The organism is Rhodanobacter sp. A1T4 (assembly GCF_014207185.1).
In the GTDB taxonomy this organism is placed as follows: domain Bacteria; phylum Pseudomonadota; class Gammaproteobacteria; order Xanthomonadales; family Rhodanobacteraceae; genus Rhodanobacter.
Map to the genome: position 1 here is coordinate 1 of NZ_JACHCP010000004.1, position 115,343 is coordinate 115,343.

The 115,343-nt window shown below is 60.1% G+C and carries 101 protein-coding genes and 2 pseudogenes (1 of these 103 running past the window's edge); 52 read left to right on the top strand and 51 right to left on the bottom strand.

The features are described 5' to 3' along the window. The 3 genes from HDE80_RS08675 to HDE80_RS08685 form a co-directional block, all read left to right on the top strand. The coding region (locus HDE80_RS08675; protein ID WP_255483655.1) for a non-ribosomal peptide synthetase at positions 1-1,085 on the top strand (1,085 nt) is incomplete at its 5' end. Between the two features lie 54 nt (positions 1,086-1,139). Beyond that, the gene (locus tag HDE80_RS08680) at positions 1,140-2,591 is read left to right on the top strand and encodes a cytochrome P450 (protein ID WP_184669982.1); all 1,452 of its coding nucleotides are present in this window, start codon (positions 1,140-1,142) and stop codon (positions 2,589-2,591) included. Positions 2,592-2,835: 244 nt separating this feature from the next. Then, positions 2,836-4,242, top strand: a complete 1,407-nt coding sequence (locus tag HDE80_RS08685; protein WP_221437497.1) for an MATE family efflux transporter — start codon at positions 2,836-2,838, stop codon at positions 4,240-4,242. A gap of 100 nt (positions 4,243-4,342) precedes the next feature. Here HDE80_RS08685 and HDE80_RS08690 read toward each other — a convergent pair whose 3' ends face one another. After that, positions 4,343-4,531, bottom strand: a complete 189-nt coding sequence (locus HDE80_RS08690; RefSeq protein WP_184669984.1) for a hypothetical protein — start codon at positions 4,529-4,531, stop codon at positions 4,343-4,345. A 202-nt stretch (positions 4,532-4,733) separates the two neighbouring features. Here HDE80_RS08690 and HDE80_RS08695 point away from each other — a divergent pair, with 202 nt between their 5' ends. The 4 genes from HDE80_RS08695 (at position 4,734) to ligB (ending at position 8,610) form a co-directional block, all read left to right on the top strand. Next, positions 4,734-5,972, top strand: a complete 1,239-nt coding sequence (locus HDE80_RS08695) for a spore maturation protein (RefSeq protein WP_184669986.1) — start codon at positions 4,734-4,736, stop codon at positions 5,970-5,972. A 34-nt stretch (positions 5,973-6,006) separates the two neighbouring features. Further along, a complete protein-coding gene (locus tag HDE80_RS08700; protein WP_184669988.1) occupies positions 6,007-6,807 on the top strand; it encodes an NRDE family protein in 801 nt (266 codons plus the stop codon). Positions 6,808-6,920: 113 nt separating this feature from the next. Further along, positions 6,921-7,364 carry a hypothetical protein gene (locus HDE80_RS22155; RefSeq protein WP_255483656.1) on the top strand — a complete coding sequence of 148 codons (444 nt, stop codon included), beginning with the start codon at positions 6,921-6,923 and terminating at the stop codon, positions 7,362-7,364. Continuing rightward, entirely contained in the window at positions 7,303-8,610 is a 1,308-nt protein-coding gene (ligB, locus tag HDE80_RS08705) for an NAD-dependent DNA ligase LigB (RefSeq protein WP_345776429.1), read from the top strand. The genes HDE80_RS22155 and ligB overlap by 62 nt, the downstream gene beginning before the upstream one ends. Positions 8,611-8,643: 33 nt before the next feature. Here ligB and HDE80_RS08710 read toward each other — a convergent pair whose 3' ends face one another. The 5 genes from HDE80_RS08710 to dinG all read right to left on the bottom strand — a co-directional run bounded on the left by HDE80_RS08710 (position 8,644) and on the right by dinG (position 12,737). Continuing rightward, positions 8,644-9,045 carry a YchJ family metal-binding protein gene (locus HDE80_RS08710; protein ID WP_184669991.1) on the bottom strand — a complete coding sequence of 134 codons (402 nt, stop codon included), beginning with the start codon at positions 9,043-9,045 and terminating at the stop codon, positions 8,644-8,646. A gap of 44 nt (positions 9,046-9,089) precedes the next feature. Then, entirely contained in the window at positions 9,090-9,686 is a 597-nt protein-coding gene (locus HDE80_RS08715; protein ID WP_184669993.1) for a DUF938 domain-containing protein, read from the bottom strand. Between the two features lie 66 nt (positions 9,687-9,752). Next, on the bottom strand, positions 9,753-9,950 hold the full coding sequence (locus tag HDE80_RS08720) for a hypothetical protein (protein WP_184600398.1): 198 nt from the start codon (positions 9,948-9,950) through the stop codon (positions 9,753-9,755). Between the two features lie 107 nt (positions 9,951-10,057). Further along, complete coding sequence (locus HDE80_RS08725) at positions 10,058-10,621, bottom strand: HutD family protein (RefSeq protein ID WP_184669995.1); 564 nt, start codon at positions 10,619-10,621, stop codon at positions 10,058-10,060. A gap of 10 nt (positions 10,622-10,631) precedes the next feature. Next, positions 10,632-12,737, bottom strand: a complete 2,106-nt coding sequence (dinG, locus tag HDE80_RS08730; protein WP_184669997.1) for an ATP-dependent DNA helicase DinG — start codon at positions 12,735-12,737, stop codon at positions 10,632-10,634. Between the two features lie 293 nt (positions 12,738-13,030). Between dinG and HDE80_RS08735 the strand changes: the two genes are divergently transcribed. After that, a complete protein-coding gene (locus HDE80_RS08735) occupies positions 13,031-15,976 on the top strand; it encodes an EAL domain-containing protein (protein ID WP_184669999.1) in 2,946 nt (981 codons plus the stop codon). A gap of 34 nt (positions 15,977-16,010) precedes the next feature. Here the strand turns inward: HDE80_RS08735 and HDE80_RS08740 are convergent, their stop codons facing one another. The 7 genes from HDE80_RS08740 to hemH form a co-directional block, all read right to left on the bottom strand. Then, positions 16,011-16,661 (bottom strand): DsbA family oxidoreductase, encoded by a 651-nt coding sequence (locus tag HDE80_RS08740; protein WP_345776430.1) that lies wholly within the window; start codon positions 16,659-16,661, stop codon positions 16,011-16,013. A gap of 307 nt (positions 16,662-16,968) precedes the next feature. Further along, positions 16,969-19,863 (bottom strand): TonB-dependent receptor, encoded by a 2,895-nt coding sequence (locus HDE80_RS08745; protein ID WP_184670003.1) that lies wholly within the window; start codon positions 19,861-19,863, stop codon positions 16,969-16,971. Between the two features lie 485 nt (positions 19,864-20,348). After that, entirely contained in the window at positions 20,349-22,013 is a 1,665-nt protein-coding gene (locus HDE80_RS08750; RefSeq protein WP_184670005.1) for an NAD(P)/FAD-dependent oxidoreductase, read from the bottom strand. A gap of 239 nt (positions 22,014-22,252) precedes the next feature. Further along, positions 22,253-22,759 carry a DUF1993 domain-containing protein gene (locus HDE80_RS08755; RefSeq protein ID WP_184670007.1) on the bottom strand — a complete coding sequence of 169 codons (507 nt, stop codon included), beginning with the start codon at positions 22,757-22,759 and terminating at the stop codon, positions 22,253-22,255. Then, positions 22,756-24,090: a TCR/Tet family MFS transporter gene (locus HDE80_RS08760; RefSeq protein WP_184670009.1), complete on the bottom strand. Its 1,335-nt coding sequence runs from the start codon at positions 24,088-24,090 to the stop codon at positions 22,756-22,758. Before HDE80_RS08760 ends, HDE80_RS08755 begins: the two co-directional genes overlap by 4 nt. A gap of 110 nt (positions 24,091-24,200) precedes the next feature. Then, entirely contained in the window at positions 24,201-25,046 is an 846-nt protein-coding gene (locus HDE80_RS08765; RefSeq protein ID WP_184670011.1) for an alpha/beta hydrolase, read from the bottom strand. Next, positions 25,030-26,163: a ferrochelatase gene (gene hemH / locus HDE80_RS08770; RefSeq protein WP_184670013.1), complete on the bottom strand. Its 1,134-nt coding sequence runs from the start codon at positions 26,161-26,163 to the stop codon at positions 25,030-25,032. Before hemH ends, HDE80_RS08765 begins: the two co-directional genes overlap by 17 nt. 105 nt (positions 26,164-26,268) lie before the next feature. On the opposite strand from hemH, the gene HDE80_RS08775 reads away from it, so the two are divergent. The 4 genes from HDE80_RS08775 (at position 26,269) to tatC (ending at position 28,574) form a co-directional block, all read left to right on the top strand. Beyond that, positions 26,269-26,958, top strand: a complete 690-nt coding sequence (locus HDE80_RS08775; protein WP_184600407.1) for a lipid-binding SYLF domain-containing protein — start codon at positions 26,269-26,271, stop codon at positions 26,956-26,958. A 64-nt stretch (positions 26,959-27,022) separates the two neighbouring features. Further along, on the top strand, positions 27,023-27,289 hold the full coding sequence (gene tatA / locus HDE80_RS08780; RefSeq protein ID WP_184670015.1) for a twin-arginine translocase TatA/TatE family subunit: 267 nt from the start codon (positions 27,023-27,025) through the stop codon (positions 27,287-27,289). Between the two features lie 24 nt (positions 27,290-27,313). Beyond that, positions 27,314-27,814 (top strand): Sec-independent protein translocase protein TatB, encoded by a 501-nt coding sequence (gene tatB, locus HDE80_RS08785; protein ID WP_184670017.1) that lies wholly within the window; start codon positions 27,314-27,316, stop codon positions 27,812-27,814. After that, positions 27,801-28,574, top strand: coding sequence for a twin-arginine translocase subunit TatC (tatC, locus tag HDE80_RS08790; RefSeq protein ID WP_184670019.1), 774 nt, complete (start codon positions 27,801-27,803; stop codon positions 28,572-28,574). Before tatB ends, tatC begins: the two co-directional genes overlap by 14 nt. Before the next feature lie 49 nt (positions 28,575-28,623). On the opposite strand, the gene HDE80_RS08795 is transcribed toward tatC, so the two are convergent. Further along, the gene (locus HDE80_RS08795; RefSeq protein ID WP_184670021.1) at positions 28,624-30,798 is read right to left on the bottom strand and encodes a primosomal protein N'; all 2,175 of its coding nucleotides are present in this window, start codon (positions 30,796-30,798) and stop codon (positions 28,624-28,626) included. Between the two features lie 448 nt (positions 30,799-31,246). Then, positions 31,247-32,443, bottom strand: a complete 1,197-nt coding sequence (locus tag HDE80_RS08800; RefSeq protein WP_184670023.1) for a DUF3667 domain-containing protein — start codon at positions 32,441-32,443, stop codon at positions 31,247-31,249. A 111-nt stretch (positions 32,444-32,554) separates the two neighbouring features. Here HDE80_RS08800 and HDE80_RS08805 point away from each other — a divergent pair, with 111 nt between their 5' ends. Both HDE80_RS08805 and sppA read left to right on the top strand, forming a co-directional pair. After that, positions 32,555-33,958, top strand: coding sequence for an MATE family efflux transporter (locus HDE80_RS08805; RefSeq protein WP_184670025.1), 1,404 nt, complete (start codon positions 32,555-32,557; stop codon positions 33,956-33,958). A gap of 43 nt (positions 33,959-34,001) precedes the next feature. Beyond that, positions 34,002-35,888, top strand: coding sequence for a signal peptide peptidase SppA (sppA, locus tag HDE80_RS08810; protein ID WP_184670027.1), 1,887 nt, complete (start codon positions 34,002-34,004; stop codon positions 35,886-35,888). 51 nt (positions 35,889-35,939) lie between these two features. Here sppA and HDE80_RS08815 read toward each other — a convergent pair whose 3' ends face one another. Then, a complete protein-coding gene (locus HDE80_RS08815; protein ID WP_184670029.1) occupies positions 35,940-36,143 on the bottom strand; it encodes a hypothetical protein in 204 nt (67 codons plus the stop codon). 121 nt (positions 36,144-36,264) lie between these two features. Here HDE80_RS08815 and HDE80_RS08820 point away from each other — a divergent pair, with 121 nt between their 5' ends. Further along, positions 36,265-37,047, top strand: coding sequence for an SDR family oxidoreductase (locus HDE80_RS08820; RefSeq protein WP_184670031.1), 783 nt, complete (start codon positions 36,265-36,267; stop codon positions 37,045-37,047). A gap of 57 nt (positions 37,048-37,104) precedes the next feature. Here HDE80_RS08820 and HDE80_RS08825 read toward each other — a convergent pair whose 3' ends face one another. Further along, entirely contained in the window at positions 37,105-38,049 is a 945-nt protein-coding gene (locus HDE80_RS08825; RefSeq protein ID WP_184670740.1) for a DegV family protein, read from the bottom strand. A gap of 653 nt (positions 38,050-38,702) precedes the next feature. On the opposite strand from HDE80_RS08825, the gene HDE80_RS08830 reads away from it, so the two are divergent. From HDE80_RS08830 to HDE80_RS08840, 3 genes are all read left to right on the top strand, one after another. After that, on the top strand, positions 38,703-41,615 hold the full coding sequence (locus tag HDE80_RS08830) for a TonB-dependent receptor (RefSeq protein WP_184670033.1): 2,913 nt from the start codon (positions 38,703-38,705) through the stop codon (positions 41,613-41,615). A 79-nt stretch (positions 41,616-41,694) separates the two neighbouring features. Further along, positions 41,695-43,524, top strand: a complete 1,830-nt coding sequence (locus HDE80_RS08835; protein WP_184670035.1) for a sulfotransferase — start codon at positions 41,695-41,697, stop codon at positions 43,522-43,524. Beyond that, positions 43,514-44,125 carry a 2OG-Fe(II) oxygenase gene (locus HDE80_RS08840; protein WP_184670037.1) on the top strand — a complete coding sequence of 204 codons (612 nt, stop codon included), beginning with the start codon at positions 43,514-43,516 and terminating at the stop codon, positions 44,123-44,125. Before HDE80_RS08835 ends, HDE80_RS08840 begins: the two co-directional genes overlap by 11 nt. Before the next feature lie 80 nt (positions 44,126-44,205). Here the strand turns inward: HDE80_RS08840 and HDE80_RS08845 are convergent, their stop codons facing one another. From HDE80_RS08845 to HDE80_RS08875, 7 genes are all read right to left on the bottom strand, one after another. Next, positions 44,206-45,819 (bottom strand): sulfotransferase, encoded by a 1,614-nt coding sequence (locus tag HDE80_RS08845; RefSeq protein ID WP_184670039.1) that lies wholly within the window; start codon positions 45,817-45,819, stop codon positions 44,206-44,208. A 48-nt stretch (positions 45,820-45,867) separates the two neighbouring features. Further along, a complete protein-coding gene (locus HDE80_RS08850; protein ID WP_255483658.1) occupies positions 45,868-47,388 on the bottom strand; it encodes a sulfotransferase in 1,521 nt (506 codons plus the stop codon). Positions 47,389-47,564: 176 nt separating this feature from the next. Continuing rightward, the gene (locus HDE80_RS08855) at positions 47,565-48,872 is read right to left on the bottom strand and encodes an aspartyl/asparaginyl beta-hydroxylase domain-containing protein (RefSeq protein ID WP_184670043.1); all 1,308 of its coding nucleotides are present in this window, start codon (positions 48,870-48,872) and stop codon (positions 47,565-47,567) included. Between the two features lie 398 nt (positions 48,873-49,270). Continuing rightward, positions 49,271-50,194 carry a Grx4 family monothiol glutaredoxin gene (grxD, locus tag HDE80_RS08860; RefSeq protein WP_184670045.1) on the bottom strand — a complete coding sequence of 308 codons (924 nt, stop codon included), beginning with the start codon at positions 50,192-50,194 and terminating at the stop codon, positions 49,271-49,273. 107 nt (positions 50,195-50,301) lie between these two features. Next, complete coding sequence (locus HDE80_RS08865) at positions 50,302-51,159, bottom strand: UDP-2,3-diacylglucosamine diphosphatase (protein ID WP_184670050.1); 858 nt, start codon at positions 51,157-51,159, stop codon at positions 50,302-50,304. A 118-nt stretch (positions 51,160-51,277) separates the two neighbouring features. Next, complete coding sequence (locus HDE80_RS08870) at positions 51,278-51,886, bottom strand: GDSL-type esterase/lipase family protein (protein ID WP_255483678.1); 609 nt, start codon at positions 51,884-51,886, stop codon at positions 51,278-51,280. A gap of 82 nt (positions 51,887-51,968) precedes the next feature. Beyond that, the gene (locus tag HDE80_RS08875) at positions 51,969-53,237 is read right to left on the bottom strand and encodes an aminotransferase class I/II-fold pyridoxal phosphate-dependent enzyme (protein ID WP_184670744.1); all 1,269 of its coding nucleotides are present in this window, start codon (positions 53,235-53,237) and stop codon (positions 51,969-51,971) included. Between the two features lie 184 nt (positions 53,238-53,421). Between HDE80_RS08875 and rsgA the strand changes: the two genes are divergently transcribed. Beyond that, positions 53,422-54,477 carry a ribosome small subunit-dependent GTPase A gene (gene rsgA / locus HDE80_RS08880; RefSeq protein ID WP_184670053.1) on the top strand — a complete coding sequence of 352 codons (1,056 nt, stop codon included), beginning with the start codon at positions 53,422-53,424 and terminating at the stop codon, positions 54,475-54,477. 81 nt (positions 54,478-54,558) lie between these two features. Here the strand turns inward: rsgA and HDE80_RS08885 are convergent, their stop codons facing one another. From HDE80_RS08885 to HDE80_RS08905, 5 genes are all read right to left on the bottom strand, one after another. Next, positions 54,559-56,028, bottom strand: coding sequence for a mannitol dehydrogenase family protein (locus HDE80_RS08885; protein ID WP_184670056.1), 1,470 nt, complete (start codon positions 56,026-56,028; stop codon positions 54,559-54,561). A 74-nt stretch (positions 56,029-56,102) separates the two neighbouring features. Next, a complete protein-coding gene (gene ugpC, locus HDE80_RS08890; RefSeq protein ID WP_184670060.1) occupies positions 56,103-57,230 on the bottom strand; it encodes a sn-glycerol-3-phosphate ABC transporter ATP-binding protein UgpC in 1,128 nt (375 codons plus the stop codon). 46 nt (positions 57,231-57,276) lie between these two features. Next, a complete protein-coding gene (locus HDE80_RS08895; RefSeq protein WP_184670062.1) occupies positions 57,277-58,101 on the bottom strand; it encodes a carbohydrate ABC transporter permease in 825 nt (274 codons plus the stop codon). Next, on the bottom strand, positions 58,098-59,030 hold the full coding sequence (locus HDE80_RS08900) for a sugar ABC transporter permease (RefSeq protein WP_184670065.1): 933 nt from the start codon (positions 59,028-59,030) through the stop codon (positions 58,098-58,100). The genes HDE80_RS08895 and HDE80_RS08900 overlap by 4 nt, the downstream gene beginning before the upstream one ends. Positions 59,031-59,094: 64 nt before the next feature. Further along, positions 59,095-60,399: a sugar ABC transporter substrate-binding protein gene (locus HDE80_RS08905; protein ID WP_255483659.1), complete on the bottom strand. Its 1,305-nt coding sequence runs from the start codon at positions 60,397-60,399 to the stop codon at positions 59,095-59,097. Between the two features lie 472 nt (positions 60,400-60,871). Here HDE80_RS08905 and HDE80_RS08910 point away from each other — a divergent pair, with 472 nt between their 5' ends. From HDE80_RS08910 to aceE, 4 genes are all read left to right on the top strand, one after another. Beyond that, positions 60,872-61,348, top strand: a complete 477-nt coding sequence (locus tag HDE80_RS08910) for a hypothetical protein (protein ID WP_184670071.1) — start codon at positions 60,872-60,874, stop codon at positions 61,346-61,348. A gap of 8 nt (positions 61,349-61,356) precedes the next feature. Next, positions 61,357-62,634, top strand: coding sequence for a flavohemoglobin expression-modulating QEGLA motif protein (locus HDE80_RS08915; RefSeq protein ID WP_255483660.1), 1,278 nt, complete (start codon positions 61,357-61,359; stop codon positions 62,632-62,634). 88 nt (positions 62,635-62,722) lie between these two features. Then, entirely contained in the window at positions 62,723-65,014 is a 2,292-nt protein-coding gene (locus tag HDE80_RS08920; RefSeq protein ID WP_184670076.1) for an NADP-dependent malic enzyme, read from the top strand. A 197-nt stretch (positions 65,015-65,211) separates the two neighbouring features. Further along, positions 65,212-67,905 carry a pyruvate dehydrogenase (acetyl-transferring), homodimeric type gene (aceE, locus tag HDE80_RS08925; RefSeq protein ID WP_184670078.1) on the top strand — a complete coding sequence of 898 codons (2,694 nt, stop codon included), beginning with the start codon at positions 65,212-65,214 and terminating at the stop codon, positions 67,903-67,905. 112 nt (positions 67,906-68,017) lie between these two features. On the opposite strand, the gene HDE80_RS08930 is transcribed toward aceE, so the two are convergent. The 4 genes from HDE80_RS08930 to HDE80_RS08945 all read right to left on the bottom strand — a co-directional run bounded on the left by HDE80_RS08930 (position 68,018) and on the right by HDE80_RS08945 (position 71,169). After that, positions 68,018-68,362: a hypothetical protein gene (locus HDE80_RS08930; RefSeq protein ID WP_184600437.1), complete on the bottom strand. Its 345-nt coding sequence runs from the start codon at positions 68,360-68,362 to the stop codon at positions 68,018-68,020. A 103-nt stretch (positions 68,363-68,465) separates the two neighbouring features. Then, complete coding sequence (locus HDE80_RS08935) at positions 68,466-69,137, bottom strand: glutathione S-transferase (RefSeq protein ID WP_184670080.1); 672 nt, start codon at positions 69,135-69,137, stop codon at positions 68,466-68,468. Positions 69,138-69,183: 46 nt separating this feature from the next. After that, complete coding sequence (locus HDE80_RS08940) at positions 69,184-69,828, bottom strand: hypothetical protein (RefSeq protein WP_184670082.1); 645 nt, start codon at positions 69,826-69,828, stop codon at positions 69,184-69,186. 81 nt (positions 69,829-69,909) lie between these two features. Further along, on the bottom strand, positions 69,910-71,169 hold the full coding sequence (locus tag HDE80_RS08945) for an MFS transporter (protein WP_184670085.1): 1,260 nt from the start codon (positions 71,167-71,169) through the stop codon (positions 69,910-69,912). Between the two features lie 209 nt (positions 71,170-71,378). Here HDE80_RS08945 and HDE80_RS08950 point away from each other — a divergent pair, with 209 nt between their 5' ends. The 3 genes from HDE80_RS08950 (at position 71,379) to HDE80_RS08960 (ending at position 73,643) form a co-directional block, all read left to right on the top strand. Beyond that, positions 71,379-72,260 (top strand): LytTR family DNA-binding domain-containing protein, encoded by an 882-nt coding sequence (locus HDE80_RS08950; RefSeq protein ID WP_184670087.1) that lies wholly within the window; start codon positions 71,379-71,381, stop codon positions 72,258-72,260. A gap of 68 nt (positions 72,261-72,328) precedes the next feature. Beyond that, positions 72,329-73,069 carry a hypothetical protein gene (locus tag HDE80_RS08955; protein ID WP_184670089.1) on the top strand — a complete coding sequence of 247 codons (741 nt, stop codon included), beginning with the start codon at positions 72,329-72,331 and terminating at the stop codon, positions 73,067-73,069. A 127-nt stretch (positions 73,070-73,196) separates the two neighbouring features. Next, complete coding sequence (locus tag HDE80_RS08960) at positions 73,197-73,643, top strand: DUF6491 family protein (protein ID WP_184670091.1); 447 nt, start codon at positions 73,197-73,199, stop codon at positions 73,641-73,643. A gap of 27 nt (positions 73,644-73,670) precedes the next feature. Here HDE80_RS08960 and HDE80_RS08965 read toward each other — a convergent pair whose 3' ends face one another. Next, a complete protein-coding gene (locus HDE80_RS08965; RefSeq protein ID WP_184670093.1) occupies positions 73,671-74,489 on the bottom strand; it encodes a ferritin-like domain-containing protein in 819 nt (272 codons plus the stop codon). Positions 74,490-74,670: 181 nt separating this feature from the next. Here HDE80_RS08965 and HDE80_RS08970 point away from each other — a divergent pair, with 181 nt between their 5' ends. Then, positions 74,671-75,735 (top strand): NAD(P)-dependent alcohol dehydrogenase, encoded by a 1,065-nt coding sequence (locus HDE80_RS08970; RefSeq protein WP_184670095.1) that lies wholly within the window; start codon positions 74,671-74,673, stop codon positions 75,733-75,735. An 85-nt stretch (positions 75,736-75,820) separates the two neighbouring features. Here HDE80_RS08970 and HDE80_RS08975 read toward each other — a convergent pair whose 3' ends face one another. After that, positions 75,821-76,237, bottom strand: a complete 417-nt coding sequence (locus HDE80_RS08975; RefSeq protein ID WP_184670097.1) for a universal stress protein — start codon at positions 76,235-76,237, stop codon at positions 75,821-75,823. 323 nt (positions 76,238-76,560) lie between these two features. Between HDE80_RS08975 and HDE80_RS08980 the strand changes: the two genes are divergently transcribed. The 10 genes from HDE80_RS08980 to HDE80_RS09025 all read left to right on the top strand — a co-directional run bounded on the left by HDE80_RS08980 (position 76,561) and on the right by HDE80_RS09025 (position 83,951). Continuing rightward, positions 76,561-77,019 carry a hypothetical protein gene (locus HDE80_RS08980; protein ID WP_184600447.1) on the top strand — a complete coding sequence of 153 codons (459 nt, stop codon included), beginning with the start codon at positions 76,561-76,563 and terminating at the stop codon, positions 77,017-77,019. Positions 77,020-77,132: 113 nt separating this feature from the next. Further along, complete coding sequence (locus HDE80_RS08985; RefSeq protein ID WP_184670099.1) at positions 77,133-77,669, top strand: peroxiredoxin; 537 nt, start codon at positions 77,133-77,135, stop codon at positions 77,667-77,669. After that, positions 77,669-78,229: a hypothetical protein gene (locus tag HDE80_RS08990; RefSeq protein ID WP_184670101.1), complete on the top strand. Its 561-nt coding sequence runs from the start codon at positions 77,669-77,671 to the stop codon at positions 78,227-78,229. Before HDE80_RS08985 ends, HDE80_RS08990 begins: the two co-directional genes overlap by 1 nt. Positions 78,230-78,292: 63 nt before the next feature. Beyond that, positions 78,293-79,159 (top strand): energy transducer TonB, encoded by an 867-nt coding sequence (locus HDE80_RS08995; protein WP_184670104.1) that lies wholly within the window; start codon positions 78,293-78,295, stop codon positions 79,157-79,159. Positions 79,160-79,288: 129 nt separating this feature from the next. Next, positions 79,289-80,041 (top strand): DUF2884 family protein, encoded by a 753-nt coding sequence (locus tag HDE80_RS09000; RefSeq protein ID WP_184670106.1) that lies wholly within the window; start codon positions 79,289-79,291, stop codon positions 80,039-80,041. Between the two features lie 133 nt (positions 80,042-80,174). Continuing rightward, a complete protein-coding gene (locus HDE80_RS09005) occupies positions 80,175-80,612 on the top strand; it encodes a DUF2383 domain-containing protein (RefSeq protein ID WP_184670108.1) in 438 nt (145 codons plus the stop codon). 468 nt (positions 80,613-81,080) lie between these two features. Further along, entirely contained in the window at positions 81,081-81,356 is a 276-nt protein-coding gene (locus HDE80_RS09010; protein ID WP_184670111.1) for a DUF2845 domain-containing protein, read from the top strand. A gap of 69 nt (positions 81,357-81,425) precedes the next feature. Continuing rightward, on the top strand, positions 81,426-81,767 hold the full coding sequence (locus HDE80_RS09015; protein ID WP_184600454.1) for a DUF2845 domain-containing protein: 342 nt from the start codon (positions 81,426-81,428) through the stop codon (positions 81,765-81,767). Between the two features lie 78 nt (positions 81,768-81,845). After that, entirely contained in the window at positions 81,846-83,087 is a 1,242-nt protein-coding gene (locus HDE80_RS09020; protein WP_345776431.1) for a low temperature requirement protein A, read from the top strand. A 69-nt stretch (positions 83,088-83,156) separates the two neighbouring features. Beyond that, complete coding sequence (locus tag HDE80_RS09025) at positions 83,157-83,951, top strand: mechanosensitive ion channel domain-containing protein (RefSeq protein WP_184670113.1); 795 nt, start codon at positions 83,157-83,159, stop codon at positions 83,949-83,951. A gap of 9 nt (positions 83,952-83,960) precedes the next feature. Here HDE80_RS09025 and HDE80_RS09030 read toward each other — a convergent pair whose 3' ends face one another. Together HDE80_RS09030 and HDE80_RS09035 are read right to left on the bottom strand one after the other, a co-directional pair. Continuing rightward, positions 83,961-87,560: a M1 family aminopeptidase gene (locus tag HDE80_RS09030; protein ID WP_184670115.1), complete on the bottom strand. Its 3,600-nt coding sequence runs from the start codon at positions 87,558-87,560 to the stop codon at positions 83,961-83,963. Between the two features lie 61 nt (positions 87,561-87,621). Further along, entirely contained in the window at positions 87,622-88,509 is an 888-nt protein-coding gene (locus HDE80_RS09035; protein ID WP_184670117.1) for an ABC transporter ATP-binding protein, read from the bottom strand. Between the two features lie 236 nt (positions 88,510-88,745). Between HDE80_RS09035 and aceF the strand changes: the two are divergent. Both aceF and lpdA read left to right on the top strand, forming a co-directional pair. Then, positions 88,746-90,131, top strand: a pseudogene (aceF, locus tag HDE80_RS09040) (dihydrolipoyllysine-residue acetyltransferase); the annotation flags it as partial. A 136-nt stretch (positions 90,132-90,267) separates the two neighbouring features. Continuing rightward, positions 90,268-92,091: a dihydrolipoyl dehydrogenase gene (lpdA, locus tag HDE80_RS09045; RefSeq protein WP_184670121.1), complete on the top strand. Its 1,824-nt coding sequence runs from the start codon at positions 90,268-90,270 to the stop codon at positions 92,089-92,091. Positions 92,092-92,180: 89 nt separating this feature from the next. On the opposite strand, the gene HDE80_RS09050 is transcribed toward lpdA, so the two are convergent. Further along, complete coding sequence (locus HDE80_RS09050; RefSeq protein WP_184670123.1) at positions 92,181-92,477, bottom strand: GIY-YIG nuclease family protein; 297 nt, start codon at positions 92,475-92,477, stop codon at positions 92,181-92,183. A 146-nt stretch (positions 92,478-92,623) separates the two neighbouring features. On the opposite strand from HDE80_RS09050, the gene HDE80_RS09055 reads away from it, so the two are divergent. Further along, a complete protein-coding gene (locus tag HDE80_RS09055) occupies positions 92,624-92,944 on the top strand; it encodes a glycine zipper 2TM domain-containing protein (RefSeq protein WP_184670125.1) in 321 nt (106 codons plus the stop codon). A gap of 80 nt (positions 92,945-93,024) precedes the next feature. On the opposite strand, the gene HDE80_RS09060 is transcribed toward HDE80_RS09055, so the two are convergent. From HDE80_RS09060 to HDE80_RS09070, 3 genes are all read right to left on the bottom strand, one after another. Then, positions 93,025-93,618: an NADPH-dependent FMN reductase gene (locus HDE80_RS09060; RefSeq protein ID WP_184670127.1), complete on the bottom strand. Its 594-nt coding sequence runs from the start codon at positions 93,616-93,618 to the stop codon at positions 93,025-93,027. 165 nt (positions 93,619-93,783) lie between these two features. After that, the gene (locus HDE80_RS09065; RefSeq protein ID WP_184670129.1) at positions 93,784-94,209 is read right to left on the bottom strand and encodes an organic hydroperoxide resistance protein; all 426 of its coding nucleotides are present in this window, start codon (positions 94,207-94,209) and stop codon (positions 93,784-93,786) included. 164 nt (positions 94,210-94,373) lie between these two features. Then, on the bottom strand, positions 94,374-94,835 hold the full coding sequence (locus HDE80_RS09070) for a MarR family transcriptional regulator (protein WP_184670131.1): 462 nt from the start codon (positions 94,833-94,835) through the stop codon (positions 94,374-94,376). Positions 94,836-95,073: 238 nt separating this feature from the next. Here HDE80_RS09070 and HDE80_RS09075 point away from each other — a divergent pair. Next, positions 95,074-95,454 (top strand): annotated as a pseudogene (locus HDE80_RS09075) (DUF3224 domain-containing protein); the annotation flags it as partial. A gap of 9 nt (positions 95,455-95,463) precedes the next feature. Here the strand turns inward: HDE80_RS09075 and dinB are convergent. Continuing rightward, a complete protein-coding gene (gene dinB / locus HDE80_RS09080) occupies positions 95,464-96,564 on the bottom strand; it encodes a DNA polymerase IV (RefSeq protein ID WP_184670135.1) in 1,101 nt (366 codons plus the stop codon). A gap of 98 nt (positions 96,565-96,662) precedes the next feature. Beyond that, positions 96,663-97,163, bottom strand: a complete 501-nt coding sequence (locus HDE80_RS09085; protein ID WP_184600467.1) for a hypothetical protein — start codon at positions 97,161-97,163, stop codon at positions 96,663-96,665. Between the two features lie 194 nt (positions 97,164-97,357). Between HDE80_RS09085 and HDE80_RS09090 the strand changes: the two genes are divergently transcribed. From HDE80_RS09090 to HDE80_RS09100, 3 genes are all read left to right on the top strand, one after another. Next, a complete protein-coding gene (locus tag HDE80_RS09090; protein ID WP_184670137.1) occupies positions 97,358-98,689 on the top strand; it encodes an amino acid permease in 1,332 nt (443 codons plus the stop codon). Positions 98,690-98,778: 89 nt separating this feature from the next. Beyond that, entirely contained in the window at positions 98,779-100,932 is a 2,154-nt protein-coding gene (locus tag HDE80_RS09095) for a beta-agarase (RefSeq protein WP_184670139.1), read from the top strand. A 78-nt stretch (positions 100,933-101,010) separates the two neighbouring features. Next, a complete protein-coding gene (locus HDE80_RS09100; RefSeq protein ID WP_184670142.1) occupies positions 101,011-102,636 on the top strand; it encodes a dihydroxyacetone kinase subunit DhaK in 1,626 nt (541 codons plus the stop codon). Between the two features lie 12 nt (positions 102,637-102,648). Here HDE80_RS09100 and HDE80_RS09105 read toward each other — a convergent pair whose 3' ends face one another. After that, the gene (locus HDE80_RS09105; RefSeq protein ID WP_184670144.1) at positions 102,649-102,900 is read right to left on the bottom strand and encodes a hypothetical protein; all 252 of its coding nucleotides are present in this window, start codon (positions 102,898-102,900) and stop codon (positions 102,649-102,651) included. Positions 102,901-102,991: 91 nt separating this feature from the next. On the opposite strand from HDE80_RS09105, the gene HDE80_RS09110 reads away from it, so the two are divergent. Further along, entirely contained in the window at positions 102,992-103,777 is a 786-nt protein-coding gene (locus tag HDE80_RS09110; RefSeq protein ID WP_184670146.1) for a helix-turn-helix transcriptional regulator, read from the top strand. Between the two features lie 277 nt (positions 103,778-104,054). On the opposite strand, the gene HDE80_RS09115 is transcribed toward HDE80_RS09110, so the two are convergent. The 5 genes from HDE80_RS09115 to HDE80_RS09135 form a co-directional block, all read right to left on the bottom strand. Next, positions 104,055-105,467, bottom strand: coding sequence for a DNA polymerase (locus HDE80_RS09115; protein WP_184670148.1), 1,413 nt, complete (start codon positions 105,465-105,467; stop codon positions 104,055-104,057). Positions 105,468-105,693: 226 nt separating this feature from the next. Next, entirely contained in the window at positions 105,694-106,101 is a 408-nt protein-coding gene (locus tag HDE80_RS09120; RefSeq protein WP_184670150.1) for a hypothetical protein, read from the bottom strand. Continuing rightward, positions 106,098-106,568, bottom strand: coding sequence for an Mpo1-like protein (locus tag HDE80_RS09125; RefSeq protein WP_184670152.1), 471 nt, complete (start codon positions 106,566-106,568; stop codon positions 106,098-106,100). The genes HDE80_RS09120 and HDE80_RS09125 overlap by 4 nt, the downstream gene beginning before the upstream one ends. A 28-nt stretch (positions 106,569-106,596) precedes the next feature. Next, positions 106,597-106,929 carry an SMR family transporter gene (locus tag HDE80_RS09130; protein ID WP_184670154.1) on the bottom strand — a complete coding sequence of 111 codons (333 nt, stop codon included), beginning with the start codon at positions 106,927-106,929 and terminating at the stop codon, positions 106,597-106,599. After that, a complete protein-coding gene (locus tag HDE80_RS09135) occupies positions 106,929-107,855 on the bottom strand; it encodes a phosphoribosylaminoimidazolesuccinocarboxamide synthase (protein ID WP_184670156.1) in 927 nt (308 codons plus the stop codon). The genes HDE80_RS09130 and HDE80_RS09135 overlap by 1 nt, the downstream gene beginning before the upstream one ends. A gap of 201 nt (positions 107,856-108,056) precedes the next feature. Here HDE80_RS09135 and HDE80_RS09140 point away from each other — a divergent pair, with 201 nt between their 5' ends. The 3 genes from HDE80_RS09140 (at position 108,057) to rpe (ending at position 109,940) form a co-directional block, all read left to right on the top strand. Then, on the top strand, positions 108,057-108,305 hold the full coding sequence (locus HDE80_RS09140) for a c-type cytochrome (RefSeq protein WP_255483661.1): 249 nt from the start codon (positions 108,057-108,059) through the stop codon (positions 108,303-108,305). A 13-nt stretch (positions 108,306-108,318) separates the two neighbouring features. Further along, positions 108,319-109,131, top strand: coding sequence for a co-chaperone DjlA (djlA, locus tag HDE80_RS09145; RefSeq protein WP_184600479.1), 813 nt, complete (start codon positions 108,319-108,321; stop codon positions 109,129-109,131). A 140-nt stretch (positions 109,132-109,271) separates the two neighbouring features. Further along, positions 109,272-109,940: a ribulose-phosphate 3-epimerase gene (rpe, locus tag HDE80_RS09150; RefSeq protein ID WP_184600480.1), complete on the top strand. Its 669-nt coding sequence runs from the start codon at positions 109,272-109,274 to the stop codon at positions 109,938-109,940. Here rpe and HDE80_RS09155 read toward each other — a convergent pair. Next, positions 109,937-110,110 (bottom strand): hypothetical protein, encoded by a 174-nt coding sequence (locus HDE80_RS09155; protein WP_184670160.1) that lies wholly within the window; start codon positions 110,108-110,110, stop codon positions 109,937-109,939. The genes rpe and HDE80_RS09155 overlap by 4 nt on opposite strands. 232 nt (positions 110,111-110,342) lie before the next feature. Next, complete coding sequence (locus HDE80_RS09160) at positions 110,343-110,492, bottom strand: hypothetical protein (RefSeq protein ID WP_184600481.1); 150 nt, start codon at positions 110,490-110,492, stop codon at positions 110,343-110,345. 306 nt (positions 110,493-110,798) lie between these two features. On the opposite strand from HDE80_RS09160, the gene pdsR reads away from it, so the two are divergent. The 4 genes in view from pdsR to HDE80_RS09180 are tightly spaced (at most 9 nt apart) and all read left to right on the top strand, a layout consistent with a single transcriptional unit that may run on beyond the window. Then, on the top strand, positions 110,799-111,488 hold the full coding sequence (gene pdsR, locus HDE80_RS09165) for a proteobacterial dedicated sortase system response regulator (RefSeq protein WP_184600482.1): 690 nt from the start codon (positions 110,799-110,801) through the stop codon (positions 111,486-111,488). Then, complete coding sequence (locus tag HDE80_RS09170) at positions 111,488-112,180, top strand: hypothetical protein (RefSeq protein ID WP_184670162.1); 693 nt, start codon at positions 111,488-111,490, stop codon at positions 112,178-112,180. The genes pdsR and HDE80_RS09170 overlap by 1 nt, the downstream gene beginning before the upstream one ends. A 9-nt stretch (positions 112,181-112,189) precedes the next feature. Further along, the gene (locus HDE80_RS09175; protein ID WP_184670164.1) at positions 112,190-114,094 is read left to right on the top strand and encodes a VanW family protein; all 1,905 of its coding nucleotides are present in this window, start codon (positions 112,190-112,192) and stop codon (positions 114,092-114,094) included. Beyond that, on the top strand, positions 114,091-115,343 hold the 5' portion of the coding sequence (locus HDE80_RS09180; RefSeq protein WP_184670166.1) for an ATP-binding protein. Its footprint extends 775 nt past the window's final position; only the first 1,253 of its 2,028 coding nucleotides appear in the window; it begins with the start codon at positions 114,091-114,093; its stop codon lies off the right edge, out of view. Before HDE80_RS09175 ends, HDE80_RS09180 begins: the two co-directional genes overlap by 4 nt.

The following is a 115,343-nucleotide window of genomic DNA, read 5'->3' on the forward strand; positions in this document are numbered from 1 at the left end:
CGACCGAAGAAATCATGGCTGGCCTTTGGGCGGAGCTGCTGAAGCTGGACAAGGTCGGTATCCACGATGACTTCTTCGCGTTGGGCGGCCATTCCATGTTGGCGGTGCAAATGGTTTCGCAATTGCGCAAGCGCGCTGCCATTGAAATTGAATTGCGCAATCTGTTTTCGTATCCAGCCTTGGGCGCATTGGCTGCCTTTGTCGATTCGAACAAAACTGCGTCTCGGCATCCGAATCTGGTTCCCATTCGGGGTCAAGGCCATTTGACACCGCTATTTCTGATTCACCCGGTTGGCGGAGAAGTTCAGTATGCGTTTGACTTGGCACAGCATCTGGATGCTGATCAGCCTGTTTACGCATTGGCGGCCAGCGGCTTGGTCATCGGTGAAACACCGCGTGCCAGCATTACCGAGATGGCGACCGTCTACCTGGAGGCCATACGGCACGTCCAGGTCGTTGGCCCGTATACGGTGGCAGGCTGGTCACTGGGCGGCATGATCGCTTATGAAATTGCCCATCAATTGCTCGCGGCCGGTGAGACAGTCAATTTCGTGGGAATGATCGATACGGGTAGCAGTGCATTCTTGCGGGCCCAGTGGCGCACGAAGAATGTCGCGGAATTCGATGAATGCAGAGCATTCTTGAGCTGGATTGCCGATCAGCATCTGGATGTGGCCGGTATGCGGCAGCATCCTGCTTATGACGAGTTGATGGTGCTGGCGGAAAGCAAGGATATCGACACCATGCTCGCCGTTTGCCAACGTGAAGCACTTCTGCCGGTACATCTTGATATAGCACTCGTGAAGCAGATCCTTGCTGTACACGTCGGTGGTGCCAAAGCGGCCATAGAGTACGAAACACCAGCCACGGAGGCGACGGTGATACTGCTTACCGCCGACGACCATGATGTTGAAGATCCGACGCTGGGCTGGGGTGATCTATTGGGGGAGCGCCTTCATGTGACGCGTATCGGCGGCAGTCATATGTCGATAGTGAAGCCGCCATATATTGAAAAATTGGCGCATGAAATTTCAAACAGGATAAAGCGTTATTCCGCAAGCGCTGAGCTGTCGTACATCGATTAGTTGCCGAAATCAGAAGCAGTCAGAAATTTCACACTTGCACTCAGGAAAACCATCATGGATTCAAACGTCGCTGTGGATGTGCAGAATATAGGCGAACTCGAGTATTCGCGCACGATTGCAGATTTGCCTTGCCCCAAGGGTCGCTGGTATTTCGGCAATTCGCTGGAACTTCGAGGACGTCAATCGCACTTGATAGTCGCGAAGTGGATTCGCGAATTCGGATCCATTTTTCGCTTCGACGCCATGGGTACCCAGATGGTCGTCGTTGCGGATCGGGATGCCACCGACAGCATCTTGCGAGATCGTCCCGCTGGGTTCAGGCGAAGCAAAGGCACCAAGGTGGTGATGAATGAACTGAGTATTGGCGGCGTTCTTACCGCTGAAGGCGAAGAATGGCGCAGGCAGCGCAAGTTGGTGATGGGAGGGCTTAGTGTCGATGTAGTGCGAAACTTCTTTCCTACGATGATATTCATGACAGAACGCTTGCTGCAGCGTTGGAAGGCCGCGCTGGCAGAGGGCAAAGCTATCGAATTGCACCGTGATATGAAGTCCTTGGCGCTTGATATCATCATGGGTATCGCGACAGGGCATGACCTGAATACGGTTGGCGACGACGAAAAAAAACTAGTAAGCAATATTGACAATATGATGAGGCGCTTGGAAAAACGTCTCGTTGCGTTATTCCCCCATTGGCGCCATTTCAAATTGCCAGTCGATCGTGAAGTGGATAAATCTATCGCGAACGTCAAGCAAACGTTGACGTGCATCATTCGGAATACGCGCGAGCGTATGAGTCAACAGCCGCATCTGCATCAAAAGCCTACCAATATGTTGGAGGCCATGATCGCATCGAGCGATAATCCCGAATCGGGCTTTACCGAACATGAGCTTCTCAGCAATGCCATTCTGAATGTGATTGGTGGCGAAGATACGACAGCCAACACCTTGGCATGGATGATCAATTTGCTGGCAGAGAATCCCGCCGCCGGGGCCTCACTCGCTGCCGAAATCGATACGGTGCTGGGCAGCACTACGGTCGCGCGCGACTGGGAGCAGATGAAGCAGCTGCCCTACCTTGAAGCCGTCCACACTGAAACCCAGCGATTGAGGGCCGTCGCTCCTTTAATTGGGGTCGTCAGCAATGCTGACTGCACGGTTGCCGGGGTTCTTATCCCGAAGGATACGCCAATCATCGTATCGACCACGGGTGAGGGGATGGACGAGGCGCACTTTCCACAACATGAGCTATTCAAGCCCGAACGCTGGATTTTTGACCAAAAGCCGCATAGGGAAGACGATCCTGCGCGCAAACTTTTTCCATTTGGTGGCGGTACACGCATGTGCCCTGGGCGTTTCCTGGCCTTGACTCAAATCAAGCTGGTGATATCGATGATCATGCGTAACTTTGAATTGGAACTGGATACCGATGCGCCGCCCGTTGAGCAGGTCATGAACTTCTTCATAGGCCCTAGCGCGGTTCCCGTACGCCTCAAACTTCGTTTTTAGCCTTCCATATCGCCGGGTGCTGGCTGCACAGCCTAACGGCTCGTGACGGCTTGGCGCAGCAGCGTCTGTTGTCGTCGGTTGAGACCGTAACCTGCCAAACAAAGGACATGGATCGCATGAATAGGTCACAAAGAAGCATGATTCGCATATTGAATAAGCCCGATCATGCGGGCGACTCCGCGCTGCCTATGGTGCGCCGATTGCGGACTAATGGCTGTGGAGATGTATCGTTGGGGACATCTAATTGAATTCTAATAATGTTGGTTTTGATTTTAAAATAGCCAAAAGAATCTTAGACGTCTCCATACCATTGATGGGATCGATGGTTGGAAATTTGATCATGATGCTCGTCGATCGCATTTGTCTCGCCAGATATTCGAGTGACGCTTTAGTAGCTTCTGGACCCGCCATATATACCGCGATGGCGATTATTGGCGTCTTCGTTTCGATTGTGGGATTTTCAAGATCGTTCGTAGCCCAGGCCTATGGGCGGTCCGGGCATGGTGAAGCCGCCCATCAGGCAGCTGTCGGGATCTTGATTGGTGTCGTGCTGGCCGCTTTCCTGTTGTTAATGGCCCCATTCCTCAAGTTGATCCCATTTTTAAGCAACAGGCCCTTCGCCGTTACTCAGTTGGAATCGCAATTCCTGTATTGGTCGGCCTATTTTGGCTGCGTCATGACATTGAATGTGGCGCTTTCGTCTTATTTCAACGGCATTGGTAAAACGCGTATCACCTTGGTTGTCGGATTAATCGGCCAGGCCGTAGTCATCTTCATGACCATAGGATTGGTGTTCGGTAAGTTCGGGCTGCCGGAGCTTGGCATGCAAGGCTCGGCAATAGGCACATTGATCGGCACGCTAGCAATGTTTGTTTGCTATTTCTGTTATATGCCGCGCGAGGTTTGGGTCAATGTGAAAGTGTTGATATTAAAGCGGAGTGGTTTTGCTTTGGCCGATATGCTTCCACGTATTAGAAAGAGTATCGCTCTAGGCGCCGCCACGGGTGTCGATAATTTCGGTAATGTCATATTTATTTGGCTTATTGGAGGATTGGGGGCGATCTCGCTTGCGGCAAACAACGTCAATATAACCGTGAGCAATATCGGCATTATTCCGCTTGTCGGCCTGAGTATTGGTTGCAGCGTATTGTGCGGAAACGCTATCGGTGAGGATGACTATCCGCAGATACCCAGGATTCTTTTCGTCACGATGGCAATCGAGCTGATCTATATCGTCGCCATTTCTTTTTTCCAAATAGTGACACCGAGTTTACTTTTGAATCCATTCGGACTGGCTGACAAGCCAGAAATTCATAGGGCGGCCATCGCGACCTCAAGAGTGTTGTGGTTCTACTCGCTCGCATTTGCGCTTTCTATAACCGGCGGTGCCGTTTTGGAGAGTTTTGGGCTCACAAAATTTATATTTACTGTCCGATTAATTTTCATGTGGGCACTAAGCATACCGATTGTGTACTCGATGACCTCTTCGCATACTGGCAATGCGGATTTTCTTCCGCGTTGCTGGGTTGTCGGTTCGATGTTTGAGGCTGCCATTGGCGCACTATATTTTTGGCGGATACTGCATGCGGTAAAGAACCGCCAGAATGGGATTCTGATGGCGAATATTCAGCGTTCAGGGGAGTTGGGATGAGGGCCGAGTGCAAAGTGTGTGCGTGTGGATTTGATGTGTGACGAAGCTTGTTTGGCCAATACCCCTTCACCGAACAAATCAGAACGAGCGTCCTTTGCCATTAATCCGAATGACGAACCGCTTTACGTGCCTCAAAAACCCGCTTTTGAGCTCGGATGTGGACAAAGCGCAACGCGTACGCGTGCCTGACTGGTGAAGACAATAAAGCTCGCGCCGTGCTGGGTTCGTGGTCACCGACCTTTTTCAACGTCGTGACGATCTGGCTCTCGGTGAATTTGCTATTGCGCATCGTGGGTCTCCTTGGCCCGGAGACATCGTGTTATGCGTGGAGTGAGTTTAGGTGGAGTCGACAAAGCCTCCATCGACGCGTCGATGGACCGCACTGCCGTTTTGCTTCATGCCAGCCGGAATGTCTCTATCCGGCTGGCCGTGATGGGCGTTGTCGTTGACAATGCAGACATGTTCATCCCAATAGTTCCGGTTGACCACATATGCTGAACCGGCTCTGGTTCGGTTTCTTTCTGGTGGCCGCCGTCGCCGCACTGTCGCGCTGGTTGATCGGTGGCGACGAGACAGTGTTTGCCGCGGTGGTCGGCTCGCTGTTCGACATGGCCGAGCTGTCGGTGAAGGTGATGCTGCTGCTGTTCGGCACACTGGCGCTGTGGCTGGGCTTTCTCAATATTGCCGAGGAAGCGGGACTGGTGGATCGCATGGCGCGAGTGTTGGGGCCGCTATTTTCGCGGCTAATGCCCGATGTTCCGCGCGGCCATCCAGCAATCGGCTTGATCACGCTGAACTTCGCCGCCAACGCGCTTGGGTTGGACAACGCGGCCACACCGATTGGACTGCGCGCGATGCGTGAGCTGCAGACGATCAATCCATCGGCCGATACCGCCAGCAACGCGCAGATTCTGTTTCTCGTGCTCAATGCTTCGTCGCTGACGCTGCTGCCGGTGACGGTGTTCGTCTATCGTGCGCAGGCCGGAGCACATGATCCGACCCTGGTTTTTCTGCCGATCCTGCTGGCGCACTTTGCCGCCAATCTCACTGGCCTGCTGTCGGTGGCTTACATGCAGCGACTGAAGTTGTGGGATCCGGTGGTGATCGCATGGCTGGGCGGCGGTGCGTTGCTGCTCGGTAGTTTCATCGCCCTACTAACGTCGTTCACCGCCGTTGCGCTGGCATCGTTCTCGTCACTGCTGGGCAACCTGATGCTGTTCGGCGTGATCATTGTGTTTTTGTGCGTGGGTGCGTGGCGACGCGTGCCGCTGTTCGAGAGTTTCATCCACGGTGCCAAGCAGGGTTTCGATGTAGCGAAGGACATTCTGCCTTACATGATCGCGATGCTGTCGGCGGTTGGCGTGCTGCGCGCTTCGGGTGCGCTGGACTTCGCGCTGAACGGCATCCGTTGGCTGGTGCTGCACGCGGGGCTGGACGATCGCTTTGTCGATGCGCTGCCGACCGCGCTGGTCAAGCCGTTTTCCGGCAGCGCGGCGCGTGCAATGCTGATCGAGACGATTCACCACTCCGGCGTGGACAGTTTTCCTGCGCTGCTCGCAGCAGTGATCCAGGGCAGCACCGAGACAACGTTTTATGTGGTCGCTGTGTATTTCGGCGCGGTCGGCATCAAGCGCGTGCGTCACACGATTGGCTGCGCGCTGCTGGCCGACCTTGCGGGTGTGTTGGCGTCGATCGGCGTGTGCTACTGGTTCTTCGGATCAGTACGATGATGCGAGCACACGGATTTCAGAGAGCGTCCCAGCCATGTGCGTAATCGCGCTCGCGTGGAACGCACATCCACGTTGGCAACTGGTGCTGGCTGGCAACCGTGATGAATTTCATGCGCGGCCCAGTACGGCGCTGGCGCACTGGCCTGACTCGACGATCACGGCCGGCCGTGATCTGGAAGCTGGCGGAACATGGTTGGGCGTTACTGCCAATGGTCGTTGCAGCGTGGTCACCAACGTGCGCAACCCGCGAGATCCGCAGCTCGGACTTTCGCGTGGACTACTGGTCACGGATTACCTCACGCGGTCCGATGATGCGGCGACACATGCGGCAGGATTGCAGTCGGTGGCGGCGAATTACAGGCCGTTCAATTTGCTCACCTTCGATTCGGCGCAGGCGTTTCATATCGGCAACCGCCCAAGCCCGCAATCGCAGGCGCTGACGTCTGGCGTGCACGGCTTGTCAAATGCCGAACTCGATACGCCGTGGCCGAAGACGCAACGTTTGTGTGAGCGGCTACAACAGTGGATCGATGCAAGTAGCTCCAATCACCAGACCAATGATTTTTCCGCGCTGTTCGCTGCACTTGCCGACGAGCAGGCTGCGCCCGATTCAGAGCTACCCGATACTGGCGTGGGACTGGAGCGCGAGCGCTGGCTGTCGTCAGCTTTCATTCGCGGCGATTCTTATGGCACCCGCGCCAGCACCGTGGTCGCGATCGCGCACGATGGCCTCGGTGTGATTGTCGAGCGGCGTTTCGGGCCGAACGGGCACTTTGAAGGTGAAACTGCGCTATCGATTGCCGGCCAGCAGCAAGGTGGCAACGCGCAGAAGTAGTACGTGCGTTCGAGCAACAGCTTTGCGCCTACGTGAGTTGTTGGCATGTTCGTCTTTCCGCGTCATGACTCGCTCGCTAGTCTGCTGGCATCAATCACGGACGGATGAAATCGATGTGCAAGGAATGGTTGCTGCCTGTCATTTTCATTGCCGGTCTGGCCAGTTACCCGGTGTGGTCGCAGGACTGTCCGGTGTGGTCACCCACGCAGGCACGGGCGGAGATGATCGCGTTGCATGATCGGCTGGACGGCTGGAATCAAGCCTATCGCACGGGTGGCCAGTCGCCGGTGGACGATGCGGTTTACGATCAGGCGTCGAAGCGCTTCCTGCGGTGGCGCAACTGCTTTCCAGAGCAGGCACCGCCGCTGCTCGCGCACCTTGCCGATGCCACCGGCAACGTGCGTTCACCGGTAGCGCAGACGGGACTGGCCAAGTTGCCTGATGGTACGGCGCTGGCCGCCTGGATGCAGGTGCGTGGAAACAAGGATCTATTGGGTGCAGCCCAAGGCCGATGGCGTTGCTGTCACGCTTCTGTATATAGACGGCCAATTGAGTGAAGCCACCAGCCGTGGCGATGGCCTGCATGGCTCGGACTGGACGGTCAAAGCGCAGGGTATCGATGCGATTCCCAAGCGTCTGCCGCATGCGCCAGCACGCGTGGTGCTGCAAGGTGAAATCTACTGGCGCGTGCCCGGCCACGTTCAGGCCAGCGATGGCGGCATCAACGCGCGTTCGGCTGTGGCTGGTGCACTGGCACGCGATACGCTCGATGCCGCCACGGCGGCGCACATCGGCTTGTTTGTGTGGGACTGGCCGAGCGGCCCTGCCGATATGCCGGCACGACTGGCTGGCCTGCAGGCGATGGGCCTGGCCGATAGCGTGACGTATATCCACACGGTCGGTTCAATCGACGATGTGCAGCGTTGGCGTGAACAGTGGTATCGCCACGCGATGCCCTTCGCCGCCGATGGCACCGTGGTTCGCCAGGGTCACCGGCCACCCGCATCGACGTGGCAGCCGGCACCGCCGGCTTGGGCGGTCGCCTGGAAATATCCGGCTGCGCAGGCGCTGGCCGAAGTGCGTGCGGTGACCTTTACCTTGGGCCGCAGCGGTCGTATCACGCCGGTATTGGAGCTGGAACCGGTGGAGCTGGACGATCACCGTGTGCAGCGGGTCAGCGTCGGCTCGGTGGCACGCTGGAAAGAACTCGATATCCGCCCCGGCGATCAGGTCGAGATCGCGCTGGCCGGCCTGACCATTCCGCGGTTGCAGTCGGTGGTATGGCGGACTCAGTTGCGTGCCGAGGTCACCGTGCCCGATCAGCAGACGCACGATCCGCTGAGCTGCTGGCACGTCGCGGTCGGCTGCGAAGATCAGTTTCGCGCGCGGCTGGTATGGCTTGGTGGCAAGCAGGGACTCAAGCTGAATGGTGTGGGTGTAGATACGTGGCAAGCATTGATCGACGCAGGACTGATCCATGATCTGCTCGACTGGATGAACCTGACATTGGCGCAACTCGCCAGGGTGCCGAACCTGGGTCAGGCACGTGCCGCCGCTCTGGCACAAACCTTTGCGGATGCGCGCAACCGTCCCTTCACAGATTGGTTGCGCGCGCTTGGCATGCCACCGACAGGCGATATGCCGCTACCGGACTGGACAACACTGAGTACGCGTAGCGGGAGCGACTGGCAGGCGGCTGGCGCAGGTCAAGCGAAGTCAGAGCGTCTGACAGCTTTTTTCGCGCACCCTGATTTGCGCGCGCAGGCAGAACGATTGCATGCGATCAATGTGCAGGGCTTCTGACTCAGCGAAAATCCGCAGAGGCTGCGCGTGGGTTTAGCTTTTGAGTTCACCATCGAGGTAATACCAGCGGCCATCTTCACGTACGAAACGACTCGTCTCATGCTGCCGTTGCGCGCGTCCACCACCGAGGCGATAACGGGCGACGAATTCCACGCTAGCGTGGTTTTCGTCTTCGTTGTGCTGCTGGCGAATTTCCAATTCCAGCCAGGTCGGCGACGGTTGTTGTGCAGCCAAGTTCAATGAAGCTGGACGCGAGTCGGCGTGCCAGCTGGCCAACAGAAAATCCTCGCGCTTGAGCACGTACGCGCTGTAACGCGCGCGCATCAGCTGCTCGGCGCTTGCGGCAGCGGCGCCTTCGTGTACCTGGCTACAGCACGGCTTGTATCCTTGCTGGTTGCCGCAGGGACAAATGGTTGTCGTGGTGGTCGATTTCATCGGGTCTTTGTACGCGTTTTGACAAGATTTCAGTAGATGTAGCTTCAGATGCTGACACGCCGCCACACGCGGCAGCGGTTATTGGCTGGCATGGCGACGTCGTCGATCAACGCGAAGCCGGCACGGTTGGCCAAGGCATCCACCGCTTCGGCGTCACGTATTGCCATATGTGATCCGCGGGTTTGCAGCGACAGATCGAAGGCGACGTTGCTGTCGCTGCTGTGGCAACCGTCATACTTGAACGGGCCGTAGATGATCAACGTGGCACCGATACCTGTAACGTCCGGAAGCCGTGCGAACAGCTGTTCCACTTCGGACCACGCCATGATGTGCAGTGTGTTGGCGCTGAACACCGCGTCGAACGTGGCTGTTGGCCATGGACCGGAAACATCCAGTGTCAGCGGAGGTGGCGTGTTCGGCAGCGCGACTTCGTCCAACCATGCGCGAATGCCCGGCAAATTTTCGTCGCGATCCGAAGCCTGCCAGATCAGCTGCGGCAACCGGCGGGCGAAATGCACAGCGTGCTGGCCAGTGCCGCTGCCGATTTCCAGCACGTGCCGTTGATCGACGAAGTATTCGCGCAATACAGCAAGGATCGGATCGCGGTTTCGCTCGCACGCGTCGGAATGCGGCTTGCTCATGCCGTCAATCAAGAACAACAGTCGCTGCGCCGGCTGCTACAGGCGCGGCCGCCAGGGGGCAGAAGCTCAGACGGGATGGCCGCGCAGCACGCGCGCCGGAAGCATCAGCATGGCGGCAAGCAGCGCGAACACGGCACCGACGGTGATACCGACGAGCCGGAACGGCAGCGCGATCAACCAGACGATGGGATAGAGCACCAGCGCGAGCAGCGCCAGCGGCCAGCAAACAACCAGCAGCAACAGCCAGAGCACGAACCCGACCATGTCACGCCCTCCGCGTAATTAGTGGACAAACTTTAGCGCAGAGCGGGGGACTTGCGTAGATGACTCTCGGCACCCCGCTGGCCGGACAACGGATGTTCCCCCGGTTCTCAGGCGGTGCACTGGATGCGGATCGCCAGGGCGACAGCATCGCCATGAAGCGTCACCCGGCCATTTGGGATGCAGGGGAGCCACGCATCACCGGCCTGCAGCACGCCGTCGGATGTATCGATGTCACCGCGTGCAGCGTAGACAAGCACGATATCGGGATCGAGTCGGTGGGTGCCCGATTCGCGTAACGTGACGACTTCGCCGCGCGCTTTTGCCCGTCGTACCATCAGGTTGAAATCACGCGTCGGGCCATCGGCGAGTTCCACGGCGACCTTGGCTTCACCGGTGAACGCGAACGGCTTGAACGGTGTTTGCAGCGCATGCGTGCGTTTGTCGTCCAGCGTCATCGTGAAGCCGGCGCCGTCGAGCAATACGATATGACGATCAAGCCCGGGAAACGACGAGAACGGCGCGGCACTGTTCACCTCGGCCACGCTGACCCGCCATAGAAAAGTATCGGCATTGGATCCGGACGGCTGGACGGCTATTTCACGCGTGATGCCCATGCCGTTTTTCCATGGTACGGACGGGCAGTCGCCGACGCGGATGATCGAGGAACTCATATCGATAGCCTCACGTGGTCCGCTCGATCACACGCTGGAACGGCGGCAACGCCCGCAGCATGCCGGCGCCATAGCGCTTCAGCACCACGCGACGATCCAGCAACACGATGCGACCGTGATCGGTTTCATTGCGGATCAGGCGGCCGCAGTATTGGGTGAGCAGACGTGTCGCTTCGGGCACGCTGACTTCGAGGAAAGGGTTGCGACCGCGTGATTCCAGCCATTCGGCGTAAGTGGCACCGACCGGATCGGTAGGCACGGCAAATGGCAGCTGGGTGATCACCACCGTCTCGCACAGCTTGCCGGGCAGGTCCAGACCCTCGCCGAACGAGGCCAGACCGAACAGCGTGCTGCCTTTTCCGGCCTCGATATCGGCGCAGTGTTCGGCGACCAGTTGCGATTTTCCCAGCGAACCCTGTGCACGCACCTTGCGCACGTGGGCGATCGGCAGCTTCTGCAGTACGCGGTCGAGTTTGGCGCGCGAGGTGAACAGCACGAGGTTACCGGCATCCCAGTCGAGGTTGTTGGCCAGCCACTCGCTGATTTCCTCGGCGTGCGCCTCGCGGGCTTCGGGCAGGGTGCGCATCGCCGGAATTTCCAGCCGCGCCTGGCTGGCCAGGTCGAACGGCGAGGGCAGGCTCAGGCAGACCGCGTCGTCGGGCAAGCCAACCGAATCGGCAAAGCCGCGGAAATTGCCGCCGGCGCTGAGCGTGGCGGAGGTCATGACCACGCCGCTGGCGTTACCCCACAGTACGTTGCCCAGCATGCCGCCGGCCGAGACGGCGGAGGCATGGCAGACCAGTTGCTGGTCGCCGGTGAGCGTGACCCAGCGTGCCATCGGCGGGGTATCGTCGACATCGCTGGCTGCCCAGGCGCGCCAGCAGCGGGCCTGTTTTTCCAACCGCTCGAGCGCGATGCCGAGTTCGCGTGACAGTGCCTCCTGCGTGGGGCCGCCATCGGTCATCTCGACCACGGCACGACGCACCGCGTTCAACCAGCGCTGGATCTCGCCGGTGTAGACGCTGAGCACGCCCGCATGTTCCACCCAGGGTTCCGGCAGCTGACCGAGCGATCCGCGGTACATCGGCTCGGCTTCGGCCGGATCGGGCAGCCAGCCGAGGCGGATTTCACGTTCGAGTTCTTCCAGCGTATGGCTGAGTTCCTGCAGCTTCTCGTCGCCTTTGTCGAGGCTGAGCTTGCCGATCGACTCCTTGTCGGTGAGCGAGTACGCCGCATGCACCTGCCGGCCGAGTCGGCTCAGCTGGCGCGCGCTGAGGTTCATGTAGACCTCGGCGGTGCCGCGGTCGATCGCCTTGGCCGGTACGTGGTGGCCTTCGTCAAAGATATACAGCGTTTCGTCCGGCCGGGGCAGGATGATGCCGCCCCAGCCTTCGTCCTCGCCCGGCATGGTGAGGTCGGCCAGCACGAGATCCTGGTTGGCGACGATGATCTCAGCGTCGTCTACCGCGCGGCGTGCGGCAAAAAATGGGCAAACCATGAAATGCACGCACTTGCGGCTGGTGCAGCCACCGGCGCTGGTGGTCACCATTGGGCGCAGCAGGTCGCTTACCGGCTCGGGCGCTGCGTCCATGTCGCCATCCCATTCGCGACGGTCGAATGCGGCGCTGAGCTTGACCAGCGCCTGCTTGTCGCGCAGCGCAGGCGGCTTGACCCAGATCGCCAGGTCGGCATCCATGCCGGCCAGGCCCATCTGGGCGGAATCGTTGAGGCTGTTGGCGGCCATCGCCAGGTTGCGAGGGCAGAGATAGCGGCCGCGGCCCTTGGCCAGTGCGACCTTGGCCTCGATGCCGTTGAGGCGCAGATACAGCGGAATATCCCGTTGCACTAGTTGTTCCTGCAGGGCCACCGTGGCGGTAGCGATCAGCAGCCGTTTTTTCTGGAAGCGCGCCACTTCCACGCCGGCGATCAGGTAAGCCATCGATTTGCCGGTACCGGTCGGCGCCTCGATCACCGCCACGCCGCCGTGTCGGCCCAGGGCCTTGGCTACCTCGGCAATCATCTTTCCCTGCGACGAACGTGCGCGAAAGCCCGGCAGACCATCCTTCAATCGTGCATAGGAAGCGCGGATGGCATCTTTCGTGCTGTCAGCGAGCATGGGGAGTCGGTAAGCCTGTGACGCGGGTGAGGCGTGCGAATGGTAGTGATACGGGGAAACAAGCCAGCGATGTCGATGGGCCAACGCGGCGCTGTGAGCGCCCTATCGCGTGCCCGGGCCACACAAGAGACTTCGTGTGTGGCGCAATCCGACAGTTTATCGGTATTGCCAGCTAAGCCCTATATGGGTGAGCTGGCGACCGCGCCATGGCCGACTTTATCGTTTACTTCGAAAGGGTATGCTAACCAGATGGTGAGTGTTGGCAGCCAGCGCGGGCTTGGGGGAGTCCATCAATGAATGATGTGGACGCAAAGCCGGCCAGCGATTCCATGCATCTGATCTGGCTGACCCGGCTGATCGCGGCCAATACGCCCGAAGAAGTGGCCAAGGTGATCGTAGGCGTCGTTCTGGATCGCCCGAGCTGCAAGGCCGCCTCGGTACTGTGGTCGCTTGACGAGCCGGGAAAGCATCGCAGCATTCCGCTCGCGGCTATCGACGCCGATGACTGGACGTGGCTTTACGCCGTGGCCACGTCCGGCACACCCCAGTGGAGCCGACAAGGCGATCGCGTCGCCTTGTGTCTGTGCGAGAAGCCCGAGCCGGCATTGCTGGTGGTGACGGTGCATCCGGGTCACGAAAGATCCAGCGTTCCCGATGACCTGAAAGCTCCGATCGTGCTCGCCGGTCAGTACTTGCGGCGGGCGCTGGAGTGGTCGGAGCTGCAATATTCGCATCAGCAACTGGAGCGTTCCGAAACGCTGCAGCGCGCGTTGTTTGCGATCTCCGATCTGGCCGGCTCCGATCGCGACATGCCCGACATGCTGCGCGGCATCCATGCCATTGTCAGCACGCTGATGTATGCGGAAAATTTCTACATCGTGCAGCTTTACCGCGAGCGCAACACGATCCGATTTTTGTACTTCGTCGATGTCGAAGATCCGGTATCTCCGGGTGACGGTCAAGACATGCCACTACAGGAGATTGAACACTCGTTGACCTGGTACGTCATCAATGATGGCAAGGCGCGCATGGGTACCGCTGAGCAACTGCTCGCGCAGGTTTCCGGTCCGGTGATTCAGATCGGTCCGGATAGCCACGACTGGCTGGGCGTGCCGATGTTGCGTGATGGTCAACCCGGCGGTGCACTGGTGGTGCAGAGCTACCAGCCAGGCATCAGTTTCACGCGGGAAGATCTGAATCTGCTGGAGTTCGTCGGCAGTCATATCCTTACCGCCCTGGAGCGCAAGCAGACTAAGGAAGATCTGGAGCGCCGCGTGCAGCTACGCACACTGCAGCTGGCCGACGCCAACCGCGTACTGCAGCTGGAAGTGCTGGAGCGGCAGCGTGCCGAACATTTGCAGACGGCATTGTTCCGTATCGCGCAACTGGCCACGGCCGACATCGATCAGGATGAGTTTTACCGACGCGTACATTCAGTGGTCGGCGAGTTGCTGAATGCGGAAAATTTCTTTATTGGGCTGCTCTCGGACGATCGTCTGAAACTCACGTTTCCCTATATGGTCGATGCCTTCAAACTGCCACCGACCAGTCGTGCGCTGGGTCGGGGCCTCAGCGAATATGTGCTGCATAGTGGTATTGCGTTGCGTGCCGACAACGCAGACATCGAGCAGATGGAAGTGCTGGGTGAAATCGCGCCAGGGCGTACCGGTTCGCCGGCACTGTGCTGGCTGGGCGTGCCATTGATTGTCGGTGACGAGGTGATCGGTCTGGTCACCGTGCAAAGTTACCTCGAGGAATCCGCCTACGGCCAGGCGGATCAGGAATTGCTCACCTTCGTTGCCACGCAGATCGCCAACAGCCTCACACGTCGTCGCTCGGCCGAATCGCTGCGCCGTGCTTACGAGCAGCTCGAACATCGTGTTGAAGAGCGCACCCAGGCGCTACGCAAGGAGATCATCGAGCGCGAGCGCATCCAGGATCAGCTCAAGCATCAGGTGATGCACGACTCGCTCACCGGATTGCCCAACCGCGGCTATCTGCGTGATCGCATCGATCGCGTACTCAACATCATCAGGCACGATCCGCAACGCCGCCTTGCACTGCTGTATCTCGACGTCGACCGCTTCAAGATCATCAACGACAGCCTCGGCCATCTGGCCGGTGACGAGGTGCTGAAAGAAGTATCGGCGCGGCTGGCCAGCTGCGTGCGCCCTCCCGATCTGGTGGCGCGCCTGGCGGGCGACGAGTTTGCGATCCTGCTGGAGAACGTCGAGGACGTGTCGGTAGCGACGGCGGTGGCGCAACGCGTACTCGATGCACTCGGCGCGCCGATGCCGATTGCCGGCAAGGAGTTGCAGCCGACGGCCAGCGTGGGCATTGCCATTGGCGACGCTCACTACCACGACGCCGACGAGGTACTGCGGGACGCCGATATCGCGCTGTATCGCGCCAAGGATCTGGGCCGCAAGCGCTTCGAACTGTTCGACGAGACATTGGCGAAAAACGTGGTCGACGTGCTGGCGATGGAGGTCGATCTTCGCCACGCAATGCAGCACGAACAGTTCGAGCCGTACTTTCAGCCGATCTGCCGGCTCGATGGCGGTCATGTGGTGGGATACGAGGCACTCATCCGCTGGAATCATCCGCAGCGGGGGTTGCTGCGACCGGCGGATTTTCTCAAGATTGCCGAGGACAGCGGGCTGATCGAAGAGATCGACTGGCGCATGTTTGGTCTGAGCTGCGGCCTGCTCGCCAGTCATGGTTCGGACGATACATTCATGACGTTCAACGTGTCTGCGCTGCACCTGCGCCGTGGGGATTTCGATACACGTCTGATCCAGTTGCTGGACAAAACCGGCTTGCCACCCTCGCGACTGGTCGCCGAAGTCACCGAAGGTGCGTTGCTCGATAATCCCGAACTCGTGCGCGGCACGCTCGACCGGCTGCGCAGCATCGGCGTGGGTGCGGCGCTGGATGATTTCGGCACGGGCTACTCATCGCTCAGTTATCTGCATTCACTGCCACTGCGCATACTGAAGATCGATCGCGCGTTTGTGCTGGAGCTGGACAAGGACGGCAACACCAACAGCACCACGGTGGTGGCGGCGATTCTTGCGCTGGCACGCGCACTCAACATCAAGGTGATCGCCGAAGGCATCGAGACCGAAGCCCAGCGTGACGCGCTGCTGGCGATGGGCTGCGAGATGGGGCAGGGCTACCTGCTCGGCCGCCCCGCACCGATCCGGCAATGGCTGGAGCCCCACGCGGCGACCAGTTAAACCCAGGTCGCTGTGTATCAAACGAGCGAAAAGCTCAGGCCGGATTGGCGATCTGCCGCAGCGCCTGTTCGAACGCCTCCGGCGGCTGACCACCTGAAATCAGATGGCGGTCGTTGATGATGGTGGCTGGCACCGACTGGATGCCGTGCTGCAGATAAAACTGTTCCTGCGCGCGCACGTCGTCGGCGTAGGTATCGCCAGTCAGAATGCGCTCTGCCTCTGCGGCATCGAGGCTTACTTCTTCGGCCAGCCGCAGCAGCACGGCATGATCGCTCACGTCGTTGCCGTCGGTGAAATACGCGCGTAGCAGCACCTGCTTCAGCGGCACATGCTTGCGCTCGAGTTCGGCCCAATGCAGCAGGCGATGTGCATCAAAGGTGTTGTAAACGCGACTGTTGCGGTCCATCCGGAAAGTGACGCCCAGCGGCTCGCCGCGGGCGCGAATGTTTTCGCGATTCGCATCAATCTGTTCGGCCGTGCTGCCGTACTTGCGCATCAGATGTTCGGTGGAGTTCTCGCCTTCGCGCGGCATCTGCGGGTTCAGTTCGAACGGCTGGAAATGAATCTCGGCAGCCACCTCACCGCCGAGATTCGCCAGCGCCTGCCGCAGCGAGGCCAGCCCGATGGCGCACCAGGGACATGACACATCGGACACGAAATCGATCTTGATCGGAACGGGTTTCACGGGGGCCGGCTTCGGGGCGACGGTATTGGTTTGGTCGATCATTGGAATACCCTGGGTGCATGGCAGCAGGCAATAGCTTGCAGGAAACAAGCATATGCGGTCTCACGCCGCGGCAATCAATTCTCGCCTGTAACGATCAATGCTTTCAGCTGGGATGATGTCCTCGGCGAGCATGAGGCAGAGTTACGTATTTGGCCGAATGCCAAGGCTAGACGCACCCAAGCCGGTGATTCATAAAACCCGTTGATCTCTGAAAAAAAGAAGCCGGCATGGCCGGCTTCTTTTTTCCAGACGGCGGTTTCAGCCCTCAGAAAGTGTAGTTCACGCCAACATAGTAGGCACGGCCGATTGTGTCGTACAGACCGCCCACCTCACTGCTGTTACCGAAGACATTGACCGGCGGATTACGATCGAACACGTTGGTCACGCCGACATAGGCCTGCAGGCCTATGTCCTTGAAGACATAACCGACCTTCACGTCATTGATGAATGAGGAGGGATAGCGGATCGGCGTGGTTGAAGTCGGGTTCGACTTGTAGCTCTCGTTGCTCACGCGCAGCATGTGCGAGAAATAGCGTGCGTTCCAATTGAACGTCCAGTCGCTGAGCGTGTATGTCGCGCGTAACGTGGTTTTCCATTTCGGGAACCCTGCGGTACCGTTGTCCTCGATCGCCGAGCTTGGATCGTCCTGGAACGGATGCTCGGTAAAAGCGATCACCTTGGTGGCATCCAGACCCCAGCGCATGCGACCTGCACCGAGGTCGTGCGAGTAGTAAGCGCCGATATCGACGCCGGAGGTGCTCAGCGAAGCGATATTCTGGTTCAGGTTCTTGATGAAGTTGACTTCATGGGTGACCGGGTCGCGGGTGTTGTTCTGGCAGTAGATGTTGTTGATGCCACTTGGCGAGTCTACGCAGCGCAGCACCGTATCGTTGCCGCTGACGGCGGCAATGGCGTCGGTCAGTTTGATGTTCCAGTAGTCCAGGGTCAGGCCGAAGTCGGGCAGGAATTGCGGAGTGAGCACCAATCCGGCCGTCCAGGTGCGGCCCAGTTCCGGCTTCAGCGCCGGATTGGAACCGGAAATGCCGCGGATGGTTCCACCCGGTACCGACTGGAAGTCAGCTGGCACGCCCAACGCTGTGCAATTGGCGGCGCGTACCTTGGGATCCTTGCCGTTCTTGATCTGGATAGCCGAGCATGGATCGGTAATCGTGAAGAAATTCTCCGATTGGCCACCAAACAGTTCACCGATGTTCGGTGCACGCACGGCCGACGACATGGTGCCGCGCAGACGCACATTGCTGTCGATCGCCCAATCCAGACCCCAGCGCCAGGTCTTGGTGTGGCCGCTCGTGCTGTAGTCGGAGAAACGCGCGGCGGCATCGAAGGTCAGGCTCTTGACCAGGAACTTGTCGGCCAGCAGCGGTGCCGCGAATTCGACGAAGCCTTCTTTCACGTCGTAGGCGCCGCCGGAACTGGGGATCGCGTTGAGGAAGGTCTGGCCCGACACGTCCAGCGGATCGGTATCCTGACGGCTGGTTTCGCGCCGGAACTCGAGGCCGGCAACCAGGCTGGCAGAGCCGGCATCGCCGGGCATCTGGAACAGGTTGTTGTTGGTCACGGTACCGCCGCCGACGAACTGGGTCAGTTTCGACGTGGTGGTAGTCGTCGTGTTGTACCACCGTGCGGCGGCCGGATTAATGGCACCGGCACCGAAGATGCTGGTCGGAATACAGCCCTGGCTTGCGAACGACGAGAGCACATCACCGGTGTTCGGATTGATCGAGCTCGGATCGAGGGTCGAGCGGCAGACGATGTTGCCGGTGGCAGGGTCACGCACGGCGTCGATCGACGCATAGAAACGGTCATTGATACGGTTGTTGAGGTTGAGGCGGGTTTCCTTCATTTCACCGTAGTTGACGTTGCCGTCGTACTCCCAGTCGCCGGTGATCACGCCATTGGCGCCAAGTACCAGGCGCGAAATGTTGCGCTTGGTGTCTTCGCCACGGCGACCGCCATCAACATCGAAGCGCGCTACGTTGATGTCGTTGCCATTCATGATCGCGGCGAGGCCGGGCGTTACATAGGCGTTGTCCGGGGTGATGACATAAGCACTGCCACCACTGCCGAAAGCCGGCTGGCCGAACTTCTTGACGTCGATGTGGGTGTAGCTGCCCTCGGCATACAGGCGTTGCTCGGGCGTGATATCGAAGCTGCCCACGGCATTGACCGAGGTGCGGCCATAGCGTGGCTGCAACTGCGCTACCTGGTTGACATCCAGACGGTCGCAATCCTGGCATGAACCGGCATTGTCGGTGAGGCCGCCGAAACGCTGATGGCGCACGCTGCCGTCCGGGTCGAATACGTAGCGATTGGCAAGATTGGTCTGCGATTTGCCAGTGAAGAAGGTGCCGCCGTCGGTGATCGTGTACTGTCCGGCATTCGGAAACAATGCCGTATCGGTGGGGCCATTGGGAGTCTTGATCGCGCGATAGGACTGATGGCCAAAGCGGTCGCGAAATTCCAGTGAATCCTGGTCGCTATGCTCCACCGATACAGCGATGTTGCCGCTATCCTGCGCGAAGTTCATGCCGCCGGTCAGAGAGATCAGCCTCTTGTCGAAGCCGCCATGTTCGGAAGTACCGTACTGGACATGCAGGTTTGCACCCTTGTAGTTCTTCTTCAGGATGAAGTTGACCACGCCGGTGACCGCGTCGGCCCCGTACACGGCGGATGCACCACCGGTGATCACTTCGACACGCTCGATCCAGTCGACCGGAATGACGTTCACGTCGACTGCGGTATCGCCAGCAGAAGACCCCACGTAACGGCGACCGTTGACCAGCACTAGGGTGCGGCTGGTGCCGAGGTTGCGCAGATCCTGGCTCTGCACGCCGACGGTACCGATATAGCGGCCGGAATTGCCCATGGTGAAGGTGCTCGCCAGCTGCGGCATCGTCGTCAGCAAATCGCCGATATTGACGGCACCCGTGGCCTTGATATCGGCTGTGGTCAGTACGGTGATCGGTGTCGGCGAAATCACGTTCGGGTTTGAAATGCGGCTGCCCGTCACCGTGACAACTTCCAATTGGGTCGTCTGTTTCTTGGCCAGCTGATTCGAATCAGGAATATCTTGCGATATTGCCGGGGTGATACCCAGCGCTGTCAGGCATGCCAGTGACAGCAAATTACGAACGTTCATATAGCGATGCGTCGCTTTCATAGTGTCTTTGATTCCCCATAAACATATAAATACAAAAAGAATTCGTGCTTTTCGATCTCACCCCGTAGGTATGGAATGGGTGGCAACCGATGGCTTTCATGTCCGCCATGCGATCGAAATATATTTCGATCCGCCCGATTCAATCATAATTTATTACGTTTTCATAGCGCAAAAATTTACGAAAAGTGCAAGGGCTAGCCTTGGCGCTTTGCCGCGTAGTGAGCGTTCTGAATAGGCGCGGATGGCCGGTGATACCGCCGGCGGATGAACACACGCCGGCGCGGCCAAGCAAATGGATATATGTCCGGTCGAAGCGTTTGGGCCGCTGATGCAACGGAATATCGCGTTGCTGCGGCGGCGGTGCCCTGCTTGGAGTTTGCCGCGCCAGTATTTGCGGAACCGGGCTTATACAGTTGGGCTGATCAGGCCTGTCATGTCATGTGCGACAAGTCAGGCGGGGATCATCAATGCCGCGTGGCGATGCTCAGTGCCACTGCCTCGGCTACCTTGATGCCATCGACGGCCGCGGACAGGATGCCGCCGGCATAGCCGGCACCCTCGCCGGCGGGATAGAGACCGGCGGTGTTGAGGCTCTGGAAGCTGTCGTCGCGTTTGATCCGCACCGGCGACGAGGTGCGCGTCTCCACGCCGGTAAGTACGGCATCGTGCAGGGCGAAACCCTTGATCTGCCGATCGAACGCGGGCAGCGCCTCACGGATCGCCTCGATCGCGTAGGCGGGTAGTGCGCTGTCCAGACTACCCAGCGTGACGCCCGGCTTGAACGATGGCTCGACCTCACCAAACTCGCGCGATGCTCGAGCGGCGATAAAGTCGCCGACCAGCTGGCCCGGCGCGTTGTAGTTTTCGCCGCCCAGCGTATACGCGTGACTTTCCAGCGCGCGCTGCAGCGCGATGCCGGCCAGTGGGCTCGGAGTGCTTTTATCGGACGCGGTATCGAACGGCGCAAAGTCGACCGGATCGATGCCGACCACGATCGCTGCGTTGGCGTTGCGCTCGTTGCGCGAATACTGGCTCATGCCGTTGGTGACGACGCGGCCCGGCTCGGACATTGCCGCGACCACGGTGCCACCGGGACACATACAGAAGCTGTAAACGGAACGGCCTTTGCCTGCGTGATTTCCTGTGGCGTGATGCACCAGCTTGTAATCGGCTGCGCCGAGAATCGGATGGCCCGCCTGCGCACCGAAGCGTGCGCGGTCGACGATCGATTGCGGATGTTCGACGCGAAAGCCAATCGAGAAAGGTTTGGCTTCCAGGTACACGTCACGCGCATGCAGCATCTCGAAGGTATCGCGCGCGCTGTGACCGATCGCCAGCACCACGTGATCGGCGAGAATCTGTTCGCCACCGTGCAGTGTCACGCCACGCACGTGGCGCTTGCCTTTGGCATCGGTGTCGATCAGCAGATCATCGACACGGCTGCTGAAGCGGATCTCGCCGCCGAGCGATTCGATCGTGGCGCGCATATTTTCCACCATCGTCACCAGCCGGAAGGTGCCGATGTGCGGCTTGCTGACATAGAGAATTTCTTCCGGCGCACCCGCCTTGACGAACTCGGTGAGTACCTTGCGGCCGTGGTGTTGCGGGTCACGGATCTGGCTCCACAGCTTGCCATCGGAAAACGTGCCGGCGCCGCCTTCGCCGAACTGCACGTTGGATTCCGGATGCAGATTGCGTTTGCGCCAGAGGTCCCAGGTATCCTTGGTGCGCTCGCGCACGGCCTTGCCCCGGTCGAGGATGATCGGGCGAAAGCCCATCTGCGCCAGGATCAGGCCGGCGAATAGCCCGCAGGGGCCGGTACCGATCACGATTGGCCGCCGCGGCAGGTTGGCCGGGGCATGGGCAACAAAGCGATAGCTGGTGTCCGGTGTCGGGCCGATGTTCTTGTCGTCGGCGAATTCTTGCAGCAGTTCAGCCTGGCGCGGCGTGTCGATATCCAGTGCATAGATCAGCAGGATCGCGCCGCGCTTGCGGGCGTCGTAACTGCGCTTGGCCACGGTGAAGCTCAGCGGCTCCTTCGCGCTCAGCTTCAAGCGGGCGCGGATCGCCTTGGGCAACGCTTCCTCGGCGTGATCCAGCGGCAGCTTGAGGTCGGTTATTCGCAGCATGACGGGTGGGAGTAGTCGATCGACGCGGCTGAGCGGCTTGGCTCGGTCGGCTATTGTCGATGCGATCGTGTGAGTGGACAAGGCATGGCGTTACAGGCGATGCAGCGATGCCACCGCGACAGCTGCGGTGCCGGGCTTGATGCTCTGCAGACGCTCGAGCAGCGCGACGGGGCAACGTGGCGTTCGGCAGAGTTCTGAAAGGCACTGACGACGGCACGCTGCCGTCGTCATGTCTGATGTCAGGCTTGGCCGATGAAGTCCGGCTTGCCGAGCTCGGAACCCGCCTCGCGCAGGATGTTGTAAGCCGTCGTGCAATGGAAAAAGAGGTTTGGGATGACGAAGTGCAGCAGGTAGGCCTGACCTTCGAAAGTCATTTCTCCCGTGCGCGTCTTGAGGATGATCGTGCGGGACTCGCTGCCATCGATCTGCTCGGATTTGAAGGTTTTGATGTACTCGATGGCGCGATGGATGCGCGAGCTGGTCTGTTCAAACGTGGTCTCGTTGTCCTCAAACGACATCGGTTCGACCTCGGCCAGGCGTGCTATACCTCGCGTGGCCATGTCGCAGGCGATCTGCACCTGCTTGACCAGCGGAAGCATGTCGGGGATCAGCCGCGTCTGCAGCAGGGTTTCATCAGTGACATTTTTCTTGGCGGCATGCTCCGCGCCTTTCTTCAGTACGTGGGCAAGGTTTTCCAGCGCGCGGATGGTGACGGGAACGGCGGTCTGATACATCGAGAGTGTCATGGAGATGGTTCCGTGGAGTCGTGAGGAAGCGGTTCTGGCGAAAAGTGCTTGAACGGGATGACGGGCGCGATATCGTCACTGGCTACCGGCGCGATGATTTTGTTTCTGCGGGTAATGTTGGCGGCAATGACCGCCGAAACCAGCAATAGCACCGCGCTGAGAATAAATGCGGCTCCGGGCAGGTGTACCGGCGCGTGATCGCTGATGAACAGCGCGAAGATATTGGCGAACAGTGCCGGACCAAAGATGCCGGCGAGGCTGGCAAGGCTGGTCAGGGCGCCTTGCAGACGGCCTTGTTCGTGCGGATCGACCTGCTGGGTCATCATCGCCTGTGCTGGCGGTCCGGCCAAGCCACCCAGGCACAGGAACGGAATGCCGGCCAGGAAAATCCAGGCCACCGGCGCCAATCCAAAAAACAGGTAGCCAACGATACACAGCAGCAGTCCGCCAATGATCAGCCGGCGCTCGCCAAAGGTAGGCATCAGCCGTCGCACCAACACGGCCTGCACCAAGCCGCTGCACAAGCCAACCAGAGCCAGGGTATAGCCAACCGCCTGAGGTCCCCAGCCGTAGCGGTAGTCGGTGTACAGCACATACGTCGAGTTGAGCGAGAACTGCGCCAGGTTGATCAGGAAAAATACGGCGGCCAGTCCGAACACCTGCGGGTAACGGCGCAGCAGCACCAGCGCACCCAGCGGATTGGCATGGCGCCAGTCGAAACGCGCGCTGCGCTTTTCCTTTGGCAGCGATTCGGGTAGCACGAAAAGGCCGTAGGCGAAGTTGATCAGCGAGAGGACACCGGCGATCCAGAACGGTAGCCGGATGGATAGATGGCCGAGAAAGCCACCTAACGCCGGCCCGATGATGAAGCCGATGCCAAACGCTGCGCCCAGCGTGCCGAATGCTGCGGCGCGCTTTTCCTTCGGCGTGATGTCGGCGATATACGCGTTCGCGGTCGAAAAGCTGGCCGCGCACACACCGGAAATCGCGCGGCCGACAAACAGCAGCCAGAGCGACGGCGCCAGCGCCATCAACACGAAATCGATACCCAGCCCGAGGCTCGAAATCAGGATGACGGTGCGTCGTCCGTAGCGATCCGACAGCGCCCCTTGCACCGGTGAAAACACAAACTGCATCAGCATGAACAACGCGCCGAACGCACCCGACCATACTGCCGCCTCGGCGATGCTGCCGCCGATCAGCTGCACGATCAGATGCGGCAGCACGGGAATGATGATGCCGAATGCCAGCATATCGACCATGACGGTGACGAAGATGAAGGTCAGCGCGGCACGACGACGGGGTGATTCGGGAGTCGGGAGCTGATCCATGGGCTGCAGCGAAGCGGGAAGACGTGCACGATAACCGAACACCGCCGCACATACGTACGTTCGTACACGTATGTCGCTCCGTGTTTCCTTGCCAGCTCGCCAATAGAGAGCTAGACGGCCGCTTCGATCCACGCCGCAACGGCGGCAGGTTGTTCGAGATGCAGATGATGGCCGCCGTCGAGATGGCTTACCACCATGTTCGCTACGCAGTCGGCACGCGCCTGCATTGGCGCAGTGGGCAGGTACGCAGTGGTGGGTTTGGCCAGCAGCAGCGCTGCAGGTGCTTCGATGCCACGAAGTATTGCGTGGATCTGCGATTCGGCTTGCCGTACGGCGCTTTTATGGGTCAATCGGGGATCGCTGCGCCATTGCCAGCCGCCGTCGGTTTCGATCAGGGCGCGCATCACGATTGGCCGCGCCAGATCGGCAGCCAATCCACTGACGATGACGCGCGCGTTCACCGCCTGCTCGATATCGCGGAAGACGCGCAGCGGCTTGGTGCTGTCAGCACGCGAGGCAAATGCTTCGCGAAAACGCTTCAGCGTTTGCGAACCGTCATCGCCAAGCGGGCCAAGACCTTCGATCAATCGCAGGCGTTCGATTCGTTGCGGTGCTGCCGCGGCCACCAGCGCCGCGATGCCAGCACCCATCGAATGGCCGAGCAGGGTGTAGCGATCGAGCTGAAGCGCATCCGTTGTTTCGAGCACGACGCGAACATAGTCGAGGTAGTGATACTGAGCGCCCGGTGCCAGATGATCGGAATGGCCGTGACCCGGAAGGTCCAGCGCAATCACGTGAAACCGCTGGGCCAAAAGCGGCGCCAGCAAGGCGAAGCTGCCGGCGTTGTCCAGCCAGCCGTGCAGGGCCAGCAGTGGCGGCGCGGCATCATCACCCCAGACTTGCGCCGCGAGCGCGAGGTGCGGCAGTGCGATGCGGCGCTCAGTCGGCGCGGTCATGCTGAATCCTTGCGCGGCGGTCGGCGTCGATCGCGCGCTGTTCCGCCACGGCAGGATCGTAGTCGATGGCGAATTCCGGCCAACCCTGGGTGTGCCGCAGTATCAGGGCAGCGAGGCTGCTGACCTGGCCGGCACTGTCGTTGAGCGCGGGGATATAGCGCAATGTCTGGCCACCAGCTCCGATAAAGAAATCGCGATTCTGCATCGCGATTTCCTCCAGCGTTTCCAGACAGTCCACCGAAAATCCGGGGCAGGCCACGTCGAGACTTTTCACGCCTTCGGCCGCCAGCTTGCGGACCATTTGGTCGGTGTACGGGTGCAGCCAGCGCTCGCGGCCCACGCGCGACTGAAAACTCATCACCAGCTTGTCTTCGGTCAGGCCCAGTCGCTCGCGCAGCAGCCGTGCGGTGGCGTGGCATTGGCAGAAGTACGGGTCGCCGGCATGCAGGTAACGTTCGGGGATGCCATGAAACGACAGCAGTAATTTGTCGCCGCGACCGTTGGCTTGCCACCATGCTTCGATGCTGATCGCCAGCGCCTCGATGTGCCCTGGATCGTCGTGGTAATCGTTGATGATGCGCAGCTCGGGCGGCCAGCGCAGCTTCTTGTAAGTGTCCATCACGGCATCGATCACTGAGCCGGACGAAGTCGCCGAATACTGCGGGTACATCGGCAGCACCAGTAACTTGCGCACGCCCTCGCGCTGCAGCCGTTCGATAGTGCGCGCGACCGAGGGCTCGCCGTAACGCATGGCCAGTGCCACGCGAATCGGACCATTCGGACGCTGCCAGCCCAGCTCGGTCTGCAGGCCGGCGGCCAATGCCTCGCTGCCGACCCGCAGCGGCGAGCCCTGGTCGGTCCACACCTTGGCGTACGCATGCGCCGAACGTGACGGCCGCAGCCGCAGGATCACCCCATGCAGGATCAGCCACCACAACGAGCGCGGTGATTCGATGACCCGAGGATCGCTGAGAAACTCGGCCAGATAAGGCCGCACCGCCCTGGCCGTAGGCGCTGTCGGCGTACCCAGATTCACCAGCAGCACGCCAGCCTGAACGGGCGGCATGGGCTGCTGGTCGGAATGACCGGCAACGCCGGTATAGTTGTTGTAGGGCATGGCGGCGTCGCGGTTGAAGCAAGCGCATGAGTCTGCCACAAGCCTCGCGCGCCGCGGCGCGCTGCGTCATTACCTATTGATCCCCAACCCCAAGTGGAGCTCTCCATGTTCAAGACACCACTGCATCGCCTGCTGCTGATCGGCGTGGCCCTGTTGCTGCCTGCCATGGCCGTGCATGCCGAGGACCCACCGCTGGTGCGCGCCAAGAATGCCGTGCGCGTGCTCAGCGAAATCATGGAGGCACCGGACAAGTCGATTCCGCAGGATCTGCTGCGCGACGCCAAGGCGATTGCGGTCATCCCCGATGTGCTGAAGGTCGGCTTCGTTTTCGGCGGTCGTCGCGGTGAGGGGCTGATCTCGGTGAAATCGCCTGACGGCACCTGGTCCAACCCCAGTTTTGTCACTGTCACCGGTGGCAGCATCGGCTTTCAGGCCGGCGTCTCTTCAACGGACGTGGTGCTGGTATTCCGCACCCAGCGCGGCGTGGATTCCATTGTCAATGGCAAGTTCACCGTCGGCGCGGATGCCGCCGCTGCCGCTGGACCGGTGGGGCGGACGGCAACGGCTTCCACCGACGCGCAGATGAAGGCTGAAATCTACTCCTACTCCCGCTCGCGCGGCTTGTTTGCCGGCGTAGCCATCGATGGTGCCGCGCTGCGCATTGATTACGACGCCAACGAGGCAATATATGGTGCGGGTATCACGCCGCGCCGCATCTTCGAAGGTGGCGTCAGCAACGTGCCGGGGCCGGTGGTGGATTTCCGCGATCGCCTTGAGGAGTACACTTCCCGGTAGATGCTGGGCCTAAGCCAGCGCCCGGCAGTCAGTCGGTCCACTCGGAATTGTTTCAGAGGTCATCATGGGTTTAGACAGTATGTGGCACTGGATCATTCTGCTGGTGGTCGTGCTGCTGGTGTTCGGTACCAAGAAGATTCGCAACCTTGGGCCTGATCTTGGCGCCGCGATTCGCGACTTCAAGAAAAGCGTGAGCGGCGATGACGAGGCCAAGCAGAAGGAAGCCGAGGCCAAGCGTCAGGAGGCCGAGCATCTGCGGGCTGACCCGCCGGTGGATGCCACGCGCGCCAACACCACGCAGAGTCAACGCGACTCCAGCGAAACCAAGTAAGCGCGCGGCGGGCGGGGCGCTGCAATGATCGAGCTCAGTCTCGGCAAAATGGTGTTGCTCGCGCTGATCGCGTTGATCGTGCTGGGGCCGGAAAAACTGCCTGGCGCTGCGCGTACTGCAGGCGCGCTTTTGCGTCGTGTGCGCAGCGGCTGGGACAACGTAAAAGCCGAAGTCGAACGCGAGCTGGAGATCGAAGAGATCAAGCGCAGCGCTCGCGAAGCCGTGGCCAGCGCCGAAGCGGCGCGGCAACACGTCAAGGCTACCTTGAAGGAGGCCCACGATCCGTTCGCTGAGGCCGCCGCGATGGTAAGGCTACAGCCGCCGGCTTCAGCGGATCCCGTGCTGAAGCCAGAAGGGCACTCAGCGGAAAGTCTGCCATCGGAGAGTGGGGTGCGCCAAGCTCATCCTTTGCAGGGTCCTATTGCTGCCGATCAAACGCTGGAAGGCATGCAGTCGGAGCTTCCGCTGAATGAGCCACCGGGCAAGCCGGCGCACGACATGGAAATGCCGCATGGCAACGCCTGAGTCCGACACACCCGAAACGGAAGATGGCCTGCAGGGACTCTTCTCACATCTGCTGGAGCTGCGCATGCGCCTGATGTGGGCGGTTGGCACGGTGCTGCTGGTGCTGGTCGCGCTGGTGCCGTTCGCGAACCGGCTGTATGCGGAGCTGGCCAAGCCGCTGGTTGCGCGGCTGCCGCAGGGCGCGCATCTGATTGCCACCGAGGTCACCAGCCCGTTTATCACGCCGTTGAAATTAGCCTTCTATGCGGCTCTTTTCATCAGTATGCCGATGGTGCTTTATCAGCTGTGGGCGTTCGTCAGCCCGGGTTTGTACAAGCACGAAAAGCGGCTGGCGCGACCGCTGCTTGCGGCAGCGCTGGTGCTGTTCTACATGGGCGGTGCGTTTGCCTATTTTCTGGTGCTGCCGGCGGCGTTCCGTTTTCTCACCGCGGTGACGCCGCAGGGTGTGGAGATGATGACCGACATCACCCACTACCTCGATTTCGTGATGCTGATGTTCTTCGCCTTCGGCCTGTGTTTCGAGGTGCCGGTGGCGGTGGTGATCGTTGCCGCGATCGGTCTCGTCGACCTGGCCAAGCTGCGCAGCGCGCGGCGGTATGCCATCTGCGGCGCCTTTGCGGTTGCCGCCTTGATCACGCCGCCCGACATCACCTCGATGCTGATGCTCGGCATCCCGATGTGCCTGCTGTACGAGCTGGGCATCTTGGCGGTGCGCTGGCTGGTGAAACCGGGATCGCTGCGGCGCGATTTGACCGAATAGCCGGCGTCAGTCGCCCGGATTCCGGTACTGATTGATCGGTACGGATCGATCAGTACAGATCGATCGGGTCGACATCCAGCGACCAACGCACCGGCCGCGCCTGCGGCAAGGCCGTGATGGCTATTCGCCAAGGACGAAGCAGGCCATGAAGCGCGCTGCGGCTGGCTGCCTCCATGAGCAGCTGACCGCGATGGCGGCCGGCGCGCAGCGGCATCGGTGCGGGCATCGGACCGGCGATCTGCAACTCGGTGCTGTCGGGTAGCGCAGCACGCGCGGCAGCGAGAAACGCATCGACCGGCTCGCGTGTGAGGGCATCGGCGCGCAGCAGCACCTGATGACTGTAGGGCGGAAGTTGGATCTGGCGGCGCTCAGCCAGCAGCTCGCGCGCGGCGACGGCGTAACCATGTGCCAGCAGACCGCGCAGCAGCGGATGTTCGGGCTGGTGGGTCTGCAGCAGCACGCGGCCGGGCTTGCGCGCCCGCCCGGCGCGCCCGGCGACCTGCACCACGAGCTGCGCCAGCCGTTCGCCGGCGCGGAAATCCACGCTGTGCAGACCTTCGTCCACGCCGACGATCGCGACCAGGGTAAGGTTGGGCAGGTCATGCCCCTTAGCCAGCATCTGGGTGCCTACCAGGATCGCCGGTTGGTCATCCTGCAATGTGGCCAGCAGTTCCTCGAAAGCATCGCGACGGCGGGTGGTTTCGCGATCCACGCGCAGCACCGGTATCTGCGGAAATTGCGCGACCAGCGCTTCTTCCAGACGTTCGGTGCCTTGCCCTTGCGGCTTCAGATCACCGGCAGCGCAGACGGGGCAGGCCACGGGTACGCGCTGTCGAAAATCGCAGTGATGACAGAGCAGCTGGCGGCGACCAGCGTGCAGTGTGAGCGGTCGGTCGCAGCGCGGGCAGTCGGCGTGCCAGCCGCAGCTGTGGCAGAGCAGCACCGGCGCATAGCCGCGGCGGTTGCGAAAGACCAGAACCTGTTCGCCACGCGCCACGGTTTCCGCCACGGCGGCCAGCAGCGCGGGCGAGAGTCCGTGTTCCAGGCGCTGTGCGCGCATATCGATGATCTGCACCTGTGGCGGGCGGATCGCGCCTGGCCGCGCACGCAGATGCAGAGTTTGATAACGGCCGGCCTCGGCATTGGCCAGCGATTCCAGTGACGGCGTACCCGAGCCGAGCAGCACCGGCACGTTCAACGCCCGTGCCCGTACCACGGCCAGATCACGCGCATGGTAGCGAAAGCCTTCCTGCTGCTTGTATGCGCTGTCGTGTTCTTCGTCGACGATGATGATGCCGGCCTCGGGCAGCGGCGTGAACATGGCCGAACGTGTACCCAGGATCACCCGCGCGCTGCCGGCACGTGCGCGTAGCCAGGCGCGCGCACGATCGCCTTCGGACAGGTTGGAATGCAGCACTTCGACGATCACGCCCAGCCGCTCGCGCAGGCGGCGCACGGTCTGCGGCGCGAGGCCGATTTCCGGCACCAGCAGCAGCGCCTGCTTGCCTTGTGCCAGCACCTGTTCGATCAGCGCCAGATAGACCTCGGTCTTGCCGCTGCCGGTGACGCCGTCAAGCAGAAAGGGTTGATATTCACCGAGATGTGCGGCGACCGCGGCCACGGCCTGCTGCTGTTCGTCGTTCAACTGCGGTGGCAGCGAGGCAGGTAGAGCGTGGTTAAGTGGTGGGCGTTCGCTACGTTCGATCAGTCCGGCGCTGGCCAATCGCCGGCTCGCATCGCGCCAGCCGGGCAGACGTTCGGTCAGCTCCTGCGCGCTCAGCGCACCCTCGACCAGCAGGGCCAGAAGCTGCTTGCTACCGCCGCGACGGCTGCCGGCATCGTGTGCACTCTGGCCGGCCTGGCTCAGCGACCAGTATTCGTCGCCAATGGTGGGTAGCGACCGCGGTTCGCGCAAGGCCAGCGGCAAGGCATTGGCATACGCCTCGCCGGGTGCACCCAGCCAGTAGTCGGCGGCCCAGGCCAGCGTCTGCATCAGTTCGGTATCGAGCAGTGGGGCGTCATCGAGCAGGCGGATCACCGGCTTCAGTCGACTGCTGCCGACAGCCGCCTCCGCGTTGGCGTCGACTACCACCCCAACCAGTTTGCCGCGGCCAAACGGCACCCATACACGGCTGCCAGCCTGCGCCGACCCTTCCGTTGGTGGCAGGTAGTCGAACAGGGTCGGCAAAGGTACGGGCAGGGCGATGCGTAGAACGGCAGGCATGGATTCCTCGTGGTTATCCAGTGTAGTCGGGATGCTTTCGGAACCACGAAACGATGGCTGTCTAGTCAGGTAAAAACCTTTCCATTGAGCTTGCGTGCACGAGCTGCCCGACTATCGAGAAATCTGGGCTAAGTGACTCTGGTTGGTGAGGTTTTATGCTTATCCACAAGAGCTGTGGATAAGTCTGTGGATGCAAAGGGGAGCGCAGCCTTCTAGGCGCGCCGTAGCGCCCTTCGGGACAACTTGACCAAGTTTTCATCAAGGAAAAAATATGTTTTTAATCAATTGTTTGCAAACACGCGTCATCAACTGTTCACGCAATTGACAAAGAGCTTTCATGTTGCTTGACAGCCCGGTGACGCTGTGCAAAACCCCATTCCAAGAGCTGCTGGGTGGCTTGGCGTAACAGGTTAAGTCGCCCCAAGCAGTTGTGCGCGGACTTCACTCTTCAATGCGCCAAACCCAGTACGAAAGCGATGATCAGGGCAAACAGCAGCAGCCAGCAGTAGCACCAGCCGATAAAAAGGTATTTCAGCACCGTCATCGGCCAGCCTTGTCGATAAACCCGCTTCTGCATGATCAGCAGATAGATCGGAATCCACCAGAACAGCAGGATTTCCACCCAATCGAGCGTTATCGCCATCCATGCGCCATGCGGCTTCAGCCAGGTGGACAACATGCCTGCCAGCAAGATCAGCAGCAGGCTGAGAAACAGGAACGCGTGGCTGTGCAGGGCAACGATCAAATGCTCCATGTAGAGCCGGCGGCGAAAGACATAGAACAGCGCAAGCATCGCCGCAAAGATCGGGATCAGCACGAACATCGTCTGCGGCAGTGTGCCAAAGACGCCATTGATCATGCGCTGCTTGGCTTCCTCACTCGATCTCGCATCGCCATGCTTGTACGTCCGCCAGTTGGCGAGGGCACGCGTCGCCCAGAGCGTCAGTCGCTCGTTGACCATGTCCGGCAGCCATGCGATGTGGAATGGCTCCGACATGTGGCCGGAGTTATCCATGCCATCGGGAAAGGGCTCGTTGTCGTCGTCTTTTGAAGCTGCCACCGCCGGCGCAGCGATCGAAGCGGCGGACATGGGGGCCGCACCCAGATCAGTCAGTCGCTTGTTGGCGGCCTGACGCATCTTCTGTTCGCTGAGAGCCAATTCCGTGGCGGCGTACTTGGGCACGACCTCGTAGTTCCGAATCTTCTCCATGTTGTCGAGTTCGATACGCAGTTCCTCGCGTACCTCGGCCGGTGTGTCCGCATCCTTGAACAGGTCGTTTTTAAGATGGGTCTGCGGCTGGATGCTGGCGAGGCTGCGCGAAGCCATGTTGTCCAAGGCCAGGTGAAATACGAAGAAAGCCAGCACGCAGAGTACGAACATCAACCGGAACGGCGCGATGTAGCGCACGCGCCGGCCGCTGAAATATTCCAGGGTCAGAAAGCCAGGCTTGAGCAGTAGTGGCGGCAGCGTGTGCACGATGCGACCGTCGATGTGCAGCAGGGTTTCCACCGTTTCCTCGATCATGCCGTGCATCGGCTTGATCACACTGTGGATCGACTGGCCGCATTCGTGGCAGAACTCGCCCTGCATGGCCGTGCCGCAATTGGCGCAGTGCTGCCCTTCGTAGCTGTTGAGCTGCTTCATTGAATCCCCATCCGGTCCCATCCGGCGCAATGGCGATCTTTGCACAGGCGGCGTAAACAGCCCACTCCTATGGCTCGGGTAGAATGCGTCGCTCATGAATACACGACGTCGATGAAACCCTTCCGTCCCGAACGCGTGCGCCTGATGCACGAGATGCGTGCCACGGTGCGCCTTGCGCTGCCGTTGGTGCTGGCCCAGCTGGCGGCGATCGGCAGCAACGTGATCGATACGGTGTTGGCGGGCCATTTCAGCAAGCATGTGCTTGCTGCAGTAGCTGTAGGTGCCAATATCTGGTCGCTGGTAATCGTCAGCGGCATCGGCATGATGATGGCGGTGCCACCGTGGGTGGCCCAGCTTGATGGCGCCGGCCGGAGGCTCGAGGTAGGCGCGGTATTTCGCCAGGCGCTATGGCTGGCGTTCGGCATGGGTGTGCTGCTGTGGTTCGCGGTGCGTCATGCCATGCCGTTGATCGAGCTGATGGGCGTGACGCCAAGCCTGCGCCAGGATGTGCAGGCGTTTCTGCTGGCGATCAGCTGGGGAGCGCCTGCACTCACTTGTTACTTCGCATTGCGCGGTTTGTCCGAGGGGCTGTCGCTGACTCGCCCATCGATGTATTTCAGCCTGGGTGGTTTGGCATTGCTGGTGCCGCTGGGTTACGTGCTGATGTTCGGCAAGTTCGGTTTGTCGCCGCAGGGCGCGCACGGCTGCGGCATGGCCACCGCTGCGGTGCTTTGGATCGAGATGTTGGGCCTTGGCATCTATGTGCTGCGGCATCCCAACTATCGCGGCCTGGGGCTAGTCGATCATTTCGAATGGCCGCACCTACGGCGGATTGCTGCGCTGGCGCATGTCGGTCTGCCGATGGCGGTAACGCTGTTGGCCGAAGCCGGGCTATTCGTGGCGACAGCGCTGATCATCAGCTCGCTGGGCGAAGGTGTGATCGCCAGCCATCAGGTGGCGATCAATATTGCTTCGCTGTTTTTCATGATCCCGCTGGGGCTGGCGATGGCGATTACCGTACGGGTGGGCAATGCGGTAGGCCGCGGTGATGCGCGCGGCGTGCGTTATGCGGGGTTTTGCGGCATCGGTTTGACGCTGGGCACGCAGCTGGTTTCGGCCGCGCTGATGCTGAGTCTGCCGCACTTCATCGCCTCGCTGTACACACATGACCCCAAGGTCATTGCGCTGGCGGTACAGCTGATCATGCTGGCCGGACTGTTTCAGTTTTCCGACGGTATCCAGGTGGCATCCAATGGCGCGCTGCGCGGTCTCAAGGACACCCGCGTGCCGATGGCGATCACCCTGTTTGCCTACTGGATGATCGGCATGCCGCTGGGCTGGTGGCTGACGTTTCGGCAGGGCATGGGTGCCCGTGGCATGTGGGTAGGGTTGATCGCCGGCTTGTCGGTCGCCGCGGTGATGTTGTTCGTGCGATTCTGGCGCAGCGCGTGGCGCGAGCGCTGGCAGCATGCCGCAGTGACCGAGCCGGCCTTACCCGCTACGCTTGGCCACTGAGCCCACCGATCATTCATTCCATTACTCCACACGAGCAGCACGCATGACGCCACCTCTGCCGCCCCGCCGTCCACGCGGTTTCTGGGCTTTTATCCGCACGTTTGGGCGCGGCATCAATATCGTGCGGTTGGTGATTATCAATCTGCTGTTTTTCAGCTTTCTATTTGTGCTGGTGGTGGCGATTATTGGCATTGCCGCCGGCGGAAGCGCGGGGCGTACATCGCGCACGCTGCAGAACGATAGCGTGCTGGTGCTCAAGCCGCAGGGGCAACTGGTCGAGCAGTACAGCATCGATCCGCTGCAGCGTACGCTGGACAGTTTCTCCGGCAACGAGCCGAAGCAGGTTCAGGTACGCGATCTGGTTGGAGCGATCGACGCGGCAGCGAAGGACAAGCGCATCACCCGCATTCTGCTGATGCCGGACGATCTGCAGGGCGGCGGCTTTGCCGCGCTACGCGAGGTCGGCGCAGCGCTGGATCGCTTCCGCGCAAGCGGCAAGCCGGTGATCGCGTGGGCGGTGAACTTTGATCAGAGCCAGTACTACCTGGCCGCGCACGCCGATCGTCTGTTGGTCGATCCGCAGGGCGGCGTGATGCTGACCGGTCTGGCCGATTACCGCCTCTTCTATAAAGGCCTGCTCGACAAACTTGGCGTCGACGTGCATTTGTTCCGTGTCGGTCAGTTCAAGAGTGCAGCCGAGCCATACATACTCGAACAGGCTTCGCCGGAATCGAAGCAGGCGGACAGCTACTGGATGGGCGGCTTGTGGGACGAGTATCTCGCCGAGGTTGGCGCCTTGCGCAAGATTGAGCCAGCCGCGCTGCGCGCCGACATCGACAACCTGCCGCAGACCATCATGAGTACGCAGGGTGATCTGGCCCAGCTGGCCTTGAACGAACACCTGATTGACGGTCTGGCCACACGTGCCGAACTGATTTCGATGCTGCGCAAGGAAGGTGTGCCGGCCGACGACAAGGGTCGCAGCTTCCGCCAGGTCGACCAGACGCGATACCTCGCCAGTCAGTCCAGCACGACCAGCGTATTCGATCCGGGCGTGGCGATCGTGGTGGCCGAAGGCGAGATCGCCAGCGGCAAGCAATCACCGGGTTCGATCGGGGGCGAGTCCACCGCCGCGCTGATCCGCACCGCGCGCGAGGACCGCAAGACCAAGGCGCTGGTGCTGCGCGTCAACTCGCCCGGCGGCGAAGTATTTGCGGCCGAGCAGATCCGTCGCGAAATACAACTGACCCGCGAGGCCGGTATTCCGGTTGTGGTCTCGATGGGCGATGTGGCGGCCAGTGGCGGCTACTGGATCTCGATGAACGCCAACAAGATCTTTGCCGAACCAAACACCATTACCGGCTCGATCGGCATCTTCGGTCTTTATTACTCGATACCCAATACGCTGGCCAAGTTCGGGGTGCAGAGCGATGGTGTGGCGACCGGACCAATGGCCGGCGCGTTCGACATCACCCGCGCGCTCGACCCGAAAGTCGGCGCAGTGATCCAGGCGATCATCAACAAGGGCTACCACGACTTTGTCGGCAACGTGGCCAAGGCGCGCGGCAAAAGCTACGAGTCGATCGACGCGATTGCGCAGGGCCGCGTGTGGACCGGACAGCAGGCGCTCGATCGCGGCTTGGTCGATCAGCTGGGAGGGCTGAACAATGCCGTGGCGGATGCTGCCAGTCTCGCTAAGCTGGACGCTGACTATCCTGTCCGTTACGTCGAGCCACCACAGGGTAGCTTCCAGCGTTTTCTGATCGGTCTTAACCAGAGTGCCAGCGTGCGCATCCTGCAGTCGTGGGGTGTGCACCTGCCGAGTTGGGTCGCCGAACTGCCGGCGCTGTCACCGGAGCTGCAGTTGCTGCGCAACGCCAAGGCGGGTACGCCCAATATTTATGCGGACTGCCTTTGCAGTCCGCATTAAACCAAAGACTTCAGCGAGAGCGGGTTAACCGCACTCTCGCTCAAAGCCCAGTTATTGCTGCTGCGCTTCGATCTGCTTGCGTTGTTGCTCGGCCTGCTTGTCGACGGTTTTCTGCACGTCCTTCGCACGCTGCTCTTCCGCGCGCATGGCGTCGAACGGCGTAGCGACCGGTGGGGCCTTGGCAATGGGGTCGGGTGGCTTGTTGGAACAGGCGCCAAGAGCAACGACGCAGAGCAAGATTGATAGCAGCTTCATGAGACTTCTCGCGCGTGGTTGAAGTGCCGAGTGTCCTGCGCTAGGCGCGCCCAGGCAAGGCGTCGTTCTGATCAGTCACCAAACCGATGCACCTTGGCTGCGGACGCTTTAAGCTGCTCGCATGAACAGCCGCACCGATGCCTGGCAACTGCAAGGCCATACCGCCCTGATCACCGGTGCCAGCAAGGGCATCGGCTACGCTGCCGCGCGCGAACTGGCCGGGCTCGGTGCCGATCTGCTGCTGGTAGCGCGCGATCCGGATTATCTCGAACAGGTGATGGTGGAGCTTGCCGATGATTTCCCCGACGTCGAGGTACTGGCCTTCGGCGCCGACCTGACGCAAGCCGAAGAGCGCCTCGCCGTGTTCGACTGGATCGCCGATCTCGGCGCGCCGCTGTCGCTGCTGGTCAACAATGCCGGCGGCAATCAGCCGCTGGCGACGCTGGATTACCGCAGCGACGAATGCCGCCAGATATTCGAACAGAATGTCTTTTCCGCCTTCGAGATGTGTCGGTTGGCGCATCCGCAACTGGTGCAACATGCGAATGCGGCGATCGTCAACGTCGGTTCTGTTTCCGGCATCACGCATGTGCGTACTGGTTCGGCCTACGGCATGAGCAAGGCGGCACTGCATCAGCTCACGCGCAATCTCGCCGCCGAGTGGGCGGTTGATGGCATTCGTGTCAATGCGGTGGCGCCTTGGTATATCCGCACGCAGCGCTCGGAGCCCGCGCTGGCAGATGTCGATTATCTGGATGAGGTACTCGATCGCACGCCGCTCAAGCGGATCGGCGAGCCGGAGGAAGTGGCTGCCGCGATCGCCTTCCTGTGCTTACCTGCGGCTAGCTACATCACTGGCCAGGTGTTGGCGGTCGATGGCGGGTTTCTCAATTACGGGTTCTGAATCGTCGGTGGTCGCCGTGACGACGCGAAGCAGGCACTCAGGACCGCTCCGCGGACGCTAGAAATCCGCGACATGCTCTTCGGCAGCGAAACCAAGTGTCACTGCACCTTCGCCGACGTTGACCATGCCGGTGATGCTCATTGGAGCTTCCATCAACTTGACGCCGCATTCCTGGCAAGCCGCCTGCAAGCCGGCGTAGCCCGGCAACGTCGGCAGCAGGCCGAGGTCCCCGCCGTAGCTCACGCATACAAAAGGTACGAGAAGGCCGGCGCGCACCCGTTGGGCGGCATAGGTGAATAGCGTTTCTGCACCGTGATCGAAACCGCGGACCTTGCCGACCGGGCCGGTTTCACCGCGATAGCCGCGCAGGAGCGGTTTGATATCCAGCGCCGAACCCAGCACTGCACTGAACAAGCTCACGCTGTGGTCGTTCTTTTTCTTGGCGCGTGCGCGCAGGTAATAGAGGTCTCTCGGCAACATGTAGCCGTAGCTGTTGTTTGCAACGAAGGTCAGGCGCTCGCGGATAGCGGCGGGCTGTTCATTCGCCTCGATCATTCGAGCCGCTTCATATACCGCCGGTGCCGAACCGGCAAAAATGTTGCGCGTATCAATGACGCGCATCATGAATGGCCCTGGCATCGAAGCGGCTTCCCGGACCTTTCGGTAGTTCTTCAGGATGGCAAAGCTCGCGCGATTCACATGCTCATTGATCGGGCTGCGCGTGGCCATGATCGTGAGGCAAAACAAGCAGTCTTGCTCGAGTACCAGCTTGCCCAGGAACAGGTCCTGTATCTCTTCAACGGAGCAAGGCTCTGTTTCTGCGGAGTGGCTGCGGCTGCCAAGACGACGATCGATGAAGCGCTGCATCTCGGCCGGTTCGCGATCGTCCATGAACACTTCGCCATCCACCCGGACGGTGATCGGCATCACGAAGATATTGTGCTGCTGCAAAAAGGCCTGCGACAGATCGCAAGCTGCGTCGATAGCCAGACCCATTCGCATCATGCTTCCCCATCATCAAAGGCAGGCGAAACATAGCATGTCATGTCATGCCGAGAGTGCAGGGGGAATGACCGCTCCGGGGTTGGTCAAGGGCCCAAGTAAATTCAACCCGTTCTGGATTTCAACGGTCAGTGGCATGCCGCCCGATCCGCTTTTGCGTGTCCTGTACTTTCAAATTGAGGTCGTACGGCACCCCGATCAGTCGATCAGATGCCTTGGGGAGGGGTGATTCCGAGCAGCTTGGTGTTGCCTAAGCCACTACCTGAGCCACTGCAACCCGAGTAACCAGTTGCTACGACAGATGGCGCCATGACGGGACAAGAAGGCTAATAAAAGGTTGTTAAACAAGGCCGTTCATGTACAAAAAATGTTGACAACGCGTAAAAGAGGCGTGATAAAGAAGCTCTGAGGGTGACGCTTCGTTAAACACGCGGTTCTGAATCTGGAGTGTTGGTGGTAACCGTAGAATGCGGTCTGCCAGCTGATTTGGGTGTGCGGAGTGTTCACGAAACGTTATTTGCCTGTTAGTATCGGGTCGAGTTTGTAGTTTGTGGTCGGGAATTCATTGGTCTAGGGGAACTTTAGGCCGAGTCGCGGTTTTTGGGCAGAACGTTTTCTGACCCATGGTGATAATTAATCGGAGGGTGTCGTTTATGAAACTTGGGGTCACAAAACTTTCTTCATCGGTTCGCCTGGCGCTTTCGCTGGGTGCTGTCATCGCTGCTGGTGCGTCCAGCACCGTGTTCGCTCAGGATTCGAGCACTACGCCTGCCACAGATGCAAGCAGCCAGCCTGCCAAAAAGACCACGTCGCTGGATACCGTCGTTGTTACCGGCTCGAACATTCGCCGTGTTGATCTGGAAACATCCAACCCGGTGCAGGTTATCGACCGCGCCGCAATCCAGGCCAGCGGCAAGGTGACCCTGGGTGACTTGATCCAGGAAATTCCCTCGGTATCGGGTGACGCGACGAACCCACGCGTCAATAACGGCGGCGGCGCGGGCTCATCCACCGTTTCACTGCGCGGCCTCGGCTCAGCGCGCACCTTGATCCTGGTGAATGGCAAGCGTGTCGTCAACAATGACGTCAATGCGATCCCGGCCAGCATGGTCGAGCGTATCGAAGTGCTGAAGGACGGCGCATCGGCTACCTACGGTTCCGACGCGATTGGCGGCGTGGTCAACTTTATTCTGCGCAACGACTATCAGGGTGCGCAGATCAGCACCAACTTTGGTCAGTCGGATCGCGCCGACGGCGATACCTCGGGCTATACCGCGACGTTTGGTACCTCGTCTGACAAGGGCAACATTGTTGCAGGCATCGACTACAACAAAACCGACGAAATCTCTTCGGCGGCTCGCAATTTTTCCAAGAACGCCACGTATTTCTCTTCCGGCTCCGTCTACAACGGCGGTTCCTCGCGCACTCCTAGCGGCTTTCTGCAGTTGCCTGCCGGAGCGACGCCATCAGGGTGCGCCGGAAATGGCAATGGCAATGCGACTCTTTCAAGTACCCAGCCGGGCAAGGTGACGGCTGCTAACTATCGTTGCTATACCTCCGCTGATGGTTACAACTATCAAGCCCAAAATCTGATCGAAACACCGCAAGAGCGTACCAACGTTTTTGCGCTGGCCAACTATAATTTCTCGGACAACGTGCAGGGATACTTCGACGCGTTCTACAACAAGACGTCGTCGCAATATGCCTTGGCCCCCTTGCCGTTCGATGCCCAAAGCGATGGCGTCACCATCTCTCCAAACAGTTATTACAACCCCTATCCGGGCACTACGTTCGGTCCGGGCGCAAACGAGTACAAAACGCGCTTGTCGACTCTGGGTCAGCGCGTCACTACCTATAGCACTACCACTGCTCAGGCAATTGCGGGGCTCAAGGGCAACTTTGGTACGGATAGCAGCTGGCAGTGGAACGCCGACATCGATTACGGTCATGTCAGTCAGTCTAAGGAGTCCTTAGGTCAACTTTACTTGAACGGTCTGCAGTCATCGGGCGCATTTGGCCCATCGTTCCTGAACCCGACCACGGGCGTTGTAACCTGCGGAACGGCTGCTGCGCCGATTGCCAACTGTACGCCGATCAATATTTTCAACGTCAACGATCCGAAAACGATTGCCGCGCTCAAGGCTTACGGCGCTAACGCTTTCTACAATGAGACCTACATCTCCAAGCGCTACGAGGCCGGCGCCAACGGCAACCTGTTCAGCCTGCCCGCCGGTGAGGTCAGCTTGGCCGTCGGCGTTGACTATGACAAGGAATATGAGAACAACGGCGTTGACTACATCGCACAGACGACTGGTGTCTCCGGTACCTGTTTCATCTCGCAATCGGCTTGTTCGACTCCGCTTGCTGGCGGCTACAACTACAAGGAAGCCTACGCCGAGCTGTTTATCCCGGTGCTGGCGGATGTGCCACTGATCAAGTCACTTAATGTGACGATTGGCGGCCGCTATTCCGACTATTCGTTGGCAGGCAGCACGACGAACTACAAGTTTGCTGTGGAGTGGCGTCCGTTCAACGACTTGCTGCTGCGCGGCACAATGGACGGTGTATTCCGTGCGCCGACGGTTGCCGATCTTTATGCCGGCGGTGCCGGTAGCGCTCCGCAGGTAAACGATCCCTGCGTCGGCTATACCGGTGGTCATGCGGCGGCCTGCGCCAACGTGCCGACCAACGGCAGCTTTGTGCAGCAAGGTTCACAGACGACGGCCGTGGTATCCGGCTCGCAGGTTGCTGGATACAATCTGAAGCCGGAGTACGGCAAGTCGTTCGATTTCGGTGCTGTGTACGATCCGAGCTGGCTGCCAGGCTTCTCGGCCAGTGTTGATTTGTATCGCGTGCAGCTTAACGACACGATCACACCGCTCGGTGCCCAGACCGTGCTTACCAGCTGCTACAACAATGCGAGCAGCCCGTTCTGCTCGTTCATTCATCGAAACACCGACGGCACCATCAACTACATCAATTCGCCGACGGTAAACCTTGGTGAGCTCAACACCAAGGGTGTCGACGGCAGCTTCAAGTACAAGATTCCGCACTTTGATGTGCTCGGCCAGAACTACGGTGACCTTACACTGTCGCTGGATACGACTTACCTGATCCGCTACGACAATGACACGGCGCCAGGTACGGCGGGCGATGTCGTTGAGCATCTTGCCGGTCTCTACAGCAACAACGCTGCTTATGGTAACTTCGCTCGCTGGCGCGGACTCGGCTCGCTCACATGGACTGATGGCCCATGGGATGCCACTTGGCGCACGCAGTACATCGGCACTGTAAGGATCGGCTCGCCAGATATTAGCCAGGGCTTCTCGGCTGAGGGGCAGGTTCCCGGTCAGGTGCTCAATTTCGGACCGCAGATCTATCACAATGTGTCCATCGGCTATAACCTCGCGGCGTACCACACCCGCTTCGACTTTGGCGTCAACAACCTGTTCGATACGCAGCCACCGCTGATGTATCAGAACAACGTGTTGAACTCCAATACCGACGTCAACACGTATGACACCATCGGTCGTTATTTCTGGGGTCGCATCACCGTGTCGTTCTGATCCAAGTTTGCATCGCTATAATCAAGACCGCGTGGCGAGAGCCACGCGGTTTTTTTACGCAAAACCTACAGGCTGGGTAATGGCTGAATCCGATATAGAAAGCGTTATGGCGCTCCTGCAGAGCGGCCACGCGGCATTTGCCGAAAACGAGTGCAGGCGGCTGTTGGATTCGGATCCTGACGATGAGATGGCTTTGACCTTGCTAGGCATGGCTCACCAACAGCAGGGGCGCTCGGTACAAGCGGCGGTGGTCTACGAGCGGCTGACCTGGCTGTATCCAGCGGTTAGTGAGCACTGGAATAATTACGCCACCACACTTCGGGAAGCCGGCCAACCTGCGGAGGCTGAGCGGGCTTATCAGGTCGCGCTGAAACTGGCGCCGGATAACGCGGTCACCCTCGGCAACCTGGGTCTGTTATACAAAGAGCAATCCGACTATCCCAAGGCCCGTGACTATCTGCTCCGTGCAACGCATGGACGTGCAGACGACATCCAGATCTGCATCTATGCCGCGATGGCTTGCTATGAATGCGGTGACAATAAAACGCTTGAAATGCTGATTGCCGACTGGCGGCGGTGGCCGTTGCTGGACGGTGAGCTTCGTCTGGATTTGGCGTGGTTATTGGCCCAACTGGGGCGAACCATTGAGGCCGAACAGCTACTTGATGATTTGCTGGACACCAATAGTTTCCAGACGCGCTCCCTAGTTCGAAAGGTCTTGCTGTTAGAGCGCGTCAATCGGCTGGACGAGGCGAAAGCCATTTTGGCTAACTTGCCCGATCCAGAGAAGATCACCGACGAAAATGAACGCAATGAAGTGATCGGCGCTATGGGCGTAATGGCCCAACGTGGCAAAGAGCCGGCAGTAACGCGCGAGTTACTGGAGCGCTTGCTTGATCTGACTCTTGATCCGAGACATCGGAGCAACCTTTACTTCGCATTGGCCAAAGCGTGTGACAAGGCGGGTGATCAAGCCGCGGTGCTGTCTGCACTGGAGAAAGCCCATTCGCTGCAACTGGTCGGTGCAGCACAGCTGGCACCCGAATTACTCTTGCCCGAAGTGCAGCCGATAGCGCCTGCACTGTTGCGCATGACACCTGCTCAAACAGCGGATTGGGAAATCGCAGAGCGGGACTCATCAATATCACCACCGCCAATTTTTGTTGTCGGATTTCCACGCTCTGGCACCACGATGCTTGAACAGATGCTGGATGCGCATCCGGCACTGGTTTCGATGGATGAGCAGCCGTTCATGCAGAATGTTTCCGACAAAGTGGTCGAGCTTGGCTATCTCTATCCCGAAGCGCTGGGTGAGCTCGACTCTGCAACATGCGAGTCTCTAAGGCAGCTTTATTGGGATCAGGTAAAGTCCAAAGTGGTGTTCAAGCCGGGGCAACGCCTGGTCGACAAGAATCCGCTTACTCTTTTGCATTTACCGCTTATTTGCCGGCTTTTCCCCGATGCGCCGATCATTCTGGCATTGCGTCATCCATGCGACGTAATTTTGAGTTGCTACATGCAGAACTTTCGTTCACCCGCATTCCAGATTTTATGTTCGTCACTCGAGCGGCTGGCGCGCGGTTACGTTAACGCCATGCAGTACTGGATCTATCACGAGCGGCTGTTGAAGCCGCGCGTACTCCATCTTCGCTATGAAGATTTGTTGGACAATTTTGATACCGAGGTTGATCGTATCGGCGCGTTTATCAAAATCGACGATGCGGCTGCGCTCCATGGCTTTCATCTGCATGCGCAGCAAAAAGGTTTTATCAGCACGCCGAGCTATGCGCAGGTTACGCAGCCGCCCAACAAGACTGCCGTTGGTCGTTGGCAGCGTTACGAAAGCGCATTCAAACCTTTACTCCCGTCGTTGAAGGGAGTCATGGAGCACTGGGGTTATGACAGCTGAGCAGATGCCTTGTAGGGATTCGTGGTCCGCATTGAACGCAAGGAGTTTCGTTCAAACTTTCGACGCCGCGTTGCCACGGCCGTTCTGCGACCAGTTGATTGCTTCATTCCAGCAAACCACCGAGCGCCACCTTGTTCGCAGCCCGGGCTGGCGCGCAGGACTGGACGACAGTTCATGGACTGAACTAGATATCTCAGCAATTGCTGACGATGCGTTCAAGGGCTTTTTCTACAAGCAGGTTGAAGACCATCTGGCGATTTATAACGAGAGGCTTGGCCTGACTCTCCCGGTGCCTCGGACGCCGTTGATTTCAGAGATGCGTATCAAGCGCTATCGTGCGGAGGCAGGTGAAGCTTTTCAGCCACATTTCGATGCGATTTACGAGGTGGCGAATCGTTACCTGGTTTTTCTCTGGTACTTGAATGATGTGGCTGAGGGTGGTGAAACGGAGTTCTGTGATCTTGGCATCAAGATACCGGCGCGTGCGGGACGACTGCTGATGTTTCCTCCGTACTGGATGTATCAGCATGCAGGGCGCCCCCCGGTGTCAGGAGACAAATATATCTTGTCGCTTTACCTTCTTTTCCCGGGTGCGCGTTGAAAAAACTTCGCTTGTTCGGGTATTAAGCGAGACTCGGATCGGCTGGCTCGGAGTTATGGCCTCGAGTACGTAGCTTGCACTTACTCGATCGGGATCCGAAGCAATTCGGGTAAATAAGGCGCGTAATTGCGCCAACGCTCCACGGAGCGGATGTAGACAGGCTGGCGTGCTTGCCAGAGACTTCCCGTGTTGATACTGGCTTGTCGGTTCTTCGTATTGAGATAATCGCATTCCGATAGTCCCAACCATGAAGCCAGTTGGCTAACGCACGAAGTCGGATTGGACGTCAGTTCTTCGTAATGCACCACGTGTATGGAGCGCGCATATCGCGTTAGCCAATGCGACATCATCCGGTTACAACTCTGAATGACTGTGGCGATATCAACCAGGTCATAGGCGTAAGCTTGGGCGCCCCCGGTAAAATATTGTGACCACAGAGACAGCGCCGTATCTCGTGAATTGCGCCGACAGAAAATGATCCGGGCGTTCGGATACATTGCCATGATCAAATCCAGCCGCAGCAAGTTGAGTGGTTCTTTATCGATAAACCATTTTGCACCAGTGTCGTCATCCTGAAGCAACTGTGCCTCGTAGATGGACGTCGCATGCTCCAGCTGTGCGGTGTTGTCGTGGCCTGTGAGTTCGAGCTGCTGAGCGACTTTGGGTAGCCAATGGAGTTCACCGCGATTGCAGACGTCCGGATGTCGCGACAAAAGCTCGGCGGTGAGAGTGGTTCCCGAACGCGGTACACCGACAATGAAAAGTGGTGTCCAATCGGTCGAAAAATCTCCTCTGCACGGCCTGGCTTTAGCCACCAGGCGTGACGCGATGGCGTGTTGCCAGTGCTTGCGAGACCATGGGTTGGTCGCCCGCACCATGGCATTGGCATCACGAAAATACCGGGCAGCTTGGGCAAAGTCGCCGATATCGTCGTGTGCCTTGCCAAGCGCAAACTGCAGCGATGTACGCGCCTGATCGTTCAGGTCAAATTGCTTCAGTCCATTCCGAAACAACTCGAAGTCTGCGTGACTGAGATCCTCGTAGCGCTGAAGGCTGCTGAGGCCTATCGGGATATTCCATTCAAACGCCCTTTTGTCATTGGCAACGGCGTACATATACCTTTCCCTGGCCTGCTCAAACTCTCCCAGCTGGATGTGCAGCATGCCAGCATAGGCGTGCAGCCGCGGGTCGGCTGATCCTGCAGCAATTTCATCTTCGCAGATCGCTGCCGCGTCAGTCTGTCTGCCGCCTTCGTCCAGCAGCTCCACTGCTTGAATCACCAGGTCAGCGTCATGTACCCCATGGTGAAACAACCCGCGCAACGTTGACGCCATCGCCTGAAGGCGTCCCTGGTGGCTGAGCATACGTGCCAGCAAGAAACTTGCTGCGACATTATCCGGATATTGAGTTAGCAACTCACGCAAGAGCTTTTCAGCCTTGGCAAAGTGTCTGTTCTGCTGATAGACACCTGCGAGCGCCAGGCGCAGATCAGAAGAATCAGGATGCGCAGCGATAGCGGAGGTAAGTACGATAGCCGCGGCGTCAATATCGTTACTTACCACCAGCGTGCGTGCGCGCTCCAGCCAGTCCGCCTCCAGGGATCCGTTGAGCTCTGTCAGTTGCGTATCAAATAGCCCGCCATGCGCACGCCGGCGATCTGGCTCCGCGCGATTCGGGTCATCGGCGCCCTGCATCAAGAGAACACCATTGCACTTACGCCATTCATTGCTTCGCTCTCGGCCCTATTGCCACAACGGCATGTCTAGCGCTGAACGCAGCGGATCGAGCAGCGCACCGTAGCGCATCGCACGAGACGTATCGTGCAGCGGTTGACGCACTTGCGTGGCGCTCGGTGAGCGTACTTCGCGCTTTGTCTCGTGAAAGTTCACGCAATCCGGTTCGAACGGCAGGTCGCAAAAATCCAGCAATCGGCGGACTTGGGCTTCAGGGTCCGCCAACAAAATTTCGTACTGATGGTCAAAGACGTGAGACGAATGAGTGCCGATGGCGTCATGCACGTTTCGATCGAAATCTTGCCAAAAGCTCGCCAGATCATCGAATGTGCGCGTGTATTCGTTGTTTGCGAGATGCTGGCGGTAGCACGAAAAGCAGGTTTCCAGCGGATCGCGACGGCAAACGATAATGCGTGCCGAAGGCAGCATCGCGCGTATTGCGCCGATGTACATCCAGTTGTTGAGTAATTTGTCGGTAAACACCGGCCGGTGCTTTCGCCAACGTGCGGTACGTTCGAGATAACGACGACCAAGACGCTCCCAATCGGCGGGTTGCATCGCAGATACCCATTGTGGAAAGGGCATGTCGCGGCGACGCGATTCCTCGTTGAGCACAAGCGGCAAGTCAGGTAATTCGCCAGCACCTTCGACCGACGAATGTGAGGCAAGAATCTGTTCCACGAGAGTCGAGCCGGAGCGGGGCAAGCTGGTGACGAATATCACCTCTTGACCGATAGCGGCGTCTGCCGAGGCCGGCGGCGGCGAAAATGCAGCATTGATGACAGCGACGCTATGGGAAAACGCGCTCGCATCCCATTCCTGCCGACTTCGCGCCATTGCATTGGCATCGGCAAGTACGGCCAGTGAATCCGCGTAGCGGCTGGAGTCTTCCAAGGCCTTGGCCAGGGCAAAGCGGATGGCTATCAAGTCGTCGATGCTTGCATGAGGATCTTGTGCCGCCACCTGCATCTGCTGGATATCTTCAGCTTTAAAACGCGTTGTCCTGAGATCAGCGAGTCCCCACCACGCAGTGCCAGTGGTGGGCCTTTCGCGAAGCAAGCTACGGTACTCGGACTCTGCTTCTTCAATACGACCGTGCGTACGCAGCATGTCCGCCAGCAGCGCGCGTGCATTCCAATGATCAGGCGCCAGGCTGACAGCCCGCTGCAATGCAGAGATAGCTTCGTCATTGCGGACGCAGCGAGTCAACATGACTCCCAGGTTGTACCAGGCAAAAGCCATGCTGGGCTGCAGATCGCAAGCATGCTGCAAGGCCTTGGTCGCCAATTCGTAGTCCCCGGCAGCTCCAAGCAGAGTTCCCATGGTGTTGTGATACAGGGCGTCTTGCGGTCTTTGTCTGATAGCCCGCTGCATTGTTTTAATCGCATCGGAATGCAAATTACGCAGGCTTAGTAGCCCTGAGTGCATACGGAGAACTTCGGGATGATCCGGGTAAATAGCAGAGGCAAATTCAAGTTGCTGAGCTGCTCGATCCCTGCGGCCTGAATCCAGCGCTTCGCCTGCTGCCATGAGGTATTTCAACGCATCAGGACTCAAGCCTTGCAGTCGGGGATCCATGAAAACCTCTTTGATGATGCGTATGACAAAAGCGTTCGCCTAGAAATTATGTCGTGGCGTGTGCAATTCAGATGGCGAGTAATCCGAGTGAATGGCTTGCTCGATTACCTGCCGGAAAGCGTAAATTATTAAATGGCCACTGCTCGATTCAGGTCGCCGATTGCTGCCACAAGGTCACTGACCGCAGCACGTTCCGCCTCGCTCAAGTCAGGATTCCAACTATCGATGATCAACACCACACGCGTTTCGTTGCTGCGATTCCACGCTTCATGCTCAAAGGTATCGTCGAAAGTTACACACTGATCCTGCTTCCAGGTGTGCGTTTCTCCGCCAACACGCAGTGCGCAATCGGCTGGTATGACGAGCGGCAGATGGGTAACCAGGCGCGTATTGGTAACGCCACGATGCGGCATGATGTGAGTGCCTGGCCTCAGTACCGAAAACAGCGTTTCTGGCGCGTGCTCTCGAATGCGCACTAATGGTACTGAATCAAGTAGCGCTGCAGTGTTCGGACAAAGTTCGCAATTGGTGTCGTATCGCTCACCGTGGCGGTGGAAAAAATAGGCGTCCCATGCCGCTGCCTGATTGCCCGATGATTGCAGGTACTCATCGTTGTCGTCTCGTGGCCCCGACTGAAGAAATGATTCGAGACTGTCCTGCTTTGCCATGATGTTGCGTAGTTCATCTCGAATCATGCCGCCGGCTGACTCAAGCTCGGCTTGCCAGGGAAAGCGTTCGCGCGGATAGAAGGGTTGCGATGGTATCTCCGGGAAATAGAGAAACTTGGGTTGCTGCCGCGGATCGGGCAAGTTCGCCGGCTGTTCGTTGAGATAAATTGCCAGACACAGGTCAACACGCCGAAGTTCTGATCGACTATAGCGTTGCCGCAGCGGTTCGAGCGTTTCCTCAAACACCCGCTTTCTGCCAGTGTCTACGTAATCCATCGCGTACTTGACTGGCTGGCGAAGCGCAGCGGCGGTCGTCGAGTCGTTCAGCCATCGACCTTGTGTTTGCGCATCGTTGATCGCTCGAAAATAGGCAAGCAATGCATTATGGGGTTGCCCGAGATTTTCCAGTGCGGTGGCCAGACGTAGTCGTGCCACAAACATCCGGGGTGCTATTTGAAGCGCCCTGCGAAGATTATGTGCCGCTGATGCGAAGTCTTGTGCGTCCAGCTGCGCAGTACCCAGCTGATGCAACGTGGCCGGATCATCCGGTTGCGCGTCACGAGCTCGAATCAATAATTCGATTGCTTTGCGCATGTCGCCGCGTGCTAAATGTTCATTGGCTAGAAATTGAAGTGCTTCAATGTCACTGGGTTTTTCTTCCAGTACACGCCAGTAAAATTGCTCTGCCACAAGTAAATCTTTATTACGTATGTGCATACGTGCTGTTTCGCGGCTTAATGCCGCGCTGCTACTTGATGGAGTATTCATGTCTGGATTCGTGATCAGGCAAACCGATTGCTTTGATTATAAGCCGGGTCAAGAGGTTTGCTTGCAATGACCTCGTGCTAAAAATACGTTCCGACAGGTTGCAATTTCTTGTAATGCGGAGATCCTGAGGCGGATCTCTGCGGGAGCTACTCGCCGGCCATGATCGATCTGAGCGGAGCGGCATAACTCTGTCGAGGCCACTAACAAAAGTCCGTTTCACGGCGTGATCGAGCCGTTGAAGTGAACGCTACGGCAAGTTTCTAACTTGCGCGCGTTGAGTGTCTTCCTGCCATCCATCCGGGAGAGCAGCAGGTAAATGCCCCAGACCCGCCTTAGCATGTAAGTTTAACCCGTCCTGTCCGCGGGCGGACTTCCTTTAGCGGCAGATAGCGGTGATTTTAATACCGCGGCACGCTCGAATCGATTTCGGTCGCCCATGCATCCATGCCACCTTCCACATTGGAGACGTCGCTGAAGCCGTGGGCGGCGAAGCGTTCGGCCATGCTCTGGCTGGAGATGCCGTGGTGGCAGATAAACGCTAGCGGGGTGTCCTTGGGCAGGGCGGCGAGGCTTTCGTAGCCTTCTTCTTCCAGCACGCGAGCCTGTGCCAGTGGCGCCACCTGGGCGCGTCCGTGGGCGGGGCGTACGTCGATCAGGGTGATGTTGTCTGCGGCCAGTCGGGCCTTGAGTTCGTGCACGGTGAGGGATTTGATTTCCTGCGCGCCGGGAAATTTCAGGCTCAGGCCTTCGCCCTGCACGGTAGACACCCAGTCGATCACGATGCCTTTGGCGCGCTGCGCGCTCGCCGGGTCGAAATGGACTTCAAGCCCGTTGCTGTGCGCGACGATGTCGTGATCGCCAGCCGGGGCCAGCTGAAAGCCGGCGCTGTGATCGGGACCGATCTCAAGGTGCAATGCGACGCCCTGCGCATTGGCAGTACCCTGGCGGATTGCCTCGGCGGCTGCATCGGTGATGGTGATTACCGGCGGCGTGCGGTCGGGTTTCGCCGCGCCAAACAGTTCGTGCAGTTCGCCACTGGTATAGAGCTGGCGGATGATGTCGGCACCACCGACCAACTCGCCTTCGACGTAGAGCTGCGGAATGGTCGGCCACTCGCCATAGGCCTTGATGCCTTCGCGAATTTCCGGATCTTCCAGCACGTTGATCGTGTGGTAGTCGGGCAGCAGCTCATTGAGCATGTTGGTGGCGGCGGCGGAAAAGCCACATTGTGGCTGCCGACGGTCGCCCTTCATGAACAGCACCACGCGGTGGTCCTTGAGCAGGGTTTCAATACGTTCGCGGGTGGCGTTGTCGAGGGACATGGGAGGACTCCAGCAAAGAGGTCAATGATCCCATATGGCGCCATTGTCCGGCGCGTTCAAGCAAAAGGGCGGGCAAATCCACTATTTATGCGATACCTGGACCAGCTTCAGGCAGCCGGCCGAAGTTCGGTGAGTTTGCGTCGGCGTGCGGCCAGTGGCGCGAGTGCGAGGGCGGCCGTCGGCGAGGGTAGCAGCAGCTCCCGGCTGGCTCGGCCCAGAGCAGTGGGTTGCTCGCTCCAGTGGATCAGCTCCATCGCGCCGGTGTGGTCTTCGGTCAGCGCGGTGCAGTGCTCCACCCAGTCGCCATCGTTGAGGTACAACACGCCATCGATCTCTCGTACCTGCCCGTAATGGATGTGCCCGCAGATATGGCCATCGAAACCGCGCTGGGCGGCGTCACCGGCGACGCGATCTTCATAAGCGCGGATATACGCCAGTGCCTTGCCGATATGCGACTTGATGATGATGGACAGCGGCACGTACGGCAATTCGAGGCGGCGACGCATGCCATACAGGCGGCGGTTGCTCCAGCAAATGAAGCGGTGCATCGCCTCACCCAGATGCATCATCCAGCTGCGGCCGACCTGCTCGGGATCGAACTCGTCGCCATGGCTGACGTGATAGCGGCGGCCATCGGCGCCTTCATGGATGGCGTCGAGTCGAATCTTGACGCCGCCGAAGGTTTGTCCCGCCATACCGCGCAATGGACAATCGTGGTTGCCGGGTATGTAGGTGACGTCGACGCCGCGCCGGGCTATTGCCATGATCTCAGCCAGCACGGCGCTATGGTCCGCGTGCCACCAATGTCGGCGGGTCAGCGCTTCCATGTCGATGATGTCGCCGACCAGATAAAGCTTTTCGCAGCGCAACTTGCGCAGGAAGTCGAGCAGATAGCTGGCCTTACAGTCTGGAGTGCCCAGATGCACATCGGAGATGAAGGCGCTACGGCAGTGAAAGTTCGACATGGCGAGTACTCCGGTAGGTACCGGGACCCCAGTGTCGGGCCATCAGGTCACCAAAGCATGGCGAAATGGTTGCAGTGTTGTTGCGACGCGGCAAGCTGCAAGAGCAGGAATGCGGTGCTTAGCGGGAGGGACGCAAAGCCCGACGAGCTATCGGCAAGATCGTATCCAGCCATAACGTGTACTGGGCGGCAGAAGGATGCAGCCCGTCATTGGCGACCAGATCGGCATGCTGCCGCGATATCGGCGTTATGTTGACCCAGTGCGCGCCGGCACGCGTCGTTTCGTCCCGTGCTATCGCGTTGTAGACGTCCAATTCGTGGGCGATACGTGCCGCGCCTCTGGCATCATTACGCGCAAATGGCGTGGTGCCCCAATCGGGGATCGACACCACGATCACCCGCTGAGGATGGTTGCCTGCCAGCACAATGGCCCGCTGCAGCAGCGTGGCAAAGGCCGTGCGATAGTCGCTGGCGGGGCGGCCGCGATATTCGTCGTTGACGCCGATCAGCAAGGTCACCAGATCGTAGGTGGGAGCCAGCTGCGCCTGATCCATGCCGGCCGACAGCTCATCGGTGGTCCAGCCAGTGACGGCGACGATGCGCGGGTCATCGATCATCACGCCGCTGCGCCGGAGCTGTTGAACGAGCTGCGACGGCCAGCGGGCTTCGGCGGGTACCGACTCGCCGATCGTGTAGGAGTCGCCGAGGGCGAGGTAGTGAAGCGGCAGCATGGCGGGCATCATGAAAGCAAAGCTCGACGTGGATGTTTCAGGACGTCACTTTCGATAGCTGCGGCGTCCATCGGGACGTTCAAGCGACTGCAGCGACAGTGCGAAGCGGCTGCTGATCCGCCATCCGACCCAGCACCCGTTCGATGCGCACGAACACTTCGCGCAGCTGCGCCGGTTGCGGCAGCAAGGTGAGCCGGATATGCCGGCTTGCGGCCACGTTGAAGCTGGAGCCGGGGACCACCAATACGGACTCCTCCTCCAGCAGGCGCAGCGCGAAAGCGTTGTCGTCGAAGCTGGCGATACGGCTGGCGCGAATTTGCGGGAACGCATACAGCGCACCGCCCGGAGTTACCAGATCCAGATAATCGCTGGCGGCGACACCGTCGATCACGGCCTGACGCGCCTCATACAGGCGGCCACCGGGCACGGTCAGCGCGCCGATGGTCGGTGCGTCCTGCAAGGCGGGAATCACCGCCCATTGCGCAGTCACGTTGGCGCATAGACGAAGTGCAGCGAGCAGCTGCAGGGCGTCGCGATATGCCGAAGTGCGTGCCGGATCACCCGACAGGCTCATCCAGCCGACCCGGTAACCACAGGCACGATGCACCTTGCTCAGGCCACCAAAACTGATGCAGGGAAGCTCCCCGGCGACTTCGGCCAGTGGCTGGAACACCGCGTCGTCGTAAAGAATCTCGTCGTAGATTTCGTCGCTCAGCAGCAGCAACCGGTGGCGCGCCGCCACGGCGACCAGCCGCTCCAGCAACGCGCGCGGATACACCGCGCCAGTCGGGTTATTCGGGTTTATCAGCACCAGTGCACGGGTGCGTGGGGTGATCAGCGCCTCGATTTCGTCCGGATCGGGGAAGTGACCGTTGGCTGCCAGGCAGCGGTAATAGCGTGGCCGGCCACCGTTCAAGATCGTCGCGGCGCTCCACAGCGGATAGTCGGGGCTGGGCAGCAGCACTTCGTCATCGGATTGCAGTAGTGCACGCAGACTGAGGTCGATCAGCTCGCTGACGCCGTTGCCGATAAAGATGCGTTCGGCATCGACATGCCGCGCGCCGCGCGCACGCTGCTGAGCGGCGATGGTATCGCGGGCGATCTCCAGCCCTTGCTCGTGACCGTAGGCTTCGCTGTCATGCAGATGGTTGGCGATCGCTTCGCGCAGATGCGCTGGCGCCTCGAAACCGTAGCGGCCGGGATTGCCGATATTGAGCTTGATGATGTCGAGGCCGGCGGCCTCCAGATCGCGCGCGCGTCGGGTCAGTGCGCCGCGGATTTCGTAACGCACATCGGCCAGGTGCGCGCTGGGTGCTATGGAGCTGGGTGCTGTAAAACCGTGTGTCATCGAAGCCAACGCCGATATCCTTATGATCTCTATGGCCGGCACCGCGGCCGAAACCTCGATGCTAGCAGCGCGCCGTGGTTCAGCGCGAGGATCGTTCAGGCAAATCGGTGGCAAATCAAGATTCATCGGCAGGCCATGCAAGGGCAGGGCATAATCAGTTTACCCGTGAAGCCAGATCTCCCCCATGAGTGATGCCGAATCGATCGAACGCCTGCGACGCATTGGCTGGCGTGGTGATGTGCTGCCCGCGGATGGGTTGCGACTCGCCCGCGTAGTTGCCCAGCATCGGGCCGGCTACGAATTGCACGATGGCGAAACCCTGTTTGGCGCGCAGCCGGACGGACGTTTTCTGAAGCGAGGTATCGATCCGGGTGAGCGCCCAGCGGTCGGTGATTTCGTTGAGGTGGCCGACGGCATGCCGCCGCATATTGTCACTGTGTCGCCGCGACGGACGGTGCTCTCTCGCGCCGCCGCTGGCGAGCGCTACGAGCGGCAGCTGATTGCCACTAATATCGACTACGTGCTGGTGTTGACCGGGCTGGATGGCGACTTCAATCCAGCGCGGATCGAACGCTACCTATCGCTGACCGAGGATTCGGGTGCGCAGCCGGTCGTGTTGTTGAGCAAGCTCGATACCCGCGATGATGCGCAGGAGCAGATCGACGCGCTACGCGCACGCCTGCCGGACAGTACGCCGATCCATCCGCTCAATAGCAAGGATCCGGCCAGTGTGGCGCTGCTGGCGCAGTACCTCAAGCCGGGTGACAGCGCGGTGCTGGTGGGATCGTCTGGTGCCGGCAAATCCACGCTCACCAACACGTTGCTTGGTGCCGACCGCATGGCCACTGCCTCGGTGCGCACGCACGATAGCCGCGGACGTCATACCACCACACACCGGGCGTTGCTGCAGCTGCCTAGCGGCGGCTGCCTGATCGATACGCCGGGGATGCGCGAGCTGAAACTCACCGGCGAGGAAAACCTCGATCTGTTCGCCGACATCGAAGTGTTGGCCGAGACCTGCCGTTTCGCCGATTGCGGTCATGGCAGTGAGCCGGGCTGTGCGATTCAAGTGGCGCTGGACACCGGTGAGCTGACGCCCGAGCGCTGGCGCAACTATCTCAAGCTGCACGACGAACGCGAGGAACAAGCGGCCACGCTGGAGGCCAGGCTGCGTCGCCAGCGCGGCGGTCGTCCGATCGAGCGGCCGCATGGTCATCGCGGGCAGCGGGATCGCGATTGAGTTGATGGATTTTATTTTGGGCGTCTAAACGTCCATACACTTAGTCGCTATACCCTGTTCGACAGGGGCTGGACGGTGCGCTTAGCGGAGCGCTTCAAGCGTGGCGCGCGCGCCGATGCGATGTAGCGAGTCCAGTGCCCAGGTGTAAGCCGCAACAAATCGGGGATGTTCCACCAGATCGCCGAACAGCTCGCGGTTTTCAATAAAGGCCAACGGATGGCGGCGATTGTTCTGCGCGATCGCGTGCAATTGATTCTTCAGCCGGTCGACGATCTCGATCGGCTCACCCTGCTCGTCAGTACCTTCGTCGTAGCGTGCCCAGCTGGCGACGACCGCTGCGCTGCGCTTGATCTCACCGTTATGCTCAAGCTGATGACGGATCACCGGCACCAGCCACTTGGGAATCCGGTCGGAGCTTTCGGCGCACAGCCGCGCCAGCGTGTCGCGGATCTGCGGGTTGGCGAAGCGCTCGATCAAGGTCCGACGATAAAGGTCGAGATCCACGCCTGGCAGCGGCGACAGCGTCGGCGAGCCTTCTTCCACCATATAGCCGAGGAGGAACTCGACGAACAGCGGATCCTGGCAGACTTCGTGCGCGTAGCGATAGCCGGCCAGATAGCCGAAATAGGTCAGCGCCTGATGGCTGGCATTGAGCAGGCGCAGCTTCATCAGCTCGTATGGCATCACTTCGTCGACGATCTGCACGCCGACGTCCTCGAATGCGGGCCTACCGTCGTTGAAGTGATCTTCCAGCACCCACTGGGTGAATGGTTCGCACACAACGGGCCAGGCGTCGTCGATACCGAAGCGCTGCCTGACTTCGTCGCGGTCGGCATCGGTGGTGACCGGAGTGATGCGGTCGACCATCGAGTTGGGAAACTTCACGTGCTCGGCAATCCACTCGCCCAGTTCGGCGTTCTTGCGTCGCGCGTAGGCGGTGAACGTTGCCTTGGCCACATCGCCATTGCCCTGGATGTTGTCGCAGGACATTACGGTGAACGGCGCAATGCCCCGGGATTTGCGCCGCGCCAGCGCCTCGGTCACCAGACCGAAGCTGGTTTTCGGTGCAGCGCCCTCGACCAGGTCGTGTTTTACGTCCGGGTTGTCGAAATTGAATGCACCGGTGACGTGATGAAAGTTGTAGCCGCCTTCGGTCACAGTCAGCGAGACGATGCGTACCTCGGGGTTGGCCATTTTTTCCAGCACGGCTTTGACATCATCCGGTGCGTAGAGGTACTCGATGATCGAACCGATCACCCGTGGCTTGTAGCTGCCGTCCGGATGCTTGATCACCAGCGTATAGAGCCCGTTCTGCGCGTCCATCACCGTCTTCATGCGCTGGTCTGCGGGCATCACGCCGACACCACAGATACCCCAGTCCAACGCCTTCCCGTCGTTCATCAGTTGGTCGACGTACATGGCCTGATGGGCGCGGTGAAAGCCGCCAACGCCGAAATGCACGATACCGACACCCACCTTGCTGCGATCGTAGGCCGGCACGGCCACGACGGGATCAAGCTGATGGAGGGTACTGGCGTTTAACTTCTGCATGGCGGCAATCTTCTTGGATCGAAAAGTTGGATCGTGATGTCAGGCGTTGCTGGATATGGCCGGTTCGTTAGACATCAAGCTGCAGCCGGTGCCTTGAGCAGTGATTGCTCGCTGGTGGCATTGAATACCTGCAGCTTGTCGGTCCGGCAGCGCAAGCGGATCGCGTCGCCCATCGCTACCGTGAGATGGCTTTCGATCTGTGCGGTTACCCGATGCGGGCCGACCTGCACCTGGATCATGGTGACCGAGCCGAGCGGCTCGACCACTTCGACGATGCCGGACAGCACGTTCTCGTTGACCGGATCGTCCGCGGCCAGATAGCTCAGATGCTCGGGGCGCACGCCAATCACTGCTTCGGTGCCGGCATGTGTGGCCAGTGCATCGCCGCGGGCGCCGGTCAGGGTCAGGCTGAAGTGGTCGTCCGTCAACGTGCGTTTGTCGACGCCGATCCGACCGCGCAGAAAATTCATCGATGGCGTACCGATAAAGCCGGCAACGAAGATATTCGCCGGCCATTCGTACAGTCGCTGCGGCGTATCGATCTGCTGGATCTTGCCGTTGAGCATCACCACGATACGCTGGCCCATGGTCATCGCTTCGACCTGGTCATGTGTCACGTAGAACGTCGTGACGCCGAGCTTGCGATGCAGTTTGACGATCTCTGCGCGGGTGTCCACACGCAATTTTGCGTCCAGGTTCGACAGCGGCTCATCCATCAGGAATACCTGCGGCTGACGCACGATGGCGCGTCCGAGCGCAACGCGCTGGCGTTGACCGCCGGAAAGTGCGCGTGGCTTGCGTTCCAGCAAGTGGGCGATGTCGAGCACCTTGGCCGCTTCCTGCACGCGACTGGTGATTTCCGCATCGGGAATTTTTTTCAGGCGCAACGCAAACGCCATGTTCTCGAACACGCTCATGTGCGGATACAGCGCATAACTCTGGAAGACCATCGCGATATCGCGATCCTTCGGCGCCACCTGGCTGACGTCGCGGCCGTCGATGCTGATCGAGCCGCTGCTGATACTTTCCAGCCCGGCGATCATCCGCATGGTGGTGGTCTTGCCGCAGCCGGACGGGCCGACCAGCACGATGAACTCGCCGTCCTTGGTGGTCAGGTTGAAACTGTCCACGGCGTTGTCGGCGGCATCGCTACCCTTCCCACCGTAGTTCTTGACGACGTCCTTCAGTTCAACGATGGCCATGAATACATAAACCTCTTCAACGAGTTCGACGATACGGAGTAACGCGTTATTTGACCGCGCCAAAGGTGAGTCCGCGCACCATCTGCCGCTGGGCAAACCAGCCGAGCACGATGATGGGTGCAACGGTGAGTACCGAGGCAGCCGACATCTTGGCCCAGAACAGTCCTTCAGCGCTTTTGAACGATGCGATATAGACGGCCAATGTCGCGGCGCGGTGATCGGTCATGGTCAGGCTCCAAAACGATTCGTTCCAGGCCAGGATCAGCGCCAGCAGTCCGGCCGAGGCGATGCCCGGCAGAGCCAACGGCAGGATCACCTTGCGCATGGTTTGCAAGGTGCTGGCGCCATCGATATCCGCGGCTTCGACCAGATCCTTGGGGATGTCCTTGAAGTACGAATAAACCATCCACACCAGCAGGGGCATGTTCATTGCAGTGAAGAGCAGGGTCAGGCCAGCCAGGTTATCCAGCAGGCCCAACTGCTTGTAGACCAGGTAGATCGGGATCAGCACGCCTACCGCCGGGATGAACTTGGTCGAGACCATCCACACCAGGGTGAAGTCCGTGCGCTTGGTCGGGAAGAACGCCATCGCGTAAGCCGCGGGGATCGCCAGCAACAGACCGACAAGTGTCGATACAACGGCGGATACGACCGAATTGAGCGCGTAGTGCAGGTAGCCGCTGCCCTGCTCCAATGCCACGCGAAAGCTGTCCAGCGTGGGTACGAACAGGAAGTGCGGATCGATGGTGAACGCATTCTGTTCCGTCTTGAATGCGGTCAGCAGCATCCACAGGATCGGAAAAAACATTACCAGCGCCACGAAGTATGCCAACGCAGTCAGGAGGGTGTCGCCGATGGATTTGTCTTTCATCGCCGGCTCCCCGCGTTCAAGTTGCCGGCCACGAACCGAATAAGAAAGATCGAGAAGATATTCGCCAGGATCACTGCGCCGATCGCTGCCGCCGATGAAATTCCGATGTCGTACTGGAAGAACGCCGACTGATAAATGTAATAGGGCAGGTTGGTGGTCGCCGTGCCAGGTCCCCCCGAGGTGGTGGTATAGATTTCGGCGAACGAGGTGAGAAAGAAAATGCTCTCCAGCATCACCACGACGTAAAGCACTTGTCCGAGGTGCGGCACCACGATGTGGCGAAACTCCTGCCACTTGTTCGCGCCGTCCAGCCGCACGGCTTCGATTTGATCTTCCGGTAGCGACTGCAGGCCGGTCAGCAGAATCAGCAGCGCAAACGGGATCCATTCCCATGACACCATGATGATGATCGACAGCATCGGATACTGCGCCAGCCAATCGATCGGGTTCAGCCCGAGATGGCGAAATACCCAAGCGAGCAGACCGTATACCGGATGGAACAACATGTTCTTCCAGATCAGGCCGGTGACCACCGGCATCACGAAGAACGGTGCAATCGCCAGCGTGCGAGCCACGCCGCGGCCGACGAAGGTGCGATTGAAAAGTATCGCCAGCCCCAGCCCGACAGTGACCGTAATCATCAAACTGGCGCCGACCAGGATCAGCGTATTGATGAGCGAATCCCAGAACGTGGGATCGGTGAACATCAGTTTGAAATTGGTGATGCCCGCGAAACCGGTGATCTCCGGCATCATCAGGTTGTAGCGCCGGAACGCGTAGTACAGCGTCATCACCAGCGGCACGATCATCCATACCAGCAGGAAGATCACCGCAGGAGCGAGCAATCGTCGTATGGGTGCTCCCGACAGGCGAGCCTTGGGCTTGGCCCTCTTGTCGGGGAGCGATGTAGCGACTGCAGGAGACGACATAGGCGATGATTCCAATGGTTCGCGGAACGCCGGCGCTTGTGCGCGGGCGATCCGCGAAAGGGGCTTACTTGGATTTGCCTGACTGGATCATCATCCGCTGGGTGAACGTTTGCGCCAGCAGCAAACCTTGGTCCACCGTAGTCTGGCCAGCCAGGATGCCGGCCATGATCTGGCCTACCCGCGTACCGATGGCCTGGAACTCGGGGATGTCGACGAACTGGATGCCGGTGTAAGGCACTTGCTGCACCGACGGTTTGGTTGGATCAGCCGTGCCAATCGCTTGCGCGACCAGTTTCGCGAACGGTGCCACCTTCAGGTACTCAGGATTGGCATAGGTCGACTGGCGGGTGCCCGGCGGCACGGAAATCCAGCCCTTGGCCTTGGCCACGCTGGCGATATAACCCTTGGAGGTAGCCCAGTCGATAAAGGTCTGCGCATCCGCGGCGTGCTTGGACGACTTCGGAATCGCCAGCGCCCAGATGTACAGCCAGTTGGAACCGGCCTTGGTCACTTCATGCGGTGACTGTGCAAAGCCGACATCCTTGGCCACCTTGGAGGTCGTCGGGTCAGACAGATAACCCGCCGCCACCGTCGAATCCACCCACATCGCGCACTGGCCGTTGGCGAACAGGGTTTCCGATTCGGTGAAGCCATTCGAAGTTGCGCCCGGCGGACCGTATTGGGTCAGCAAGGTCTTGTACTGGTTCGCGGCATTCTTCCACGGTGCGGAGGTCAGCTCGGGCTTCCAGTTCATGTCGAACCAGCGACCGCCGTAAGCGTTGACCATGGTGTCGAACAGCGCCATGTTCTCGCCCCAGCCCGGCAGGCCACGCAGGCAGATGCCGTAGGTGCCCTTGGATTTGTCGGTGAGCTTGGCGGCGAATTGCCCTATCTGCGTCCACGTGGGTTCGGCCGGCATGGTCAGCTTGGCCGCGGCAAACAGATCCTTGCGGTAATACGTCATCGAGGATTCGGCGTAGAACGGCAGCGCGTAGATCTTGTTGCTGTAAGACAGCCCCTGGCGCACCGATTTCAGCAGATCGTTGACGTCGTAGTCGGCTGCCGGGGTCATCGGCATCAACCAGCCGTTCTTGGCCCAGATCGGCGTTTCGTAATTGCTGAGCATCACCACGTCGTACTGGCCGGCGCTGGTGGCGATATCGGTGGTGACCTTCTGGCGCAGTTCGTTCTCCGGCAGGGTGACGAAATTCACCTTGATGTTGGGGTGCAGCTTGCCGAACTCGCCGGACAGCTTCTGCATGGTGACCATGTCGGGATTGTTCACCACCGCGACGGTGATGGCGCTTTGTGCGGCGGCCACCGAGGTGGCGCTCATGCCTGCGATGAAAAGCAACGTCTTGATAGTCATCATTTGTCCTTTATGTATGTGGCGTCATTCGGGTGATGGTTCGGTCGCGTTGGCTTGGTGATTTCGGTCATTAGGCATCTTCGGAGCATTGTTTGGGCAATGCACGTGATGGATCGATCTAAATTGCATTGCTGCAGTCGCAGCAATGCTTGCTGTTTGAGTCGATGAAATTTGCTGTCTTGAATAATGAAAAAAGCTTCTGATGGGTCAATCGGTAGTTTCCTGGGGCCGCCCGCAGGTAACGGCGCGATGTTGCATAGCGAGATTGGCGTTTCAGTCCGTGCAATTTCATAAAGCGCTGAGGGCTTTCGCGTAAAACGCGGCCGTCGGCAGCGGAATTGTGGTCAGCACGAGGGCGATGAGCCGTCCATGTCCGAATGGATGGCGAATTCTTCCGGCGAAATGTGCCGTTAGGTGCCGTTGGCGAAGTGTCACGCACTACTATCGACACATTGCCACCAGAGATTGCGTCATGCGCCGGTTGTCATCCACATTGACTGTGTTCTACAAGCGCGTGTTTCCGATTGTCTGGCTGATATTTCCGGTATTTTCGGGACTCATTTTGTGGAATGCGTTGACGCGCAGTCACTCATCCGTTGTCTGGCCATCCTTTCTGCCGCCGCTGATTATTTTCGTGATCGGAGGCCTGCTTTTCAAAAAGTTGATCTTCGATCTGGCGGATGAGGTCTGGCTCGATAGCGATCAGCTGCTGGTGAAGAATCGTGGCCTGCAGGCGCGCGTTGCGCTGGCTGACGTGATCAACGTCAACGCCACCATCATGGTCAACCCCCGACGTATCACGTTGCTGCTGCGGGCGGATTCGCGTTTGGGTCGCAACATCACCTTCATGCCGGCCAGCCCACGTGGATTCACGGCGGCGTTCAAACCCGATCCGATCGCCACTGAGCTGATCGGTCGTATCGACGCACTACGGCAGGCGCGCCGATGAGTACAGTAATGAGTGCTATCGCACCCGAACTGCAACGTTACGCTGATCTCGACAAGCGCTTGCTGGCGGCGGCGCGCGGCATCACCATCCTGCCCACGGTGGCGTGGTCGGCATCGCTGGAAAACCGCATGATCGCGGCCTATAGCAAGGGCAAGTTCGCGCTGCCCGAGGTTACCTACAAGCGTCCCGATCTTTCCGCTGCGCGTGTCGAGCTGGCCGCGATCGAGGCCGAGGCTGGCGGCAGAGATCCCGATGATATCGATCCGCTCGGCGGTTACCTGCGCCGTACCGCGGAGTCGTGGCGCATTGCCGCCGAGATGCTGGAAGCGGTGGGCACCGAAGGCGTTACCGCACCATCGATTGTTCTATATGGACGTCCAGAGGATCCGATACCCGGCAGCAAGCGCAGCAATCTCGACGCAGCGCGCTATTTCGTCGAGTTGTCCGACGAGCTGGGCGCGGATCTGCTGGCCGACGGCATCGGTACCGATATCTCTTCCGAAGTGTTGCGCGATGAGCTGAGCAAGACGCTGGATGATTTCTTCGGCGCAGGCACGATTCGCGTCGAAGTCGATCCCGAGCTCACTGCCAAGGCCGCCGCCGGCGCCACCCGCATCCGCCTGCGTGGGGCCACCCATTTCACCGAATACGATCATCACCAATTGCTGGCGCATGAGGCATTCGTGCATTCGCTGACCGCGTTGAACGGACGCCGCCAGCCGCTGCTGACCTCGCTGGCACGCACCTCGCCGCGGGTTACCGCCACGCAGGAAGGGCTGGCCGTATTCGCCGAGCTGATGTCCGGCGCCATCGATATCACCCGGCTCAAGCGCATCAGCCTGCGCATTCTGGCGATCGACATGGCGCTCAAGGGAGCGGATTTCGTCGAGGTGTATCGTTATTTCAGCAGCTGTGGCCAGAGTGCCGCCGACAGTTTTCATTCGGCGCAGCGGGTATTTCGTGGCGTGCCGCTGACCGGAGGTTCGGCCTTTGCCAAGGACAACGTCTATCTGGCCGGCCTGCTGACCGTACATACGTTTTTCCGCTGGGCGCTGAAGGAGCGGCGGATGGATTTGCTGCGGCACCTGTTTGCCGGCAAGCTGGCGCTGCACGACGTGGTCGCGCTGCAGCCGTATTTCGAATCAGGTGCCATCCTGCCACCGCACTGGCTGCCGCCCTGGATGCAGCATGTCCATGGCCTGGCCGGCAAGCTCGCTTTTTCGGTATTCGTCAACGGCATCCACATGAATCGGGTGCAGGGAGACGAGCTTTCGCTGAGCGTTTAGTGCCAGAGCAACGGCTTCGCCGGTGCTACCATGAAAAGGCACCCGCCACGTCGGGTGTCGCCCCTCCCCAACTCAAAAAACGCCGCCGATGTCCCTCCCTGAAGAACTGCGTCTTGCCGCCCTCGAATACCACCGCCTGCCGCGCCCCGGCAAGATCAAGGTCACGCCGACCACGCAGCTGCTGACCCAGCGCGACTTGTCGCTGGCCTATTCGCCTGGTGTGGCAGCTGCCTGTGACGCGATCGTCGAGGACCCCGGCACGGCCGCCGAATACACCGCGCGCGCCAACCTTGTAGCGGTGATCACCAACGGAACTGCCGTGCTGGGTCTGGGCAATATCGGGCCACTGGCAGCCAAACCGGTGATGGAAGGCAAGGGCGTCCTGTTCCAGAAATTTGCGGGCATCGACGTGTTCGATATCGAGATCGACGAGTCCGATCCGGACAAGCTGGTCGACATCATCGCCTCGCTCGAGCCGACTTTCGGCGGCATCAACCTGGAAGACATCAAGGCGCCAGAGTGCTTTATCGTCGAGCGCAAGCTGCGCGAGCGGATGAAAATTCCCGTGTTCCATGATGATCAGCACGGCACCTCGATCATTGTTGGCGCGGCACTGATCAATGCGCTGGTGGTCGTAGGCAAGCGTATCGAGGACATTCGTATTGCGACGACCGGCATGGGCGCAGCGGGCATCTCCTGCGTCGATATGCTGGTGGCGCTGGGCGCCAGGCCGGAAAATATTCTCGCGTTCGATCGCGATGGCGTGCTGCACAGCGAGCGCACCGATCTGGACCCGGACAAGCAGCGCTACGCGCGAGACACCAAGGCGCGCACGCTGGCCGAAATCGTCGTCGGCGCGGACGTGTTCCTCGGTCTTTCGGCCGGCGGCATCCTGAAGCCGGAGATGCTGGCGACGATGGCTTCGCAGCCGATCATCTTCGCGCTGGCCAACCCGAATCCGGAGATCACCCCGGAGGAAGCCAAGGCCGTGCGACCGGACTGCATCATGGCGACCGGCCGCTCGGACTATCCGAATCAGGTCAACAACGCGCTGTGCTTTCCGTACCTGTTCCGCGGCGCGCTGGATGTAGGCGCCACGGTGATCAACGAGGCGATGAAGATCGCCTGCGTCAAGGCGATCGCAGCACTGGCGCGGCGGGAATCCTCCGATGTCAGCGCGCGCGCCTATGGTGGCAAGCCGCCGAGCTTCGGGCCGGAATATCTGATCCCGCAGCCGTTCGATCCACGCCTGTTGCTGCAACTGCCCCCGGCCGTGGCACAGGCCGCGATGGACTCGGGTGTGGCCACGCGACCGATGGAAGATTTTGTCGCCTACAACGATCACCTCACCAGCTTCGTGTTCCGTACCGGCCTGTTGATGAAGCCGGTGTTCGAGCGGGCCAAGGCTGCGCCGACGCGTCTGGTGTACGCCGAGGGCGAGGAAGAAACCGTATTGCGTGCCGTGCAGGTCGTGGTCGACGAAGGCGTTGCGAAACCCATCCTGATTGGCCGTCCCGACGTGATCGAAAAGCGCATCAAGCGTGCCGGTCTACGTCTAAAGGTCGGTGTGGACGTGGAGCTATGCAATATCCATAGCGATCCGCGCTTCGACGATTACTGGCAGCACTATCACCGGCTGATGGAGCGCCGCGGCGTGACGCCGTCGATGGCCAAGGCTCTTGTACGTACGCGGCCGACCATCATCGCGGCGCTGATGGTCGAGCGCGGTGAGGCGGACGGCATGATCTGTGGCCTGATCGGTCAGTACCAGAGCAAGCTGACCTATATCCAGGAAATCATCGGACTGGATGCCGGTGTCAGCGGACCGTCGGCAATGGCGGCCGTGTCGACCGAGAAAGGCACGTTCTTCTATCTCGATACGCATGTGCAGGACGATCCGACGCCGGAGCAGATCGCCGAGGCCACGTTGCAGGCAGCGATCCGCCTGAAGCTGTTCGGCATCACGCCGAAGATCGCGCTGTTGTCCGCCGGCAACTTCGGCAGCCGCGATAGCTGTGGCGCCACCAAGATGCGCAAGGCGCTCGAACTGATCCGCGCCAAGGCGCCGCGCCTTGAAGTGGAAGGCGAGATGCAGGCCGATGTGGCGCTCACCCCCGAGCTGCGCGACAAGCTGTTTCCCAACTCGCGGCTGGAAGGCAAGGCAAACGTATTCGTGTTCCCGAATCTCGATGCGGCCAACATCGCCTACAACATGACGCGCATGCTCAGCGATGGCGTGGTGATCGGTCCGATTCTGATGGGCGTGGCCAAGCCGGCGCATATCCTGATGCCGCAGTCGACCGTGCGGCGCATCGTCAACATGAGCGCGGTCGCTTGCGTCGAGGCGCAGATCCGCGCAGCCAATCGTCAGGCGGAGTAACTGACGGACTGCTGCATCGGGCGACCCGCACGATATGTTTGTCGCATAAAAAGTGCCGTCACCATGCGCCGACGCATGGATAGTTGAATTGGCGGCAACGCCCTCCAGCGGCTAGAATTGGGGATTCGTCCCGACGATCCCCACGTCGGGAATCCCCCTTCAGGTCTGGCGCCGCAACGGCGCCGCGGAGAATCCCCATGGATCAGCTCGACGACATCCTCAATCAGGATATCGACCCCACCGAAACCCGCGAGTGGATGGATTCGCTCGATGCCGTGATTCAGCACGATGGCACCGAGCGTGCGCATTTTCTGCTCGAGCGCATGGTCGACAACACGCGTCGTTCCGGCGGCTATCTGCCGTTCGACCCGACCACCGAATACGTCAACACCATCGCGCCGGGCAACGAGGCGAAGATGGGCGGCGATGCGGCGATGGAATGGCGTATCCGTACGCTGATCCGCTGGAACGCCATGGCCATGGTCGTGCGCGCCAACCGCAAGCCTGGCGAGCTGGGCGGTCACATCGCCAGCTTCGCTTCCAGCGCCACGTTGTACGACGTCGGCTTCAACCATTTCTGGCGCGCGCCATCGGCCGATCACCCGGGCGACCTGGTGTTTCATCAGGGCCATTCCAGCCCGGGCATCTACGCGCGTTCGTTTCTCGAAGGTCGGCTGGCCGAAGATCAGCTCGACCTGTTTCGTATGGAGGTCGCTGGCAAGGGCCGGGCGCTGTCGTCGTATCCGCACCCATGGCTGATGCCGGATTACTGGCAGGTGCCGACGGTGTCGATGGGCCTGGGACCGATCCAGGCGATCTATCAGGCGCAGTTCTTCAAATACCTCGAGCACCGTGGTCTGGTGCCTCCGAGCGACCGCAAGATCTGGTGCTTCCTCGGCGACGGCGAGACGGACGAGCCGGAGTCGCTCGGTGCAATTTCGCTGGCCGGCCGCGAAGGCCTGGACAACCTGATCTTCGTGGTCAACTGCAACCTGCAGCGGCTCGATGGTCCGGTGCGCGGCAACGGCAAGATCATCCAGGAGCTGGAAGGTGTGTTTCGCGGCGCGGGTTGGAACGCGCTCAAGCTGGTCTGGGGCAGCTACTGGGATCCGCTTCTCGCACGCGACCACAAGGGAGTACTGCGCAAGCTGATGATGGAAACCGTCGACGGCGAATACCAGGCCTGCAAGGCCTTCGGTGGTGCCTATACGCGCGAGCATTTCTTCAACAAGTATCCCGAGACGCGCGAGATGGTCGCGAGCCTCAGCGACGACGATATCTGGCGCCTCAATCGTGGCGGCCACGATCCGCACAAGGTGTACGCGGCGTACCACGCAGCGTCCAACACTAAGGGCATGCCGACAGTGATCCTGGCCAAGACGGTGAAAGGCTACGGCATGGGCGCGGCTGGCGAGTCGCAGAACCCGACCCATCAGCAGAAGAAGCTGGATGAGGAGGCGGTGCGTCATTTCCGCGATCGCTTCCAGATTCCGATCACCGACGAGCAGCTCAAGGATGTGCCGTACTACCACCCGGGCAAGGATTCGCCGGAAGTGCAGTACATGCTCGAGCGCCGCAAGGCGCTTGGCGGTGCGCTGCCGCAACGTCGCCGCAAGACCGAAGTGAAATTGAAGACGCCCGATCTTGCTGCCTTTGAACAGATCACCAAGGGTACCGGCGAGCGCGAGATCTCCACCACCATGGCGCTGGTGCGCGGCATCAACCTGCTGCTGCGCGACAAGCAGCTGAGCCAGCGCGTGGTGCCGATCGTCGCTGACGAGGCACGCACGTTCGGCATGGAAGGCATGTTCCGTCAGATCGGCATCTACGCGCCGTTCGGCCAGAAATACCGGCCGCAGGATTCCGACCAGCTGCTGTACTACCGCGAAGATCAGAAAGGCCAGGTGCTGCAGCAAGGCATCAGCGAAGCCGGCGGCATGGCGTCGTGGATGGCCGCGGCCACCAGCTATTCGATCAGCGATCAGCCGATGCTGCCGTTCTTCATCTACTACTCGATGTTCGGTTTCCAGCGCATCGGTGACCTGTGCTGGGCGGCAGGCGATATGCGTTCACGTGGCTTCCTCATCGGTGGTACTGCCGGCCGCACCACGCTCAACGGTGAAGGCCTGCAGCATGAGGACGGTCACTCGCACCTGATGTCCGGTGCGATCCCCAACGTGAAGTCGTACGACCCGACGTTCTCGTACGAGGTCGCGGTGATCCTGCAGGACGGCACGCGCCGAATGATGCAGGAGCAGGAGGATATTTATTACTACATCACCGTGATGAACGAGAACTACAGCCATCCCGATCTGCCGGAGGGCAGCGAGGAAGGCATCATCAAGGGTATGTACTTGTTCAAGGACGGCGGCAAGCCGAAGAAGGGCGAGCCACGCGTGCAACTGCTCGGTTCGGGCACGATCCTGCGCGAGGTGATCGCCGCGGCCGAATTGCTGGAGAAGGATTTCGGCGTCAAGTCGGATATCTGGTCGGTGCCCAGCTTTATCGAAGTGCGCCGCGACGGCTTCGATGCCGAGCGCTGGAACCGCCTGCATCCTGAAGCGCAGCAGCGCGTGCCGTACATCACTGGCTTGCTCGACGGTCGCCAGGGTCCGGCAATTGCAGCTACGGACTATGTGCGTGAGTTCGCGGACCAGGTGCGCGCCTTCATGCCGGAAGGCATGCGTTATACGGTTCTGGGTACGGATGGTTTCGGTCGTTCGGATACCCGTGCGCACCTGCGTGGTTTCTTCGAGGTCGACCGCTACTGGATTGCCCATGCTGCGCTGGCAGCGCTGGCCAAGGACGGTAGGGTCAACGCGAAGGACGTCAGCCGCGCGATCAAGGAGTACAAGCTCGATCCGGACAAGCCGAACCCGCAGACGGTGTAATCGTCTTTATCAGGGCAAATAAAAAAACCGCCGAACAGGCGGTTTTTTTATTTGCCGGGACGATGATCAGTCATCGGTCGGCTGTATCGAAATCTGAGTCGATCGGCGCGAATCAATCCTCATCACTGCTGCGGAAAGCTCGGCGCAGCAATAGGAACGCACCAATCGTGCCGGCCACAATGGCGACGGTCGCGCCCGGATGACGATTCACCTGACGACGCAGGCGACGGTAGTGATAATTGGCCTCGTCGGCGAAATCCTCAGCGGCGTTGGACAGGCGACGGCTGTAATTGTCACCCTTCTTGCCGAAGCGCTCGGCGGCGCGCTCGGTCGCACGACGTCCGCGCTCAAGCAGGCTCTGTGCACCGCTGGCGGCATCGTCGGCGTAGCCGCGCACGCGGTCGCCAGCACGTTCGCCCGCGGCGCGGATCTGGCGTTCGATATCTCGGTTACCCATAACTGCTCTCCTCCACGTGTGAACCGGCAGGATGCCGAGGGAATCGTGAGCGGCGCGTAGACGGCAGATGTCGCGGCCATGTTCCATTCAGCCTCTGACACCTTCAGCCGAGACGATACTCGCCGCCGCGTTCCAGCGCGCGCTGGTAAGCAGGCATGGCGTGGATACGCTGCAGGAATGCCCAGAGCCGCGGCGTGCTGGCGGCATCGAGACCGCCACGCGCGGCGAATGCTTCCAGCGGAAAGCTCATCTGGATGTCTGCCGCGCTGAAGGCATTGCCTGCAAACCATGCGCTCTTGCCCAGCTCACCTTCCAGATAATCCAGGTGCAGTTTCAGCTGCGGATCAACGAAGGTGTCCTGCACCTTGTGCGCGATGCCCTTGGCAATGGGTTTGACGAAGAACGGCATTGGCGTGGTTTCCACGCGACGAAATACCAGCTTCAACAGCAGCGGCGGCATCGCCGAACCTTCGGCGTAATGCAGCCAGTACGTGCAGCGCAATCGGTCAGGCGTGCCGGCTGGTGGTAGCAGGCGGCCTTCGCCGTAATGCTCTGCGAGGTATTCAATGATCGCGCCGGATTCGGCCAGCGTGACGTCGCCATCGGTAATCACCGGCGACTTGCCCAGCGGATGAATCTGTCGCAGCTCCGGCGGCGCCAGCATGGTTTTTGCATCACGCTGGTAACGCTTTACCTCGTAGGGCACGCCAAGCTCTTCAAGCAGCCACAGAATTCGCTGCGAGCGCGAGTTGTTGAGGTGGTGAAGAACAATCATGGTGATTTCCTGGAAAGAGGTAGGGTGATGAGATCGGGCAAGTGAATCAGGCTACGGCCGATGGTGGGGTGAACTCGCGTCGGACCGGTTCGCTGCAAAGGCGCTTGATGATCCAGCCGAACAGGATGATGAAGACGAGCGCCGAAATCACACCAAAAACCCGCGTCACCGCCATCATGCTGTCCATCATCGGCATCATTTGCGCCAGTTGGGCAGCTTGTGCGGCCTGCACCTGCGGCGGGAGATTGTTGGGAAACATGAGATGCGATCCGGGGCCCAACTGCATCTGCAACATGGCGTGCTGCATCGGCGGCACCGCCCACCACTGCATCGCTGCAGCAGCCAGCTGATAAAGCACGTCAAAGCCCAGCATGCCTAGAAAGAGCCGGCGGCCCCAGTCCTTGCGTCGTAACAGGCTGATTGCCGCAATGAGATGCAGCAGTGCGATGAACAGCAGGCCGTAGCAGAGTTCCAGCGCGTGACCGAAAAACCAGGCAGCTATCGGCGAGAGGTCGGCTGGAAACGGCATGGTCGCCATCTGCTGATGCAGCATGGGCAGAAAAATCAGCGGGAGCAGCAGACTTTCCAGCAGCAGTCCCAGCGTGGCAAACGTGGACAGGCCGATAAAGATCCAGGCCACGACGGTGACGAACATCGAGTGCTTGACAGGAACGGGCGGCGGCACGGACATCGGTGAGTCTCCCTGGATGTTGGCCGAGCATGACGAGTCGATGCGACGCTGACAATCCATCCGCGCCTTGAACGGCGTAACTCACAGCATATCGGTAGCGCCCTCAACCACTTCGTTCTGCAGGCGCTGGCGCCGACGCAGGCCGGGAAACATCGCCATCCACAGTCCAACCACGATCAGCGTGCCGACGCCGCCCAGCACGGTGGCGTGCACCGCACCTATCCACGCGGCGAGCATGCCGGATTCGAATTCGCCCAGCTGGTTGGAGGTGTTGATGAAGATCGCGTTGACCGCACTGACGCGGCCGCGCATGTCGTCCGGTGTATCCAGCTGCACCAGCGCGCCGCGGATCACCATGCTCACCATGTCGAACGCGCCCAGTGCGAACAGCGCGGCCATCGATAGCCATAGCGTGGTCGACAGTGCGAATACCAGCGTCGCCACGCCGAATCCGGCGACGCAGGCAAACATGGTTGCCCCCACCCTCCGTTGCATGGTGTGGTGCGCCAGCCAGAACGACATCAGCAGCGCGCCGACGGCGGGCGACGCACGCAGCAGGCCAAGGCCCCAGGGGCCGGTATGCAGAATGTCCTTGGCAAAAATCGGCAGCAGCGCGGTGGCGCCGCCAAGCAGCACAGCAAAAAGATCGAGCGAAATCACGCCCAGCACGTCCTTGCGGGCGCGGATGAAATGCACACCAGCGAACAGCGTTTTCAACGTCGCGGGTTCACGTCGTGGCGGCGTCCGTTCGTAGCGCAAGCGGCTCATGAGCGTGGCGGCGACGAGGTACAGCACGGCGGATACCGAATACACCACGCCGGGACCCGCGACATACAGCAAGCCGCCCAGCGCCGGTCCCATGATCATGGCAGCCTGGCCGGCCGAGCTGTTTATCGCCATGGCACGCGACAGGATTGCCGGAGGTACCAGCGCAGGCAGCATCGATTGCAGCGCGGGAAATTCGAACGCCTTGGCGATGCCGATGACCAGCACCAGCGCCAGAATGCCGACCTCGTGGATGCCGTGCGTAAGGGTGAGCACAGCCAACACTGCAATCGCCACCCACTCCACAATCTGTCCGGCCAGCACGATGCGGCGGCGATCGAACTGGTCGGCTAGATGCCCGGCCGGCAGCGCCAGCAGCACCGAGGGAATGAACTGGACCAGTCCGATCAGGCCCAGATCGAAGGCGCGTCCGGTGATGGAATAAATCTGCCAGCCCACTGCGACCGAGAGCATCTGAAAGCCGAAGCTGGAGGCGATCCGCGCAAACCAGAACGCCACAAAGGCACGGTGTTGGAAAAGCGATTCCGTGGTCGGCGGCTGAGTGGAAGTCGGCATCAAATATCCAGGGTTGATGTCCCATTATCGGGCCATCGTCACTTTCGACAAAATCGCATACAAATACGCAAATAACGGTTGCTGTGTCGCACAGGAATGGTGGCGCCGTGCCACAGCTGATTTTCCTGTGCCGATCCACCTCGCGTTGAACGGTGACGCCGTGCCGACAGATCAACTCCGATGACGTTGGGCTCCGTAGAATGGCAAACATGACGACCACTCGCAGCATCACGTTCGAAAATTACCAACGCTGGCGGCGGCCAGTCGAGGTCGGTTTCTGGGTCGTGTTGATGACGCTGAATACCGCGTTCAACAGCCTGGTTTCCCAGATCGACCATCACGGCGTGCCGGCATGGTGTCCGTGGGTATGGGAGTGGAGCAGCTCGATCTTGATCCTTGCGCTGATCCCGGCTGTGCTGGTGGTCGAGCGACGCTGGCCGTTTCGCTTCGACAGCTGGCGGCAGAGTCTGCCGTGGCATTTCCTGGCCAGTGTGCTGTTCAGCCTGATCCACGTCGGCGGCATGATCGCACTGCGCAAGCTTGCCTATCTTGTCATCGCGCGCGACAGCTATGACTTCGGCGCATGGTGGTCGAACTTCGGCTACGAATACCTGAAGGATCTGCGCACGTATTTCTTGATCGTCGCGATGATTTGTCTGCATCGACTTTGGCTGATGCGTCTGCGGGGCGAAGCGCGCTTGCTGGTGGAGCCTGACGAGGGTCCGGCAGTCGAGCCGGTCGAGCGGCCGGAACGCTTTCTGGTGCGCAAGCTGGGCAAGGAATTTTTGATCAATGCGCGCGAGATCGAGTGGCTGCAGGCGTCGGGTAATTACGTCAACCTGCACGTGCGCGGGCGCGACTATCCGCTGCGCACCACCATGGCCACGATCGAGGAGAGGCTGGATCCAGCGCGGTTCGTCAGGGTGCACCGCAGCTATTTCATCAATCTGGATTATCTGGCCGAGATCGAGCCGCTGGATACCGGCGATGCGCGTCTGCAACTGCACGACGGCATGAAGATTCCCTGCAGCCGACGCTACCGAACCGCGCTGCGTGAACGCTTTGGCGAGGCTCCGGTGGGTGCAACATAACCACTACGGTTGCGCGAGGTATCCGGCTCGTTCCACTCTAGGCTTCTGTTCTAAAGGGATGCCAGCCAATGAAACCGTTCTTCTATCGTTTCTCTCTTGCCCTGCTGGGTGCGACCTGGCTGCTGACGGCCTGTTCGCCACAGGGGGGCAGCGGTCAGTCGAATGCGCCTGCCGCGCCAACGCCGCAGCAGGCGCTGAACGCCGACGCGGCGGACAAGCTCAACACCTATCATGAACTATTGCGCATCAAGAACGACGAGATGGTGGTGTCGATGGGTCACGACATTCTCGACCGTTACCCGAACACGCCGGCGGCAAGGGAAGTCGAACAGAGCCTGCCGGCGATCGAGCAGCGCTACAAGGAGTCGAGTGAAAAGAACCGGCTCAGCGCGCTTTGGCTTTATCAGGTGTCACCGATGGAGGGTGGTACCCAGTCCACTGCCACGATCGATAGCAGCCAGCCGTCAGGCGATGACCGGGTCCGACTGGTCCTGCGTCGGCACACGCAGTGGGGTCAGAACGTGTTTCTGTACGGCGAAGGCCACGGCTTTGTCTGTCGAGCCAATTGCACCATCGCCACCACAGTCGATGGCAAGTCAATCGGCATCAAGGCGTTTGCCCCGACGACGGGCGAGCCGGCGCTGATGATTCGCGACGACAAGGCGTTTATCGCCATGCTGCAGAAGGCAAAAAAGATCACCATGAACGTGACCTTGGTGGATGGTGAAAAGAAAGAGGCGCTGGTTTACGAAGTTGCCGGTTTTGATCCGGCGAAATGGGCCAGCGTCGGCAAGGGCAAGAAAAAATAGGCTGTCAATGTGATGGCTCATTCGGAGGCAGGTTCAGTAAAGCGACCCAAACGGACCTCCAGACATGTTCGCGTCAGCCAGCATTGAAGAGGTGCGTTGTCATCTTTGTCCAGTGCGGAGATTTGCCATGAAACCTATATCTGTGGCGGCGGGATTGCTGATCGCTGGCCTGCTTGTGGCCTGTTCCAATGTGCCTTACGCCAAGCGCACCAGCGATCTACTGGCTGCCTATACGGCGGCGGCTGGCGCGCCGGTGAAGAGTTTTCATTTCTTCAGTCCGCTGTACTCGTGGCAGTCGTTGAGCGATACCCAGCTGGTGGTCTACACCAAATCGAGAGAGGCCTATTTGCTTGATCTGGATGCTTGCCAAGATCTGCAGTTCACCAATGGGATTGCGCTCACTTCCTATTACGGTCGGGTCGAGGTGGGCTTCGACCGGGTGCTAACCCAGCGCCATCGTATTCCCTGTGTCATCTCGCAGATTCGGCCGGTCGACATGGTGCATTTGAAGGCTGTGCAACAGGCTCAGCGCAAGGTCGAGGAAGACCCACGTCCGGCGACGGCAACGCAGTGAGTCGCTGAAGGGTGTGATCTTGCGGCCTCAGTGCAGGAAAAGTTTTTCAGTGATTCGGGCCAGTGGCTTCTCAAGCAAGGATAAGAGCCTCGCGGGCAGGTCCAGTGGCTTTAGCAGCATCTTCACGGTCATCTCGGCCGGAAGATGCCTGCGTAGCAATCCCTGCGCGCGATCGCTGATGCGGCGAAATGCTTTTTCATCGCCCAGATGCTGGGGATAGCACTGGTTGAAGACATGCCGCAGCGCAATCTCGCTGTCTTCGCTCTTGATCTCGTTGACCCGGCGCAGGATCGCGCGGAAAACCTTGTAGCGACCGAATCCCTCGCGCTCGCGATAGGCGCGGTAGTGCTGATAGAAGTGCTTGTAGTGGCGTACTTCATCGCTCTTGATGTGGTTGGTCAGCTTTTTCAGCACGGGCTCGTCGGTGATATCGTGCAGCGCGCGATACAAGCTGGCGGTGCCGGTTTCCACCACGCAGCGTGCGGCCAGCTCCAGTCCGCGATCGGCTTCCAGCTGCTCCGAGGTGCAAACGGCGGCGTAGTCGTTCCAGAATGCCGTGAACCCGGTGTCCCAATCGAACTCCGGCCACACTTTGCGAACGTAGGCGGTCAGGGCGCGGCCATGCTGCAACTCTTCGTGTTCCCAGTGCTGGCTAAGCCAGGCCTGCAGCTCTTCGTCGCCGGCAAAGTGGTCGACCAGATTCTGCGTATAGAGATCCGAACCGCTTTCGACGAAGGATGAACTGCACAGCAGAAAAAATAGATCTTCGTTGTGGCGTATGCGCGCCATCTGGATGCTGTCCAGATCAAGACTTTCCAAAGTCCATGGCAGGGGGTGATAGCTCAACGTGCTGTTTCCTGTGCGTGATGCAAGCCGCCCATCGCGGACGTTGCTAATCGATGCCACAGCATACGGCCACATCCTCGCATTGGATTAACGTCCGCCGACCTACAGTTACACGCTGTGCACGGTTGTTTTCGCCGCGTGTGTCTTTTATTACCGCCACTCTCTAGCCTTGGAGCGCCACATGATTCCAACACTCAGCTATGCCGCCACTTCCGCCAGCGCACCGCTGAAGCCCTATAGCTTCGATCGCCGCGATCCACGCGAGAAGGACGTCGTGATCGAGATTTTGTATTGCGGCGTTTGCCACTCCGACCTGCATACCGTGCGCGACGAATGGAGCAAGGGTACCTTCCCGATCGTGCCAGGCCACGAGATTGTTGGTCGTGTAACGCGCGTGGGCAAGAGCGTCACCAAGTTCAAGGAGGGCGATTTGGCCGGCGTCGGCTGCATGGTCGACTCCTGCCGCGAGTGCGCCAACTGCAAGGACGATCTCGAACAATTCTGCCTGAAGGGCGCGACTTTCACCTACGCCAGCAAGGATCGCCACGATGGCACCGCCACGCAGGGCGGTTACTCCAACCACATCGTGGTGGATGAAGCTTTTACCCTGCACATCTCCGACAAGCTCGACCTGGCCTCAGCTGCGCCGCTGCTGTGTGCGGGGATCACCACCTATTCGCCGCTCAAGCACTGGAAGGTCGGCAAGGGCAGCAAGGTTGGCGTGGTCGGTCTGGGTGGTCTCGGCCATATGGCGCTGAAGCTGGCCCATGCGTTCGGCGCTACGGTGGTGCAGTTCACCACGTCGCCGTCCAAGCGCGAAGATGCGCTGCGCCTGGGGGCCGATGAAGTGGTGTTGTCCAACGATGCCGCGCAGATGAAGGCACATGCGGGCAGTTTCGATTTCATCCTCGATACCGTTTCGGCACCACACGATTTGAACGGCTATCTGCGGATGCTCAAGCGCGATGGCACGATGACTCTGGTCGGTCTACCGGATACGCCGCCAAAGATCGAAGGTGGTGCGCTGATCTTCGGCCGTCACTCGCTGGCTGGTTCGCTGATCGGCGGTATTGCCGAAACGCAGGAGATGCTGGATTTCTGTGCCGAGCACGGTATCGTGTCGGATATCGAGAAAATCGATATCCAGAACATCAACGAAGCCTACGAGCGCATGTTGAAGAGCGATGTGAAGTATCGTTTTGTGATCGACATGAAGTCGCTCAAGAGCGATGCGAAAGCTGCCTGATCCTTCCCGCAAATAGTTGCAACAACGAGGGTCGCTTTTGTGGCCCTCGTTGTTTGGGGGTTTTCTGCAAAGTGCGTCGAGCGCGTCAGCGCACTATGGTCACTGGCACATGCGCCCGGGCCAGCACGTTACCTGAGACCGAACCCATCAGCCAGCGCGCCAGCGCGCCGCGTTCGGTATGCCCGATCACGATGTGGTCGATGCCGTGCTGATCGATTTGACCGAGCAGCACGTCGCCCGGGCTGCCGTGAATCAGTTCGACATCAAACAATGTTGCGGCATCCGGCACGAGTGAGGCCAGTTCGTCGTGCAGTTCCTGCACGCGCCGGGTACCGGAGTCGGCCATCATCAGTGTGCAGGCATCGACGCCGCCTTCGGACACCTGCAGTACTGAAACCACTCTCACGCGGCCACCGCCCGCGTGAGCCAACTCGACCGCAAAATCGAGGGCTCGCCGTGATGCAGCCGAACCATCGTAGCCAACCAGTGAGTACTTGACCATGAGTGTCCTTATACAACTGATCTGCGAAAGACGCGTGCGTTGGATCTGTATGGAACGATGCCAGAAATCCTGTTCGCAGGATAATTTTCCCGCGAAATTTACGGCTTTGGAGTGCACATTGAGCTAGCGTATGGTTTTGGACGGTACCCAGCCGAGCTGGAGTCAAGGTCATGAATCTGAATGACCGCAACTTTCTGCACATCCTCGTCACGCTTACCTGAACAATCTTAGGGCCCCCGACGCGGACTTTCACTTTCGTGAAGACGCCAAGCCCGCGTCGGCACTGAATTCCACCCAATCCCAGCAATCTTAAGGAGACGACGATGATCAAGCGTACTTTTGGAACGGCAGCCCTCGTACTGGCTCTTGCAGGCGGAATGACCGCGCTGCCGGCATCCAATGCCCATGCCGATACGGCCAGCGTGAAGTGCCATCTGCGCTTCAATCTTGCCGGTTGGTCGTTGATCTACAAGCATGCTGAAGGCAGCGGTACGGTGCGCTGCGACAACGGTCAGCGCGCCAGCGTCAAGATCGCCGTCGTTGGCGGCGGTCTGACTGCCGGCAAATACAAGATCACCAACGGCACCGGCGAAATCAGCACCGTCAATGGCATCAAGGACGTGTTCGGTGACTACGCTCAGGCCGGTGCGGATGCCGGTATCGTCAAGAGCGCGAATGCGCAGGTACTGACCAAGGGCACCACCTCGCTGGCGCTCGCCGGCACGGGTGAAGGCGTGAACCTGGGTATTTCGGCCGGCAAGTTCACCATCACTCCGCGCTGAAGTTTCTGATCGCTGTTTGATGATTTGACGAAGGGCGCCACATGGCGCCCTTCGCTTTTCAGCGCGTACACTATCCGGCCAATCGTTTGCATTTCTCTGCCTGGATACCCGTCATGCACCGTCTCCGCTGGTTGCTCGTATTGATCCTTTGCACTGGCCTGATCGCGCCGGCCTTTGCTGCTGATGAGCCTGCCGGCCTGCAGGTCGGCCAGGAAGCGCCAGCCTTTCGTCTGGAAGATCAAAACGGCAAGTGGGTCACGCCAGCCGATTTCCATGGTCATTACCTGGTGATGTATTTCTATCCGAAGGATTTCACCCCTGGCTGCACCACCGAGGTATGTACCTTCCGCGATGACATTGCCAAGCTGCGCAAGGCTGGTGCCGACGTGGTGGGCGTGAGCCTGGACGATGTGAAATCGCATGCTGAATTCGCCGCGAAATATCATGTGCCATTTCCGTTGCTGGCTGATTCGGATCGTTCCGTATCAACCACCTACGGCGTGCTGAAGTCGGGGTCTCATTACGCCAAGCGCACCACGTTCCTGATCGATCCACAGGGCAAGATTGCCAAGATCTACGAGGACGTTGATCCGGAGAAAAACTCCGGTCAGGTGATGAGCGATTTGGCTGCATTGAAAGTCGCGCCGTAATGCCGGTCGTCGTTTCCCCTGATCAACCCGCGCGACTGCGCGGGCTCGTCTTCTGGCGTGTGCTGGTATGGCTGCTGTTGCTGGTGTCGGCGTTCGGTTGCGTGCAATACCTGCAGCACGCGCAGCGCGTGTGGGGTCAGTTGCAAGCCCAGGCATCGCTGGAACCGTCCGCGGTCGATGCGCTTCACGGCATGCTCGGTTGGGACGCCGGTTATCTGCTGGTCGCCTTTGTACTGATCATCATCTGCGCGGGCTGCATCCTGCGCCAGGGCTGGGCGAGGCCATGCCTGCGGGTGGCTGCAGTGATTATTGCCGTGTGGCTGCTGATCACCGGGTTTCTGCTGCTGCGTGATTTACAGATGCTAGGCACCAGCAGTGCAGGCATCCTGGCTCAAGCCCAGCAGCAGGGAGCGGTCGCCACCGAACAGATCATGGCCCGATTGCAACGCAGCTATCAGCTGGCGCTAGCGTTCAAGACTATCGGCGCGATCGCTCTGCTGTGGCTGTCCTGGAAGCTTGGCAAACCAGCGGTGCGTACGCAGTTTCGGACGCGTCGCTAAATAGCTAGAGTAATGGGCCTCGCAGATAAATTTTTGCTGGAAATCAGACTGGGGAGTACACGGATGAAACGCTTGCTGATGGGGTTGGTTTTCGCATTATTTTGTAGCGGAGTGGTCGCTTCCGCCGGTCCGAATGAAGTGCGCAAAACTGTGCAGGCCAGCATGTTAGTCACCGGATCTATTGTGGTGGCTCCGGATGGAAGCGTTCGTAGCTATGTGATCGACCATCCTGAGAAGCTGCCGTCAGTGGTGGTCGGGCTGATAGAAAAAAACGAAAAGACTTGGCGATTCGAGCCCACTTTGCTCGACAGTCAACCAGTGGCGGCCAAGGCGAATATGAGTTTGCGCATTGTTGCTAAGCCTGTTGATAAGGAAAACTATGCAATAAGCATCGCTGGCGCCGAATTTGACCAAGACAATGACAAGCCGGGCGAAAGCATCAGTTACAAACGTCGGATACTACCTCTTTATCCCCGCGACGCTGCGAGCGCTCGTGTAACCGGAACGGTCTACATGTTGGTGCTTGTCGACCGTCAAGGGCAGGTGGAAAATGCCTCGATAGAAGTAGTCAATATGACGGTCGTCGCCAGTGATACAGAATTGAACGCATGGCGTCGTGTTCTCGGTAACGCAGCACTAAGTGCCGTCAAACATTGGACTTTCAATGTGCCAACCACAGGAATGGAGGCCCATAAGGATCATTGGTTAGGTCTAGTGCCTGTGAATTTTTACCTCAATGGCTCGGGCGTAGACCATGACGCCAAATACGGCACTTGGATTACTTATGTGCCAGGACCTAAGCAGGAGGTGCCTTGGCTCGACAACATCAATATGAAGGCCGCTACAGAAAGCGCTGATGCGATCGCAGACGGAGCCCTTTATCAAGTTGGTAGTGGACTACAATTGACTACATCGCTGAACGGTACATGATCGGTTCGACGAAAGCATTTAAGAAGCGCCCCGCTTGCGGGGCGTTCTTTTTTATTGGTCAATTGCATTCAGCAAGGGTTCGCGGCGAGCCAGCTATCGCTGACGGCCTTGCCCACGAGAATTCAGACCATGCATTTTCTTCGTTCCGCCGCCGCGATGATGCTTTTGTTGGCGGGCGTTCCAGTCTGTGCACAGGATCTGGCCACGACCTGCCATGCGACCAGCAGCTACGACGTAACGCTCAACCCGGAAAGCATAGTTTTTGACCGCGCTACACCCGCGCCATCTCGCGTTGAACTTAAGCATGGCTCGCTCTATACCGATGGCGCCGCGGTGCGGTTGAATACGGAAAATCAGGATCGGACGACACTGTTTGACCGCGATCTGCGTGCGCTTGCACCACGCGTGCGGGCGGTCGCCCAAAATGGCGTGGATATGGCCATACAGGCAGTACGCGCGGAGAGCGGTGGCATGGGCCTGAGCCCCGAAACGCGCAGCGAGCTCGATCAGCGGTTGAACGCGCATGCCAGCGAACTCAAGCAGCGCATCGCAGCCAGCCGCAGCACGCATGACTGGGATGGCGACGCCACCAACCAATACGCCAACCAGATTGCCAGTGACTTGATGCCTCTGATTGCCGGTGACCTCGGCCAGCAGGCCATTGATGCGGCATTGAGCGGCGATCTGCAGGCAGCCGCGAGCCTGCGTGATCGCGCAGCAAGCCTCACCACCGAGATGCAGCCGCGTCTGCTGAGACGCATGCAGGCATTGCGCCCGCAGATCCAGGCGCTTTGCCCGTCCATTCAAGAACTTGTCGACCTGCAGCAGGACATCCGCGACAACAACGGGCGACCGCTGGATTTGATCCAGACCAGCCGTTGATCGGGCCACTGGCCGTGCGCTCAACCGACTGCGCGCTGACTGCTATTCGATAAATACCCGCCGGTTTATGTTTCGCTAAGTGGGTGAGGAAGAGGATAGCGGTCAATCGCCGACGGATCCTCAGGAGGTGGCCATGTCTTCGAGCCTGCCGCAAGGCACGTACAACACCCTGATTCAGCGCAGCATCGACCTGCTCCAGTTATATAGACAGGCGGCATCGACGTGCGAGCCGGGGTTGAAAGTCGTGCTCGGCGAAAACGCGCAGACGCTGGATGCGATGATTATCGATTTGCAGACACAATTACGCGCCAGCGGCGGTACGCCGCGCCAATACGGCACGCTGCTTGGGAAAGCCCGCCGCTACTTGGCTGGTTCGTTGGTCAAGGTTGCCGCACATCGTGACGTGGCATGGATTCGCGAACTGGCGGATAGCGAAAGTGGCCTGCTGCATGCATTTGAAAAGGTCGTGGCCGCTCTCCCACCAGAATCAGCGTTGGCCTTGCGAAGGCAGCTTCCGCGCTTGAACAGTATCCGTCTGGATATGGACAATCTTGTGGGTACCGCTCCCTGACGAAATGAGATTAAAAAATGGCCGCCAATTTCTGGCGGCCATTTGCTTTCGGCATTGAGTTAGACAAAGCGTAAGCGCTCGGCGTGATGCATTGTGGGTCACGATGGCCGCAGGAGAGAGGGAAACACTTCCTTTGCAGTGAGGTATTCGCTCATCAGCCCATCATGCATATCGATAATCTTGCCCAGCGGTTATATCCGGCGCTTGGAGCTGCCCCGCGAACGGTCATTCATGGAAATGAGCGCCAGACAACATGGCAAAAGCGCTGCGGCGCTGCGTAATAATTTTCGACTATGCTTCATGTAGTGACGAGCCAGACTTGGAAGTTGCGATCGAACCATTGTGCAACTTGGCGCTTTACAAAGTTATAAGGCATGGAAAGCGTGCTAGCGCGTTTGCGTTATTTGATATTCGACTCGACCGGATGCCGAAAGGCACGTTGTAGTTGGTTACATTCAAGGAGAGTTTATGCGCAGCCTATTGTTGATTTCGTTACTGGCATTAAGCCTTGGTATTCAAGCGAATGACACTTTGCGGGTGGGCCAAGAGGTGCTGACGGTAGGTGATCCGGCCACCCATGCCATCGATTTATTGGGCACGCCGGTTTACAAGGAGCCGTTGGAGAATAACTTCGGTGCCTATGTCGGCGAACGCTGGCAATACAAGCGTGAAAGCGGCCGCATTGTGACCATCACGATTATCGGCGGCAAAGTGGCCAACATCGAAGAAAGTCAAACGTACTAGGCCAGGTCAGAGCGTGCAGAACCAGCGCGCCAAAAATCACAAGGACTTCAAGCAGACAAGGAGCATGTCATGCGTATTCGTCTTATCGTTGCAATTTCCGCGCTCGGTGCGGCGTTTGTTTTCGGCACGGCTGCCGAAGCTGTCAGCACACTGCGTGTGGGTAATCAGGTACTGACCGCCGGTGATAGCGAGGTGCGCGTCACCGAGCTGCTGGGCAGGCCTTCACATAAATCTCGTGGCCGTAGCTCACGCAGTAACCGTTCTCGCAGCGGCAGCAGTCGGTCACGCCACGTGCGCATTGCGTCCGATGAATCAGGCGGTGAAAAATGGCAGTACCATCGCGATGATCACGTCACCACAGTGACGATTGTCGATGGCAAGGTCACTGATATCGACGATCATCGCATCTGACCAGATCGTATCTGGAAGAATCCGGTGGTAGCGCTTCGGTAGTCATGCGATAAAGCGGGGAATTGTTGGAGATCCCTGGTGACCGTTCCCTCCGCTGGAAATTCATGGTTCGCGCGTTTTGGCCTGTTGTCGCGGGTCAGTCTGCTCAGGCCGCGTGGCGACCACGAGCAGAGCAAGGTCACCAATATCGAACTGTTCTTCGATCTGGTGTTCGTCTACGCGGTGACCCAGCTGTCGCATACCTTGCTGCATCATCTGAACCTGATCGGTGCACTGCAGGTGCTGCTGCTATTTTTGGCCATGTGGTGGGTGTGGATATTTACCGGCTGGGTCACCAACTGGCTTGATCCGGAAAGGCCGTTGGTGCGGTTGGCCCTGCTGACCTTGATGCTCGCAGGTTTGCTGCTATCGATCGCGCTGCCCGAGGCGTTTGGCGAGCGTGGCATGCTGTTCGCCGGAGCCTACGTTTTCATGCAGGTTGGGCGAACTTTTTTCATGCTATGGGCGATAGGGGATGCTGCGCCAGCGAATACCCGGAATTTTCAACGCATCGCCGTATGGCTGGTGGTGTCGGGAATTCTCTGGCTGGTCGGCGGATGGCTGGATGGATGGCTGCGCGCGGTATTGTGGGTGGTTGCGTTGCTGCTGGAATACCTTGGTCCCGCGCTGACCTTTCGGGTTCCTGGGCTTGGTCGTTCGAGTACCGCCGACTGGAATGTTGACGGCGGTCACCTGGCCGAGCGCTGCAGTCAGTTTGTAATCATCGCGCTAGGTGAATCAGTGCTGGTGACTGGTTCCAGTTTTGCCGATAGCTTGCGGCAGCCGCAGGCACTCATGGCATTTGTCAGCGCCTTCATCGGCAGCGTCGCCATGTGGTGGATCTATTTCGATCTGGGTGCCGAGCGTGGCAGCCGCGCGATCCGCCAGTCGGCTGATCCGGGCCATACCGCGCGTATCGCTTACACCTATCTGCATCTGCTGATCGTCGCCGGCATCATCGTCTGCGCGGTGGCGGATGAGTTGACTCTGCGTGACCCTCAGCAACGTACTGATGTGGTCGGTGCCGCCGTACTGTTGGGTGGTCCAGCCTTGTATCTGATCGGCAATGCGCTGTTCAAGAAAACCGTGAACGGCACTAACCTGCCGCTATCGCATCTGATCGGGCTGTCGCTGCTTTTGATGCTTGCGCTGAGCTTTCCGTGGTGGTCGATAGCGTGGTTGGGCATGGCGACCACGGCCGTGCTGCTGTTGGTGGCGGTCTGGGAGGTGCGCTCGTTGCGCAGTGTGCGCGAGCTGCTGGAAAAGCAATTGCCAGACTGAGCCGCTTCAGCAAATTTTTCATGATTGGTTTGTTAGCGTTGATAAGACTTATCAACCCGAGCCAATGCCATGCACGACTTTCTCGATAATCTGCTGGGAGCAAAACTCTCCGAAAGCGTCATCCATGTCGGATTGAATCTGCTGCTGGCGTTGCTGATTTTGCTGATCGGGATCTGGCTGGCGGCGCGGCTGGCCAATTTTTCCGAGCGCGCGCTGCATCGTGCGCAGGTCGATGTGACGCTGAGCGGTTTTTTGCGCAACCTGATCTATGGCGTGCTGGTTGCCGTGCTGATCGTGACGGCGCTTATTACCGCCGGTGTTTCGGCGGCGCCGCTGGTCGCTGCGCTCGGCACAGCGGGGCTGGCGATAGGGCTGGCCCTGCAGGGATCGCTGAGCAACCTCGCCTGGGGCGTGCTTTTGATCGTATTCCGGCCATTCCGCGTCGGTGACTATGTGACTGCCGGCAGCATCGAAGGCACGGTGGAAAGTATCAACCTGATGCATACGCTGATCGTACTGCCGGACAACCGCGAAGCCATCGTGCCCAACGGCAAGGTGGGTGCCGACGCTATTCTCAACTTCAACCGCCGCGGCACGCGGCGCTTCGAGCTGCCGATTGCGATTGGCTACAAGGATGATATCGGCAGTGCGATGGCCGAGATCAAGCGGCTATTCGATGAAGACTCGCGCATCCTGAAAGATCCGGCACCGGGCGTCTGGACTGGCGCCTTGGGTGACAAATCGGTGAGCCTGATCGTGCGCGGCTGGACGCGTTCATCGGACAACTGGTCGGCGAAAACCGACCTGCTGCGTGCCATCAAGGAGAGCCTCGAGAAGGCAGGCGTGACCCTGGCATTTCCGTAGTATCGGCCGCTATTGCAGGGTCACGGCCTTGCGGTTATCGCCGGATACGCGATCGATCAATTCATTGTACGGATCAATGCCTGCGTCGAAGGGCAGGCTATCGACGGTGACGGTGATCGTGCTGTCGCCACTGGGCAGCATGCGTTTTTGCAGGTACAGCGGCGTGCCATCCAGCCCGGTGTGTGCAGGCGCGGCAAATACGCCGATCTCGATCGGGGTGTCCGGCGGTGCATCGGTCTCCTTGCCTGTGCCATCGACGTAGACCTTGCCGGCATGCACTTTCATCGTCACTTCGTATTTGCCGTTAGGCAGTTTCTTCGCGGTCGCTTCGGTGATGCGGTTATCGAATAGGGTGATATTCCAGAACAGGTCATCCAGCAGGGATTTCCACTTTGGATCGATTGCGCTGCCCAGTGCATCCATAAATTCCTTTGAGGTGGTGTAGGGCGGTTGCTGGAAGCCTTTGGCTTCAAGAAAACCTTTCAGCGCCTTGTCGAGCGTGTCCTCGCCGATGTAATCCTGTAAGGCGTAGAACACCAGCGAGCCTTTCCGATAGTGGATGTACTGCTGATTTTCCACTTTCGCCAGTGGCTCCTCGGCCACTTTCTCGGTACTGCGACCGGCCAGATAGCCGTCCAGCTCATATTTCAGGAATCGACGCATCTGGCTGGCGCCATACTTTTGCTTCATCACCATCAGTGCCGAATACTGCGCCAGCGATTCGCTGAGCATGGTCGAGCCCTGCATGTTGGCGCCGATCACGCGATGCGCCCACCACTGATGAGCCACTTCATGGGCGGTGACGTAGTAGACGTAATCGATCTTGCTGGTGTCCCGCAGGTCGGCGATAAAACCGATCGACTCAGAAAACGGAATGGTATTGGCGAACGACTGCGCAAGGCTTGCGTAATTCGGAAACTCCAGGATGCGCAGCTGATGAAACTGGTACGGTGTGTAGTGAGCATCGTAGTAATCCAGCGCATCTTTCGCACCGTGGATCATTCGGTCCACGTTCCACGCATGCGCGGGGTTGTAATACACCGAAATATCCACGCCCTTCCATAGCTCGTGCTTCACTGCATAACGCGCGGAGAGGTAGGAAAAGAACGGCAGCATCGGTTGATCCTTGCCGTCCTGATTCATTGTGTAATGGAAATAGTGCCGGCCGTTAGTCGTCCACTCCTTGGCTAGATATCCGGGCGCCACCGCGATCTGGTCGGCGGCGGTGGATACGGTGGTATCGAAACTGATCCAGTCCGCGTCGTTGCTGATATAGGTATTCGCGCGCGCTTTCTCGTCGCCGAGCTTCGGCATGCGCGGCACTTGGGCGCTGAGTCCGTACTTGCGACGATCGTTGCGATCGGTGATCTGATCGTCGGTCTGATAACCGAACTGCGGCATGACGCTGTTGTTGAAGAAAGTACCGTTGTACGCAAGGAACTGACCTTCCGGGCTGTTGGTGAAACCCTTCGGCGCATATTCGAGGGCGAAGTCGAAATCCATCGATGCGCCCGGCGCGAGCGGCGTTTTCAGACGATAGATGATGTAGCCGAGGTCCTTGTCGTCGCTGACCGTGTCGTGTGGTGCGAAGTCGAGCGACTTCACGGTGAAACCGTCGGTAAAGTTCACGTGCAGTTCGCTGATTGGCGCATCGTGTTTGTTGACCAGCGTGTAGTGGCCGCGGATTTCCAACCTGCGCTCGTTCGGATAGATGTCCACATCCGCTTTCACTGCGGTGATGCGCGGTTGTGGTAGATCCTTGAACTTCGCATATTTCTTTTCGTAGCTGGCTTGCTGCTCCAGCTTGTCGCTGCTGCTCTGGTAATGGTTGAGCACGTTGGTGTTGTAGTAGATCCACACGCCACTGCCGACGAAGCCAAGCAGCGCCATCGCCATCGCCAGCCGTGCCGGTGCGCGCAGCCGCACGCGTGCCTCGCGAACGCGATCACGCCATGCGTGGCCAGTGCCGCGTACCCAGAACAGTGCCGCAAGCACCAGCAGTACGACGGCGCAACTGGCCCAGTAGAAGTCGAACCAGAGTGCAGCCTTCAGGAAATGCCCGAAGCCGTTCATGTCCGAATACGGAGTCTCAGGTGCGGAGCCGTAGTTGTACAGATTCTGTTCCCAGTGCAGCAGGCCGAAACCGATCTGTGCCACCAGCCAGACAATGGTCAGCAGATAGCCGAGAAACTTGTTGTTCGAGATCACCTGCAGGAACAACGCCAGCACAGCCAGCAGCACGAACGGAATCGCGTCCAGTGCCAGCGAGCCCAGATAAAGGCCGGGTTCGATATGCGTGTAGCCATGGCCAAGCTGCCACACGATGCCGACCGCAGCGCCTACCAGCAGAAACGTCACGATCACCGTGATCAAGGCGCCGAGCTTTGCAGTCAGCGGTATCCAGTCCGGCAGTGGAAACGCGTCGCTTACTTCGGCCGAACGCTGGCTGCGCTCGCGCCACACCAGTTCACCGGCATAGAAAGTGATGATGATGTACAGCAGCCACTGGTAGCCGCCACGAATGTTTTCCAGTACCTGATGCGTGACTGGATAGGTTGAGGTGCCGTAGATCTGGCCGGACAGCAGAAACGCGCCGACCACATTGGCAATGCCTAGCGTCAGCATGATCAGGAACGGCGCACCGCGCAGCACGCCCAGGGTGTCGAACGCGAACAATGTGCGTAGCTGCAGCCAATGCGTGCGCGCGTCATCGGAGAGCTGCACCGTGGGCAGCGCCAGCGCTGTTGCCGCGGACTGCGGTCGCAGCATGGGTGGCTCCGCTCGTTTTTTGCGTCGGGGTAACTGCAGCCCTTCGCGATTTGGCCGGAACAATACAAACGCTGCTGCCAGCATCACCAGACTCACTGCGCTCCACAGCAACCGGTTGAACAGCAGTACGCCTTCCAGCGCGGGCAATTCATGATTGGACTGATACGCAGACCAGTAGCGCGTCACCAAAGCCATCGTACGTGCGCCGAATGGATCGAGCATCGCCGCCATGAAGTGATTGTTGATGTCCTTGGTCAGCTGGCCGACCACACTTTGCAGCACGAAGTAGGCGATCACGCCGACATAGGTCGCCAGCAGCGAACGCGTCGTCGTTGCCAGCAGAAAAAGCAGCGACGCGATAAACAGCATGTCCGGTATCACCATCACGCCGAACGCCCACGCGTACCCGTGCCAACTCGCTGGGCCTAACCGCACCGTGTCGATCCAGGGCATGAAACTGCCGATCGCCAGGCCCAGCGCGCATGCCAGCATGATCGCCAGCGCCGCCAGATAACCTGCGGCAAAGCGACCGCCGAGATAGGCGCGACGGCTGATCGGCGTACTGAAGAAAAGTTCGGCGGTGCGTTGATCGAAGTCGCGCAGCGCGGCACCGGCAACGAACAGCGTCACCAGAAACATACTGAGCACGGTAAGCACGCTCATCAGCCGTACGATGACCGTCGGCGCATTGCGCAGCACATTGCCGCTGGCGCCGCCGATGACGACAGCATCAGTGCTGACCAGGGTGAACGCCAGCGCGCCGAACACCAGCGCAACAATCCAGAACAGCGGTGCCTTGAGCTGCTGGCGTAATTCGAATCGGAAGATCTCGAAGAACATCAATGTTCCTGTGGCTGTGCGGCGGGTTTCTAGCAGAGAAGGTCTTGGAGTAGCCGCGAGGTTAGGCGGCTCGCGCCACCGTGCCCTGTTCGCGCAGGCGCCCGAAATAGACGTCCTCCAGATCCGGCGCTACCGCCTCGAAACCTTCGCCCGGTTGCGAGTCGGCCAGCACGTGCAACAAGGTGCGGCCGCCGGCGAGGCGGGTGGACAGGATATTCATGCGCGCCCGATAGCCGTCCAGTTCGGCCTTGTCGATACTGCGGCGCCAGACGCGGCCTTCGAGTGAGCGGATCGCCTCGATCGGCTCGCCACTGAGCAGCACCTGACCCTGCGCGATGATGGCCATGCGCGGGCACAGGTCGGTCACGTCCTCGACGATATGGGTCGACAGAATCACCACCACGCGCTCGCCGATTTCCGCCAGCAGGTTGAGGAAGCGGTTGCGTTCCTCGGGATCGAGCCCGGCCGTGGGTTCGTCGACAATGACCAGCCTTGGATCGCCGATCAGCGCCTGCGCGATGCCAAAGCGCTGGCGCATGCCGCCGGAGTAGGTACCAAGCTTGCGCTTGCGAACGTCCCACAGGTTCACCTGCCGCAGCAGCGATTCGACTAGCTCGCGCCGCTCGGCTTTTACGGTAACGCCCTTGAGCACGGCAAAGTGATCAAGCATCGCCTCCGCGGAAACTTTCGGATACACGCCAAATTCCTGTGGCAGATAGCCGAGCTTGCGTCGGGTGGCGTGCTTGTCGGCGAGCAGGTCGACGCCGTCGAGCATGATGCTGCCCGCGTCCGGATCCTGCAGTGTGGCAATCGTGCGCATCAAAGACGACTTGCCCGCGCCGTTGGGGCCGAGCAGGCCGAACATGCCGTGCGGGATTTCCAGTGACACGCTGCGCAGTGCGCGCACACCGTTGGCGTAAGTCTTCGACAGGTCACGAATGGTCAGCATGCATGGCTTCCTTGGCCGTGCGCGCAGCATGCGCACAAAGGCGTTAGTGGCGGTTAGCGTAGGACATCGATAGCGGCTTTGCGTGCGCTCAAGGTAATGCATACGTATGCGTATGGTTTGGTGTACTTTATAGCGATATCTCTGCAAAGGCAGACGGACCGCGCAGGCGTTAGTTATGATGGGGGCCTTGCCCGCGACCGCCATCCCCAGGCGCTACGCCACCGCCATTTGCAGGAGTCCCCATGGCTGATCTGAAAGAAGCCCGTGTTCCCGATATCGGCCAGTCCGACGTTCCGGTCATCGAAGTACTGGTCAAAGCCGGTGATCGCGTCGAAAAAGAACAAAGCCTGATTACGCTGGAATCGGACAAGGCCACCATGGAAGTGCCCGCGCCGTTCGCCGGCACGGTGAAGGAAGTAAAGGTCAAGGTCGGTGACGAAGTGGCTGAAGGCACACTGATTGCCACTATCGAGGCCGATGACGCCACGTCGGAAGCTGCGCCCGCCGCCAAGGTCGAGGCGCCGAAGACGGAACCCAAGAAGGTCGAAGACAAGCAGGCCGAGGCAACCAAGCAAGACAGCAAGCCCGTCGAAGAAAAGCCGGCGCCGATCGGCGGCCGTGCCGTGCTGCCGGGCAATGCGCCCGAAGGCGACGCCGCACCGTCGGCGCGCCCGCCGCTTGATGCCACCATCGTGATGCCAGGCGACGCACCTTACGCCAGCCCGGCCATCCGTGCGTTTGCCCGCGAGCTCGGGGTGGATGTCGCCCAGGTCAAGGGCAGCGGCCGCGGCGGTCGTATCCAGCGCGAGGACGTCAGTGATTACGTGAAGCATGCACTGGCCTCGGGCGCGCGTCCGGTCGTCGGCAGCGCCTCGACGTCGGTCGGCGGTCTCAATCTGCTGCCTTGGCCGAAGATCGACTTTTCCAAATTCGGCGAGATCGAGGAAAAGGCGCTCTCGCGCATCCAGAAAATTTCCGGCGCCAACCTCGCGCGCAACTGGGCGATGATCCCGCACGTCACCCAGCACGATGATGCCGATATCACCGAGCTGGAAGCCTTCCGCAAGAAGCTCGGCGAAGAGAACAAAGATTTGAAAGTCACGCCGCTGGTGTTCCAGATCAAGGCGGTGGTCGCGGCGCTGAAGCAGTTCCCGCAGTTCAACGCCTCGCTCGATGAGTCCGGTGAAAAGCTCATTCTGAAGAAATATTTCCATATCGGCATTGCGGTCGATACGCCCGATGGTCTGGTCGTGCCGGTGATCCGCGATTGCGACAAGAAGGGCCTGCTCGACCTGGCCCGCGAGCTGGGCGAGATTTCGAAAAAGGCGCGCGAGAAGAAGCTCGGCCCGGCGGAAATGTCCGGCGGCTGTTTCTCGATCAGCTCGCTGGGCGGCATCGGCGGTACCGGCTTCACGCCGATCGTCAATGCGCCGGAAGTGGCGATCCTCGGCGTGTCCAAGGCGGCGATGAAGCCGGTATGGAACGGCAAGGAGTTCGCACCTCGCCTGTTACTACCGCTCTCGCTGAGCTACGACCACCGCGTGATCGATGGTGCGCTCGCTGCACGCTTCGCCGCCTTCCTCGCCACACAGCTTGGCGACATTCGCCGACTATTGCTCTGATTGTGCTTCCTCTCCCATTGGGGAGAGGCTTGCGGCGAGGGACGGCTATCCGCCTGATCCTCGCCTGCGATAGCTCCCACACCTACATCAACGCTCCGCGCCGTTCGTGCCGCGAGTGACTACAAAGGATCTCCCCATGGCCAACACCATCGAAATCAAGGTTCCCGACATCGGCGACAATAGCAGCGTGCCGGTCATTGAAATTCTGGTGCAGGTCGGCGACACGGTAACGAAGGAACAGAGCCTGATTACGCTGGAGTCGGACAAGGCGACCATGGAGATTCCCACCAGCGTCGCGGGCGTCATCAAAGAGATCAAGCTGAAGGTAGGTGACGAAGTTTCCGAAGGAAGCGTGATCGCCATGGTGGAAGCCGCCTCCGATGAAGCCGTTGAAGCCACGTCACCCAACAAGCACGAGGTGGCCAAGCCAGAATCAGCCAAGGCCGAAGTGGCGAAGCCGGAACCCGCAAAAGTCGATGCGCCCGCGGCCTCCAACGACAAGCCGGCTGCGCCAGCGCCGAAGGCAGCAGGTGAGTCCGGCCGTAAGGCGGATATTGACTGCAAACTTGTCGTGCTGGGTTCGGGTCCGGGCGGATATACGGCGGCCTTTCGTGCCGCCGATCTCGGCGTCGATACGGTGCTGGTCGAACGCTACGCCACGCTGGGTGGTGTCTGCCTCAACGTCGGCTGCATTCCGTCCAAGGCGTTGTTGCACGCCGCCACCGTGATCGACGAGGCCGAAGCGATGGCTGCGCACGGCATTACTTTCGGCAAACCGAAAATCGAGATCGACAAGCTGCGCGATTTCAAGACCAAGGTGGTCGGCAAGCTCACTGGCGGGCTCACCTCGATGGCCAAGCAGCGCAAGGTGCGTCTCGTCGAAGGCGTGGGCGCGTTTATCTCGCCGAATGAACTGGAAGTCCACACGAAAGATGGCAAGAAGCTCATCCGCTTCGAAAACGCGATCATCGCCGCTGGTTCGCAGTCGGTGAAGCTGCCCTCGTTTCCATGGGACGACGAGCGCATCATCGACTCCACTGGCGCGCTGGAGCTGAAGGACGTGCCGAAGAAACTGCTGGTCGTCGGTGGCGGCATCATCGGTCTGGAGATGGCGACGGTGTATTCGGCATTGGGCAGCGAAGTGACTGTGGTCGAGTTCATGGATCAGTTGATTCCCGGTGCCGACGCCGATCTGATCAAGCCGCTGGCGCAGCGCTTGGCCAAGCGGCTCAAGGGCATTCACCTCAAGACCAAGGTGGTCGAGGCCAAGGCCACCAAGAAAGGCATTGAAGTCAGTTACGAGGGCGATAGCGTGCCCGCCGCCACGCTGTTCGATCGCGTGTTGGTGTCGGTCGGTCGCTCGCCCAACGGAGGCAAGATCGGCGCCGACAAGGCTGGCGTCAGTGTCAACGATCGCGGCTTCATCACGGTCGATAACCAGATGCGCACCAACGTGCCGCACATCTTCGCCATCGGCGATCTGGTCGGCCAGCCGATGCTGGCGCACAAGGCCACGCACGAAGCCAAGGTCGCTGCCGAAGTCGTTGCCGGTCACAAGAGCTATTTCGATGCGCGGGTGATTCCGTCGGTCGCGTATACCGATCCCGAAATCGCCTGGGTCGGCGTCAGCGAGCGCGAGGCGAAGGAAAAGGGCCTGAAAGTCGGCGTCGCCAAATTCCCCTGGGCTGCCAGCGGCCGCGCTATAGGCAACGATCGCACCGAAGGTTTCACCAAACTGCTGTTCGACGAGGCGACTCATCGCATCGTCGGCGGTGGCATCGTCGGCCAGCATGCCGGGGATCTGATCTCGGAGGTAACGTTGGCGATCGAGATGGGCAGTGAAGCCGCCGATATCGGCCTCACCATCCATCCGCATCCGACGTTGAGTGAATCCGTCGGCATGGCGGCGGAAATCTACGAAGGCACGATTACCGATCTGTATATGCCGAAGAAAAAGTAAGCCTGCGTAGGTTGGGGTGAGCGCGAGCGAACCCCAACATTTCCAGCTACAGCACTTTGAAGTTCACGGCTGCTCTGATGTTTGGCCAATCATTCTTCGAGCAAAAAAACCAGCTTCCGTTCCTTCGGCAGCTGCTTGATCTGCCACTCGGCACGCGAAGCGCTCGACCGATCGGGATAGTTGCGAAAACCAAGTAGCCGCAGCGGCGGATTCGCGCGGGTGTAGCGTGCGCCGCGCCCGCTCACGTGGGCGGCATAACGAACTTCGAGCCGGTTGGTGATGCCGGCGTAGTAGCTGCCATTGCGGCATTCGATCAGATAGACGCACCAGTTTTTGACGAGAGTGGTCGCTTGAGGCGTTGCGGGTTTAGCAACAGGTGATGTCATCACTATCTGTCCATACAGAAAGGTGCGATGTTGCTTGAAATGCACTCGTAGCGCTTTGTGTGCCGGGTATGTGTAGATGGCCCGCTTGACTCCCTCATCACGCCGCACAGGTTATCAATAACTTGTACTCCAATGGAGAGTCAGCCATGAACAAGTCACTTATTCTTGCTGCGAGTCTGGCGCTAGGCCTCTCTGCTGCGACAGCGGTGCAGGCGCGCCAAGTTTGCCATGACGTGCAGGTCAAACATATCCAGTCGCAGGATAGTCATCGTCTGATCGGTACTGGCGTTGGCGCTGTTGCGGGTGGTCTGCTTGGTCACCAGGTAGGTGGCGGCAAAGGCAAAACGCTGGCAACCGTGGGCGGCGCCGTAGCCGGTGGCGTTGTCGGTAATCAGGTACAGAAGAACGCGCAGAATCAGAAGGCCTACTACACGACCGAACGTCGCTGCGAGGAAGTCGACGACTGATCTGGCTCAGCCAGGAAGACGCAGGTCCAAGGCCCAGACGCAAATCGCGTCTGGGTCTTTTAGCAGGTGGGAGAGGGATGTTAGTAAGGAGTGCCCTGATCACGCTCACGCTTCAGGGCGCGGGCATACCAGAAGAATTCGCTGAGGAAGCGATCGAGTGATTTTTGCGTGCGCGGGTCCGTTGGCTTTCCACCCTCATCCAGTGCCGTGGCTATATGCGGAATAGGGCATAGGCTCGGAACGCTCGGCATACCGAGTTCCGCCAGGGTCGCGCGTAACGCCATCGCTGCGCGCACACCACCGAACGGCCCCTGCGAATAGCAGACGATGCCGGACGGTCGCCAGAAATATTCTTCGAGGAAGTGATCGAGCAGGTTCTTCATCGCGGGCGGTATGCCGTGGTTGTACTCGGCGCTGATGATCAGAAAGCCATCGACACGGCGATACAGGGTTGCCAGTGTTTCCAGTAATTCGGGCGCGGTTCCCGCATCGTATTCCTTGTACATCCGGTCGAGCAGCGGCAGCGGCGTTTTCATCGGGTCGACCAGCACGGCCTCGTGGCCGCGTTCTTCGAGTGCTTTAACCACCAGGCGGGCAGCGCGTATGCCCATGCGTTCGTGGCGTACCGTGCCGAGCAGTACGGCGATGGACAGAGGTTTGGATTCAGTCGTCATGGCGTGCTCCGTAAGTGCAGGCACAATAACTGCAGCGAAGTTGCATTCGCGTGTGCATGAATCACACATAAAAATGCCGGCGCGCAGTACCTGCGGCCGGCATAAGGTGACACTGGAGTTACCAAAGTGTGCCGCGCGGGCCACGTTGGAGTGAAGTATCGCGGCTCAGGCAACCGTCAATGTGACGTCGATGTTGCCGCGGGTGGCATTGGAGTAAGGGCAGACAACGTGTGCTTTCTCTACCAGTGCTTCGGCCTGCGCGTGGTCGAGACCTGGAATCGTGATCTTCAGAGCCACTTCGATGCCAAAACCGGTCGGAATCGGGCCAATGCCGACGTCGCCTTCGACCGTGGTATCAGCGGGCAGGCTGATCTTCTGCTGACCGGCGACGTACTTCAGCGCGCCGAGGAAGCAGGCCGAGTAGCCGGCTGCAAACAGCTGCTCGGGGTTGGTGCCGTCACCGCCGGCTCCACCGAGTTCCTTCGGTGTGGTCAGTTTGACGTCCAGCACTTTGTCGGACGAGACGGCGCGGCCGTCACGACCGCCTTTGGCTGTGGCATGGGCGCGGTAGGCGACTTTTTCGATAGACATGGGTGTGTCTCCTTTGTGGTGGGTGAGTTGAATGGTTGCGAGCGGGTGAAGAGGGTGAGTACAAAACGGCGAATTCGGTCTCTGATATATAGCTAACTATTAAATAGCACACTATGTAAAAGATAAATGAAAGTTCGTATGGATTTCGTTTGCTCACTCGCTTGTCAGCTATTGCTGGCGAGCTTTTCACGCAAGCCTGTCAGCTGTTTCTTCAGCGCCACCATTTCATCGAGCTCGCAGCCGGTGGCACAGAACACGGCGTTTGGCACGCTGCCGGCTTGTTTCTTCAGCGCGCGGCCTTCCGAGGTCAGCGAGATGATGACCTGCCGTTCGTCCTCAGCCGAGCGTGCACGATCCAACAGTCCGGCAGCTTCCAGACGCTTCAGCAGTGGTGTCAGCGTCGCCGAGTCCAGAAAAAGACGTTCGCCGATATCCGACACGGTCAGATCGTCGCGCTCCCAAAGTACCAGCATCACCAGGTATTGCGGATAGGTAAGACGCAGCCTGGACAGCAGTGTCCGATAGACCTTGTTCATTGCCAGTCCGGCGGAGTACAGCGCAAAGCACAGCTGCTGGTCAAGTTGCAGCAGCGACTTGGTTGCACTTGCGGTGTCTTTAGCCTTCATGGGGTCGCAATATACATAGCGCACTACTTAATTGCAAGCTATCAGAAAAGAATGTCCAAGAGGAGCGCATGGAACCCGACTTCACTGATCACGGCGTTGCCACCGCCCTGCATCCAATCGCGGCCAAACGGCGCGCGATATGCCCCACACCGCATTATTCGTCGTTCATTACTGGCGCTAAACTCATACAACTTACTGACATCAGGAAGAATCGTGACGAAGCCACGCCAGTGGCACGTTCGAAGTGAAAATGGTCCCGCAATCTGCCGAGGAAAATGTCGGCGATGCCAGCATTGGCCGGATGGCGCTGGACAAGATCTTCAGCGGTGATCTTGATGCGACCGGCAAGGGCCAGATGCTGGCGATGCGTGCAGCGGTTGAAGGATCAGCCGGCTATGTCGCGATGGAGTGCGTCACGGGAAGGCTGCATGGTCTTAGCGGGAGCTTTGTCTTGCAGCACAGTGGCACGATGACGCGCGCCGCGCCGCAGCTCAGCGTAACGGTGGTGCCCGATTCCGCTACCGGCGAGCTGGTCGGGCTGACCGGTACGCTGGGCATCACGATTATCGATGGCAAGCATCGCTATGACTTCGAGTACACCGTGCCTGATGCGAGCTGAGCACTTGCCTTAGTTTGTGGTGTCGAACAGATCGGTCTGCGCGTGGTAGCTGTCCTGCTCCACGAAGCCGGCCAGGCCCACACCGACGAGTCGGTACAGCGCATCAGTTGGGCGTTCGACACGCGTACGCAAGGCGCAGGCGATATCGCCCAGTTCCTTGGCTGACAGCGGGGGCTGTGTTGGCGTTAGGCTGCGTGTAAGCGTGCGGAAATCGGAGGTCTTCAGCTTTAGCACCACGGTGCGCGCCACGCGGGCATGTTCTTCAGCAGCAGCGTTGCGCAGATAACCCGCCCAGGCCTTTTCGGCGAGCTGGCGGATATGCGGCTCGAGTTCGTCCAGTGCCAGATCATGCTCGAACGTATCCTCGGCAGAGATCTGCAAGGTCAGTCGTTCGGGTTGCACGGCGTGATCGTCGATGCCACGCGCCAGTTCGTGCAGACGTCGGCCCCAGCGTCCGAAACGCTGCTCCAGTTCGGGCAAGGCGAATACGCGAAGTTCGCCGACGGTGCTGATGCCGAGCACGGCGAGCTTCGCTTCCATTACCTTGCCGACCCCGGGCAGGCGACCGACTGGCAGCGGCGTGAGGAAGGCTTCGACTTGGTGCGGGCGAATCACGTAGAGGCCATCCGGCTTGTTCCAGTCCGACGCGATCTTTGCAAGAAACTTGTTGGGTGCCACGCCGGCCGACGCGGTGAGCTGTGTCTCCTCGCGGATCGCCGCGCGGATTGCCTCGGCGGTCGCCGTTGCCGAGGGCAGGCCGGTCAACGTGGTGGTGACATCGAGATAAGCCTCGTCCAATGAGAGCGGCTCGATCAGCTCCGTGTGCCGCGCGAAGATCTCGCGGATTTGCCGTGACACTGCTTTGTAGCGGACAAAGTCCGGCGGCACGAAGACTACCTGCGGGCACAGCCGCTCGGCGCGCATCGCCGGCATCGCCGAGCGAATGCCGAACACTCGTGCCTCATAACTTGCCGCGCACACCACCGAGCGTGCACCGCGCCAGGCCACCGCCACCGGCTTGCCACGCAATGACGGATCATCGCGCTGCTCGACTGACGCGTAGAACGCATCCATGTCGATATGCAGAATTTTGCGGGTTGGGGCGGTCATGCGCGGTGGCGTACAGCTGATGAAACGGATCTGGCGATTCTAGACCGTGCCGCTGCCGACACCAGTGCGACGGCATGTGCCGATCTGTTGTCGGCAGGTCAATCCTTCGCACGCAGCGTCTGCTCCAGCGCTCGACCCTGGCTGTCACGCCATGCTGCATGCAGGCTGCGTCCTTCAAAACGAAGTTGCAGCGTAGCCATGCCGATGTCGGCAGGCAGTGCCAGCACGGCGAGATCATGATCATCCGCAAACATGGCGCGAAGATGCACGTGGCCATCGGCATAGAAGGCCACGAGCTGTTGCTGAATATCGTACGCACGCACTTGCTTGAAAGGCGCGCTGAGCTTTTGTGGCGGCACGAAGAAGCGCAGCTGGCGCGACCCCTCATCCGCACCCGAAGTCAACACGGCCATGCCGTCGCTCCATCGGACGGCTGGCGCCGAAGTCAGCTCGACCAGCTGAAAAACGATGATGCCCTGACGCGCGCGCACCAGGCAGCGACGGGCCGACGGCACGCCTCGATGGCAGAAACTTTCGATGTGCCAGGGTGGCGCCGTGCGGCTCGCGGCCTGCGCTGGTAATGCGATAGCGCACAGCATGACAAACCCTAGCGTGGCGAGGATGACCCCCCTTGCGTGGTGGCCGAATGTATGGCGTTTGCTATGAGAGATCATTCGATGGGCCCGCTGTATGGCCTGCATGGTTGAACCATAGTGCCCGATACCTACTTAACGAGCGGGCCGTATCATGCGGGACTAGCTGAAACACCACACACAATGGCATGGTAGTGGTCATGTCGACTGAACCTGCCAATGCCTATGTTCGGCGCCTGAGCACCTGGGACGCCGCGATGATCGTGATCGGTGGCGTCATTGGGGCGGGCATTTTCCGCAACCCGGCCGCGATTGCCCAGCAGACAAACTCCGGTTTGCAGGTGCTGATCCTGTGGGTAATCGGCGGCTTGCTGACGCTCGCTGGTGTTCTCTGCTACGCCGAGCTGGGCGCGCGGCGACCGCAGGCGGGTGGTACCTACGTTTATCTGCGCGAGGCATTCGGACAGCTGCCGGCATTTCTGTTCGGCTGGACCATGGCTCTGATCAACTATCCGGGCAGCGTGGCCGCGGTGGCGACCATCTTCGCCGATTATTTCTGTGCGGCAACGGGTCTGCCCGATATGTGGGTGAAGCCGGTGGCCGCCGGCGGGATCGCCTTTATCGTTGGTATCAATCTGTTCGGCATTCGCGCAGGCGCCTGGGTGCAAAACGTTTTCACCGTACTGAAGATCGCGGCGATCGTGCTGCTGGTGGTTGTCGGGTTGGTGCTGGCACGCGGGCATCTGGGCACATCGCTGGCGGTGGACACGTCGCATCCGGTGTCGTCGTGGGCCTTCATCGGCGCGCTGCTGCCGGTGCTGTTTACCTATGGTGGCTTTCACTACCTCAACGATCTGGCCGGTGAAGTGCGCAATCCGCAGCGTACGTTGCCGCGCGCGCTCGGCATGGGCATGGCAGGCGTGGTGATCTGCTACGTGCTGGTGAACTTTGCTTATCTGGCAGGACTGGGACACGCCGGCCTGGCGGCCAGCCACGCGCCGGCGGCAGACCTGATGCGGCGCCTATTTGGGGATACCGGCGCCACCGTGATTGCGGTCGGCATTGCGTGCTCTGCTTTCGGTTACTGCAACATCGCGATCGCTGGTGGCGCGCGCGTGCTGCAGACGATGGGCGCCGACGGCATGTTTTTCCGCGCAGTGGGACGTATCGATCCGCGCACGCGTGCGCCGCAGATTGCACTGGCGGCACTGGGTACATGGGCGATCGTGCTGACGTTGTCGGGCAGCTTCAATCAGCTGCTCGACTACACCACGGTGGGCGAGTGGCTGGGGCACGTGTTCGGCATCGCCACGCTGTTCTGGTATCGCCGGCATTTCATCGATCAGCCGTCGCCTTATCGGGTGCCGTTTTATCCGCTGCTGCCGCTGGTGTTCGTGATCACCGTGTTCAGCGTGATCCTGGCGACAGCGATTCACACGCCGAGCGATGCAGGCATGAGTCTGCTGATCATCGCGTTGGGTGTGCCGGCCTATTACGGCTGGCGTCGAATCTCGGCGCCGCGCTCGCTGTAGTTTGCTTTCCACAGGGTTTGAAGCAGGAGGGCTGCGCTTCAGCTGCCGGCAGCATACTCGGCATGGTCCTTTTGCCAGACTGCCTGCTTATGAAACGCTATGTAGTGCTGTGGCTGCTGTGCCTGTTGGCGCTGAATGCCTGTCATGCCGCGGAGACGCCAGCGACGATTGATCTCTCATCTTCTTCTTCGCCGTCTGCGCAGATCTCGCTGACGCAGGTGCAGCGCGTCGGCGCTGCGGAACGTGCTAAGGACGGAGTGGCGCAGCGGCGCTACGCCTTTCAACCCGCTGCGCTGCCGCAGATGACTGTCGCGCCTGCGATCGGTAAAGCCTGGGACTGGACCGGCAAGGGCGAGCTGCGCCTGCGCGTGCAGAACGCGATGCCTTGGGCGGTGACGTTGAACGTCGATATCGACAGCGCTGGCAAGCAGCAGCATCTGCACGCCAGTGTCGGCGTGCCGGCCGGTCCCGCGCAAACGCTGGTGCTGCCTTTGCATGCCGAATCGCCACGCAGCGAAGGCATGCAGGCGCCGCCGCCGATGCCGTTTGATGATCATGCTCAGCTGACCTTGCTGGCTACTACGGTGCAAGGGGCGATTGATCTGCATGAGGTGAATGCGATTCGGCTCAGCATGCCCGCACCGCAGGCGGCACAGACACTGTTGTTCGGTCGCATCGACACGGCGGCTGGCGAAGCCACGTTGCGTGACGCGTATACCGGTATCGTCGATCGCTATGGACAGTTCACGCGCGGTCACTGGCCGGAGAAGATCGACCCCGATGCCGCCCTGCATGCTGCCGAGCAGGCCGTGCTCGCCAAAGCGTCCGCGCAGGTAGTTGGCATGGATAACTATGGTGGACGCCTGGACGTTCCCAACCTCACCAAAACCGGCTGGTTCCATGCACAGAAGGCCAACGGCCGCTGGCAGCTGGTCACGCCGGACGGCCACGCGTTCTTTTCGCTCGGGGTCAATGCGATCGTCGCCGATGGTGGTCGCAGCTACGTCGAGGGCCGCGAGTTCATGTTCCAGGATCTGCCCCCGGTGACCGGTGCCTGGCTACCGTTCTACGGCAAGGGTGACAGCCGCCGGCCGGATCAGGGCGCCAGTGAAGGTATCGGTTACAACCACGGCCGTTGGTTCGATTTCTATGCGGCCAATCTGTATCGCGTCGATGGCGCCAGGTGGATGGATGCATGGCGTGCACGTACGCTTGATCGTCTGCATGCCTGGGGCTTCAACACCATCGGCAACTGGAGCGATGCATCGCTCGGGCAGGCACATCGGCTGCCGTATACCCGCCCGATAAATATCTCCGGCAATTACGCCAATGTGTCAGCTGGTTATGACTACTGGGGCCGCATGCCCGATCCGTTTGATCCGCGTTTTGTGCAGGCGACTGAGCAGGCCGTAGCGAATGCTAGCGACGATGTGCATGACGACCCATGGCTGCTCGGCTATTTCGCCGATAACGAACTGGCATGGGCTGGCGTGGGCCCCCAGGGTCGCTGGGGACTGGCCATCGGTACCTTGAGAGGTGATGCAAAGAGCCCCGCCAAACGCGCTTTCATCGCGATACTGCGCAAGAAATACGTAGAGCCGGAAACGCTGGCGAGTGCATGGGGCATTGCGCTCGGTTCGTGGGATGCGCTCAATGTCACCAGCTTTGCGGCGCCCGTGCCGAACGAGCAGCATCCAGCCATCGCTGCGGATTACAGCGCGTGGCTGCGTCTCTACGCCGATACCTATTTCCGGACCGTAGCCGAGGCTATTCACCGGCACGACGCGCACCATCTTTTTCTTGGTGGACGCTTCGCCGTGAACACCCCCGAGGCCGTCGCCGCCTGCGCGCGGTATTGCGATGTGGTGAGCTTCAATGTCTACGCCGACCTGCCGCAGCATGGCTTCGACGCGGTAGCGATCCGCGAGCTCGACAAGCCCGCGTTGATCAGCGAGTTCCATTTCGGTTCCGACGATCGCGGTCCTTTCGGCAAGGGTGTGGTGTCGGTTTATACGGAACAGCAGCGTGGCGAGGCCTATGCGAAGTTCGTCGCGGCCGCGGCGAGCGATACGAACATCGTCGGCGCGCACTGGTTCGAGTACGTCGACCAGCCGGTCACCGGACGCCTGCTCGATGGCGAGAATTCGCATATCGGTCTGGTCGGCATAACCGATCTTCCATTCGATGGTTTCATCGATGCGGTGCGCGCGGCCAATCAGCAGGCCAGTACCGGTGGACGGTGAAGTGATTGGCGCGACTGATCGTAGGCGACCATCGTATTCGGACTACTATGGGCGGCACGCATTCAGCGAGGCATGACGATGGATTTCTTTTTCAATCAACCGCAACACGTCGTTGATCAGATCCTCGGTAGTCTGGCGCAGTTGGCGCCATTGACAGCGGCCGAGCCGGGTTCGGGCATGCGCATCCTGGTGCGTTCCGATTGGCAGCGAAAGCAGGTGGCGATCATATCGGGCGGTGGCGCCGGACACGAACCATCGCATGCGGGTTTTGTCGGTGCCGGCATGTTGACCGCGGCGGTGTCCGGCGAGCTGTTCGCCTCGCCCAGCGTCGCTGCCGTGCTGGCGGCAATCCGCCATTGCAGCGGCGTGGCCGGCACGCTGCTGGTGGTGAAGAACTACACCGGCGACCGTCTCAATTTCGGGCTGGCCGTCGAGCAGGCCAGGCGCGAAGGTCTGGATGCGCGCATGGTGATCGTCGCCGACGATATCGCGCTACCGGATGCATCACAGCCGCGCGGTATCGCCGGCACCGTGCTGATGCACAAATACGTCGGCTATCTGGCCGAGCAAGGGCGATCACTGGACGAGATCGTTACCTGCGCCGAGCAGTTCGCCGGCCGGCTGATGTCGTTGGGCATGGCCTTGTCCAGCTGTACGCTGCCGGGCCATGCGATCGAACGACGTAGCCCCGAGCTGGGTTTGGGCATCCACAATGAGCCGGGCGCTCAGCAGGTACAGCCGCAGGATGCCGCTGAAGCGGTGGCGGTCGTGCTGGCGCCTTTGCTGGAACAGGCGGCCAAACGCTATGGCGTGGATGGCCGGCTGATCGTGCTGCTCAATAATCTGGGTGGCTGTTCGAGCCAGGAACTGGCCGTGTTGTCGCATGAAATTCTCAGCCAGATCGGCGTGCAGCGAGTGGCGTTGATGGTGCACCCTGCTGCGCTGATGACCTCACTGGACATGCATGGTTTCTCGATCAGCCTGTTACCGGCCGAGGCGGATTACCTGGAAGCGCTCAGCGTGCCAGTGGAAGCGCCGGCCTGGCCGGGCGTGTATCGGCCGCATCCATTGGAAACCTTCGCGGTGCCAGCCGATACAGCGGGTGAGGCCGGCCCGGGCACGCGAGACACCGCCGTGGAGGCGGCGATCCTGCGTATCACGCAGACTTTGCAGAATGCCCGTCAGGCACTGGACGAGCTGGATGCGCGCAGTGGTGACGGTGATACCGGCAGCACCTTCGCCGCCGGCGCGCATGCGATCGCGCAAAAGCTGCAGGCCGGGATGCTCAGTAGCGGCGAACCGGCACGGCTGTGCGACGAACTGGGGCGTTTGCTCGCCCGAGCGATGGGTGGTTCCAGTGGCGTGTTGCTATCGATCCTGTTCACCGCCACCGGTACGGCGTTGGTCGCCGGCAAACCGTGGCGCGAAGCACTGGGCGATGGCATCGCCCGCATGCAGCACTACGGGGGCGCCAAGCGCGGCGACCGCACGATGCTCGACGCGTTGATACCGGCCGTGGATGTATTGGACCAGGGTCTACAGGCTGCCGCGCAAGCGGCTCGCAAGGGTGCCGAATACACCGCCACACTCACTCGCGCGCATGCTGGTCGCGCCTCCTACGTGCCAGCGCATGCGCTGGCCGGCGTTGTGGACCCGGGCGCCGAAGCAGTGGCGCGAGTTTTCGAGGCGCTCGCCAGCCGCTGAAATACGACGGCTTCAATGCACTTCCACGAAACTCCGCAGCTCTTCGTCGCGGATCTGTAGGGCATCGAACAGGCCGAGCGCGCGCAGGGCTGGTAGGGCCTCGATGATGTGACGTTCGGCGGTAGCGCGCTCCAGCGCGGAGCGCGTTGGATCTGTCCGCAGCTTGGCGTTGGCTAGAAAGGCGCCAACTGAGCCTTTGCGGACTACAACGCCGTTGAATTCGCCTTGATTGACGTTGTCGGGAAGCAAGTCTTCAGCACGCATATCGGTTCTCCAGGAAGAGTGTGCAGATACTCTAGCGAGCACATGCTGGCTCCGCTAACGTACTTGAGCCATTGAATACGGTATTCAGGCCATGTCGAAGCCGCTGCTCGATCCACAGCTTGCCCAGTCCACCGGTCTGGTGACGCTTATCGCTGTAAAACAGGTCGATCCGTTGCGTCGTGAGACGTCACCGCACAGCCATGCGCGCGGCCAGTTGCTCGGCGCCATTCGTGGGCTGCTCACCGTTGGCACCGACCGTGGCCAGCACGTGGTGGCGGCGACTCAGGCGATCTGGATACCGCCGCACCAGACGCATTCCGTGCGCTCACACGGCCCGTTCGCCGGTTGGAGCGTTTATGTCGACAAGTCGGCCTGCGCAACGCTACCGGCGCAGCCGTGCACGATCCGCATGTCGGCCCTGCTGCACGCCGCCGTCGATCGCGCTGTCGGTTGGAGTGGCGCATTGCTGGACGATGCGCAGGCGCGCGTTGTCGGTGTCGTGCTGGACGAGATCCGCAGCCTGCCGCGCGAGTCGTTCGAACTGCCGATGCCACGCGACGCGCGTCTGCTGCGTATTGCCCAGGCGATTGCCGATGATCCTTCGGATAACCGCAGCCTGCCGGAGTGGGCGGACTGGGCGCATGTTCCTTCCCGCACATTGACGCGCCGGTTCAGTGCGGAGACCGGCTTCAGCTTCACTCAGTGGCGCCAGCGGGCGCGCTTGCTGCGTGCGCTGGAGCTACTGACGCGTGGCAACGCGGTGACAACGACGGCACTCGACCTCGGCTACGAGAACATCAGCGCCTTTATCGCGATGTTTCGCCGCCATTTCGGGGTGACGCCGGGCCGTTACATGCTGCCGGCGGCGCCGGGCTGATTAGGATGCTCTGATCTATTCGGCACAGGCGGCATGATGCCCAGAAGGTTCGCCAGGTGTGGTGCACGGCGCAGCCAAGGCTGGCTGCCTTGGCAAGATGGGCACCGCGGCTGGTGTGCCTTCTGGACATCACCCGGGCCTTTGAATTCATGCGCGGGGCTGGTTCTGTCTGCCCACAGCTTTGCACCGCATCGTCTCGACAGGCAGCCAGCCTGCCCTCGCCGACGCAGCACAAATCTGCGAGCAGACAGAATCAGTGACGCCTGCGCCGAATAGATCAGAGCATCCTTAAGAAGGAAGATTTTTTGTCCGGTCCCTTGTGCCCGTGTTCGCGACGGCGATGTGCGTTTTCGGCCAGCACCTTGGCGCGGTTGAGCGATTGCAGCCACAGCGGATCGTGACTGGCAGCACCTTCGTGTACCGCGATCGTGTTATGTGCCGACTCATTCTCGCTGTCAGTGTCGGGGATGCGATTGAACGGGATGCGCATCGGCGCGGCATCGTGCTGCAGTGCCAGCTGCATGCTGCCGAAGTAGACCTTGTTGTAGCCGAACTTGGTATTGATGCGATCGACCAGTGCGTCAATGCGGCCGGCATCTTGTGTCGATGCGAACAGCGAGCCCGTGCTTTGTGTGCGTGGTACCAACCGCATCAGGGTCACACTGACCGATAGCGGCACGGCGTGCACTGGGCCAGGCAGGCCGCCATGGCGCTCGGGAGCGAGCGAGCCGTTCAATAGCTGCAACAGCTCGCGGCTGTCGTCGGTGGGGTCGAATGTGAGATCGCGTTCCCAGCGCAGATCATGCCCGACGAAGCGAATGCGCACCGCCAGTGCACCGCTCAGCAGTTCCTCGCGGCGCATGCGCATCGCCGCTTTTACCAGCAATTTCTTCAGCACCGCGCGGGCGCCGGCCGCATGGCGAAGCTCCGGCCCGAGCACATGCGAGTGGCCGATCGAGCCGCGCGTGGTTACTGCAGCGGGCAGCCACGCGCCGCGCAACATTCCCCACATGCGTTCACCCTCGATGCCGCTCCAGACTTTACGCAGCTGCAGCTTGGAAGCGGCGGTGAGCTGGGCGGTGGTGGTGATGCCCTCTTCGTGCAGGCGTATTTCCATCGAACGGCCGATGCCGCACAGGTCGCGCAACTCCAGGCCGTGCAGGGCGTGCGGCAGATCGGCCTGCTCGATCACGGTGAGGCCGTCGGGCTTGCGCATATCCGAGGCGGTCTTGGCGAGGAACTCGTTCGGCGCGATGCCGATCGAGCAGCGGATCGCGCCGCCGGGCGCCACCAGTGCAATCTCCTGCTTCACCTGCGCGGCAATCTGCTCGGCCACCTCGCGCCGGCGCTGACGACCGACCAGTTCGCAGGCTACTTCGTCGATCGAACCAACCCGCGCGATCGGAATCGCATGCTCGATCGCCTCGTACAGCGTCTTGTGCCAGGCGACATAACGTTCCGGCCGTGCAACACGAATCGCGATATCCGGGCATAGCCGCCGCGCTTCGCGCACTAGCGTGCCGGTGCCGACACCGAACGCTTTCGCTTCGTAGCTGGCGGCGATCAGGCTGGTGGTTTCGGCGGCGACCGGCGCCACGCCCACCGGTCGGCCGCGCAGTTCCGGCTCCTCGTGCTGCTCGACCGAGGCGAAGTAGCTATTGAAGTCGACGAACAGGCTGCGCAGGCTCATGGAATTCTCGTAAGCGAGCGGGTGGTATAGCTTGCGCCGGTCTCGCCGTTGGAGACAGTGTCATCTCACGGGTGAGAAGGATTGGTTACGCTGCGGCTTGTGCCGGAAACGGCGGTATACGCCAGACACTGGCGGTTTGAATTTATGGAAATTTAGATCAAAGAAGCATGGGCGTTTGGAAATCGGCTCTACTCTTTTCGCCAAGCCATAAGTTAAACCACAAAACTTACACGAGGCTGGTCGCCACGCCAAAGCTGATCGCCATGATTGCAGCGACGGCCATGCAGGCGCTGCCCGGGCGGATGCGGCTGGCGTCGACGCGCGGGGTCAGCCGCCACAGCAGCACGGTGCCGATCAGCATGTCGAGCACCAACACGAATCGCAGCAGGCCCGACGCGAGCAGCGGCGCGTAGGGCGGGTGCAGATGGCCTTCGCCCGTGGCTACGCCGACGATCAACACGATGCCGATCAGGTTCCACAGCAGGCAAGCCACGTAAACGCGGTTGAAGACGACGCTGCTGCGCTCGGTCCAACGCAGCACGGCATAGGCGATGAGAGCAAAAAACAATGCGAAGATGGAGCTGTACAGCACCCACCAGAGCAGGCTGCTGAGTAGGGTAAGCAGAGTGGTCATGTGACTTGCTGAAATCCCATCTTGCGCAACACTTTCGCCATCAGCCACGCCGGCCCGATCAGCAGATACGAGATATCGGTGAGAAAGCTCGGCTTGCGTCCCTCGTACTTGTGCCCGACGAACTGGCCGATCCAGGCAACTACGAAGACGGTCACGGCCAGCATGCACAGCCGGGTCGCACCGAGTTCGGAAAACAGTATGTTGGTGATCAGCCCCAGCACCGCGAAGGCGATCAGCAGTGCTGCAGCCAGCCGATGCGAATGCTTCCAGTACCAGTAGAACGCCGCCACCATCGTCAGCACCGCCCATGAGCCGGGGCGAAAAAAGTTGGCCGGCACGGGGATCGCCCACAGCAGCGCAATCACGCTCCACATGATCGGTGGCACGCAGATCCAGTGCAGACGCTTGTTGGTGGGGTTCTGGTGATCGCTGCTGTAACTGTCCAGCCAGTCCTGCATGGTGCGCATGTTCGGAGCCCTCAGAGGTGGCGTGCCATTAGTGGGCACTGCTCTTGGATAGCAGGTTCAGCACCAGCACGCCAGCAATGATCAGCGCGATGCCGATCATGCCGGCCAGGTCGATCTTCTGGCGGAAGGCCAGCACGCCGATCAAGGTGATCAACACGGTGCCGGCACCCGACCACACCGCGTAGGCAATGCCCACCGGAATATGTTTGAGCGTAAGGCTGAGGAAATAGAAAGCGACGCCGTAGCCGGCGACCACCACCACGCTCGGCAGCAGTCGGCTGAAGCCTTCGGAAGCCTTTAGCGCGCTGGTGCCGATCACTTCGGCCAGGATGGCGAGGCTGAGGGTGAGCCAAGCGCTCATCAGGTTAGCTGGATGCCGGCCAGCTTATGCAGCGCCTCGGCGTATTTGGCCGCCGTGGCGGCAATCACGTTGTCGGGAATCACCGGGCCGGGCGCTTTCTTGTTCCAACCCTGCGTTTCCAGATAGTCGCGCACGAACTGCTTGTCGTAGCTGGGCGGGCTGATGCCGACGCGGTATTCGTCGGCGGGCCAGAAGCGCGAGGAATCCGGCGTCAGCATCTCGTCCATCACGTAAAGCTTGCCGTTGGCATCGGTGCCGAATTCGAACTTGGTATCGGCGATGATGATGCCGCGTTCGGCCGCATAAGCTGCCGCCCACTTGTAGATGGTCAGCGTGGCCTCGCGCACTTCGTCGGCGGTGGCGTGGCCGACAGCCGCCACCACGGCATCAAAGTTGACGTTCTCGTCGTGGTCGCCTACGGCGGCTTTGGTCGACGGCGTGAAGATCGGCGCGGGCAGTTGCTGCGCCTGCTGCAGATCGACCGGCAGGGTGATACCGCACAGCGTGCCGGTGGCCTGATAATCCTTCCAGCCCGAGCCAATGATGTAGCCGCGGGCGATCGCCTCCACCGGTACCGGCTTCAGCCGGCGCGCCACTACGGCGCGTTTCTCGTACAGCGCCAGATCAGTGCCGGCCGGCAATACGTCGGCCAGTGGCACGTCGAGCAAATGATTTGGCACCAGGTGCGCGGTCTGCGCGAACCAGAAGTTGGAGATCTGCGTCAGCATCTCGCCCTTGCCCGGAATCGGGTTGGGCAGCACCACGTCGAAAGCCGACAGGCGGTCGGTCGCCACGATCAGCAGTCGCGCTTCCTCCGGACGGCCATCGGGGCGATGGCCTTGCGGCAACGCGTAGACGTCGCGCACCTTGCCACGATGAATCAGTTCCAGGCCGGGCAGTTCGGATTGCAGCAAGCTGGTGGGCACGACAGTGGTTCCGCAAACGGGGAGAACCGCCATTCTAACTGCTGCGGCCGTAGGGCCGGAAAGTCGCACCCAACAGGCCACCTCACGGCGACTGCTAGAATTACGCGTCTTCAGCCCCATGTGTTGCCGATGCGAACCCTTCAGATTGCGGCATGTTGCCTCGCCGCCGCCCTCCCTGTGCTTGCCTTAAGCCAGCCAGCCATGCAGCCGCCCAGCCGGCTGGGCCTTTGTGCGGCCTGTCATGGCACCGCTGGGCGCGCCACCCAGCCGGGCGTGCCGAATCTTGCCGGGCAAAATCTGGACTACCTGCGCGACGCACTCAAGCAATATCGCAACGGTCGCCGTAATGTGGCGCTGATGCGTGCGGCGATCGGCCCGGTCAGCGATGCGGAGCTGGATGCACTGGCGCGCTGGTATAGCGCACAGTCGCCACAAGCGGTGCTGCCATGATGAGTCTGCCGCTATGAGCTATTCCTACACCCTGTGGTTCGCGTTCTTTGGGTTGCTGATCGGCCACGCTCCTGGCGCCATTACCGGTGCCATCATCGGCTTTATCTTCGACAACCTGCGCCACACCCAGCGCAAGAACGCCACGCCGGAAGCGGGCGGTTTTATAGGGCCGCTGTTCACGCTCCTGGGCGCGGTGGCGAAGTCGGATGGTCGCGTGTCGGAAGCGGAAATCGCGATTGCCGAACGGATGATGTCGCGGATGAATCTCGACGCCGACCAGCGCAAGCAGGCGGCCGCCAGTTTCAATGCCGGCAAGCAGCCGGAGTTCGATGTCACCGGCACGATCAACGAGCTGCGCGGCTGGGTCGGCATGCGCCGCGATCACGCGTTCCCCGTGCTCGATGTAGTGATCGACACCGTGCTGGCCGAAGGCAATCCGGCACCGGAAAAAATGGCCATCCTGCGCCAGCTGGCGTTCGCGCTTCGGGTCAGCGAAATGGAGCTGATGGCACTGATGGCGATGAAAGGCTACGCCTGGAACGGCGGCGGCCAGCGCGGCTACAGCCGCGGCACGGGCTATGGTTCCAGCGGAGGCTATGTGCCGCCGCAGCGCTCGCCGCAGGGTCCCGATCCGTATGCCGTACTCGGTATCGATCGCACCGCCGACGAACGTGCCGTGAAGCGCGCCTATCGCAAGCTGATTTCCGAACATCACCCCGACCGTCTTGGCGATCTGCCTGAAGATATGCGCAAGCGCGCAGAGTCGCGTGCCAGCGAGATCAATGCGGCGTATGACCGGGTCAAGGAGCAGAGGGGGTTCAAGTGATGGGTTTCTTGCAAATCCATCACAGGAACTCGTGCATGCTGGAGCTGAGCTTTTACCATGGCAAAACCGGGCATCCTGCCGCGGTTTTGCGGCGGCACATCCCTGTGCCGATCCGATCCGTTTAGGCACCGAGGTTAATCATGAGCAAGCAAGCCCCGATGATCGCTCCGTCCATTCTCGCCGCCGATTTTGCGCGGCTGGGCGATGACACTGCCGCTGCGCTGGCTGCCGGCGCGGACTGGGTGCATTTCGACGTGATGGACAACCATTACGTGCCGAACCTGACGATCGGTCCGGCGGTGCTGGAGTCGCTGCGCAAATACGGCATCACGGCGCCGATCGACGTGCATCTGATGGTGAAGCCGGTCGATCGCATCGTGCCGGATTTCGCCAAGGCGGGCGCCACCGGCATTAGCTTTCATCCCGAAGCCAGCGAGCATATCGACCGCACACTCGGCCTGATCAAGGATTCCGGCTGCACTGCAGGGCTGGTATTCAATCCTGCCACGCCGCTGGATCATCTCGATTACGTGATGGACAAGCTCGACCTGATCCTGATCATGTCGGTGAACCCGGGTTTCGGCGGGCAGAAGTTCATTCCCGGCGCGCTGGAGAAATTGCGCCAGGTACGCCGACGCATCGATGAGAGCGGCCGCGCGATTCGGCTGGAAATCGACGGCGGCGTAACGGCCGGGAATATCGGTGCGATTGCCGAGGCCGGCGCGGACACTTTCGTGGCGGGTTCGGCGATCTTCCACGCCAAGGATTACCGCGCCGAAATAGCTGCGATGCGCACGGCGATCGGCTAAATCCCCGCATCCAGCAGACGCCCCGCGGCGTGACCGCGCTCACGGATCGCACCCATAAAAATCCCGGCGCAGGGCAGCGCCGGGATAAACGTCGTCAGACGTGAGAGGAAACACCAACGATTGGCGCGTGCCGATGCGAGCGCATCGGAGGGAGGGGTCAACACTCGCATCGACACATTCCACGGGCTATGGAAGCGCCAATCAGTAACTCAGACCACGGCCCATCCCGATTGGTTCCCCGTCCGGCCGAAATGGCTGCCAAACCCCGTTGTGGTGCGGCAAGTGTGTAAAAAAATCCCCTCACGAGGAGGGGAAGTACCACCATGATCGATGGGATGTCGGGAAATCAATCACCGTTGAAGCAAATGCCGACGCTGGCCCGTGAAGATCGTAAACAGGCTCTTACAGCGGCTGCCAGCTGGGATCAGGCTCCTCCTGCCGCATTGCATCTGGCGCGCCTCCATGCACGCCAGATGCCCGCTCGCCTTCCATGGCAACCCAATCATCAGAGCCTGACTCGGTAAAACCTGAATCGGATTCGTTGTTCAGCATGGCGTCGGTTTCAGTGAAAGCCGAGGATCACGCCCAGCAGCAGGGCGCCAATGGCCAGCGACACCCGCAACGGCTCGAAGCTGCGCAGCTCGGCGTTGGGGTCGCGTTCTCGTGATTCGTTGTTTGGCATTGCAAGTCTCCGTGCGTGGTTCACGGTTCCCATCACACATCCCATCCGGGCGCTGGCCCCGGCACAATCGGGCCCGCTTACCGCTGGGTTATGGCAATACGCGGGCAGTAGGCACATACGGCTTGCGTCGCTGCCATTCGCATAGCACGCTGCGCTCCACCACACAGGAGCGCGCCATGGGCCGCAGCATTGCCATCGTTGAAGACGAACCGCTGATCCGCGCCAATTACGTCGAGGCGTTGAACCGTTTCGGCTACGACGCACGTGGCTACGGCTCGAAGCAGGAGGCATCGAGTGCGTTCGCGATGCGCCTGCCGGAGCTGGTGATCATCGATATTGGATTGGGCGACGAGCCCGAGGGTGGCTTCGATCTGTGCCGCGAGCTGCGCGCCAAATCGTCGACGCTGCCGCTGATTTTCCTCACTGCGCGCGATTCGGACTTCGATGTGATCTCAGGTCTGCGACTCGGTGCCGACGACTACCTCAGCAAGGACACCAGCCTGCACCAACTGGCGGCACGCATTGCTGCGCTGTTCCGCCGGATCGAATCGCTCAAGGCGCCGGCCTCCAGTGAAACAGTGATCCAGCACGGCCCGCTCAAGCTGGAGTCCGAGCGCATGCGCATCACCTGGAACGGCGAGGAAATACCGCTCACCGTCACCGAATTCTGGATGGTGCACACGCTGATCCGTTTTCCCGGTCATGTGAAGAATCGCGATCAGCTGATGCGCGAAGCCGAACTCGTGGTCGACGATGCCACCATCACCTCGCACGTCAAACGCATCCGCAAGAAATTCATCGCCGTGGCACCGGAGTTCGATGGCATCGAGACGGTGCACGGCGTTGGCTACCGGTGGAAGCCGTGATGCACAGGTTATTCGTGCTGTTTGCGCTGCTGCTTGCGGTGAGTACGGCGCACGCCGTCGATCAACCTGCCATTGGTCCCGCCGTTGCAGCATCCACTGCGTCGGCCATTCCGCTGTCGACGTCGCACGCCGCCGCACATCAGCCGTCACACGTGGCCCCGGGCGAGGAGAAGACCGTCATCGTCAGCGGGAATGCGGACGAATCGGTTCCCGGCTGGTCGATCGTGACGGTGCCTCCGGATGGCTGGGCCAGCGACTGTTGCCAGTACGCCAGGGCCATCGGCGTCAATCTGGTGTTCTACAAGGGTGACTGGACCGGCAATCCCGACCGCGTGATGGTGCTCAACGTATGGCCACGCAAACTGCCCTCCCTCAAGGCGGAACGGCAGGCTGACCAGACGCAATATCTGAAGAAAGATCCGAAAGCCACCGTGAGTTCGTTCGCGGTCAGCGGCACGGCGATGACCTGCGATGGTGTGCTCTATCAGGGTGCCGATCACGTGGATGACGCGGTGGTGTTTTGCGATCCCGGCAAGGCTACCGGCATCCACCTGAGCTGGTCGATGACGGTTGCCGCCAACGATCCACAGCGCGCTTCGGTGATAGCGCTGTTCCGGCAGGTCGTGCAGAAATCGATGTATACGAAATATCGGCGCGGCGACAAATCCACCAGCAGGGCCGAGAAGCCTTAGCCGCACGCCATGTCCGACCTGAAAAACTTGCCGACGCGCGTCAGCTCCGCTGGATTCTGGCTGCGCTCACATGGGTTGATGTTGTTGCGCGGCTGGCGCAATCGGATCGATGCAAAAGCGCGCCGCTGGACATCGGGCAACACGCTGTTGGATGCGCCTATACGTGCGCAGGTGCGTACAATGCTGTGGACAAATGAGCGAGACGACGAGTTCCTGTTGACAGCTGGCAAGGTGCATAACCTTCGGTTGGCTGCCATACGATTTCATGCCATCGAGATCCCGGCAGGCGAGTGCCTGAGTTTCTGGCAGCAGCTTGGTCGACCGTCTGCACGACGGGGTTTCGTGGTCGGCCGTGAGCTTCGGGAGGGCTGCGTCATACCTGCATTGGCTGGTGGTATTTGTCAGATATCCAATGCGCTGGCCACCGCGGCGCAACGTGCTGGCTTCGAACTGGTCGAGCATCACGCGCACAGCGCTCGCGTGGTGCCCGAGTCGGATCACACGGCGGATGATCACATCAATGCCACCGTATTCTGGAACTACGTCGACTTGAAGATCTGTGCGCCGGTGGCATGGCGTCTCGAGCTGACACTCAGTGCGACTGATCTGGTGCTAACCATTCGTTCCGCATCAGCCGTGCCTCACACATCAAACCGCAACACGCCCAAAGTCATGGTGCCGAATACAGGCAAAGTCTCCGGCGCAGAAGTACGCAATTGCCTGAGCTGTGACCAAGTTTCGTGTTTCCGTCATCGGCCACCAACGACTTTGCTGCGCGGGCGCACTGCATGGCTGCTGGATGCATGGACACCCGAATTTGCACGCTATCTGTCGGCTCAGTCAAACGATGTCGATGGGTTTTTGCCGACGAAGGCACGCCAATGGTTGCCTTCGTTTTCCTGGCTTTTATACAGCGCCGAAGCGAATGAGGAATCTCCAGCTCATTTGCGAAGGAAAAAAATCCACTGCGTGCATTGGGCAAGTCTGCGCCGCCGTTTGTGGCAACGACGCTGGGCGCGTTACGCCGGTCGACGACAGGCTAGCGTGATAGACGGTCAGCGCTGGTTGGCGCAGGCCTATGCGCGGAAACTTCGGCCTGAGCATACGCACCTGCTGATTGATCAAGGTCTGCTGTCGCACTTGCAGCAGATGGGTGCGTTGGGCGGGCGCACTTATGATGTGCTGGCCACTTCGCTGCCGATGGAAGAGATTCAGCGTCGCCTCGACCACGCACATCGACACAGCGACAACAGCGCGCCAGCGGCAGCTACGTTGAATGATTTCAGGGTCGACCCCGTCATTGCAGCCAGCGAAACCGACGCAATGCTGGCGGCCCGAAGGGTCATCACTGCGCATGCGGAGGTCGCGGCGTACTGGCGTGCAGCCGCTGCGCGGGATGTTCTACAAATCCCATGGGTTTTGCCGGTCGCATTCGCACGTGCGGCGACGGCTGTTGGCGGCGGTGTCAGTCGCTTTCCGCTGGTGGTGTTTCCTGCCAGCGCGTTGGCACGCAAGGGCGCCTGTGAATTGGCGCAGGCAATGCGCGGGCAGCAGGCTCGGATACGCGTGCTCGGTTCACCATCCAGCGATGTTTCGCTATGGCAGGGCGTGCAGGTTGAGCATTCGGGTTACGCGAGCGACTGGATCGCAGATGCCGATGTCGTGGTGCTGCCTGCATATATTGAACATGCGCCGCGCGCAGCATTGAGAGCGGTGGCGGCTGGTATTCCGGTTATCGCCACGCCGGCGTGTGGACTGCAAGGTTTGCCTGGCGTCACCCTCGTTCCGGCTGGCGATGTCGCGGCACTTCGGGCTGCACTCAGTCAAGCGCTGTCGATGCTGGCCGGTAGGCGAAATCAGTATGACAATGCGGCGGCCATGCATGCATCCTGCCCTGTGTCCGTATTGCCATGAGCTTGCGCCAAAAACTATTACTGGTCGCGCTGTGCACGCTGGCGTTGCCGGTTGCCGGCTGGCTGTATGTGCGGCAGATGGAAACGCTGTTGCGCGAGGGGCAGGCCGATGCCTTGCTCGCCTCGGCACGGGCCGTGGCGCGCAGTCTGGTGGTGACCGGCGCGGTGCTGCCGGAGGATGCCAGCGGCTGGTATGTACAGGAGGCGACCAGTCCGATCACGGTGGATGGTTACGGCGACGACTGGGCACCGCTGACGCCATGGAGTCAGTCGCTCGGATCATCACCGAATTCGCGCGGCAAGCTGCTGTTGGCGCAAGACAGCGATTGGCTTTACCTGTACGCCGATATTCGCGATACCCGTCGCACGCGCGCCGATGCCGACGATGCGAATGCACTGGCAGCCGATCATCTGATCCTGACGCTGGCGAATGCGACGGGTAAGCAGCGCTATCTGTTGGCTAGCGCCGCACCCGGTCCATTGACGGCACGTCCGCTTGATCCACCGGTGGCCGGTTTCCCCGACCCACTCACAGCGCAATGGCAGGAAGACGGCAGTGGTTATCGGGTCGAGCTGCGCTTGCCGCGCAGTTTGAAACTACGTGCGCTGGGCGTGGGCGTGTACGACGCATCCGCCGGCGGCGATCCGATGGCGGCCGACACACGGCCCTTACTCGCTTATTCCACGACGCTTTCCAGCGAACTGGCCAGGCTCGCACCGGACGAAGTACAGGCGCGTGTGCTGGCGCCTCAGGGCTGGCTGTTGGGCCGCAGCGGCCGATTGAACACAGCCCCGGGCACTGACGGCCAGCCGGGATGGTTCGCTTCGATCATCTATCGCTCGCTGCTGGGCAAGCGACTGGAAGATGCCAACCTGTGGTCGCAAGATGTGCCGCGATTGGATACGCGCGAAGTCGTTCGTGCCAGCGCCGGCAAACCGGTCAGTGTGTGGCGCAGTGGCGAGGAGCGCGGCAGCGTGGTGCTGGCCGCGGCCGTGCCGATCGGGCAGGGAGGGAAGATCAATGGCGTGCTGCTGCTGGAACAGGCCAGCCGTACTGTGCCACTGCTGGCGAATCGCGCGCTGCTGGGGCTGCTGCTTACCAGTTTCGGGGTGCTGCTGGTCGCTGGCGGAATACTGCTGGCATTTGCTACCCGGCTCAGCCTGCGCCTCGGCCGGTTACGCAATGCAGCCGAGCGCGCGCAGCTCAACGATGGACGTCTGGACGGCCTCTTCGAAAATGGCCGTTTCCC

Coding starts and splice junctions, on each gene's coding strand:
- HDE80_RS09125 (WP_184670152.1), bottom strand. CDS start 106,568: ATGCGCACCATGCAGGACTGGCTGGACAGTTACAGCAGCGATCACCAG.
- HDE80_RS09010 (WP_184670111.1), top strand. CDS start 81,081: ATGCGCAGCCTATTGTTGATTTCGTTACTGGCATTAAGCCTTGGTATT.
- HDE80_RS08800 (WP_184670023.1), bottom strand. CDS start 32,443: ATGAAGCAGCTCAACAGCTACGAAGGGCAGCACTGCGCCAATTGCGGC.
- tatA (WP_184670015.1), top strand. CDS start 27,023: ATGGGTTTAGACAGTATGTGGCACTGGATCATTCTGCTGGTGGTCGTG.
- HDE80_RS08745 (WP_184670003.1), bottom strand. CDS start 19,863: ATGAACGTTCGTAATTTGCTGTCACTGGCATGCCTGACAGCGCTGGGT.
- HDE80_RS08795 (WP_184670021.1), bottom strand. CDS start 30,798: ATGCCTGCCGTTCTACGCATCGCCCTGCCCGTACCTTTGCCGACCCTG.
- HDE80_RS09115 (WP_184670148.1), bottom strand. CDS start 105,467: ATGAGCCTGCGCAGCCTGTTCGTCGACTTCAATAGCTACTTCGCCTCG.
- aceE (WP_184670078.1), top strand. CDS start 65,212: ATGGATCAGCTCGACGACATCCTCAATCAGGATATCGACCCCACCGAA.
- HDE80_RS09160 (WP_184600481.1), bottom strand. CDS start 110,492: ATGCTGAACAACGAATCCGATTCAGGTTTTACCGAGTCAGGCTCTGAT.
- HDE80_RS09055 (WP_184670125.1), top strand. CDS start 92,624: ATGAACAAGTCACTTATTCTTGCTGCGAGTCTGGCGCTAGGCCTCTCT.
- HDE80_RS08820 (WP_184670031.1), top strand. CDS start 36,265: ATGAACAGCCGCACCGATGCCTGGCAACTGCAAGGCCATACCGCCCTG.
- HDE80_RS08720 (WP_184600398.1), bottom strand. CDS start 9,950: ATGGTCGGGTTCGTGCTCTGGCTGTTGCTGCTGGTTGTTTGCTGGCCG.
- HDE80_RS09035 (WP_184670117.1), bottom strand. CDS start 88,509: ATGCTGACCATTCGTGACCTGTCGAAGACTTACGCCAACGGTGTGCGC.
- rsgA (WP_184670053.1), top strand. CDS start 53,422: ATGAGTGATGCCGAATCGATCGAACGCCTGCGACGCATTGGCTGGCGT.
- HDE80_RS09175 (WP_184670164.1), top strand. CDS start 112,190: ATGTCCGACCTGAAAAACTTGCCGACGCGCGTCAGCTCCGCTGGATTC.
- HDE80_RS08760 (WP_184670009.1), bottom strand. CDS start 24,090: ATGGATCAGCTCCCGACTCCCGAATCACCCCGTCGTCGTGCCGCGCTG.
- HDE80_RS08980 (WP_184600447.1), top strand. CDS start 76,561: ATGATCAAGCGTACTTTTGGAACGGCAGCCCTCGTACTGGCTCTTGCA.
- HDE80_RS08815 (WP_184670029.1), bottom strand. CDS start 36,143: ATGAAGCTGCTATCAATCTTGCTCTGCGTCGTTGCTCTTGGCGCCTGT.
- HDE80_RS08995 (WP_184670104.1), top strand. CDS start 78,293: ATGAAACGCTTGCTGATGGGGTTGGTTTTCGCATTATTTTGTAGCGGA.
- HDE80_RS08930 (WP_184600437.1), bottom strand. CDS start 68,362: ATGGGTAACCGAGATATCGAACGCCAGATCCGCGCCGCGGGCGAACGT.
- HDE80_RS08955 (WP_184670089.1), top strand. CDS start 72,329: ATGAAACCGTTCTTCTATCGTTTCTCTCTTGCCCTGCTGGGTGCGACC.
- HDE80_RS08990 (WP_184670101.1), top strand. CDS start 77,669: ATGCCGGTCGTCGTTTCCCCTGATCAACCCGCGCGACTGCGCGGGCTC.
- HDE80_RS09105 (WP_184670144.1), bottom strand. CDS start 102,900: ATGCGTGCTGAAGACTTGCTTCCCGACAACGTCAATCAAGGCGAATTC.
- HDE80_RS08690 (WP_184669984.1), bottom strand. CDS start 4,531: ATGCGCAATAGCAAATTCACCGAGAGCCAGATCGTCACGACGTTGAAA.
- HDE80_RS09130 (WP_184670154.1), bottom strand. CDS start 106,929: ATGAGCGCTTGGCTCACCCTCAGCCTCGCCATCCTGGCCGAAGTGATC.
- HDE80_RS08700 (WP_184669988.1), top strand. CDS start 6,007: ATGTGCGTAATCGCGCTCGCGTGGAACGCACATCCACGTTGGCAACTG.
- HDE80_RS09065 (WP_184670129.1), bottom strand. CDS start 94,209: ATGTCTATCGAAAAAGTCGCCTACCGCGCCCATGCCACAGCCAAAGGC.
- HDE80_RS09155 (WP_184670160.1), bottom strand. CDS start 110,110: ATGCGAGTGTTGACCCCTCCCTCCGATGCGCTCGCATCGGCACGCGCC.
- HDE80_RS09000 (WP_184670106.1), top strand. CDS start 79,289: ATGCATTTTCTTCGTTCCGCCGCCGCGATGATGCTTTTGTTGGCGGGC.
- HDE80_RS09095 (WP_184670139.1), top strand. CDS start 98,779: ATGAAACGCTATGTAGTGCTGTGGCTGCTGTGCCTGTTGGCGCTGAAT.
- HDE80_RS09015 (WP_184600454.1), top strand. CDS start 81,426: ATGCGTATTCGTCTTATCGTTGCAATTTCCGCGCTCGGTGCGGCGTTT.
- HDE80_RS08845 (WP_184670039.1), bottom strand. CDS start 45,819: ATGCAGGGCGCCGATGACCCGAATCGCGCGGAGCCAGATCGCCGGCGT.
- HDE80_RS09090 (WP_184670137.1), top strand. CDS start 97,358: ATGTCGACTGAACCTGCCAATGCCTATGTTCGGCGCCTGAGCACCTGG.
- HDE80_RS09030 (WP_184670115.1), bottom strand. CDS start 87,560: ATGTTCTTCGAGATCTTCCGATTCGAATTACGCCAGCAGCTCAAGGCA.
- tatB (WP_184670017.1), top strand. CDS start 27,314: ATGATCGAGCTCAGTCTCGGCAAAATGGTGTTGCTCGCGCTGATCGCG.
- rpe (WP_184600480.1), top strand. CDS start 109,272: ATGAGCAAGCAAGCCCCGATGATCGCTCCGTCCATTCTCGCCGCCGAT.
- HDE80_RS08855 (WP_184670043.1), bottom strand. CDS start 48,872: ATGAATACTCCATCAAGTAGCAGCGCGGCATTAAGCCGCGAAACAGCA.
- HDE80_RS09085 (WP_184600467.1), bottom strand. CDS start 97,163: ATGCTGTGCGCTATCGCATTACCAGCGCAGGCCGCGAGCCGCACGGCG.
- lpdA (WP_184670121.1), top strand. CDS start 90,268: ATGGCCAACACCATCGAAATCAAGGTTCCCGACATCGGCGACAATAGC.
- pdsR (WP_184600482.1), top strand. CDS start 110,799: ATGGGCCGCAGCATTGCCATCGTTGAAGACGAACCGCTGATCCGCGCC.
- HDE80_RS08915 (WP_255483660.1), top strand. CDS start 61,357: ATGAGTGCTATCGCACCCGAACTGCAACGTTACGCTGATCTCGACAAG.
- HDE80_RS08895 (WP_184670062.1), bottom strand. CDS start 58,101: ATGAAAGACAAATCCATCGGCGACACCCTCCTGACTGCGTTGGCATAC.
- ugpC (WP_184670060.1), bottom strand. CDS start 57,230: ATGGCCATCGTTGAACTGAAGGACGTCGTCAAGAACTACGGTGGGAAG.
- HDE80_RS08755 (WP_184670007.1), bottom strand. CDS start 22,759: ATGACACTCTCGATGTATCAGACCGCCGTTCCCGTCACCATCCGCGCG.
- HDE80_RS08695 (WP_184669986.1), top strand. CDS start 4,734: ATGCTGAACCGGCTCTGGTTCGGTTTCTTTCTGGTGGCCGCCGTCGCC.
- HDE80_RS08910 (WP_184670071.1), top strand. CDS start 60,872: ATGCGCCGGTTGTCATCCACATTGACTGTGTTCTACAAGCGCGTGTTT.
- HDE80_RS08935 (WP_184670080.1), bottom strand. CDS start 69,137: ATGATTGTTCTTCACCACCTCAACAACTCGCGCTCGCAGCGAATTCTG.
- grxD (WP_184670045.1), bottom strand. CDS start 50,194: ATGTCCCTCGACAACGCCACCCGCGAACGTATTGAAACCCTGCTCAAG.
- HDE80_RS09005 (WP_184670108.1), top strand. CDS start 80,175: ATGTCTTCGAGCCTGCCGCAAGGCACGTACAACACCCTGATTCAGCGC.
- HDE80_RS08825 (WP_184670740.1), bottom strand. CDS start 38,049: ATGCGAATGGGTCTGGCTATCGACGCAGCTTGCGATCTGTCGCAGGCC.
- HDE80_RS08875 (WP_184670744.1), bottom strand. CDS start 53,237: ATGACACACGGTTTTACAGCACCCAGCTCCATAGCACCCAGCGCGCAC.
- dinG (WP_184669997.1), bottom strand. CDS start 12,737: ATGCTCGCTGACAGCACGAAAGATGCCATCCGCGCTTCCTATGCACGA.
- HDE80_RS08865 (WP_184670050.1), bottom strand. CDS start 51,159: ATGTCGAACTTTCACTGCCGTAGCGCCTTCATCTCCGATGTGCATCTG.
- HDE80_RS08710 (WP_184669991.1), bottom strand. CDS start 9,045: ATGAAATCGACCACCACGACAACCATTTGTCCCTGCGGCAACCAGCAA.
- HDE80_RS08900 (WP_184670065.1), bottom strand. CDS start 59,030: ATGTCGTCTCCTGCAGTCGCTACATCGCTCCCCGACAAGAGGGCCAAG.
- HDE80_RS09070 (WP_184670131.1), bottom strand. CDS start 94,835: ATGAAGGCTAAAGACACCGCAAGTGCAACCAAGTCGCTGCTGCAACTT.
- HDE80_RS08920 (WP_184670076.1), top strand. CDS start 62,723: ATGTCCCTCCCTGAAGAACTGCGTCTTGCCGCCCTCGAATACCACCGC.
- HDE80_RS08830 (WP_184670033.1), top strand. CDS start 38,703: ATGAAACTTGGGGTCACAAAACTTTCTTCATCGGTTCGCCTGGCGCTT.
- HDE80_RS08940 (WP_184670082.1), bottom strand. CDS start 69,828: ATGTCCGTGCCGCCGCCCGTTCCTGTCAAGCACTCGATGTTCGTCACC.
- HDE80_RS09170 (WP_184670162.1), top strand. CDS start 111,488: ATGCACAGGTTATTCGTGCTGTTTGCGCTGCTGCTTGCGGTGAGTACG.
- HDE80_RS08985 (WP_184670099.1), top strand. CDS start 77,133: ATGCACCGTCTCCGCTGGTTGCTCGTATTGATCCTTTGCACTGGCCTG.
- HDE80_RS08715 (WP_184669993.1), bottom strand. CDS start 9,686: ATGAGCAAGCCGCATTCCGACGCGTGCGAGCGAAACCGCGATCCGATC.
- HDE80_RS08735 (WP_184669999.1), top strand. CDS start 13,031: ATGAATGATGTGGACGCAAAGCCGGCCAGCGATTCCATGCATCTGATC.
- HDE80_RS08960 (WP_184670091.1), top strand. CDS start 73,197: ATGAAACCTATATCTGTGGCGGCGGGATTGCTGATCGCTGGCCTGCTT.
- HDE80_RS08970 (WP_184670095.1), top strand. CDS start 74,671: ATGATTCCAACACTCAGCTATGCCGCCACTTCCGCCAGCGCACCGCTG.
- HDE80_RS09100 (WP_184670142.1), top strand. CDS start 101,011: ATGGATTTCTTTTTCAATCAACCGCAACACGTCGTTGATCAGATCCTC.
- HDE80_RS08775 (WP_184600407.1), top strand. CDS start 26,269: ATGTTCAAGACACCACTGCATCGCCTGCTGCTGATCGGCGTGGCCCTG.
- HDE80_RS08835 (WP_184670035.1), top strand. CDS start 41,695: ATGGCTGAATCCGATATAGAAAGCGTTATGGCGCTCCTGCAGAGCGGC.
- djlA (WP_184600479.1), top strand. CDS start 108,319: ATGAGCTATTCCTACACCCTGTGGTTCGCGTTCTTTGGGTTGCTGATC.
- HDE80_RS09120 (WP_184670150.1), bottom strand. CDS start 106,101: ATGACCACTCTGCTTACCCTACTCAGCAGCCTGCTCTGGTGGGTGCTG.
- HDE80_RS09050 (WP_184670123.1), bottom strand. CDS start 92,477: ATGACATCACCTGTTGCTAAACCCGCAACGCCTCAAGCGACCACTCTC.
- HDE80_RS09025 (WP_184670113.1), top strand. CDS start 83,157: ATGCACGACTTTCTCGATAATCTGCTGGGAGCAAAACTCTCCGAAAGC.
- tatC (WP_184670019.1), top strand. CDS start 27,801: ATGGCAACGCCTGAGTCCGACACACCCGAAACGGAAGATGGCCTGCAG.
- HDE80_RS09140 (WP_255483661.1), top strand. CDS start 108,057: ATGCAGCCGCCCAGCCGGCTGGGCCTTTGTGCGGCCTGTCATGGCACC.
- HDE80_RS08945 (WP_184670085.1), bottom strand. CDS start 71,169: ATGCCGACTTCCACTCAGCCGCCGACCACGGAATCGCTTTTCCAACAC.
- HDE80_RS08725 (WP_184669995.1), bottom strand. CDS start 10,621: ATGAGTTCCTCGATCATCCGCGTCGGCGACTGCCCGTCCGTACCATGG.
- hemH (WP_184670013.1), bottom strand. CDS start 26,163: ATGCCCTACAACAACTATACCGGCGTTGCCGGTCATTCCGACCAGCAG.
- HDE80_RS08850 (WP_255483658.1), bottom strand. CDS start 47,388: ATGGCAGCAGGCGAAGCGCTGGATTCAGGCCGCAGGGATCGAGCAGCT.
- HDE80_RS08950 (WP_184670087.1), top strand. CDS start 71,379: ATGACGACCACTCGCAGCATCACGTTCGAAAATTACCAACGCTGGCGG.
- HDE80_RS08765 (WP_184670011.1), bottom strand. CDS start 25,046: ATGACCGCGCCGACTGAGCGCCGCATCGCACTGCCGCACCTCGCGCTC.
- HDE80_RS22155 (WP_255483656.1), top strand. CDS start 6,921: ATGTGCAAGGAATGGTTGCTGCCTGTCATTTTCATTGCCGGTCTGGCC.
- HDE80_RS09110 (WP_184670146.1), top strand. CDS start 102,992: ATGTCGAAGCCGCTGCTCGATCCACAGCTTGCCCAGTCCACCGGTCTG.
- HDE80_RS08905 (WP_255483659.1), bottom strand. CDS start 60,399: ATGACTATCAAGACGTTGCTTTTCATCGCAGGCATGAGCGCCACCTCG.
- sppA (WP_184670027.1), top strand. CDS start 34,002: ATGACGCCACCTCTGCCGCCCCGCCGTCCACGCGGTTTCTGGGCTTTT.
- HDE80_RS08750 (WP_184670005.1), bottom strand. CDS start 22,013: ATGCTGCGAATAACCGACCTCAAGCTGCCGCTGGATCACGCCGAGGAA.
- HDE80_RS08885 (WP_184670056.1), bottom strand. CDS start 56,028: ATGCAGAAGTTAAACGCCAGTACCCTCCATCAGCTTGATCCCGTCGTG.
- HDE80_RS08975 (WP_184670097.1), bottom strand. CDS start 76,237: ATGGTCAAGTACTCACTGGTTGGCTACGATGGTTCGGCTGCATCACGG.
- HDE80_RS08680 (WP_184669982.1), top strand. CDS start 1,140: ATGGATTCAAACGTCGCTGTGGATGTGCAGAATATAGGCGAACTCGAG.
- dinB (WP_184670135.1), bottom strand. CDS start 96,564: ATGACCGCCCCAACCCGCAAAATTCTGCATATCGACATGGATGCGTTC.
- HDE80_RS08840 (WP_184670037.1), top strand. CDS start 43,514: ATGACAGCTGAGCAGATGCCTTGTAGGGATTCGTGGTCCGCATTGAAC.
- HDE80_RS09060 (WP_184670127.1), bottom strand. CDS start 93,618: ATGACGACTGAATCCAAACCTCTGTCCATCGCCGTACTGCTCGGCACG.
- HDE80_RS08805 (WP_184670025.1), top strand. CDS start 32,555: ATGAAACCCTTCCGTCCCGAACGCGTGCGCCTGATGCACGAGATGCGT.